The following is a 115,343-nucleotide window of genomic DNA, read 5'->3' as shown; positions in this document are numbered from 1 at the left end:
GGCGCAGCGCCGCTCCCGTCGCCGGGCCGCCGCTCTGTTCGCCGGGTCGGCGCCGAGGCGCCGGTGCCGCGCTCACCCGGCCCGCAGCCGGGCGGTGTCGTCGGCGTGCTGCCCCCGGTCGATCACCTGGCCGACCACGGCCAGGGCCGACTGGGCGGCGCCCTGCATCCAGGCGTGCGCTCCGGACAGGTGCTCTCCGGCGAAGAAGATCCTCGGGTCGTCGGTCGGGTGCGGGGCGCCGAGCCCGGTCAGGTACCGGGTGTGCTCGCCGGGCGCGAGGTGGGCGAAGGCACCGCCGCCCATGCCGACCTGGTCGTCCCAGTTCCAGTGCACGATGTCGTCCGCGTCGCGGAGGATGCCGGGGTGCAGCCGTTCCAGGCACTTCAGGACCAGCAGGTCGCGGTCGGCCGGCGGCAGGGTGGTGAAGCGGCGGGCGTTGGCCCCCCACAGGTAGGCGCCGACGAGCACCGCGGGCTCGTGGGAGCGCTGCGGGTCCCGGGCGGCCCAGCGCCTGCCGACGGTGCTCCCGTTGGTCCGGCCGTCGACGGGCCGGGCGTTGTCCGACGGGTACCAGCACTGCTGGATCGGCATGTCGGTGAAGCTGCCGCCGCCGAAGATCCGGTCGTCCAGTTCCCAGCCGCGCCGCTTGGTGTGCACGAGCGTCTTCGTGCTGCTGGCGTAGCTGATGCCGCGGATCGCGTGGCGCTGGTGGTGGGGCAGGCCGGGCCGGAAGCTGATCTGGTCGAGGGCGGGGACGGGGACGCAGCAGACGACGAAGTCGACGTCCTCGGTGATCGTGCCGCCGAGGCGCCGCCCGTGCACCCGGACGCCCCGGCGGGTCAGCGAGAGTTCGTCGATCTGGGTGGACAACTGGAGGGTCCTCGGCCGCAGCCGGCGTACGAACGCGTGCACCAGGCGGTCGGTGCCGTCGACCAGTTCCACCTGGCCCGCGTGGAACAGGCCGAAGTAGTCGACGAGGACCTCCAGCAGGGAGGACTGCTCGTAGTGGACCAGGCCGCTGGCGTGGCCGAGGAGGTCCCAGGCGTCCTGTGACAGGTGCTCGTGGACGTACTGCCACAGCGACACCGAGACGAGCCGGTCGAGCGCCGGGTCGTCCCAGTGGCCGTCCAGCACCCGCCGGCGCTGGTCGGGGGTGAGCGTCTCCCAGGCGGCCGTCAGCAGCCGGTCCAGGATCCGCACCGGGTCCTGCTTCTCGGCGGCGCGCAGCGCGTACGCCGGGTGCAGCGCGTGCACCTCCTGGACGCGGGCACGACGGCCGCGCAGGTGGTAGTAGGCGTCCGGGTTGAAGTTGACGAACGGCCTGGTCCGCAGGCCGAACTGGGACACGTAGTGGAGGACGCAGTGGTGGTTCCCGGGGATGCGCATGGCGCCCAGGTCGGCGTGCGTGCCGTCCCAGAAGCGGTGCGTGCGCACCCGTCCGCCGGGTTGGTTCGACCGCTCGTACAGGACGATGCCGAAGCCCCGGCGCTGGAGCTCGTAGGCGGCGACGAGGCCCGCCACCCCGGCCCCGATCACCGCGACGCGTCCGGTGGCGCCGGTCACCGGGCGCAGCAGGCCGCTGGGAAAGGCGAAGCTCTCGTCGAACATGGGCACCTCGCGTCGTCGTAGCCCTCAGCCTGGGGCAGCCCGCCGTCGCGAGCCACCAGACCGCGCCCATCCGAAGGTCGGTCCGCGGCTCCCGCGGGCTCCGGTGATCCGCTGCCCGCCGTCGGCCGTTCGGCGTAGCCTTCGTGCATGGCAGAGAGCAAGGTCCGGGCGGCGGCGGCACCGAAGGCGAAGGCCGTGCCGGGGGTGAAGCCGGGGAAGCCGGAGTCGCACCTGGCGATGGTGCGGCGGGCGCGGCGGATCAACCGCGAGTTGACGGAGCTGTACCCGTACGCGCATCCGGAACTGGACTTCGAGAACCCGTTCCAGCTGCTGGTGGCGACCGTGCTGTCGGCGCAGACGACGGACCTGCGGGTGAACCAGACGACGCCGGCGCTGTTCGCGAAGTACCCGACGCCGGAGGACATGGCGGCCGCGAACCCGGAGGAGCTGGAGGAGGTCATCCGCCCGACCGGGTTCTTCCGGAACAAGGCGAAGTCGCTGATCGGCCTCTCGATCGCCCTGCGCGACGACTTCGGCGGCGAGGTCCCGGGCCGCCTGGACGACCTGGTGACGCTGCCGGGCGTGGGCCGCAAGACCGCCAACGTGGTCCTCGGCAACGCCTTCGGGGTGCCCGGGATCACCGTGGACACGCATTTCGGGCGGCTGGCCCGGCGGTTCGGCTGGACGGCGGAGGAGGACCCGGTGAAGGTCGAGGCGGCCGTCGCCGAGATCTTCCCGAAGTCGGAGTGGACGATGCTGTCGCACCGGGTGGTCTTCCACGGCCGCCGGATCTGCCACTCCCGCAAGCCCGCCTGCGGCGCCTGCCCGGTCGCGCCGCTCTGCCCGTCGTACGGGGAGGGCGAGACCGACCCGGAGAAGGCGCGCAAGCTGCTCAAGTACGAGCTGGGCGGGCAGCCCGGGCAGCGGCTGAGGCCGCCGGGGGACTTCCCGGGGGAGGCCGCCGCCCGGGCCGACGCCGCCGAGCACCAGGGGCGGATCGCGGACCTGGCGGTGGGCGAGTGACCCGCGAGGCACGGCGGACTCCGGAGCCGTCGGCGGTGCGGGCGGTCGAGGCGGACGGCCTGCCGGCCTGGTTGGAGCCGGTGCGGGAGGCGGCCGAGCGGGTGCTGCCGGAGCAGCTGAGCCGCTTCCTGCCGCCGGTGGAGGGCGGCCGGGCGGCGGCGGTGCTGATGCTGTTCGGCGAGGGCCCGGACGGGCCGGACCTGCTGCTGATCGAGCGGGCCCGTTCGCTGCGCTCGCACGCCGGGCAGCCGTCCTTCCCGGGCGGCGCGCTGGATCCGGAGGACGGTGACCCGGACGGCCCTGGCCCGGTCGCGGCGGCGCTGCGCGAGGCCTGGGAGGAGACCGGGCTGGACCCGGCCGGGGTGCAGGTGTTCGCGGTGCTGCCGGCGCTGTACATCCCGGTCAGCCGGTTCGTGGTGACGCCGGTGCTGGGCTGGTGGCGCGAGGAGTCGCCGGTGCGGCCGGTGGACCAGGGCGAGACCGGCGCGGTGTTCAGGGTGCCGGTCGCCGATCTGGCCGACCCGGCGAACCGGGTGCGGCTGCGCCACCCGTCCGGGCACGTGGGGCCGGCCTTCGCGGTGGCCGGGCGGCTGGTCTGGGGGTTCACGGCCGGGGTGATCGACCGGGTGCTGCACCACGGCGGGCTGGAGCTGCCCTGGGACCCGTCCCGGATCGTCGACCTCTCGGACGAGGCGCTGGCCCTGGTGCAGGGCGATCTCGACCACTCCCGGGCGCTGCCCGACGGCGACGCCGGTCCCACGTGAGGGGCCGTCTGCACGGCCGGGCCGCGGGCCGTGGGAGGGTGTCCGGGTGAACGTCCTGGATGTGCTGCTGATCGCCGCTGCCGTGGCATTCGCCGTGTCGGGCTACCGGCAGGGCTTCGTCGTGGGTGTCCTGTCCCTGGTCGGCTTCTTGGGCGGCGGCCTGCTGGCCGTCCAACTGCTGCCGCTGCTGCTCGACCACCTCAGCCCGGGCACGACGGCCTCGGTGGTGGCCGTGGTGGTGGTGATCGTGTGCGCCGCGATCGGCCAGGCGGTCACCGCGCACTTCGGCTGGAAGCTCCGGGGCCACATCGGCCGCCGTCCGGCGCGGGTGCTGGACGCGACCGGCGGCGCGGCCGTGAACGTGGTCTCGATGCTGCTGGTGGCCTGGCTGATCGGCTCGGCGCTGGCCGGGGCGTCGCTGCCGACGGTGTCCAAGCAGGTCCGCTCCTCGGCGATCCTCGGCGGCGTGCAGAACGCGCTGCCCGACGACGCGCCGAACTGGTTCTCGGACTTCTCCAAGGTGCTGGCCCGCAACGGCTTCCCGCAGGTCTTCAACCCCTTCGAGCACGAGCCGATCACCCAGGTCGACACCCCCGACCCGGCGCTGGCCGGCAGCCCGGCGGTGGCGCGGGCCAAGCAGAGCCTGGTCAAGGTGGTCGGCACCGCCACCTCCTGCAGCAAGACCCTGGAGGGCAGCGGTTTCGTCTTCGCCCCGCACCGGGTGATGACCAACGCCCACGTGGTCGGCGGGGTCGACGAGCCGACCGTGCAGATCGGCGGGGTCGGCCAGCTGTACGACGCGACGGTGGTCCGCTACGACTGGCAGCGCGACATCGCCGTCCTGGACGTGCCCAAGCTGAACGCGCCCCCGCTGTCGTTCGCGGGCGAGGCGAAGACCAACGACAGCGCGATCGTGGCGGGCTTCCCGGAGAACGGCGCCTTCAACGTCCAGCCGGCCCGTATCCGCGGCCGGATCCAGGCCAACGGCCCGGACATCTACCACCGCGGCCAGGTGGTCCGCGACGTCTACTCGGTCCGCTCGCTGGTCCGCCAGGGCAACAGCGGCGGCCCGCTGCTCACCCCGGACGGCCAGGTCTACGGCGTGGTGTTCGCCAAGTCGCTGGACAGCGCCGACACCGGGTACGTGCTGACCGCGGCCGAGGTGCGGGAGGACGCGGAGAAGGGCGGCACCGCGAGCACCCGGGTGGACACCCAGGGCTGCGCGCTCTGACCGGGCCCCGGGGCGCTCCGACGCGCCGGATCCGACGATCCGATATCCGTCACACCGTCAGTCCGCCCTGGTAGCCTCTGCCGCGCTCACCCGTTCGGCTCAACCGGGCGCCGTCCCGGAGTGAGTCTTACGGGAGGTCGTGGTAGTCCGATGATGGGTCACTCGCACGCGGTCAGTGGGGCGATGCTGTACGCCGCCTCCGCACCGTTCCTGCCCCCGCTGCTGCTGCACACCACGCTGCAGCCGGCGGACATACTGATGGGCACGGTGCTGTGCGCGGGGGCGGCCCTGCTGCCGGACCTCGACCACCACGACGGCTCGATCGCCAACTTCCTGGGGCCGATCTCCAAAGCGCTCTGCCGCTTCGTGGCCTGGGCCTCCGGCGGGCACCGGCACGCCACCCACTCGCTGCTGTTCGTCGCGCTGATGGGCGCCGGCACCTGGGCGGGCGTCACCTACCTGGGCCGCAACTTCACCCTGGTGCTGACGTTCTTCCTGATCGCGCTCGCGATCCGGGCGCTGCGGCTCTGCCCGCCGGGGGACGGCCCGGAGAGCTGGATCACCGTCATCGGGCTGTCCGCGCTCGGCACCTTCGGGATGAACACCTGGATGCCGAACTCGCCGGGCTGGCTGCCGTACGCGGTGGCGCTGGGCACCCTGGCGCACCTGCTGGGCGACTGCCTGACCAAGAAGGGCGCGCCGCTGCTCTGGCCGCACAAGGAGCGCTACGAGGTGGTGCTGATCAAGCGCAGCGGCAACAACGTCGAGACCAAGGTGCTGGTGCCGATCATGTCGGTGGCGACCTTCGTCCTGCTCTGGTTCACCGCGGTGTCGCCGACGATCGTGAACTGACCGTCCGGCCTGACCGGCCGAACCGATCGGCCGGCCGACCCGGCCGACCCGGCCGACGGGACCGACCGGCCGGATGACGCGGCGCGAGGCCTCAGGTCTCGCGCCGCAGTCGTGCGCCGACCCAGCGGGCGCGCCGGCCGAGGATGCGGGGGATGCCGAGCTGCCGCTGCGCCGGGCGCGGACGGCGGTCGGGGCCGTCGTAGCCGAGGTCGTCCGCCCAGTCGGGGCGGTGGGCGGAGCGTTGGGAGCTGTTGTGGCGTCGGGCGCGCGGGGCGCCGCCGCGATCGGGCATCCAGGTCATACCGGAATGGATGCCCCTGGGCCGGTGGGGGTAACCGCCGGGCACGCGTCGAAATTGGCCTATGCGGTTGTCATATGTGCGTCAGATCAAGGGAGTTGGGACCAAGGGCCCTTCCCGCCCGGCCCCTTCGCCGCTCCTGCACCGTCACTCCTTGTGACGGCCGACCCAGTCCAGCAACTCCGCGGTGAACTGCTCCGGGGCCTCCTCGTGCGGGAAGTGCCCGACTCCCGGCATCAGCCGCCAGCGGTACGGCGCCGCCACGTACTCGCCGCCGCCCAGCGCGGTGTGCGACAGCAGCACCGGGTCCGCCGCGCCCTGGACGTGCAGGGTCGGCGCCGTGATCGGCTTCTTCATCCGCCGGGCGAACTGGATGCCGTCCGGGCGCGCCATCGAGCGCAGCAGCCAGCGGTACGGCTCGATCGAGCAGTGCGCCGTGCTGGGGATCTGGATGGCCTGCCGGTACGCGTGCACCGCCTCCTCGTCCAGCCGGTTCGGACCGGCCCAGGCGTCCAGGTAGCGGCCGACCAGCGCGGCGTCGTCGGCCACCAGGCGGCGTTCCGGTATCCACGGCCGCTGGAAGCCCAGCACGTGCTCGAAGGCGGCCGCCTGGCGGCGGTCGGTCAGCAGGGCCCGGCGCAGGTCCCGGGGGTGCGCGGCGGAGACCACGGTGAGGCTCTGGATCACCGACGGGCGCATCACCGCCGCCACCCAGGCCAGCGTGCCGCCGGCGGCGTGCCCGACCAGGTGCGCCCGGCGTTCGCCGAGCGAGCGGATCACCCCGGTGATGTCCAGGGCGAGGTTGCCCGGGTCGTACCCGCGAGGGGTGCGGTCGCTGCCGCCGATGCCCCGCAGGTCGAGCGCCACCGCCCGGTAGCCGGCCTCGGCGAGCGCGGTCAGCTGGTGGCGCCAGGCCCACCAGTACTCGGGCCAGCCGTGCACCAGCAGCACCAGCGGGCCCGAGCCCAGCTCGGCGATGTGGAACCGGGCGCCGTTGGCCGCGAGGTCGCGGTGCGTCCACGGGCCGCTCTGCCGGACGCTCCAGGCCTCGGCGCCGCCGTCGGGGGCGGTGTCGGGGGTCTCCTCGGCGGGCTCCCCCCCGGGTGCCAGGTCGGGTCCGGAGTCGGCGGACGGCTGCGCGGGCACGGGCTTCTGGTCAAGCGGCATACCGAGAGCGTGTCACATCCGTGCGCCGGACGGCGCCCGGTACTCGCTCCCGGCGGGTCCGGGCGGGCGGCTGTGCGCCGCCACCGGAAGGGCCGTTACGGGATGCGGCCCAGGGCCCGGTCGATCTCCTCCTTGGTGGCCGGGCGCGGCCGGGCGTTCTTCAGCACGTCGGCGGTCTTCTGGGCGCCCTCGATGGTGCGGTGCGGCTTCTCGATCCGCTTGAACGAGCGCCAGGCCATCAGCCCGAGCAGCACCGCGAGCAGCAGGTAGGCGCCGGCCACGATGAGGAACGACCAACCGAGCGACAGGCCCAGCGCGTGGATGCCGAAGGCCGCCGCGGCGCTCAGCATCGGGACAGCGGCCAGCGCCACCACGGCGGCGACGCCCAGCGAGACGCCCCCGGAGACGCCGCGCTTGACGTCCGCCCGGATCTCGGCCTTGGCGAGCGCGATCTCGTCGTGGACCAGTGCGGACAGGTCGGCGGTGGCCGCCGCGAACAGCTGCCCCACCGAACGCTCGCCCTCGTAGGGCGCCCGGCCGTTGCTGGACGGGTCTGCGGCTCCTGCGGGCATCAGCGGTTCTCCTCTGCGGCTGTGCGGCGTGACGCCGCCGCGTGGTGCGGTTCGGGGGGCCGGAGGGGCCCGGAGGCGTCAGTGGACTGTCGACAGCTCAGAATCATGCCCCTACCGGTCAGTCGCACACCACTCCGGGGCCCCGCCGGGGGGACGTGTCCGGGCGCTGCCGGGCCGCCGGCGGGCCTCAGCGGGGCTTCTCCGGCCCCTCGCCGTCGGGCCGAGGGGCGAGTTCGGCGGTCCGGGCCCGCCAGGCCGGGTCGTCCTCCTGGTAGACGTCCGGGACGCCGTCGCCGTCCACGTCCCGGTCCTCCTCCTCGCACAGCTCGCGGTAGTGCCGGTTGCGGAGCTTGAGCAGCACGGTGGCCACCGTCGCGCAGAGCAGCGAGCCGACCAGGACGGCCGTCTTGGAGAGGTCGGCGAGGGCCAGGTCGTCGCGGAACGCCAGTTCGCTGATCAGCAGCGAGACGGTGAAGCCGATGCCCGCGAGCACCGAGACCGCGAACATGTCGGCCCACTTGAGCTTCGGGTTCAGCTCGGCCCGGGTGAACCGGGCGGCCAGCCACGTGCCGCCGAATATGCCCACCGTCTTGCCGACCAGCAGGCCGATGACGATGCCGAGCGGCGTGGCCTGGGTGAACACCTCGCGCAGCGTCGGGCCGGAGATCGTCACCCCGGCGGCGAACAGCGCGAACACCGGAACGGCCAGGCCGGCCGAGAGCGGACGGACCAGGTGCTCGATGTGCTCGCCGGGGGAGTGCTGCTCGTCGCCCTCCCGGTGGCAGCGCAGCATCAGACCCATCGCGACGCCCGCGACCGTGGCGTGGATGCCGCTCTCGTGCATCAGCGCCCAGTTCACGACGGCCAGCGGCACGAACAGGTACCAGCCGTGCACCCCGCGCCGGTGCAGGAACCAGAACAGCACCAGGCCGGCGAAGGCCAGGCCGAGCGCCCAGAACTTGATGCCGGAGCTGTAGAAGACCGCGATGATCAGGATCGCGATCAGGTCGTCCACCACGGCGAGGGTGAGCAGGAAGGCGCGCAGGGCGGACGGCAGGTGGCTGCCGACCACGGCCAGCACGCCGAGCGCGAAGGCGATGTCGGTGGCGGTCGGGATGGCCCAACCGCTGGGGTGACCGCCGCTGCCCGAGTTGACGAGGGCGAACAGGATCGCCGGCAGCGCGACCCCGCAGACGGCGGCCACCACCGGGAGCAGCGCGGCGCTCGGGGTGCGCAGCTCGCCCGCGACGAACTCGCGCTTGAGCTCGATCCCGGCCACGAAGAAGAAGATCGTCAGCAGGCCGTCCTTGGCCCAGTTGCCGAGGGTGAGGTCGAGGTGCAGCGGGGCGGACGGCCCGACGGTGTAGTCGAGGACGCTCTCGTACGCGTGCGGCCAGACGTTGGCCCACACCAGTGCGACCACGGCGGCGAGCAGCAGCAGGATGCCGCCGACGGTCTCGGTGCGCAGGGCGTCGGTGATGAACGTCCGCTCGGGCAGGGACAGCCGGCCGAGCAGCTGCCGGCGGCGGGTCGTCGGCTCGTGGACGGGCGGCTGTTCGGTCACGAGGACCTCCTGAGGGGCTGGGAGCGGCAACGGATGCACGTGTGGTGCAGTTGCCGACCAGACTTCCCGGCGCGCCCTGTGACGCTCGGATTCCCGTTCAGGGATCTTGATGCGTCGTTAACAGTCTAGGGGATCGTTCGGGTGACATCCGGATTGTCCTATTAAAGGACTTAAGCCCTGAGGGGTGGTTCTGCACTCCGGAGGAGCAGTGGCACGGCACCCGAATGGCCTAGGCCGCTCGCAGACGGGTGAACGCGGCCCTGTCGTCCCTGTCGTCCTTGTCGCCTCTGCGGGTTCTGTGGTCTCTGTCGTTCTTGCCGTCGGTCGCCGGCGCCGCCCGGCCCCGGCCGCCCCGCTGGCACACCCCGGCGGCCGACCGGAAGCGGGCTTCGGACTCACGGCATGGCTGTGCCCCGGGCGGTGACCACCGCCCGGGGCACGCTTCACCGTGTCGGCCGGCTCAGCCGTTGCCACCCGCCGGCGGCAGCTGGGCCTGGATCTGGCTCATCACCGTGCTGTCGGCGAGGGTGGTGGTGTCACCGACCTCGCGGCCCTCGGCGATGTCGCGCAGCAGACGGCGCATGATCTTGCCGGAGCGGGTCTTCGGCAGCTCGCCGACCACCTTGACCTGCTTCGGCTTGGCGATCGGGCCGAGCGTGCGGCCGACGTGCGCGCGCAGCTCCTCGACCAGCTCCGGGCTCTCGGTGGCGCCGCCGCGCAGGATCACGAAGGCGACGATGGCCTGGCCGGTGGTGGCGTCCGCGGCGCCGACCACGGCGGACTCGGCCACCGACGGGTGGCCGACCAGGGCCGACTCGACCTCGGTGGTGGAGATGTTGTGGCCCGAGACGAGCATGACGTCGTCGACCCGGCCGAGCAGCCAGATGTCGCCGTCCTCGTCCTTCTTGGCGCCGTCACCGGCGAAGTAGCGGCCCGCGAAGCGCGACCAGTAGGTGTCGATGTAGCGCTGGTCGTCGCCCCAGATGGTGCGCAGCATGGACGGCCACGGCTCGGTGAGCACCAGGTAGCCGCCGGAGCCGTTCGGGACCTCGTTGGCCTCGTCGTCGACCACGGTGGCCGCGATGCCCGGCAGGGCGCGCTGGGCCGAACCCGGCTTGGTCTCGGTGACGCCCGGCAGCGGGCTGATCATCATGGCGCCGGTCTCGGTCTGCCACCAGGTGTCCACGATCGGGGTCCTGCCGGCGCCGATGTGCTCGCGGTACCAGATCCAGGCCTCGGGGTTGATCGGCTCGCCGACGCTGCCCAGCACCCGCAGCGAGGACAGGTCGAACTTCGCGGGGATGTCGTCGCCCCACTTCATGAAGGTGCGGATCGCGGTCGGCGCGGTGTAGAGGATCGTCACGCCGTACTTCTGGACGATCTCCCAGAACCGGCCCTGGTGCGGGGTGTCCGGGGTGCCCTCGTAGATGACCTGGGTGGCGCCGTTGGAGAGCGGGCCGTAGACGATGTACGAGTGGCCGGTGACCCAGCCGATGTCGGCGGTGCACCAGTAGACGTCGGTCTCCGGCTTGAGGTCGAAGACCGCGTGGTGGGTGTAGCTGGCCTGGGTGAGGTAGCCGCCCGAGGTGTGCAGGATGCCCTTGGGCTTACCGGTGGTGCCCGAGGTGTAGAGGATGAACAGCGGGTGCTCGGCGTCGTGCGCCTCGGGGGTGTGCTCGGTGGACTGGCGCGCGGTGATCTCGTGCCACCAGACGTCACGGCCCTCGGTCCAGGAGATGTCCTGCCCGGTGCGGCGGATCACCAGGACGTGCTCGACGCCGTCGACCTTGGTGAGCGCCTCGTCGATGGCCGGCTTGAGCGCGGACGGCTTGCCGCGGCGGTAGCCGCCGTCGGCGGTGATGACGAGCTTGGCCTGGGCGTCCTCGATGCGGGAGGCGACGGCGTCGGCGGAGAAGCCGCCGAAGACCACCGAGTGGGTGGCGCCGATCCGGGCACAGGCGAGCATCGCGACGACCGCCTCGGCGATCATCGGCAGGTAGACCGCGACCCGGTCGCCCTTGCGGACGCCGAGCTCCAGCAGCGCGTTGGCGGCCTGCGAGACCTCGTCCTTGAGCTGGGCGTAGGTGATCGAGCGGCTGTCGCCGGGCTCACCCTCGAAGTGGATCGCGACCCGGTCGCCGAGTCCGGCCTCGACGTGGCGGTCGACGCAGTTGTAGGCCACGTTGAGCTTGCCGTCGGCGAACCACTTGGCGAAGGGCGGGTTGGACCAGTCCAGCGTCTCGGTCGGCTCGACGGCCCAGCTGAGGCGGCGGGCCTGCTCGGCCCAGAAGCCCAGGCGGTCCTCGGAGGCCTGCGCGTACGCGGCCGCGGTGACGTTGGCGGCGGCGGCGAGCTCTGCCGGCGGGGCGAATCGCCGCTCCTCCTTGAGCAGGTTGGCCAGGCTCTCGTTGCTCAACGCGCACTCCTCATCGAGTCATGATCGGAGACGATCCCGTGCGTGGGGATTGTCCCGTGTGTCCCAGCGCACAGCTCACCAGGCGAATGGGGCACTTGACAAGAGCCTCCGGGTAATTGGTGTAGACCTTTGACCGGCAGTCGAACGGACCATCGTACGGCGTACCGCCTCTGGGCGGTGCGCCGTACGACGGCCGGAGGGCCCGCGCCCCGGCCCGCCCGGCGGGGACTCGGGCCCGGCTCTCAGGCGGCCAGCCGGGGGCCGTCCTCGGCGCCGTCGGCGGGAACCCGGCCATCTTCATTCACCCGTTCGGGCGTGTCGCCAGCCGGCGACCCGGTCGGCGGTGCCCCTGGCGCTGCCCGGCCGGCCGTGGTTCCGGCCGCTGCCGTCCCGATGCGCGCCTCGATCGGACTGAACGTCCCCTCGGCCCGGTCGAGCACGTAGGCCTGGGCGGTCGCGAAGTCGAAGTACATCCCGACCAGTCGCAGGGTGCCCTCCTCCACCCGGCGCTCCACGGCCGGGTTGGCCAGCAGCTGGTCCAGCTGCTGGACCACGTTGGTGATGCAGAGCTGCTCCACCAGGTCCACCACCGGCCGCGCGTCGAACCCGGCGGGGACCCGGCGGAGCCGGTCCAGCGAGCCGCGGCCGTTGCGCAGCCAGCGGGCCAGCGGGGTGGGCGGCCCGGGGCGCTCGTGCACGCCGTCCAGCAGGGCCTTCATCGCGCCGCAGCCGGAGTGGCCGCAGACCGTGATCGAGCCGACCTCCAGGACCTCGACCGCGTACTGCACCGCGGCCGCCACCGAGTCGTCGGCCGCGCCGGGCTCGTACGGGGCCGGCACCAGATTGCCGACGTTGCGGACGGTGAACAGGTCTCCCGGGCCGCTGTTGGTGATCATGCTGGTGACCATCCGGGAGTCCGCGCAGGTCAGGAAGAGCTGGGAGGGCGTCTGCCCCTCCCGGGCCAGCCGGGCGAGTTCGGGCCGGATCAGCGGGGCGGTGTGCTGCTGGAACACCCGGACGCCGTCCAGCAGTCGGCCGTGCGGATCCTCCTGCTGCTCGATGCAGTGGTGGCCGACCCAGGGCGTCCAGGCCCGGCAGCGGTGCGGACCGGGTGAACTGCCCGCCCGGACGGTGCCGTCGGGGTCGAGCACCTCGTCGTCCCTGCGGCGCGTCACCATCGAGACCCGGCCGCCCGCGGCCTGGTGGCCCGTCCGCCAACTGTGCAGCGTCTCGTACGCGGCGTGGTCCAGGAAGGAGCCGTCGTGGACCACGGTGACCTCGGAGCCGGAGGGGATCCCGGCCAGCGCCCGGCTCAGCCGGGGCACGGCGGTGAAGGTGAGCGGCCCGTGCGTCTGGACGGTGACCGCGCCCGCCGGGCCGGCCAGCACGTCCACGTGGGCGCGGGTCAGCCGGTAGAGCGCGAGTAGCACGGCGGTGCCGGCGCCGAGCGCGACGCCCCACAGCACGCCGAGCGCCACCACGGCGAGCACGGTGGTCAGGTAGACCGGGAACTCGCGGTGCCGGTGCACGTTGCGGATGTGCGCGAAGCTCACCATCTGCAGCCCGACCACCAGCACCAGCGCGGCCAGCGCGGCCAGCGGGATCCGGCGCAGCCCGCCGGTCAGCGCCAGTGCGGCGGCGAGCGCCCAGACGCCGTGCAGCACCGAGGACCACCTGCTCTGGCCGCCGGCCCGCACGTTGGCGGTGCTGCGGACGGCGCCGCCGGCGACGGGCAGCCCGCCGACCAGCCCGCTGACGATGTTGGCCAGGCCCTGGCCGCGCAGTTCGCGGTCGAGGTCGCCGGTGCGGCGGGACATCCGGTCGACCGCGACGGCGGACAGCAGCGACTCCACGCTGGCGACGGCGGTGACGGTCAGGACAGCGGCCAGCACTCCGGCCAGCGGGCCGTGCGGCAGCGCGGGCACGAGGGCGTGCGGCTGCCAGGCGGGCAGCCCGATGTGGGCGAGCCGCAGGTCCAGGGCCAGGGCGAGCGCGGTCGCGGTGGCGACGGCGGCCAGCGGGCCCGGCACCTTGGCCAGCCTGGCGCCGAACTCGCCCGCGCGGCCGGGGAGTCGGCCGAGTCGGGGCCAGCCCAGCAGGACGGCCGCGGTCACCGATCCGGCCAGCAGCGCGGGCGGGTGCGGCCCGGCCAACTGGCCTGGCAGCGCGAGGAGGTTGGCGATCGCGGAGCTCTGCGGGGAGCCGCCGAGGACGACGTGCAGCTGCGCGATGGCGATGGTGAGCCCGACCCCGGCCAGCATGCCGTGCACGATGGCGGGCGAGACGGCGAGCGCGGTCCGGGCCACCCGGCGCACGCCGAGCAGGAGTTGGAGCAGCCCGGCGGCCAGGGTGATGGCGCAGGTGGCCCGCCACCCGTACTGGACGATCAGTCCGGCGGTGATCACGGTCAGCGCGGCGGAGGGGCCGCTGACCTGGAGCGGGGTGCCGCCGAACAGCCCGACGACGATGCCGCCGACGGCCGCGGCGGCGAGGCCGGCGGTGAGCGGGGCGCCGGTGGCGAGTGCGATGCCGAGGGAGAACGGCACGGCGATCAGGAAGACCACCAGGGAGGCTGAGAGGTCCTGGGCCCAGCGGGCCTTGGTGCCGGGGCCCGGTGGCGCGTGGTCGGTGGTGTCGGAGGCGATGGGGGCGCTGGAGATGTCGAGGGTCATTGTCTTCCCGTCTGTCCGGGGGAACGAACGCAGTCAGGTCCGGCGGTGAGTCCGGGGTGGGGCTCCGGGGCGGATCGGCTGTCGTGGGTCGCGACGGTGTGGCGGGATGGCGTGGGCGCGGCGGGGAGTGCGGGTGTCACCGGCCGGACCTCGACCATCAGGGCCCGCCAGGGACCTGGGCGAGGTGCGGGACGTCTCGCCGAGGGCCGTCGGGACGGACCATCAAGACTCGGTAAACCGAGGGTAATGAAAGCTTTGCACAGCGTCATTCCGGGAGGGAAGGGGAAAACCCCCCGATTCACCCCATTGGGTGGTGTTCGAACCGCTGGGAATCTGCTGGCGGAGCCGGGGACGGCCGGGCGTTCGGTGGCGCCGGGCGGTCCGGACGTGCGGAACGGGCCGTGGCCCTCCCCGGGGAAGGGGGGAGGGCCACGGCCCGTTCGGGCGGAGCGGCGTCAGGCGCGCGCACCCGCCGGGGCGGGCCGCTCGCCGCCGACCCCGCCCAGCACGAAGGCCTCGTCCACCTGGGTCGCGAGGTCGACGCCGACCTTGGCGTTGGCCCAACTCTCCGCGTTGCGCACGTGGAAGAGCACGGCCTGCTCGGTGTAGCGGCGCACGTCCCGCTGCCCGTACGCGGACTCGGCCTCGGCCCGCAGCTCCTCCAGGACGGCCCGGTTGGTCGGCTCCAGCGACTTCAGCGGCGGCTCGGCGCCCTGCTCCAGACGGCGCACCCAGTCCGAGTGCCCGAAGGTGGTGAGCAGGTCGTCGCCGACCTCCCGGCGCAGGAACGCCAGGTCGTCCGGGCCCTGCACCTTGTTGCCGATCACCCGCAGCCGGACGCCGAAGTCGCGGGCGTAGTCCTTGTACTGGCGGTAGACGGAGACGCCCTTGCGGGTCGGTTCGGCCACCAGGAAGGTCAGGTCGAAGCGGGTGAACAGGCCGGAGGCGAAGGAGTCCGAGCCCGCCGTCATGTCGGTGACCAGGTACTCGTCGGGGCCGTCCAGCAGGTGGTTGAGCAGCAGTTCCACCGCGCCGACCTTGGAGTGGTAGCAGGCCACCCCGAGGTCCTCCTCGGTGAAGGCGCCGGTCGCCAGCAGTCGGACCGATCCCTCGTCCAGGGCGATCGGGCGGGCGCAGGCGGCGTAGACCGGGTTCTCCTCGACGATCCGCAGCAGGCGCGAACCCCGGCCGGGCGGCGTGGTCTTGATCATCTCGTCGGCCGAGCGGATCAGCGGGTTGCTGCCGCGCAGGTACTCCTTGATCTCCGGCAGGTGCGCGCCGAGCGAGGGCAGCTCCGCGGCCTGGGCATCCGTCAGACCCAGGGCCGGGCCCAGGTGCTGGTTGATGTCGGCGTCGACGGCGATGACCGGCCGGCCCGCGGCGGCCAGATGGCGGATGAACAGTGCGGACAGCGTGGTCTTCCCGCTGCCGCCCTTGCCGACGAAGGCGATCTTCATCTGGGACTCCGGCTCTCGCTCTGGGCCCGCGCTCGGGGGGCCACCTGCTCAGGGGCCGCACATGCCGAGGCGCCCTAAGTGGAAATAGTTATCGTCTCCGATAGTGGCCATGCTAGCCGGGGTTTGGGCCTCCTCGGCGGAGGGAAGTGAGGATTGCCTCTAATGGGTGATCCGGGGTTGCTGTTCCAGGAGGGGGCGGCTGTTCATTACTCTCGGGTAGGTGAGCACTGGAACAGATCCCCTCGCCCCGCTGGCCCAGCTCCCCGGGGTGCCCGACGCCGTGGCCGAGGTCCGCAAGGCCGTCGACCGGCTCTACGGCCACCGGGTGATGCGCCGCCGCGCGGCCGAGGTCACCTCCGAGTCCGCGCTGCGCGGCGCCCGCGCGTCGGCGGCGCTGGCCGGGGCCGACTGGCCGCTGGAGGAGGTCCGGCGCCGCAGCGACTTCAGCGCGGACCCCGGGGCCCGGACGGTCGGCGCGGCCCTGCGGATCGCCGCCGAGGCCGGCCAGCTGCTCAGCATCTGGCGGCACTCGCCGCTCCAGGTGCTGGCCCGGCTGCACCTGCTCGCCGTCGGCGACGGCGAGCCGTCCGCCGGGCGGCCCCGCCGCGCGGGCGAAGGCGTCGAGGACCTGTTCCCGCTGGGGCTCGAGCCGGTGGAGAGCGTCGAGGTCGTCCAGGTGGACGAACCGCTGCCCGCGCTGCCGCCCGCCCCGGGTGCCGAGGAGGTCGCGGCCCGGCTCGACCAGCTCTCCCGACTGCTGGTGGCGCGCGCCGAGGGCCAGGGCGTGGGGACGCCGGCCCTGGTGGTCGCCTCCGTGGTGCACGGCGAACTGCTCGCGCTGCGGCCGTTCGGCGCGTACAACGGCGTGATCGCGCGGGCCGCCCAGCGGATCGTGCTGCTCGCCGAGGGGCTCGACCCGAAGTCGATCTGCCCGGCCGAGGTCGGGCTGGCGGAACTCGGCACCGACGCCTACCGGCGGGCCCTGGCCGGCTATCTGGCGGGCGCGCCCGAGGGGATGGCGGCCTGGATCGCGCACTGCGGGCGGGCGCTGCGGCTCGGGGTGCGGGAGAGTACGGCGGTCTGCGAGGCGATGCAGCGCGGGATGGTCTGAGCGGGCGGGGGCCGCGGGGGCGGCGCGGGCGGGGACCGCGGGCGCTTCTGGCGCTTCCGGCACGAAGATGCGGCGGCACCCGATCCTGCCTGGTGCCGCCGCTGGTGCAGATACCGGGTGACCATGCATGCACCGGAAGTGCTGATCAGACGGGGATCCTGCCCGTTCGTCTGGTCCAGCGGCCCGACAGCGGGTCGGCTGCATGTGGGTGCTCGGATACCTGAACACGCGGTCCGTGGGGCCTTAACTGCGTTGTCGGTTTGACCTCTTCGGGTCCTGACCGGGTCTCGCGGGCCGTGCTTCATTTGTATCGCGTTTCGGGCGAAAGGGGAACCCGAAAAGAGAACTCTGTGCTGATTGTCTGATTTGCCCTGCGCTGCGGGGCCTGCGGTTGCCCGCGTTGCGGGGCCCGAGGCGGGCGGTTCAGGCCTCCGGGCGGCGCCGGTGGGCCAGGTACCAGATGACCCCGGCGGTCACGGCCGCCGTCCCGATCGCAACGGCCGTCAGCACCGAGCCGCTCGGCGCGGAGAACTCCGGGAGCCGCCGCCGCAGTTCCACCGGCCGGTCGAAGACCAGCACCGGCCACTCCCGGGCCTGCGCCTCCTTCCGCAGCGCGCGGTCGGGGTTGACCGCCGACGGGTGGCCGACGGCCTCCAGTAGTGGCAGGTCGGTGGAGGAGTCGCTGTAGGCGTAGGACGCGGCCAGGTCGTAGCCCTCGGACTCGGCCAACTCCCGGATGGCGGCAGCCTTGTTCTCGGCGTAGGCGTAGTACTCGATCTCGCCGGTGTAGCAGCCGTCCTCGACCTTGAGCCGGGTGGCGATCACGTGGTCCGCGCCGAGCAGCGCGCCGATCGGCTCGACCACCTCGGAGCCCGAACTGCTGACGATCACCACGTCCCGACCGGCCGCGTGGTGCTGCTCGATCAGTGAGGCGGCCTCGTCGTAGATGATCGGGTCGATCAGGTTGTGCAGCGTCTCCGCGACGATCTCGCGGACCTGCTGGACGTTCCAGCCCCGGGTGAGCGAGGAGAGGTACTCGCGCATCTTCTCCATCTGGTCGTGGTCCGCGCCGCCGACCAGGAAGACGAACTGGGCGTACGCGCTGCGCAGTACGGCCCGACGGTTGATCAGACCGCCCTGGTAGAACGGGCGGCTGAAGGCCAGCGCGCTCGACTTGGCGATGATGGTCTTGTCCAGGTCGAAGAAGGCCGCCGTGCGCGGCCCGCCCGGCCCGGGGCGAACGGGTGAGCGGGTCTGCGCGGGCCCGGTGGCCTCGCCCGGGGACTCGTCGGCGTGGTCGTCGGCGTTCTCGGTGGTGTCCACGGGAACCGAGGATAGAGGGAGCCGCAAAACAGGCCGCCATTCGGTGTACTCGTGGGCGTGCGGGTTTGTGTTTCTGGCCGCTCGGGTACACCATGGAAGTCACGGATCGTTCGCGACCGTGCTAACCCGGTCCGGCTCCTCCCCCCCGAGTCGGGCCGTGGATAGACGACCCCCGCTCTCCCCCCCGGCGGGGGTCGTCGCACGTCCGGGGCCATTTTTGGGCCCTGAAGGCCCCTCGCGGCGAGCGCCGCGGCCGCCCTGCCGACGGTGTACGGGGGGTGTCGACACCCTGGTCCACTGACCACCTTTCGTCACTCTGCGTCGCTGTTTGCTCATGGCTGCCCGTGGCTCTTCGGCTGGTTCCGATCGGTGGGCAGAGCTGCTGCGGCGGGGTGCCCGAGGGGGCGGCCGGGAGGGTCCGTCGGGTGGCCGGCGAGGGTGCGACGGGCTTCCGGTTCACATCCGTGATCCCCGATCGTCAATTCTTTGACGATAAATCCCTCGCCCGGGTGAACGTTTTCCTCCACAGCCCACGAGTTATCCACAGGTATTCGCATCGTGGATGACGGAATCCCGATCTCCCCCCACCGTGATGGTCGGCGGCGGTCGCCGGGCGGATCTCACCTCCCTCTCTCCCACGAGGTCTGCCGGGCGGCCGTTCGCCGGAACCGTCCGACGTGCGCCCCGGACCGCCCCTGGCGGCCGGGGGCGCAGAGGGGAGCCCACCATGTCGACGCCGATCGCCGACCACGCCACCACCGAAGGGCCCGGGGCCAGCGGCCCGCTCGTCGTCACCGAGGACGAGGGCCTGGCCGAGCACCTGCTGCGGCTCTGCGCGGCCGCCGGCACCGAACCGAGGCTGATCCGGGGCGCACCACCGCCGCGCGAGCTCTGGGAGGGCGCCTCACTGGTGCTCATCGGGGACGACCAGGCCGCCCGGTGCGCCGGGCTCGGCCGGCGCGGCGGGGTGCTGCTGCTCGGGCTGGACCTCGACGACGCCGGGGTGTGGGTCAGAGCCGTCCAACTCGGCGCCGAACACGTGCTGTTCCTCCCCGACGCCGAGGCCTGGCTGCTCGACCGGATCGCCGACGCGGCCGAGGGCGCCGGCTCCCCGGCGCTCACCGTCGCCGTGCTCGGCGGCCGGGGCGGGGCCGGAGCCTCGACCCTGGCCTGCGCCCTCGCGGTCACGGCCGCGCGGGCGGGGCGGCGGACGATGCTCATCGACGGAGATCCGCTGGGCGGCGGCCTCGACATCCTGCTCGGCGGCGAGGCGGCCCGCGGGCTGCGCTGGCCCGATCTGGCCGGCTCGCGCGGGCGGGTCAGCGGGGTCGAACTGGCCAGGGCGCTACCGGTGCTCAAACGGCTCTCCGCGCTCTCCTGCCTGTCCTGGGATCGCGGCGACACCCTGACCGTGCCGCCGGAGGCCATGCGCAGCGTGCTGGCCGCCTCCCGGCGGCGCGGTGGGCTGGTCGTCGTCGACGTGCCGCGCCATCTCGACGCGGCCGCCGGGCAAGCTCTGGAGCAGTCCGACCTGGCGCTGCTGGTGGTGCCGGCCGAACTGCGCGCGGTGGCCGCCGCCGACCGGGTCGCGGCGGCCACCCGGATGCGGCTCGGGGACGTCCGGGCGGTGGTGCGGTCGCCGCGCACCTTCGGACTCCCGGCCCACCGGATCGCCCGCGGGCTGCGACTGGAGCTCGCGGGGGAGTTGGAGCCGGAACCCGGCCTGGCGGAGGACGTCGAGAAGGGCGTCCCGCCCGGAATCCGGGACGGCGGCCCGCTCGCGCGCTTCTGCGAGACCTTCCTGGACGAGGTGCTGCCGCCGGTGCCGGCGGTCGGAGGAGGTGTGTACTGATGGTCCGTCTGCGTAGAACAGGCCCCACCGTGCGGGCGGGGGGCGGTCCGAAGAGCCGGGGCGAGGGTGCGCGGGAGCACCGGTCGCTCATGAGCGTGCCGCCGCCCGGCGGGTCACCCGAAGCGCCGCGCCACCCCTGCCCGTACGGGCGCACCGCCCGGGAGGAGCGGACGGCGGAGCTGGTGGACGCGGTCCGGCTGCGGCTGGCCGAGTCGGGTGCCGCCCCGACGGCGGGGTCGGTCGCGGCGGTGCTGCGGGCCACCCGGCCGCCGCTCGGCGGGGACGAAGTCCTGGACACCGTGCGCTCGCTGCGTGCCGAACTGGTGGGTGCGGGCCCGCTGGAGCGGCTGCTGGCGGCGCCCGACGTCACGGACGTCCTGGTGAACGGTCCGGACGAGGTGTGGGTCGACCGTGGCGGCGGCCTGCACCGGGCCACCGGAATCCGGTTCGCCGACGCCGAGGCGGTACGGCGGCTGGCCCACCGGCTGGCCACCGCGGCCGGGCGGCGGCTGGACGACGCGCGGCCCTGGGTGGACGCCCGGCTGCCGGACGGCACCCGCCTGCACGCCGTGCTGCCGCCGATCGCGGCCGGCTGCACGCACATCTCGCTGCGGGTCTGCCGGCCCCAGCCGTTCACGCTCGACGAACTGGTGGCGGGCGGGGCGCTGCCGCCGGAGGGCGCCGGCCTGCTGGCCGGCATCCTGCGCGCCAGGCTGTCGCTGCTGGTGTCCGGCGGGGCGGGCACGGGCAAGACCACGTTGCTCGCGGCCCTGCTCGGCCTGGTCGGGCCGGAGGAGCGGATCGTCATCGCGGAGGACTCCGCCGAACTGCGGCCGGCCCATCCGCACGTGGTCCGGTTGCAGAGCAGGCCGCCCAACCAGGAGGGGCTGGGTGAGCTCACGCTGCGGGACCTCGTCCGGCAGGCGCTACGGATGCGTCCGGACCGGCTGGTGATCGGAGAGGTCCGCGGGGCCGAGGTGTCGGACCTGCTGGCCGCGCTGAACACCGGGCACGAAGGCGGCTGCGGCACGGTGCACGCCAACACGGCGGCGGACGTGCCGGTCCGGCTGGAGGCGCTGGGCTCGCTCGCCGGGCTCGACCGGCCCGCGCTGCACAGCCAACTCCGGGCCGCGCTCGACCTGGTGGTGCACCTGGTCAGGGAGCCGGGCTCGGGGCGCCGCCGGGTGGCGGAGATCCACACGCTGGCCGCCGGCCGTGACGGGCTGGCCGTCACCACCCCGGCGGTGGAGTTCCCGGTGGTGGGCGGTCTGGTCCCCGGGGCGGGCTGGGAGCGACTGGTCGGGCTGCTGGCGGTGCGCGGGGTGTCGCTCGCGGCGGGGCCGACGTGACGGCGGCGGTGGCCGGGTTGGCGGGTGCGGGGGCGCGGGCGGTGGAACTCGCGTTCGTCCTGCTGCTGGGCGGGTGTGCGGCGGGCGCCCTGACGCTGCTCGGGGCGTGGAACAGGAAAGACCGACGACCGGGAGGTTCCTGACGTGATGGGTGATCAGAGTTCTTTCTGCTGGGTATTGGTGCTGTGCCTGGTGGCCCTCGCTGCGTGGCGTGCGGTGCAGGAGCAGCTGCCGGGTGGGCGGCGGTACAGGCTGGTGCTGGCCGGCAGCGGGCCCCCGCCCGTTCCGGTGCCGGGCCCGCCGGCGGTGACCGCGGGGCGCGCTCGGCCGCGACCGTCCGACTGGCGGGCGACCGAACTGTTGCTCCTGCCCGCGGGGTTGGCCGTCGGGCAAGCGACCTCCTCGCCGCTGCCGGTGCTCGCCGCCGGGCTGGCCGTACTGCCGCTGCGGCGGTGGCGGCTGCGGCGGCGCGTGACGGTGGAGGCCGGGCGGCGGGCGGCCTCCGTGGTGGAGCTCTGCGCAGGGCTGGCAGGGGAGTTGCGCAGCGGGGCGACGCCGGAGCAGGCGTTGCACCTGGTCACGGCCCGCCTCGCGGCCGACCCGGACGGGCTGCGCAGGCTCGGCGAGGAGCCGGTGGCGCGGCTCGCGGCGGGCCGGTACGGCGGGGACGTGCCCGCCGCGCTGCACCTGCTCGCCGAACTGCCGGGCGGGAGCGGCGCGTCGGCGATCGCGGCCTGCTGGCGGGTCGCGTCCGACAGCGGGTCGGGGCTGGCCGTCGCGCTGGACCGGGTGGCGGAGGCGCTGCGCGGCGAGCGGGCGCTGGCGGAGGAGATCGCCGGGGAGCTGGCGGGCCCGCGGACCACGATCGCCGTCCTGGCCGCTCTGCCGGCCGCCGGGCTGCTGCTGGGGGCGGCGCTCGGGGCCCGGCCGGTGGGCGTCCTGCTGCACACGCCGGCCGGGCTGGGGTGCCTCGCTGCGGGGGCGGCACTGGAGGGGCTGGGCGTGCTCTGGACAGCGCGCATCGTCCGGGCGGCGGCCCAGGGCGCCTTGGAGGCGCCCCGGCGGGCTGCCGGGGTGCGGGGCACTGGTGGCGGCGGGAGCTGCGGGCTCTCACGGGTACGGGCGCGGGTGCGGACACGGGCGGAGGTGGTGTCGGGGTGAATCGGGGAGTCGGGTGGGTGGTCGTCGGGGCTCCGGTGGTGGTGGCAGGCGTGGTGCTGGTGTGCGGGTGGGCGCGACAGCGGCGGGCGCTCGGCCGGGTGTTGGCGCGGGTGTCGCCGGGGGCGGGGGTGGGGGCGTCGGCTTCTGGTGGTGGTGGTGGTGGTGGTGGTGGTGGTGGCGGCGGTGGCGGGCGGTGGCGGCCCGTGGCCCTGGCGGTGGGCTCCGGGGCCGGCGCGGCGGTGCTGCTCGGCGGCGCCGTCGGGGTGGTCGTCGGGGCGCTGCTTGCGGCGGGTGTGCACCGGTGGTCGGCCCGGGTGCGGTCCCCGACGGAGCGGCGGGCGGTCCTGGAGGAGGAACTGCTGACCAGGCAACTCCCGCTGAGTGCGGAGCTGTTGGCGGCCTGCCTCGGTTCGGCGGCCTCACCCTCGGCAGCGGTGTCGGCGGTCGGCCGGAGCGTGGGGGCACCGATGGGGCCCCGGCTGGTCGCGATCGGTGCCGAACTGGCCCTGGGCGCACCGCCGGAACTGTGCTGGAGCCGTCTGGGCGAGCAGCACCCGTCGCTGGCCCCGCTGGCGCGCTGCCTGGTCCGGACGAGCCTCGGCGGGGCTCCGGCGGCCGGGCCCTTGATCGGGCTCGCGCAGGGGCGGCGGACGGCGGCAGCCCGGGCGGCCCACGCCCGGGTCCGCCGGGCGGGGGTGCTCGCCACCGCTCCGCTCGGACTCTGCTTCCTCCCGGCCTTCGTCCTGATCGGCGTGGTGCCGGTCGTCATCGGCCTCACCACCCGCTTCGCCCAGGGCGGTTGAACGAGGGCCGCGCCAAGCGGATCGGCGGCGGATCCGTGGGCAGCGGCGTCGGCGGCAGCCGCGTAGACGGCACCGGGGGCATCGGTACGGCGGGGGCATCGGTATTTCGTATTTCGTATTTCGGAGACAGGAGAGATTCATGACCGCAGTGATCGCAACGAGGCCCGGCAGCGGGCTCGCGCTCCGGCACGCGCCCGGGGTATGGCGGCGCAGGAGCCGCTGGGCGGCCCGCCGGATGCGCGGGATGGCCCGGAGCCGGGGCCGGTCGGACGCCGGGATGACCACGGCGGAATATGCCGTCGGCACCTTGGCCGCGTGTGCCCTCGCGGCCGGGCTGTACAAGGTGGTGACCAGCGCGACCATCATGGGGGCGCTGACCGATTCACTGGAACGGGCGCTTCATGCGACCTAGCGACCGTCCACGAACTCCCGCCTGCGCGGCGGCGTTGGGGAGCGGGTCTCGTCGCGTTGCCGTAGGCCGCCCGGCGGCCCCCGGCCTTCGGCCGGGAGGTGCCCCCACCGCGTCCTGCCCCTCCGCCGCCGTTCGGTGCACGCACCCCGACGCCGCCGCGCACCGCCTCCGGGCGGATGGCGTGAGGCCGAGGGCTCACCCCGGCCTGGCGGCGGCACGTGGTGGTGGGCGGGCGTGGTCGCTGCGGCCGGGCCGGCGCGGCGATGCGGGCTTCGTCACGGCGGAGACCGCGGTGGCCCTGCCAGCGCTCGTCCTGCTCGCGGCGATGCTGATCTGGGGCGTGCTGGCGGCGGCCGCGCAGATCCGCTGTGTGGACGCGGCCCGGGTCGGGGCCAGGGCGGCCGCACGCGGGGAGGCGGACGCCGCCGAACTCGCCCGCGCGGCCGCGCCGCCGGGGGCTCAGGTACGGGTGGCGATGGCGGCGGAGGTGGTGCGGGTGGAGGTGGACGCGCCGTGCGGGGCGCCGGGCAGGCTCGGCGGGCTGCTCGCGGTACGGCTGGGCGCGACCGCGGTGGCGGCGCGGGAGGACACCCTCGTAGGGGTCACGGGAAGTGCGGGAATCGCGGGAGGTGGTGGTTCATGGCCGGCCTGACCGGGGTGCGGTCAAGGGCGCGGCGGTGGGCGAGAACGCGTACCGCCCGGGTGGCCGCCGTCGGCGGGCGCGGGCCGGACGCCGGTTCGGCGACGGTCTGGCTGCTCGCCCTGGCGATGCTCGGCACGGCGGTCTTCGCCGGGACGATCGCGGTCGGAGCGGTGGTCGCCGCGCGGCACCGGGCCGAGTCGGCCGCCGACCTGGCGGCGCTCGCGGCCGCGGACCGGCTGCTGCTGGACCCGGACGGCGGGTGCGGGCGGGCCGAGGGGATCGCCGCCGCGCAGGGCGCCGGCCTGGTGTCCTGCACGGTGGACCGGACGGGGGACGCCGTCGAGGTGGTGGCCGAGGTGACGGTCAGTGGGCTGCCGGCGCGTCTGCCGGTCGGTCCGGCGCGGGCGAGGGCGCGGGCCGGGCCGGTGCGGGCCGCGGTCACCGCCGCCGAGGACGGCCTCGGCGGGTCGACCGGCGGGTCGGCGGCGGGCTCATGAGCCGGTCGGCGGCCCAGCGTCCGCGCTCGGCTCGGGCTTCGCCCCGGAGTTCGTCTCCTAGTCCTTCTCGGAGTCCGTCCCGTGGTCCGCTTCGGAGCTCGCTGAGGGGCCTGCTGAGGGGTCCGCCGTCCCGGAGCCTGCCGTCCCGGAGCCTGCCGTCCTGGGGGCGCCGGCCAGCAGGACGTCCAGCAGTTGGACGGCCGCGGCCTTGTCCAGCGGTTCGTTCCCGTTGCCGCACTTGGGTGACTGGACGCAGGACGGGCAGCCGCGCTCGCACTCGCAGGAGGCGATCGCCTCGCGCGTGGCCGTCAGCCACTCGACGGCCCGCTGGAAGCCGCGTTCGGCGAAGCCGGCCCCGCCCGGGTGGCCGTCGTAGACGAACACGGTGGGCAGTTCGGTGTCGGGGTGCAGCGGGACGGAGACGCCGCCGATGTCCCAGCGGTCGCAGGTGGCGAACAGCGGCAGCAGGCCGATCGAGGCGTGTTCGGCGGCGTGGGCGGCGCCGGGCAGCTGGTCGAGCGGAAGGTCCGCGTCCAGCAGCTGGTCCTCGGTGACGGACCACCAGACCGCGCGGGTGCGCAGCGTGCGGGGCGGTAGGTCGAGCTTGCTCTCGCCCATGATCTCCCCGGTGGAGATCCGCTTCCGGAGGTAGCCGACCACCTGGTTGACCACCTCCACCGAACCGAAGCTGAGCCGGCCCTCGCCCCAGGCAACGGTGGTGTCGGTGTCGAGCACGGAGATGGAGGTGATGTCGCGGGCGGCCGTGGTGTACGGCGGGTCGGCCGGCTCGACCAGGGCGACCGAGTTCTCCAGGTCGAGTTCCCGGACCAGGAAGGTGCGGCCCTGGTGCAGGTGGACGGCCCCGGTGTGGACGGTGGTGTGGGCGGCCGCGGCGTCCACCGTGCCGAGCAGTCGGCCGGTGTCGGCCTCGACGATCTGCACCGGGCTGCCGCCGCTGCCGCGCAGGTCGACGGCGTCGGCCGCGCGTTCGCGGCGGGTCCAGTACCAGGAGCCGTCGCTGCGCCGGCGCAGCAGGCCGCGCCGTTCCAGGACGAGCAGCAGCGGTGCGGTGGAGGGGCCGAACAGCTCCAGGTCGGCGTCGGTGAGCGGGAGTTCGGCGGCTGCCGCGCACAGGTGCGGCGCGAGCACGTGGGGGTTGTCCGGGTCGAGCACGGTGGCTTCGACGGGCGCCGCGAACAGCGCCTCCGGGTGGTGCACCAGGTAGGTGTCCAGCGGGTCGTCCCGGGCGATCAGGATGGCCAGCGCGCCCTGGGCCTCGCGGCCCGCCCGCCCGGCCTGCTGCCAGAGCGAGGCCCGGGTGCCGGGGTAGCCGGCCATCAGGACGGCGTCGAGGCCGGAGACGTCGACGCCGAGTTCGAGGGCGGAGGTGGAGGCGAGTCCGAGCAGTCGGCCGGTGTGCAGCGCGCGTTCCAGGGCCCGGCGTTCGTCGGCGAGGTATCCGCCGCGGTAGGCGGCCACCCGGTCGGCGAGCGGTCGGCCGAGCTGGTCCTGGGTCTGGAGGGCGACGAGTTCGGCGGCCCGGCGGGAGCGGACGAAGACGACGGTGCGGGTCTGGCGCTCGACCAGGTCGGTCAGCAGGTGCGCGGCCTCGGCGGTGGCCGTGCGGCGGACGGGCGCGCCGTGTTCGCCGACGTTCTCGGTCAGCGGCGGCTCCCAGAGGCCGAAGACCATCGGCCCGCGCGGCGAGGCGTCCTCGGTGACCGCCCGGGCGGGCAGGCCGGTCAGACGCTCGGCGGTGGCGGCCGGGTCGGCGGTGGTGGCGGAGGCGAGCAGGAAGGTGGGTGACGAACCGTATCGGGCGCAGACGCGGCGCAGCCGCCGGAGGACCTGGGCGACGTGTGAGCCGAACACGCCCCGGTAGCTGTGGCACTCGTCGACGACCACGTAGCGCAGCACCTTGAGGAAGGAGGCCCAGCGGGCGTGGGCGGGCAGGATGCCGCGGTGCAGCATGTCCGGGTTGGTGAGCACGTACGAGGCGTACTGGCGGACCCACTCGCGTTCCTCGGGCGGGGTGTCGCCGTCGTAGAGGGCGGGTCGGACCCGGGGCGGGGCTAGTTCGGCGGCCCGGCGGCGCTGGTCGGCGGCGAGCGCCTTGGTCGGGGCGAGGTAGAGCGCGGTGGCGCCGCGGCCGTTGCGGGCCTCGGTGCCCTCCAGCAGGTCGCTGAGGACCGGGGCCAGGTAGCCGAGCGACTTGCCCGAGGCGGTCCCTGTGGCGATCACCACAGTCTGACCGCTTTTGGCCAGTTTCATCGCTTCTGCCTGGTGCGCCCAGGGCTGCTCCACGCCGACGGCGAGCGCGGCGGCCACGATCTCGGGCCGGATCGACTCGGGCCACGGCGCATAACGCGCAGGTCGGGCGGGAAGGTGCTCCGTATGGGTGAGCCGGTCGGACCGCCCCCGGCTGGTGGACAGGGTCGTGAGCAGTGCCTCGGGCAGGCTGTGTCGGGGCGGCATGAGGACCCAGTGTGTCACCGGCGTGACGGAGAATCGTCGTAAGCCATCGTGCGGGCATGGTCGCAGGTGGTTGAATGTGGCCGTGACGGCCGGATGGCCGTGGGTCGCAGCGCCGAGGCTTGCCACGTGTGGCTGGGCGCGCCCGGGCTCGCGACCATGCGGTGGCGGCCGGCCGGCCGAGGATCGCACATGACGTAGCAAGGCAAGGTGCTGGAGGTTCCGTGGACCTGTCCCTGTCGACCCGTTCAGTCGGCGATCGTACGGTCGTCGAGGTTGGCGGCGAGATCGATGTGTACACCGCCCCGAAGCTGCGGGAGCAGCTGGTCGAGCTCGTCAACGACGGCAAGTACCACCTCGTCGTCGACATGGAAGGCGTTGACTTCCTCGACTCGACCGGCCTCGGTGTGCTGGTGGGCGGTCTGAAGCGGGTGCGTGCCCACGAGGGCTCGCTGCGCCTGGTCTGCAACCAGGAGCGCATCCTGAAGATTTTCCGCATCACCGGCCTGACCAAGGTCTTCCCGATCCACACCTCGGTGGACGACGCGGTCAACGCGACCGACTGACGCGGCCGGGCCGGCCCGTGCCCGTGGAGGCCGGCCCGTTCGTCCCACGCGTCCGGGGTGCCGGGGCCTGCGGGCCCCGGTGCTTCCCCGGCCGCCCCGGGGCCGGTTCCGCCGGCCCGCAGGGGCCGCATCGTCGGCCCCGGTCGGAGCACCCCGAAGGGGAGAGATGGCAACCGTCGAACTTCGATTCAGCGCGCTTCCGGAGCACGTGCGAACGGCCCGGCTGGTCGCCGCGGCCGTCGCGAGACGGGCCGGGGTCGACGAGTCGGTGCTCGACGAGGTACGGCTCGCGGTCGGTGAGGCCTGCTCCCGCGCGGTCGGCCTGCACCAGCGCGGCGGCATCGGCGGCACGGTCCGGGTCGCGTTGACCGACCAGGAGAAGCGTTTCCTCATCGAGGTCGAGGACGAGGCCGGCCCCGCCGCCGTCCCGACCCCCGGCGCCGCCGAGGAGGCGGACCCGGACGAGGACACCCTCGGCCTCGCGGTGATCACCGGCCTGGTCGAGGACCTGGAGGTCACCAACGGCACGGACGGCGGCCTGATCCGGATGAGCTGGCCGGTCTCGGTCGAGTCCGTGGTGGTCTGAGGGCCCCGACCTTCGGGGTGCCTCGTGCGCCCCGGGTGGTCCGGGTGTCGGTCCAGTCCTCCGGGACGCGTTGACACGTTGTTGAACCTGGCGGTTCGTTGCTTCCGGCACGACCGGGTCCGATCGGTGATCGGACCTGTCGTGACAAGGAAGGCGCTCCGGGCCAAGCTGCCGATCAGCTCCTCGGTGAGCACCTGGGGCGAAGAGGTCTGCTTCGGCACGCCGGTCAGCGTGCCGCGCGCCGTCCGGCCCGGCCCGGCCCGGCTATCCGAACCGCCCGATCCGCGTCGAGCGCGCCTGAGCGGGGCCGGGCACCCGGTGGGGACAACCCGAGGTCCGGGAACCGGGCGCCAGTCGGCGGACATCGGCCGTGTAGGTTCGACGACCGAAGACGACCGAAACCGAAAGGCCTCTCCCGGTGAACAAGCGACTGCTGGCCGTACCCGTCCTCGGCGCGCTGCTCGCGTTCGGTGCCGTCGGCTGCGGCGACGACAACGGCAAGCAGCTGGAGTCCTGGGCGTCGAACGTCTGCGGCTCGGCCAAGGACCCGATCGTCCAGGCGCAGGCCGCGCTCGCCGACACCGCCCAGGTGAAGACCGGCGAGACCCCGACCGAGCTGCAGAAGCGGCTCTCGACGGACATCGGGCGGCTGGCCAAGACCAACCAGGACATCGCGGCGGCCATCACCGCGGCCGGGGTGCCCAAGGTGAAGGACGGCGCGAACCTGCAGAAGGACGCCGTCGCCGAGTTGACCAAGGCGGCCGACGGCTATCAGGACATCCAGAAGAAGCTGGACGCCGTGACCAACACCGACCAGTCGAAGTTCGCGGACGGCCTGCGCAGCATCTCGGACCAGATCCAGCAGCTGGCCTCGCTGTCCACGCAGGCGCAGGGCAAGCTGCAGCGCGGCGACCTCGGTGCGGCCATGGCCAAGCAGGACGGTTGCAAGCCCGCCGCCGCGGCCCCGGGCGGCGCGTCCGCCACCCCGAGCGCCGGGGCGCCCGGCGGGACGCCCGCGCCCGGCGCGACGGACGGCGCGAGCCCGTCGACCGCCCCCTCCGCGGGCACCGACACCACCCCGGCGAGCCCGCCCGCCGCCCCGCCGACCACCCCGACCACCCCCGTGCCCAGCACGAGCTGAGCCCGGGGCCCGTCGGGCCGGACCCTCCGACGCCGGTCCGGAGGGTGCCCGACCCCGCCCCCGACCCACCCTCGACCCGCCCCGGACCCGGCGGCCGCCCGGTCCGGGGCGGGGGACAATGGCGGGGTGATCAGTAGCCCCGTTCTCGACCAGACCCGCCTCGCCAAGTTGCGTGAGGCGCTGCTCGCCGCCTCGTTCACCGCCGATGGCTGCCTCGACCTGCTCGGGCCCACCGGCTATGCGGCGTTGGCCCGTAGCGAGGCCGTGCCGGCGCTGCGGGCGACCAGGGGCGGCAGCCCGCTGGAGACGCTGGTCCGGCTGTTCCTGCTCCAGCAGCCGGTGCCGTACCGGGCGGCCGCGGCCGCGCTGCCGGTCGAGGACTGCCTGGCCGACGGCTGGCTGCGCTCCGACGGTGAACTGGTAAGGGCGACGGTGGACGTCCGGCCGTACGCCAACGAAGTGGCCGGGATGGACAGTTCGGACGCCTGGGTGGTATCCGACCTGGGCTGCGCGGTGGGTGGCGCGGGCGGCATCGGATCCGGCGAGACCGCGCACGGGGTGGCCCGCAAGGACCTGGTGCTCGGGGTCGGCGGCGCGTCGACGACGCTGGCCAACATCACCGTGCGCCGTCCGGTCCGGTCCGCGCTGGACCTCGGTTCGGGTTCCGGCGTGCAGGCGCTGCACGCGGCCCGGCACGCCGGGCAGGTGACCGCCACCGACCTGAACCCTCGCGCGCTGCGCTTCTCCGAGCTGACCCTCGCGCTGTCCGGTTTCGAGCGGCGGGAGGCGCTCGCCGGCAGCCTCTTCGAGCCGGTCGGGGAGCGCCGGTTCGACCTGATCGTCTCCAACCCGCCGTTCGTGATCTCGCCGGCTGGCCGGTTCACCTACCGCGACGGCGGCATGGCCGGCGACGACCTGTGCCGCAGCCTGGTCCGCTCGGCCGCCGACCACCTGGAGCCGGGCGGCTACTGCCAGTTGCTCGCCAACTGGCAGCACGTCAAGGGCGAGGACTGGCGCGAGCGGCTGGCCAGCTGGGTGGCGGGCACCGGGCTGGACGCCTGGATCGTCCAGCGGGAGGTCCAGGACGTCGCCCAGTACGCCGAGTTGTGGCTGCGGGACGGCGGCGATCACCGCGGTCCGGGCGGCGACTACCAGGCCCGGTACGGCGAGTGGCTGGACGCCTTCGAGGCGGGCCGGGTCGAGGGCATCGGCATGGGCTGGATCACCCTGCGGGCGAGCGGCGCGGAGCGTCCGACCGTCCGGGTGGAGGAGTGGCCGCACCCGGTGGAGCAGCCGCTGGGCCCGCACATCGAGGAGTGGTTCGACCGGCAGGACTTCCTGCGTTCGCACGACGACGCGGGCCTGCTCGCGACCCGTTACGTGCTGGCCGACGAGGTGGTCCAGGAGCAGGTCGGCGAGCCGGGCGCGGAGGACCCGGAGCACGTGATCCTGCGTCACAACCGGGGCATGCGGCGGGCCACCAAGGTGGACACGGTGGGTGCCGGTTTCGTCGGGGTCTGTGACGGTTCGCTGTCGGCGGGCGAGATCGTGGACGCCATCGCGCAGTTGCTCGGCGAGGACCGGGTGGTCCTGCGGGACCGGGTGCCCGAGTCGCTGCGGCTGCTGACCGAGCAGGGGTTCATCCGCCCGGCAGGCTGACCCGGCGCACCTGACCCGGCGCACCTGACCCGGCGCCCTCGGGGTGGTGCCCCGGCGCGGTGCCCCTGGCGGGGGCGGTCGGCGCCGGTTCACCTTCCCGTGCCCCCCGGTTCGTCCGGCGGTCTCCGGTCGGCCGCCGCGCGTTGGCCCCCTGCTGCGAGGCTCTGTCCACAGGCTGTGGACAGAGCTGGGGAGCCGGGGGCCAGGGGTGGACACGACGACGGCGACGGTGGGCGGGCTGGTGCTCGCCCTCTTCGGTGGCGTGCTGCTGCTCTGGTGCGCCGCCGAGGTGCGCCTGCGCCACCGGGTCCGCCGCTCGGGGGCGTCGGCGGTGGCCACGGTCGTGGCCGAGGACGAGGCGCACGGTCAGCTCGACAGCGCCCCGCTGCTCTCCTTCTCCGTCCTGCCCCCGGTCGAAGGAGCCGGGGCGGGCCGGATCGCCGAACTGGTGCTCACCCGTCCGCGCGGACACACCCCGCTGCGCCGTCCGGACCGCTTCACTCCGGGCGCCCCGGTGCGGATCTGCTACGACCCGCGCCGCCCGAGCCGGGTGGTGCTGGCGGCCGGGGAGGTCCGCCGGGCCGCCGTCGCCGACCTGCTGTGGAGCGTGCTCGGCATGGGCTGTCTGGCGGCGGGCGCCGGGCTGCTCGCGGTGGTCAACGGCTGAATCCGGGGCGTACGCCCGACCCCGGTCGGGCTCGCCGGGAACCGGTGGCCGGCGCTCTGCGGAGGCCCCGCCGCGGCCCTCCGCGGGGCCGTCGATATTCCGTTGACAGATTTTGAAATCCGTCATTCCATCCTCCGGAACCCGCCGAAGCCCCCCTCCACGGGGCGCGAACCTCCGTCATCGGGTTACCGTTCGAGTGGCGTCGGTGAGCCCGGCAAAGTGAAAACGCGGGATCCTTCCGTTTGACAAGGGTGGCCGGGGTACGGTCACACTCCGCTGGTGGGGTCGTCGTACAGCGGCAGCCCCGGGACGGTGGAGGGGTCGGGCGGAGCGCAGCCCGTGCTGCCGGCGCCGACCAGCCCACATAAGGACCGGGAGAGAAGAGCGAAGGTGTCCCCGAGCAGCGAGACCGCGCACGGACAGCGACTCGTCATTGTCGAGTCGCCGGCCAAGGCGAAGACGATCAAGGGCTACCTGGGCCCCGGCTACATCGTCGAGGCGAGCGTCGGGCACATCCGCGACCTCCCCAGCACCGCGGCGGAGGTCCCGGACAAGTACACCGGCGAGGTGCGCCGCCTCGGGGTGGACGTCGACCACGACTTCGCCCCCATCTACGTGGTCAACGCGGACAAGAAGTCCCAGGTCAGCAAGTTGAAGTCGCTGCTCGCGGAGTCCGACGAGCTCTTCCTCGCCACCGATGAGGACCGCGAGGGCGAGGCCATCGCGTGGCACCTCCAGCAGGTGCTCAAGCCCAAGGTGCCGGTGCACCGGATGGTCTTCCACGAGATCACCAAGACGGCGATCCAGGAGGCGGTGGCCAACCCGCGCGAGCTCAACCAGCGCCTGGTCGACGCCCAGGAGACTCGCCGCATCCTCGACCGCCTCTACGGCTTCGAGGTCTCGCCGGTGCTGTGGAAGAAGGTCATGCCGAAGCTCTCGGCGGGCCGGGTGCAGTCCGTCGCGACCCGGCTGGTGGTCGAGCGCGAGCGCGAGCGGATCGCCTTCCGCACCGCCTCGTACTGGGACCTGGTCGGCACCTTCGGCACCGGCCGCACCCCGGCCGACGCGGCCAACCCGGAGACCCTCGGCGCCCGGCTCTCCTCGGTGGACGGCAAGCGGATCGCCACCGGCCGCGACTTCGGCTCGGACGGCCGGCTGAAGGCCGGCAGCGCCAACACGCTGCACCTGGACGAGCAGGCCGCCCGGCAGCTGGCCGCCGCCCTGGAGCAGACCGCGTTCAGCGTCCGCAGCGTCGAGTCCAAGCCCTACCGCCGCTCGCCGTACGCGCCGTTCCGCACCACCACGCTCCAGCAGGAGGCCAGCCGCAAGCTGGGCTTCGGCGCCAAGCGGACCATGCAGGTGGCCCAGAAGCTGTACGAGAACGGCTTCATCACCTATATGCGTACCGACTCCACCACGCTGTCGGAGACCGCGATCTCCGCCGCCCGCGCGCAGGTCACCCAGCTGTACGGCGCCGACTACCTGCCGGACGCCCCGCGCACCTACGCCAGCAAGGTCAAGAACGCGCAGGAGGCGCACGAGGCCGTCCGCCCCTCCGGCGACCGCTTCCGTACCCCCGCCGAGACCGGCCTGACCGGCGACGACTTCCGGCTCTACGAGCTGATCTGGATGCGCACCGTCGCCTCCCAGATGAAGGACGCGGTCGGCCAGTCGGTGACCGTCAAGGTCGGCGGCGCGTCCGCGGACGGCCGTGACGTCGAGTTCTCCGCCTCCGGCAAGATCATCACCTTTCACGGCTTCCTCAAGGCCTACGTCGAGGGCGCGGACGACCCGAACGCCGAGCTGGACGACCGCGAGCGCCGGCTGCCGCAGGTCGTCGAGGGCGACCCGCTGGCCGCCGAGCAGCTCACCCCCGAGGGCCACGCCACCAAGCCGCCGGCCCGCTACACCGAGGCCTCGCTGGTCAAGGAGCTGGAGGACCGGGAGATCGGTCGCCCCTCCACCTACGCGTCGATCATCGACACGATCATCCAGCGCCGGTACGTGTTCAAGAAGGGGACGGCGCTCGTCCCGTCCTTCCTCTCCTTCGCCGTGGTCAACCTCCTGGAGAAGCACTTCGGCCGGCTGGTCGACTACGACTTCACCGCCAAGATGGAGGACGACCTCGACCGGATCGCGGCCGGCGAGGCCAAGTCCGTGCCGTGGCTGAAGCGCTTCTACTTCGGCGAGGGCGACGGCCACGCGACCGGCGGCGCCGCCGAGGCCGGCAACGGCGACGGCGACCACCTGGGCGGCCTGAAGGAACTGGTCACCGACCTCGGCGCGATCGACGCCCGGGAGATCAGCTCGTTCCGGATCGGCGACGGCATCACCCTGCGGGTCGGCCGCTACGGCCCGTACGTCGAGCGCGCCTCCGACGTCGAGGGCGAGCCCGGCCAGCGCGCCGACATCCCCGACGACCTGCCGCCGGACGAGCTCACCGTCGAGCTGGCCGAGGAACTGCTGGCCAAGCCCAGCGGCGACTTCGAGCTCGGCCCGGACCCGGTCAGCGGCAACATGCTGGTCGCCAAGGACGGCCGCTACGGGCCCTACGTGACCGAGATCCTGCCCGAGGGCACGCCCAAGACCGGCAAGAACGCGGTCAAGCCGCGCACCGCCTCGCTGCTGAAGACGATGTCGCTGGACGCCGTCACCCTGGAGGACGCGCTGCGGCTGCTCTCGCTGCCGCGTGTGGTCGGCGCCGACGCCGAGGGCGTGGAGATCACCGCGCAGAACGGCCGCTACGGTCCGTACCTCAAGCGCGGCACCGACTCCCGCTCGCTCACCAGTGAGGAGCAGATGTTCACGGTCACCCTGGAGGAGGCCCTGGCCATCTACGCCCAGCCCAAGCAGCGCGGCCGGGCCGCCGCCGCCCCGCCGCTCAAGGAGCTGGGCACCGACCCGGTCAGCGAGCGCCCCGTCGTGGTCAAGGACGGCCGCTTCGGACCGTACGTGACCGACGGCGAGACCAACGCCACGCTCCGCAAGGACGACGAGGTCGAGACCATCACGCCGGAGCGCGGCTACGAGCTGCTCGCCGAGAAGCGGGCGCGCGGGCCGGTGAAGAAGACGGCGAAGAAGGCCCCGGCCAAGAAGGCGACCGCCAAGAAGGCGACGGCGACCAAGACCGTGGCCACCAAGACCGCGGCCGCGAAGAAGACCGCCGCCAAGAAGACCGCGACGAAGGCGACCACGGCGAAGAAGACGGCGGCCAAGAAGACCGCCGTCGGGAAGGCCGCGGCCACCGACGAGGGCTGATCTCCTCCGGATCCTCCGACAGGGGGCGCCGTCGGTGCCGCTGCCAGCGCCTTCGCCAGCGTCTCCGCCAGTGCCTGCCAGTGCCCGCCAGTGCTCACGGGCCCGCGACCCCACCCCGGGGACGCGGGCCCGAGGCCGGTCGGACGGTGTGCGCGGAACGTCACAACCCGGTGATGAGCGGGATCCGGAACCCCGTTCATCTCATTCCGGTCAACCTCAGCCCGCTACGCTGACCGTATGACGAGCGAGGAGCAGCCCACCCCCAGCGCCGCCCCGGCCGCCCGCGACGCCACGTCCGGGCTGCCCGAGGTCGCGCCAGCCGGGACCCCGGTCGACCGGGCTCGCGCGCTGCTGCGGACGCGCCCCTACCGGCGCCTGTGGACCACCCAGCTGATCGGCGGCACCGCCGACCGGCTCGGCCTGCTGGTGCTGCTCGCGCTCACCGTGATCGCCGTCGCCCTCGGCGGCCGGTTCGGCGACCTGCCGCGCAGCCTCGCCTTCGCCGTCACGGCGGTCCTCGCCGTCCGGCTGGCAGCCACCGGGCTGGTCGGCGTCGCGCTGCTCGGGCCGGTGCACCGGCTGGTCGCCGGCCGGCTGGACCGGCGCTGGACGCTGTTCGGCGCCGACGCGCTGTGCGCCCTGCTGATCGGCCTCGCACCCTGGTGGACCGTCTGGCTGGGCTCCGGCCCGAAGCCCTCCGTCGGCGCCGCCTACGTCCTGCTCGCCACGGTGTTCGTCACCGGTGCCGCCGAGCGGGTCCGGGGGATCGCCAAGGACGCCGCCGTCCCGGGCCTGCTGCCGCCCGCCGATCCGTACGCCCCCGCCGCCGAGCAGCGGCCCGCCGCCGCCCACCTGGACACCGTCCGGAGCATCGACCGCTTCACCGGCTGGGCCACCCTGCCGCTCGCGGCCGCCGGCCTGGTCGCCCTCACGCTGCTGAACAACATCGGCGCGGCGCTCGGCTCGGACTGGCTCCGGGCCCACCAGCTCACCCTCGCCGCGCTCGGCGCGGCCGGCCTGTTCGCCGCCTCGGCCGCCCGCGACTACCTCCAGCAGCTGCCCGTCGGCCCGGTGGCCGTCGCCCCGCACTCGCCGCTGCAGGGCCTGCGCGCCCCCACCGACGCCACCCCCGGCCCCGCGCTGAGCAAGGGCCGAACCGGCAGCGCCCCGTACTTCACCTTCGCCGTCGCCGCCGGGTACGCCTCGATGGCCGGCGTCGCCGCGCTCGCGCTGCTCACCGCCGCCGAGCACCGGGCCGGGCCGATCGGCTACGGCCTGCTGGTCCTCGCCGCCACCGCGGCGCCCGCCCTCGGCTCCCGGCTCACCCGGGCCACGCTGCCCGCGCTCTCGCGCCGCCGCCTGCTCGCGCTGGCGCTGCTCACCGAGGGCGTGGCGCTGATCCTGGCCGGGCTGGTGCTGGACTTCGTCCTCGTCCTGGCCCTCACCGTGCTGGCCGGCCTCACCGCCGGGATCGTCGTCTCCGCCGGGCGCACCCTGCTCGGCCAGGAGGTCGAGGAGGCCCGGCTGCCGAAGGTCACCGAGCACCTGTACGCGGTGCTGCGGGTCGTGGTCGGCGCCGCGCTGGTCGTCGTCCCGCTGATCGCCGCGGCGTACGGGGACGTCGAGTACGGCACGGTCGAGCCCGGCTCGTTCACCTTCATCCACGGCGGCGCGGCTCTCGCCGTCGCCACCTCGGGGCTGCTCACGCTCGTCCTCGCCGCCGTCGTCCTGCTGCGGACCGACGACCGGCGCGGCACCGCGCCCTTCGGCCGGGACCTGGTCGACGCGGTGCGCGGCGCCGTCGGCCCGGCCCCGCGCCAGGGCGCCGGCACCGGCTTCTTCATCGCCCTGGAGGGCGGCGACGGCGCCGGCAAGTCCACCCAGGCCCAGGCGCTCGCCGAGTGGATCCGCGGCAAGGGGCACGAGGTCGTGCTCACCCGCGAGCCCGGCGGCAGCCCGGTCGGCCAGCGGCTGCGCGGCCTCGTCCTGGACGTCGGCAACACCGGCCTGTCGCACCGCGCCGAGGCGCTGATCTACGCCGCCGACCGGGCCGAGCACGTAGAGAACGTCATCCGGCCGGCCCTCGCCCGCGGCGCCGTGGTGATCACCGACCGGTACATGGACTCCTCCATCGCCTACCAGGGCGCCGGGCGCGACCTGGCCGCCACCGAGGTCGCCAGGATCTCCCGCTGGGCGACCGGCGGGCTGCTGCCCGACCTGACCGTCGTCCTGGACGTCGACCCGACCAGGGCCCGGGAGCGCTTCACCGAGGCGCTCGACCGGCTGGAGTCCGAGCCCACCGAGTTCCACCAGCGGGTCCGGGCCGGCTTCCTCGCCCTCGCGGCCGCCGACCCGGCGCGCTACCTGGTCGTCGACGGCAGCCAGGCCCCCGGCTTCGTCACCACCGCGATCCGGCACCGGCTCGACCGCGAGCTGCCGCTCTCCGAGCAGGAGAAGGCCGCCCGCGCGGAGCAGGAGCGGCTCGCCCGCGAAGAGGCCGAGCGCCGCGCCGCCGAGGAGGCCCGCAAGAAGGCCGAGGCCGAGGCCGCCGAGCGCAAGCGGCAGGAAGTGCTGGCGCAGCTGCGGGCCGAACAGGCCGAGCAGGAGCGGCTGGCCAAGGAGGAGGCCGAGCGGGCCGCCGCCGAGGCCCGGCGCAAGGCCGAGGAGGAGGCCCGTCGCCGGGCGGAGGAGGAAGCCCGCCGCCGAGCCGAGGAGGAGGCCGAGCGGAAGGCCGAGGAGGACGCCCGGCTGGCGGCGGAGGCCGCCGAGCGCAAGCGCCTCGCCGACGAGGCGGCCGCCCAGGCGGAGCTCCAGCGGCAGCGCGAACTCCAGCGCGAGGAGCAGCGCCGCCGGGCGGAGGAGGCGCTGCAGCGGGCCGAGGAGGCCCGGCTGGCGCAGGCCGCCGCGCTCGCGGCCGCGGCTGCGGCGGCGCAGACGACGGCGGATCGGGCGGCGGCGGGTTCGGCGGGCCTGGCGGGTTCGGCCGGTCCGGCCTCAGGCTCGGCTGCTGGTCAGGCTGCTGGTTCGGCTCCTGGTGATGCCGTGACCACCGAGCTGCGGGCCGTCCGGGACGTCCCGGGGGCGGGGTCCGTGGGCACTCCCGGGCCCGGTGGGACCGACGAGGCGACGCGGGAGCTGTCGCTGCGGGACAGCCGGGCGGCCGTCCGGGCGGCGGAGGCCGCCGACGAGACCGCCCAGCTGCCGGTCGTCCCGTCGACCGCCGTGGACGAGACGGCCGTGCTGCCGAAGATCACGGAGGAGGCGGACCGGACCGCTGTGCTGCCGCGGATCGAGCCGGGGCGTCCGGCGCCGGAGCGTCCTGTGTCGGAGCGTTCTGCCCCGGAGCGCCTGGCACCGGGCCGGGTGGAGCCGGGCCGTGCGGGGGCGGGTCGTACCCAGGCGGGCCGTACCGAGGACCGGGTGCCGCCGGGGCTGTGGCGCGAGGAGCCGGTGGACAGCACCCGCGAGCTGCCGGTGGTCGGCGACGAGCCGCAGCCCGCCGACGAGTCGCAGGCCACCGCCGAGCGACCCCGGCCGGAGTGGGCCGAGGAGACGCCGATGGACGACCTGCCGAGCCTCACCGACACCCTGCTCGGCTCGCGTGACGAGTGGTCGCGCTGGAATCACGGCGGCCCAGCCCCGCAGGACCCGCGTGGCGGCCAGGACCGGCCCGCCCCCGGGGGCGACCAGGGCGAGGGCGGCGGCAAGGGCAAGGGCCGTCGCTGGGGCCGTCGGGGCTGACCTCGGGCTGCGGCGGTACGGACGCCGGCAGGACAGCGGTACGGACGACGGGCGGCGTCGTCGGGGTGGAGAGCCCCGGCGGCGCCGCCCGTCGCCTTCGGCGTCGGGGCGCCTCCTTCGGTGGTGGGCACCCCGGAGGGCGCCGTGGCTGTCGGAGCGGACACGTATGCTCGACGGCGGGGAAGAGGCGCCGGGAGCGCTGCCGTACGGAGCTTGGGAGCAGCAGTGGCCGTCTGGGACGACCTGGTGGGCCAGGAGCGGGTGGTCGAGCAGCTGACCGCCGCCGCCCGGTCGGCCGGGGCGACGATCGCGGCCGGCCGCGGAGCCGGCCCGCAGCCGGGCGGGAACGCCTCCCTGATGACGCACGCCTGGCTGTTCACCGGCCCGCCCGGGGCCGGGCAGGTCACCGCTGCGCGCGCGTTCGCCGCGGCCCTCCAGTGCACCAGCCCGGACCTCGCGCTCGGCGGTACGCCCGGCTGCGGGTTCTGCGACGGCTGCCACACCGTGCTGGCCGGCAGCCACGCCGACGTCAAGTACGTCCGGACCGACGGCCTGTCCATCGGCGTCGGCGACATGCGCGAGCTCGTGCTGCGCGCCTCCAGCTACCCGACCGGCGGCCGCTGGTCGGTGATCCTGGTCGACGCCGCCCACCGGCTCACCGAGGCCGCCGCGAACGCGCTGCTCAAGGGCGTGGAGGAGCCCTCCCCGCGCACCGTCTGGCTGCTCTGCGCCCCCTCCGTCCAGGACGTGCTGCCGACCATCCGTTCGCGCTGCCGCCTGCTCGTCCTGCGCACGCCCACCGCCGAGGCCGTCGCCGACATGCTGGTCCGCCGCGACGGCGTCGACCCGGAGACGGCCCGGCTGGCCGCGCTCGCCGGGCAGGGCGACGTCGGGCGCGCGCGCCGCCTCGCCGTCGACGACCAGGCCCGCACCCGCCGCGCCGAGGTGCTGCGGATCCCGCTGGAGGTCGCCGACATCGGCGGCTGCCTGGCCGCCGCCCAGCGCCTCGTCGACACCGCCAAGGCCGACGCCGAGGCGCTCGCCGAGACCCAGGACGCCAAGGAGACCGACGACCTGAAGGCCGCCTACGGCGCCACCGAGGGCAGCAAGGCGCCGCGCGGCATGGCCGGGGCGGTCAAGGAACTGGAGAAGCGGCAGAAGAGCCGGGCCACCCGCACCCGCCGGGAGACCCTCGGCGTCGCACTGCTCGACCTGCTCGGCTTCTACCGGGACGTGCTCGCGCTGCAGCTCGGCTCCAGCGGCACCCTCGCCAACGAGGACCAGCGGCAGGCCCTGAACCGGGTCGCGCAGGAGGGCCCGCCGGAGAGCACGCTGCGCCGGATCGAGGCGGTGCTCGCCTGTCGGCAGGCGTTGGACCGCAACGTGGATCCGCTGCTCGCCGTCGAGGCGATGACGGTGGCGCTGCGCGCGGGCTGAGCTGAACCGCGCTGCCGCGCTGCCGCGCCGCCGGGCCGTTCCGGGGTGGGCCCGTCGGGCTGAACGCCCGGCGTAGGCCCGGCGTAGGCCTCCCGGAGCCGTCCCGTTGTCCCACCTTCGAGTGAATGATCGATACGCGCCGGGCACACCCGCGTGTGACCGTCCGCCCGTTGTGCACGCTGGGGGCCGACTGTGCCCCGGTGCCGGGGCCGTCGCCCCCGTACGGCACCGGGTCCCGTCCGGCGCCGGCCCTCCTCCCGAGGCGGTGCGTCCCATGGTTCGTTCGCTCCTCGTCATCCCTCTGCTGATGGCCGCGCTGGGCGGGATCTGGCTGGCCCGCGGCGCGCTCCAGCGCTGGCGCGACCTGCGCGCCGCCGCGACGTACGAACTGGCCGGTGAACGCTGGCCGATGCTGGTGCGGGCGGCCGGAGCGATGATCTGCGGGGTCTGCGTCACCGCGTTGACGCTGCTCACGGCGCTCGGGGCGTTCGGCGGCCTGACCCCCCGCAGCCAGGAATCGGACCGGGCCGAGCCGGTGGTCGACGCGGCGGGTACGGGCCAGGGCGGGGGACCGGCGGTCCGGCAGCAGCCGGCGCCGCCCGTCGTGGCGGAGCCGGCCGCGGCCTCCGCCGCCGTGAGCCACTTCGACGGTGTCGGCCAGCCGGGCGGCGGCGAGCTGCTGCAGTCCGCCGTGCCCGGCCCGGACGGGCAGCCGCGCACCGTCCGGGTCTGGCTCCCGCCGCAGTACGCCAAGGAGCCGAACGCGCGCTTCCCCGTCGTCGTGATGCAGGCGGCCACCCCGCGCAAGACCGCCGACGCCGAGGTCCCGGACGTCTTCGAGGGCCTCACCGCGGCCCTGCAGACCGGCCGCGCCCGCCCCTTCATCCTGGTCGCCCCCGAGGCGCCGAACGGCACCGCGCACCCCTGCGACCTGGTCGCCGCCGCGCCGGCCGCCGTCGCCGACGACGAGACGCTGCGCGCCGCCATCGCCGCCTCGTTCCGCATCCTGGCGCCCGGCCCGGCCTCCTGGGGCACCCTCGGCGTCGAGGGCGGTGCGCCGTGCGCCGCCGCCGCCGTGCTGTCCCGCCCCGACCTGTACGGCGCCGCCGCCGCGGTGTCCGGCCGCTACGACGCCGCCGCGCTCACCCAGGCCGGCGCCGAGGCCCCGGCCGGCAGCGCGGCGAAGCTCCTGCTGGCCGCCGCCAAGGCCGACACGGCCGGGCTGGACGCGGCCCGCAAGCTCCAGGCCGCGCTCACGGCCGGGGCCGGACCGGCGGCCAAGGCCGAGGTGAAGATCTCCGACAACGTGCAGGACTACACCCCCGACCGGGAGCGGATGCGGCTCGTCCGGCAGGCGGCGCAGTACCTGGCCGACGCGCTGGCCAAGGCGTCCTGAGCCGCCGTCCCGGACGGGGCGTCGCCGCCCGGTGCCCGTAGCGGGTGCCGGGCGGCGTGCTGTGGTGCAATGCGAGTCGGGTCGCCGGGCGACGACCCTGGGTGACGATCGAGAGGGCTCGGATGATCGCGAGGGGTCGGATGAGGGCCACCGGGCGGGTACTGGCGGCGGCGCTCGCCGTCGGGCTGCTGGCGGGCGGGTGCGGTGCGGGTTCCTCGGGTTCCTCGGGTTCAGCGGGTTCGTCCGGGGCGGGGGGCGCCGGGCCGTCCAGCCCGGCCGCGCCCGGGGTCACGCCGCTGGAGCCGCTGCCCGCCGCCGTCCCGGCCGGGCTGGCCCCGTACTACGCGCAGCGGCTCGACTGGCAGCCGTGCGACGGCGGATTCGAGTGCACCGCCTTCCGGGTGCCGCTGGACTACGACCGCCCCGGCGACGGCGACCTCACCCTGGTGGCGGCCCGCGCCACCGCCGTCCCGGCGGGCTCGGGCTCGGGCTCCGAGGAGGGGACCGGGGGAGGCCGGCTCGGCTCGCTGCTGCTCAACCCCGGCGGGCCCGGCGGCTCGGCGGTCGAGTACCTGGAGGCCACCGCGCGGACGTACGACAGCGGCGTGCGCGCCCGGTACGACCTGGTCGGCCTCGACCCGCGCGGGGTCGGCCGCAGCAACCCGGTCACCTGCCTGAGCGGCGACCGGATGGACGCCTACACCGCCGTCGACCTCACCCCCGGCGACCAGCACGGAATCGACGCCCTGGTCGCCGCCGACAAGGAGTTCGCCGAGGGCTGCCGCCAGCGCGCCGGGGCGGCGCTCGGCCACCTCGGCACCGTCGAGGCCGCCCGCGACATGGACGTGCTGCGCGCCCTGCTCGGCGACGAGCGACTGAACTACGTCGGCAAGTCCTACGGCACCTTCCTCGGCGCCACCTACGCCGGGCTCTTCCCCGGCCGGGTCGGGCGGCTGGTGCTGGACGGCGCGGTGGACCCGTCGCTCGACTCGGTCACCGGCAACCGCACCCAGGCCGGCGGCTTCGAGACGGCCTGGGCCGCCTTCGCCAAGGACTGCGCCAAGCACGAGGACTGCCCGCTCGGCCGCACCGAACAGCAGATCGGCGAGCAGCTCACCGCCCTGCTCGCCACCGTCCAGGCCAGCCCGCTGCCCAGCACCGACCACGGCCGGCGACTCACCGAGGCCCAGGCGACCACCGGCGTCATCCAGGCCATGTACGCCGACTTCCTCTGGCCCAAACTGCGCACCGCGCTCACCGACGCCAAGGCCGGCGACGGCACCAGCCTGCTGAGGCTCTCCGACTCCTACTACGGGCGCGAGGCGGACGGCTCGTACCCCAACCTGATGTTCGCCAACACGGCGGTGAACTGCCTCGACCTGCCCGCCCCGTTCGCCGGGCCGGAGGACGTCCAGCGCGCCGTGCCGGACTTCGAACAGGCCTCGCCGCACTTCGGCCGCGACATGGCGTGGATGGCGCTGGCCTGCACCTACTGGCCGGTCCGGGCCACCGGCACGGCGCACACCATCCGGGCCGCCGGCGCCGCCCCCATCGTCGTCGTCGGCACCACCCGCGACCCGGCCACCCCGTACGCGTGGGCCCAGGCGCTGGCCGGGCAACTGGAGTCCGGACGCCTGCTCACCTACGACGGGGACGGCCACACCGCGTACGCGCACCACGACGCCTGCGTGGACGGCGCGGTCAACCGCTACCTGCTGGCGGGCGAGGCACCGGAGCCGGGCGCGCGCTGCACCCGGTAGGCGGGATGGTTTCCGCTTCAACCGACCGCCGGTGCGACGTTACGATGAGCGCCCCCCGCCCTCATCCCCTCCCCTCCCCGGAGCGCACCGTGCTCGGAGTCAACGACCTGGCGACGTACGTCCTCGGCGCCCTCGTCATCGTCCTACTGCCCGGCCCCAACTCCCTGTACGTGCTGTCCGTCGCCGCCCGCAAGGGCATCCGGACCGGCTACCAGGCCGCCGCCGGCGTCTTCGTCGGCGACCTCACCCTGATCAGCCTCACCTCGCTGGGCGCCGCCTCCCTCCTCAAGGCCAACCCGGCCGTCTTCGCCGTGGTCAAGCTCGGCGGCGCCGCCTACCTGCTCTGGATCGGCTACGGCATGCTCCGCGCCGCCCGCCAGCTCTGGCGCGAACGCCGGACCGCCGACAACCCCGACAACCCCGCCGCCACCGCCGAACCGGCCGCCGAACCCGTCGAGCGCCCGTTCCGCCGCGCCCTGGTGATCAGCCTGCTGAACCCGAAGGCGATCCTCTTCCTGCTCTCCTTCTTCACCCAGTTCGTCGACCCGGCCTACGGACAGCCGGCCCTCTCCTTCGGCCTGCTCGGCGGCATCCTGCAGACCTTCAGCGTGCTCTACCTCTCCCTGCTGATCTTCGCCGGCACCACCCTCGCCACCGCCTTCCGCCGCCGCCGTCGCCTCTCCGCCACCCTCACCAGCGGCGTCGCCGTCCTCTTCGCCGGCTTCGCCGCCAAACTCGCCGTCTCCTCCGCCTGACCCCCACCCCCGCCAACCGGGTGTGGATCACCCGCGAAACCTGTGTAGACTGGCCCGCGTTGCCACCACGCGTGACAACGGCGCCGCCTTAGCTCAGCTGGCCAGAGCAACGCACTCGTAATGCGTAGGTCGCGGGTTCGAATCCCGCAGGCGGCTCTGTAGAAGCCCCAGGACTCACTCGCCGTGACCTGGGGCTTTTGCGTGCGTGGGGTGGAGTGGGGCGGGGATCAGGGGGCGGGCCAGTCGGCCCAGGTGGCGGAGGTCATGGTGACCAGGACGGTGCGGTCGCCCTTGTAGGGGGCTCGGCCGTGGCTGGCGAGGATGTTGTCGACGACCATGACGTCGCCCTGTGTCCAGTCGGGGGCGAGGGTGGTGCGGTCGAAGGCGGCGTGGATCTCGGCCAGGGTGTCGGCGTCGATGGGGCTGCCGTCGCCGAAGTAGGCGTTGCGCGGCAGGTTCTGCTCGGGGAAGACGGCGAGGAGGGCCTCGGTGGTCTTCGCGGGCAGTGAGCCGATGTGGAAGAGGTGGGCCTGGTTGAACCAGACGGTCTCGCCGGTCACTGGGTGCCGGGTGAGCGCCGGGCGGACCTGGCTGGTGCGCAGTAGGTCGCCCTCCCACTCCCAGGCGATGCCGTTGTCGCGGCAGTAGGCCTCGATGTGCCCGCGGTCCTCGGTCTGGAAGGCCTCCTGCCAGGAGAGGCCGATGCCGTCGTGGTAGGCACGGGTGTAGCGCACGCCGAGGGCGGAGAACTTCTCGACCAGCTCGGCCGGGAGCTCGGTGAGGACGGTGCGGCTGTCCGCGACCGGGGTCTGGCCGCCGGTGCTCGGGGTGCGGGTGGCGAGGAAGAAGAGGTGGTCCGGCCAGCGCGAGGAGTAGGAGCTCTCGTTGTGCTGGGGGATGCGCTGGTCGGCCGGGTACTCGGTGGAGGTGTAGACGCTGCCGGCGACCCGCGAGCGCGGGGTGGAGCGCTCGGTGTACTCCAGGGCGCCGCCGCCGAGGACGGCGGCCACGCCGGCCAGCTCGTCGGTGGAGGCGACTGCGGCGCCGATGAGCCTCAGCGAGCCGTGGCGCAGGGTCAGTCGGCGTAGTTCGGGGCGGTGGGCGAGCAGCCACTCGCCGCGCTCCGTCCGGTCGGGAACGGTGGCGACGGGCTGCACCGTCCCGCTCTCTTCGAGGAAGGACACTTCAAGGTCCGTACGCGATCTCGTCACGGCGGCTCACCTCGTCTGTGCGGTGGTGTCGGGGATCGGGAACGCTGTCATCTTCGCCGCCTGGCCGCTGCCGGGGACAGGCGATTAAGAGAGGCCCGAAAACGTCTGGCGAACGCGGGGCCGGGGCCGCGGTGGGGCCGCGGACCCGGCGGTGGGCCGAGGGCTACCGGCCGGCCAGGACGGACCGGCCGTGGGGCGCGTTCCGGTGCGGCGCCGTGCCCGGGGGGTGGGCCAGGAGACGGGTGCCGCCGTTCAGCAGGGAACGGCCCAGGGGAGTCACGGTGTGCAGGACGAGGTTGCGGGTGCGACGGGTGGCGATCAGGCCGGCCGCCCGCAGGACCGAGGTGTGCTGGCTGACGGCGGCATTGGAGACGCCGACGCGGTCGGCGAGTTCGCCGTTGGTGCTGCCGTTGAGCAGGGCCTCCAGCAGGGCGGCCCGGGTCTTGCCGACGAGGCTGGCGAGGGCCTCGCCCTGGGCGGGGTCGAGCGGCCGCTCGGCCTCACGGGTGCCGAGCACGGCGTCCCCGCGGGAGTCCGGGCGTATCGGGAAGACCAGGGCCGGGGCCGGTTCGGCCTTGACCACGGTGGCGTGCGGCGGGACCACGGCGGGCGCGGTCAGGAACAGCGACGGCGTGATGAGCAGGCCGCGGCCGCTGAGCTCGATGGTCTCGTCCCGGTCGTCCTCGACCTCCAGAACCGGTGCCCGCCAGTGGACGCGCGGGTGCAGGGCCTGGAGCAGCGTCTCGACTCCGGAGGCGCTCATGATCTGCCGGTAGGCGTCGGTGTCGCGGACCAGCCGGGCGTGGATGGCCTGCCAGTACGGGAGGACGGCGATCGTGCCGAACTCCTGGACCAGGCCGTCCGGTCCGGAGGGGAGGTCCTCACCGGTGGTTCGTTCCGGAAGCCGCGGTAACGGGTCGGACGGATCGTCCACCTGCGGTGGCGGAGCGCCGAGCAGATCCCAGATGGTCCGTCCGGAAAGGTCGAAGCGGTGTATCAGACGCTGGAGCTCTTCTCGGCTCCGTACGCTGTTGGTGACTGTCTGATGCCATCTTCGGAAGTAACCACCCGAGTTCTTCGACCAGTTGTCCAAGGCGAACGCCGCCTCGGCCTCGGCTGTCGGTGGTCCGGCGACCCGGACGCGGACGAGGTCCTCCATGGAAAAGACGATGCGGCTCACGAACGTGTTCCCCTTCCCCCGAAGAGAACTCGGCCACGCGGACGTTCGGCCGAAGTTCCCCCTCATTCGACTGGGGGCAATCATCGCCGTTCGCCGGCGCGCCGGGGTATCCCCCGTTCGGGAGATCCGCAGGATCGGGCCAGGGGGTCGCACTCGGTGACAGGAAGGGTGGGGGCGGTGGAGGTGCGGCGAACAGAGGGTGTTCTACCTGGGTGTCGTCCCTATCCCTCACCCCGCTGCATGGTGCCGCCCTCCCAGGCCCAGGCGGCGATCTCGACCCGGTTGCGAACCTTCAACTTCGTCTGGACGCTGGCCAGATGGGACTTGACGGTGGAGAGGGAGATGGCCAGCGTCTCGCCGATCTCCTGGTTGGTGCGGCCGCGGGCGACCAGCCGGGCCACGTCCAGTTCCCGGTCGGTCAGGACGGTCGGGGAGAGCGTCGTCGCGGCGGCCTGGGCCGCCCCGGGCCCGGCGGCGGAGAGCCGCTTGAGCAGCCGCACGGTGACGGCGGGGGAGACCATCGCGTCGCCGGCGGCGACCGCGCGGACCGCCTCGATCAGCAGGGTCGATCCGCTGTCCTTGAGTAGGAAGCCCTGGGCGCCGCCGCGCAGCGCGCCGTAGACGTACTCGTCCAGGTCGAAGGTGGTGACCACGACCACCCGCAGCGGGTCGCTCACCCCGGGGCCGGCCAGCAGCCGGGTGACCTGCAGGCCGTTCAGCCGGGGCATGCTGATGTCGACCAGGCAGACGTCGGGCCTCAGTCGGCGGGCGAGTTCGACGCAGGTGGCGCCGTCGGCGGCCTCGCCGAGCACCTCGATGTCGGGCTGGCTGTCGAGGATCAGCCGGAAGCCGGTGCGGACCATGTCCTGGTCGTCCGCGATGAGCACCTTGATGGTCATGCCGGCATCCTCCGAGTGCTGGGGTCCGTGTTCCTCACGGGGAGCAGGGCCGTCAGCTCCCATCCTCCCGCATCGTCCGGGCGCTCGGTGAGCGTTCCTCCGACCGCCCGGACGCGCTCCTGGAGCCCGAGGAGGCCGAGGTCCTGCTGTCCGAGGTGGGGGACACGCAGACCCTTGCGGGCCGTTCCCCCGCGCGGCGGTCCGCTGCGCACGGTGGCCTCCAGGGTGGACGGGCCGAGGCCTATCCGTACGGTGACCCCGGTGGCGTCCGGGGCGTGCCGGCGCACGTTGCTCAGGCCCTCGGTGATCACCCGGTGCGCGGTGGTGGCGATCTCGGGGGCGAGCCGGGCGGTGAGCGCGGCCTCGTCCAGTTGCAGGTCCACCGAGGCGCCGCCCCGGCGGAAGGACTCCACCATGACGGGTATGTGCGCGATGCCCTGCCCCGAGAGCGGCGAGGCGGCGGCCAGGTCGGTGCCCTCGCGCAGCATGGTGACCAACTGCCGCATCGACTCCAGGGATTCGCTGCCGGCCTGCTCGATGTCGTCGAAGATCGGGACGACTTCCTGTGGCGCGGTCTGCCAGATCGCCCGGCCGGCCTGAGCCAGCACGATGATGCCGGTGACGTGGTGGGCGACGAAGTCGTTGAGGTCGTTGGCGAGGTCGATCAGTTCGTCGCGGCGAACCTGTTCCACGGCCCGGAGCCGGCGGGTGTCGGCCGCGCGCAGGTAGCAGCCGAGGGCGATCGCGACGCCGGCGACGATGGCCAGCAGCACGACGGTCAGCACCGTCCCGGAGGTGCTGCGGGAGACCCGTGCGGCCAGCCCCAGCAGGGCGATCACCAGGGCGGCGCAGGTGCCGAGGACGGCGGCGCGGGCGCGGATGTGCCGGGCGGTGGTGATCAGCAGGAGGCTGAGCGCGAGCAGCTCCATCAGCCCGGGGGAGTCCTGCTCGGTGCCGCGGACGAAGCCCACGGCGGACCAGACCAGCGACCAGAGCGCGGCCGCCCCGGCGCGCAGCTCGGGCCGGCCTCGCGGGCCGAACAGCACCAGGGCGGCCGGGACCAGCCCGGCGAGCGGCAGCAGTGGTCCGGCGGTGTCCAGACTCATGGCCAGGTCCAGCAGCCACAGCACGCCGAACCCGACCGCCAGGGCGGCCCGGGCGGCGCGCGGCAGGGTGGACACCGGCGTCGCCGGGGACGCCTGGTCCGGGGCCGGTTGGGCGAGGAGGTCTCGGAGGCTGGGGAGCCGCACGGGCCGGCCTTTCGGGTCGGTGGAGTCGGACGGTCGATCAGGGAACGGGAGGCCGGAAGGTCGCGGGGGAGCGGGTAGGTCGGGCGGTCGGTGCCGTCGGCTGGCCGGGGACGGTCGGAGCGGCGCCCGGACGGGGGTGCCGGGCGCCGCTCGGGCCTGGGGCCGGGGCCGGCCGGGCCTGTCCCGGAGGGCGGTGGTTCAGCGGTTGGCGCGCCGTACGGAGTCCACGCCGAGAGCCAGGGCGGCCAGTAGCACCGCGGCGGCGGCCACCGCGGCCGTGCCCGGGCCCTTGCCCTCCGCCACGCCGAGGAAGTCGACCTCGGGGATGCGGTTGAACATCGCGTACCAGAGCAGCGGGTAGAGCGCCTGGAACAGCCGGGGACCGCGGCTGACGATCCCGCAGAGCATCGCCAGGGCGGGCACCACCAGGGCGCCGACCAGGGCGGCGACCGCCGCGCCGGTGTCGCCGGAGGCGATCAGCCGGACGATCGGCACCGCGGTGACGGCCAGTGCCACGGCGATCCCGGCGAGCAGTCCTGCCAGCAGCCGGCGGCCTGCGGCCGGGCAGGCGGCGAGCAGGTCGTCGATGCTCCCGGCGCCGGCGTGGTTGCCCATCCGGGACCAGATGAGCACCGGCCAGAGCACGGTGAGCGGCAGCACCGGGTGGAGGACGTTCCCGCTCGGGACGAACGCGGCGAGCACGGCCAGGGCCAGCGTGCCCAGCCACCACCAGCGCATGCCCTGGAGCAGGACGCGTACCTCGCCGACCAGTGTGGGCAGGAAGGACGAGCCCATCCGGGGCGGCGTCAACAGGGACGGGTCGAGGCCGAAGGAGGTGCCCGCGCCGGCGGCCGGCTCCTCGGCGTGGTCGGCGTGCTCGGCACCGGTCCGGTCGGCCGCGCCCTTGGCGCCCGGGACCAGCGCGCCGACCGCGCCGATGGCGGCGGACGGGTCGAAGCGGCGGAACCAGAGCACCGACAGCAGCGCGGCCACCAGCGAACCGGCCACCAGCAACGCGGCGTTGGCCAGCAGGCCGCCGCCCAGATCGCCGAGACCGAGGCCCTGCCAGTCGAAGGTGACCGGGGTCTTGTCGTCGGAGGTGAGGCCGACGCCGAAGCGCACCGCCTCGGCCGGGTGCCCGGCCGCCGAGATCGCCTGGCGCATCGACTCGCTGATCCGTTCCATGCTCAGCAGGTCGTACGCGCCGGAGGCCTGGGAGGCCATGATGCCGACCAGCCAGACCACGAACCAGATCAGCGCGCCGACGCCGCCGCGCAGGCCCGGCAGGGTGTCGAAGAGCACCGCGCAGGCCGCGACGAGGGCCAGCAGCGGGAGCGTGATCAGGACGAAGGGCAGCAGCAGGCGCACGACGTCGACGTGGTACGACTCGCCCTTGACCAGCTGCACGCCGAACGCGGTCACCGCGAGGGCGAGCAGCATCGAGCCGAGCACCAGCAGGTTGCTGCAGAACTTGCCGAACAGGTACGAGGGGCGGGTCATCGGCGTGGCCGCGAGGATCTGGCCGACGCCGTTGCGCTCGTCCTTGGGGACGGTGCCGCGGGTGATGTTGAAGCCGGCCAGCGCCAACCAGACAGCGCCGCCGAGCGCGGTGACGGTGCCGACGTAGCCGCTGGTGTACAGGCCCCGGTAGCCGCTGATCTGGAAGACCTGCCAGGTCGAGGAGCCGACCGGGGCGGCCAGCAGGCCCAGGGCGAGCGTGCCGAGCAGGACCACCAGGTAGGCGGGACGGCGTCGGCGCTCCCGGAAGTCGGCGAGGGCGAGCGCGGTGACGGTGCCCGCCATCAGCGCACCACCGCCTGCGGGACGGCCGGAGCCGGGGCGGAGGTCAGCAGCAGGTAGGCGTCGTCGAGCCCCGGCGGGACCGGTTCGGCGTGCTGGGCGGGCGCGTGCGGGGAGATCACCCGGGCGCGAACGCCCTGCGGGGTGCGGGTGGTGCCGCCGAGGACGAACCGCGAGCGTAGGGCCGGGATCTGGTCGGAGGCCACGGTGAGCTCCCAGACCGAGCCCTCGGCGAGCCGCAGGAGCTCCTCCGGGGTGCCGTGGTGGATCAGCCGGCCCTTGCCCATGATGGCGATCCGGTCGGCGGTGGCCGCCACGTCGGAGACGATGTGGGTGGAGAGGATCACGATCCGCTCGGAGCCGAGGCCGGTGAGCAGGTTGCTGAACCGCATCCGCTCCTCCGGGTCGAGGCCGACGGTCGGCTCGTCGACGATCAGCAGCTGGGGGTCGTTGAGCAGCGCCTGGGCGATGCCGACCCGCTGGCGCATGCCTCCGGACATCGAACCGAGCCGCTGCTTGGCGGCTCCGGAGAGGTTGACCAGGTCGAGCAGCTCGGTGATCCGGGCGTTCGCGGAACGGCCCTGCAGCCCCTTGGCCGAGGCCAGGTAGGAGAGGAACTCGCGGGCGGTCAGCTGCGGGTAGACGCCGAAGTCCTGTGGCAGGTAGCCGATGGTGCGGCGCAGCGGGCCGGGGTTCTCGGCGATGTCGGTGCCGTTCCAGAACACCCGGCCGGAGGTCGGCTTGGTGACGGTGGCCAGGATTCGCATCAGGCTGGACTTGCCGGCGCCGTTGGAGCCGAGCAGGCCGAGCACGCCGGGGCGCAGGGTCAGCGAGAAGGAGTCCACCGCTCGCTTGCCGCCGCGGTACTCCTTGGTCAGATCGGTGATCTGGAGTTCCATCGCTCAGTCCTTCGTGTTGACGCGGACGACACCGACCTTGGAGGCGACGGTGATGGCGTGGGCGGAGTTCGGGTCCTCGCCGACCTCCACGTGGGGGTTGGACGAGCCGGCCTTGGCCTCGACGTGGTAGCGGGTGCCGTCCTCGGGGACCCGCACGGTGATGCTGCCGGTGTCGGACTCGGCCTTGACCTTGTCGGGCGCCTTGACGAAGGTCAGCTTCACGCTGCCGTTCTCGTTGGCGACGTCCACGTCGGCGGAGGAGAGGCCGCTCGCGTCGACCTTGCCCTTGTCGGTGCGGACGGTGAGCGGCGCGGCGAGGCCGTCGAGGTCCACCGAGCCCTGCTCGGTCTTCACGTCGAGCTTGCCGTCGATGCCCTTGGCGGTGATGCCGGCCGATCCGCTGCCCTGGACGGTCACGGCCACGCCCTTGGGGACGTGCACGGTGTACTGGGCCTTGCAGTTGAGGACGATGCCGCTGCACTTGCCGGACAGCTTGAGGGTCTCGCCCTCCAGCGTCCAGGCGGCGTTGCCGTCCTTCGCGGCCTGGCCGGCGAGCCTGCGGTCGGCCCTGAGGGTGGTGCCGTCGGCGGGCACCAGGGTCACATCCTTGTCGGTGTCCACGGTGAGGTGCGTGCCCTGGAAGCCGAAGTCCTTGGAATCGTTGCGGGGTTGGGCGTCCAGGTCGTCGCTCACACCGCAGCCCGTGAGTGCGATGGCCAGTGCGGAGATCGGGGCCACCCAGGCCAGCTTGGCGGTCGACATTTTCATACCCGTCATGCTCCCGGCGGGGCCGGGGCGGCGACATCCGCCTTTCGGGAGAGATCGGCGGGGCGTCTCGTTCCTTTGGCCGAGGACGCGCTCTCGTTCTTTCGGCCGGGGCGGCACGGATGAACGGACGGGGGTGGACCGGGGGTTCACTATACGAATTCCCCGGGGAAAGAGCGCCCGCCCGGCACGGGCCGGTGAAGGCCGTGCCGGGCGGGCGGGGAAGGGGTGTTCGGAAGCGGTTGTCGCGGGCCGTCGGCTCCGACCTCAGATCAGCACGGTCCGCTTTCCGGTGACGGCGCTGATTCGCCGGGCGTCGCGGGTGAGATTGACCCGCTTGAGCCAGCGGTCGGTGCCGTCGAAGCGGCAGCGGAAGGACTCCCGGCCGTGCACCACCCGGAAGTTGTCGACGAAGACCAGGTCGCCGGGGGCGAGCGAGATCCGCTCCACGTGCTCGCCGAGGACGGCCTGGACGGTCTCCACGGCTTCGGCGGCCGCGTCGTCGCCGGGCAGCGGGCGCATGAAGTCGATGTCGAAGCGCAGGTAGGGGGCGTTCGGGGGGCCGAACAGCACGGCGCCGAGCTGCGAGCCGTCGCCGGCGCTGTCGGGCAGCGAGCCGAGGTTGTGGGAGTCGTCCGGGAGGAACAGGAAGCGCTCCTGGAACAGCACCTCGCGGACGTTCTGAGGCAGGTCGAGTGCCTCGGCGCGGACGTAGGTGGTGCCCACCTGGGTGGGGTTGCGCAGGCACAGCAGGGCCACGTAGTCGCTGCGGCAGGGGTGGAAGACGTCCTCGGTGTGGAAGTTGAGTTCCCTGGTGCTGCTGGCGCTGGTCAGCGAGTTGTCGTCCTCGGGGGTGGGGCAGACGTCGTGGACCAGCCGGCCGGCCTGCTGGCTGGTCCAGCCGAACGGCTCGGCGAGCCCGGCGCCGACCAGGGCCAGCACGCCTTCCTCGTGCCAGCCCGCGCCGAGCTTGGCGGCCGGTTCCCAGCCGAGCGGGGTGGGCTCCAGGTCGGCCCGGACCGGAAGGTTGGAGACCACGGTGATGGCCTCCTCGCCGGTGCGGGTCGCGGCGAGGAAGGTCCGCAGCCGCTCCGGCAGCCGCTGGGCGGCGCCGGTGGCAGCCGCGGACATCCGCGAGGGGTCCTGGTCGCCGTTCAGGGACTCCAGGAATTCATCGGCGAGAACCGCGATCTCGTCGCGCTCTTCATCGTGCAACCGCAGCGTGGACACCGCTTTCCTTTCTTTCGCGTCGGTGCGCCCTGGGGGTTTCCGGTCAGGACGCGGTGGAGCGTGGGCGGAGATCGTTCCAGTTGCTCTCGATGTAATGCAGGCAGTCCTCCCTGGAGTCCGGTCCGTACGTCGACGACCAACCGTCTGGAACGTCGAGGAAATCCGGCCAGAGGCTGTGCTGGTTCGCCTGGTTGACCAAAACCCGGAAGGTGCCTTCGGCATTCTCGAACGGGTTTCCCATTCGTCTCTCCCTGAACTGGTGTGGGGCCGGCACTGGCACCGCTCATGCTGGGAAGGGGTTCGGCGTGCTGACAAGCTCGTTAAGTCAGGCCTTAAATCGGAAAACGGACCCTTCGACTTCGCTTCGCCGAATGCCTGCGGCGGACCGGTAAATCGCGCTGACCTGCGGTTATCGTGCCCTGCTTAAGGAGCTGGAGCCTGCTGTTGGTTCCGGTCGAAACTGATGTCACCTGCCGGAAACCGAACAGGAGGCATCCATGTCGATCACTGAAGTGGCGATACCCGGAGCAAAACTGACATCGGCCGACATCTACAACTCGGCGGTGGCATCCTGGGCAATTGCCGCAGCCTGGGAGGTGGGCGCGCTCGACGAGCTGAACGGCGCCGCCTCTCTGGATGCGGAGGAACTGGCGGAAAAGCTCGGGCTGGACCCGGTCGCGTCCCGCGGGATGTTCCAGGCGCTCGCCTCGGTCGGAGTCGTCACCCGTGATGGCGGCACGATCAGCCCCGGCCCGATCTTCGACGAGGTGAACACCTACCGGTCGTACTTCCACTGGCTCAGCCGGGGCTGCTCCGGTCTTTACACCGAAATGCCCTCGGTGCTCCGAAAAGAGAACCGGGTCGGCTCCTTCTACCACCGGGACGGCGCGGCCATCGGCTACGCCTGCCGCGAGCTGTCCTCGTTCTCGTTCGACCCGGCGTTCTGGGCCGCGATGGACCGGCTGCCGTTCGACTTCAAGGTCGCCGCCGACCTCGGCTGCGGCAGCGGCGAGCGGCTCATCCAGATCGCCAACCGCTACCCGGGCACCCGCGGCCTCGGCCTCGACATCGGCCTCCCGGCCGTCGAGATGACCACCCGTGAGGTGGCCAGGGCCGGCCTGTCCGACCGCATCACCGCTCTCCAGGCGGACGCTCGCGACCTGGCCCCGCATCCCGTCTTCGCGGAGGTCGAGCTGCTCACCTGCTTCATGATGGGCCACGACTTCTGGCCCCGCGAGAACGCCGTCAAGTCGATGCGCACCCTGCGCGAGCGGTTCCCCAACGTGCGCCGCTTCCTGCTGGGCGACACCACCCGCACGGTCGGCTACCCGGACCGCGGGATCCCGCTGTTCAACCTCGGCTTCGAGTCCGCCCACGACCTGATGGGGGTGTACGTGCCCACCCTGGACGAGTGGTACGGGGTCTTCGAGGAGACCGGCTGGAAGCTGGCCGGCGAGCAGCGGATCGAGTCGCCCGCCGCCTCCGTCGTCTTCGAGTTGGAGTGACCCCGACACCATGACGACCACCTCGGCACCCCCCACCAGGAGCGTCGACCCGGCCAGCGCCGGCGGGCTCGGCCGGCTGCTGCACCGACTGATCCGCCGGCACACCGTCCCCGGAGCCCAACTCGCCCTCCTGCACCAGGGCGTGACCTCGGTCGTGACGGCCGGGGAGGAGTGCTACGACAGCGGTCGGCCGGTCACCGCGGAGTCCCGGTTCCCGGTCGGCTCGCTCACCAAGCCGTTCACCGCCGCGCTGCTGACGACCCTGGCGGACGAGGGCGAGGTGGACCCGGACGCCCCGCTCGGCGGGCAGTTCCGCGAGTTCGCGGCGCTGCCCGGGGTGCTCGGGAGCGAACTGGCGCTGCGGCACCTGCTCACCCACACCGGCGGACTGCCCGGGAGCCACCCCGCCGAGCAGCCGCCGGCCGACCGCGACCAGTACCTCAGGGAGGCCGCGGCGGCCGTGGTCTGCCCGCCGGGCACGGCCTTCTCCTACTCCAACGTCGGGCTGGTGGCGGCCGGCCGGGTCGCCGAACTGGCCCTCGGCATGCCGTGGGAGGAGGCCGTCACCTCGGTCCTGCTGCGTCCGCTCGGCATCCGCGCGGCCTTCGTCACCGGCTCGGGCGCCGCCGCCGGGCACGTCCCCGGGCACGCCGCGCAGCCGGCGTACGGTACCGCCCGCCCGGTGGCCCAGCTGCTGCCGCCGGTGGAGGCGCCGGCCGGCGCGCTCGCGCTCGCCGCCGCGGACCTGCTGCGGTTCGGCACCCTGCTCGCGGACGAACCGGTGCGCCCGCGAGGGCCGCTGCTGCCGCCGCCCCGGGTCACCGAGACGATGCGCCGGATCGAGCCGAACACCGACGCGTTCGGCCTGGCCGACGCTTGGGGCCTCGGCCTCGCGCACTACCTGGCCCCGGACGGCCGGACCTGGGTCGGTCACGACGGCACCGGCGACGGCACCTCCTGCCACCTGCGGGTCGACCCGCAGGAGGGCACGGTCGTCGCGCTGACCACCAACGCGGGCACCGGACTCGCGCTCTGGGACGACCTGCTGGCCGAACTGGGCGGGGCCGGGATCGAGGTCGGCAGTCACCCGTTCACCCGGCTGCGCGGCGACGCGCCGCCGGCCCCCGACCACCTCCTCGCCGACTGCGCGGGGACCTACCGCAACGGCGCCACCGAGTACCGCCTGGTCCATGACCCGGACGGCCTGCGGCTCGACCAGGGAGGCCGACCGTTCGCCCGGCTCGCCGTCCGGTCGGACCTGGCGTTCTCGGTCGTCGAGCTGACCACCGAGCGGACCGGCTACACCGGCCGCTTCCACCGGGACCCGGACACCGGGCGGATCGACCGCATGCAGGTCGGCGGGCGCCTGGCGGCCCGGTGGTGAGCGGCGGCGCACGGCAGTAACCAGCGTGTTCCGGACTCCCGCGACCCGCGGGAGTCCGAAGCCGTCGTCGGACCGGACGGCCGGGCGGCTGAACGGGCAGAGCAGACCGAAGGGCAGGAGACACAACCATGTCGCACGAGGCGGCTTCCCCGGACGCACGGCTCATCACTGGTACCGACCCGGCGTCGGCGGAGGCGGCAGGGTGGCACGCGGGACCGCCGGCGCCCGCCGCCGGCACCCTGCCCGAGCTGCTGCGCCGGCAGGTCGAGCGGGCCCCGAGGGCGCCCGCCCTGGTGTCCGGGGTCGGCACCCTCTCGTACGCCGAGCTGGACAGCCGGACCAACCGGCTGGCGCACCTGCTGATCGACCGGGGCGTCGGCCCCGGCAGCATCGTGGCGCTCGGCATGGCCCGCGGCGCGGATCTCGTGCTGGCGGCCATCGCCACCACCAAGGCCGGCGCCGCCTACCTGCCGGTCGATCCGGCCTACCCGGCCGAGCGGGTCGCCTACGTCCTCGCCGACGCCTCGCCGCGGCTGCTGCTCACCAACGGCGCCGGTTCGGTCCGGGCCGTCGACGGCCCGTCGGCCGTGCTGGACCTCGCCGACCCGGCCGTCGCCGAGGCGCTGGCGGGCTGCCCGGACACCGACCCGGCCGCGGCCGGGAAGGTCGGGCCGGGACACCCGCTGGACGCCGCGTACGTCATCTACACCTCCGGATCCACCGGGCGCCCCAAGGGCGTGGCCGTGCCCCACCACGGCCTCGCCGCCCTCACCGCCCAGCACGTCGCCCAGCTGGCGGCCGGCCCCGGTTCCCGGGTGCTGCAGTTCGCCAGCCCCAGTTTCGACGCCTCGGTGTTCGAACTCTCCATGGCGCTGCTCACCGGCGGCACGCTGGTCCTGGCCGATGCCGCGCGGCTGGTACCCGGTCCGGCCTTCGCCGACCTGCTGGCCGAACTGCGGATCACCCACGTCACCCTGCCGCCTGCGGTGCTCGCCACCCTGCCGGACGGGGCGGTCCCGGCCGGCGTCACCGTCGTCACGGCCGGCGAGGCCTGCTCCGCCGCGGTCGCGGCCCGTTGGGCGCCCGGCCGGCTGATGGTCAACGGGTACGGGCCGACCGAGTCCACCGTCTGCGCCACCATGAGCGACCCGATCCCCGGGGACGGCACCGCCCCCGACATCGGACGCCCGGTGACCGGCACCCGGGTGCACGTCCTCGACGAGTGGCTGCGGCCGGTCGCCCCCGGCGCCGTCGGCGAGCTGTACGTGGCCGGGGACGGGCTGGCGCTCGGCTACCTGGGCCGCCCCGGTCTGACCGCCGAGCGCTTCGTCGCCGACCCGTACGGACCGGCCGGCGGCCGCCTCTACCGCACCGGCGACCTCGCCGAGTGGACCGCGGACGGCGTGCTGCGCTACCGCGGCCGGACCGACGACCAGGTCAAGATCCGGGGCTTCCGGGTCGAGCTGGGCGAGGTCGAGGCCGCCGTGCTGACCCACCCGGCCGTCGCCGAGGCCGCCGCCGGAGCACCCGAGGACGAGCGCGGCCACCGCCGACTGGTCGTCCACGTTCGCGCGGAGGCGGGCCTGGCCGCGCCCACCCGGGCCGAGCTCGCCGCCCACCTGCGCCGCACCCTGCCCGAGCACCTGCTGCCCTCCGCGGTGGTCCCGGTCGGGCACTTCCCGCTCAACCCCTCCGGAAAGGTGGACCGCGCCGAACTGCCCGCGCCGGACTGGACCGGCCGCGGGGTCGCCCACGTGCCGGCGAACGGCCCGGTCGAGAAGGCCGTGGTCCGGATCTGGGAGGAGGCCCTCGGCACCACCGGTGTCGGGACCACCGACGACTTCTTCGACCTCGGCGGCGACTCGCTGCTGGGCGCCCGCGTCCTGGCCCGGCTGAAGGCGGAGTTCGGCACCGCACCGAGCCTGCGCGAGCTGTTCGCCGCGCCGACCGCGGGCGCGGTCGCCGCCCTGGTCGGACCGGCCGGGTACATCCCCGCCCCGGTCGGGGCCGTCGCGCGCGACGGCGCGCCGCGTGGCCGCGGCGGCACCGTGCCGATGTCCTTCGCCCAGGAGAGCCTCTGGTTCCTTCACGACGCCGCCCCGGCCCTGGCCGGGTACGGCGCCGCGGTCGGCATCGAGCTGGCCGGCGAACTGGACGACGCGGCGCTGCGCGCCGCCTTGGGCGCGGTGCTCGCCCGGCACGAGGTGCTCCGCACCACCTTCCGGGCCGGCGAGCACGGCGGCGTGCAGGTGGTGCACGAGCCCGGCGAGCCCGCGCTCGACGTGGTCGACCTCACCGCGCTGTCGGCCGGGAAGGCGGCGGACGAGCACGAGCGACTGCTCGCCGAGGCGACGGCCCGTCCGTTCGACCTGGTGGCCGGGCCGCTGCTGCGCGCCCTGCTGATCCATCTGCCCGGGCGGCGGCACGTGCTGGTGCTGGACCAGCACCACATCGTCACCGACGGCTGGTCCACCCGCGCCCTGCTCCGGGAGCTCTTCGAGCTCTACGGCCGGGCCGTGCACGGGCCGCTCGGCCCGGTGGCGCCGGCGCCCGACCAGTTCGCCCGCCACGCCGCCGACCAGCGCGAACGGGCCCGGGCCGGCGCCTGGGACGCCGACATCGCGTACTGGCGCGAGCGGCTCGCCGACCTGCCGCCGCTCGACCTGCCCGCCGACCGGCCGCGCTCGGCGGCCCGCACCGGCGCCGGCGCCCTGCACCGGTTCCGTGTCCCGGCCGAGCTGGCCGCCGGGCTGCGCGCCCTGTCCCGGGCCCGTCGGGCCACCGTCTTCATGACGCTGACCGCCGCCGTGCACGTCCTGCTGGCCCGGCACAGCGGCCAGCGCGACTTCGCGCTCGGCATCGCCACCGCCGGCCGCCGCGACGGCGTGGACGACGACACCCAGGGCTTCTTCGCCAACCTGGTGCCGCTGCGCACCGCGCTCGACCCCGCCCGGCCGTTCGGTGAACTCGTCGACGCCGTAAGGGAGTCCACCCTGGTCGCGGTCGAGCACGGCGAGGTGCCGTTCGACCGGCTGGTCGAGGCGCTGCGTCCGGTCCGCGAACCGGGCCGGATGCCGCTGGTGCAGGCCGCCGTCACCTACCAGGAACCGCTGCTGCGCCCCGGGGCGGCGGCCGCCGGGCTCGACCTGGCCGAGGCCGAACTCCCGCGATCCTCCTCGCGGTTCGACCTGCTCTTCGAGTTCTGGAACCACGGCGACACGCTCGGCGCCGGCATCGAGTACAGCACCGACCTGTTCACCGCTGCCACGGTCGCCCGGCTGGCGGACCACCTGCTCGGCCTGCTCCGGTCGGCCGTCGCCGACGCCGGCGCGCCCGCCGGGGAGCTCGCCCTGGTCGGCGCGGAGGACGCCGGGGCCCGGCGGGCCCGGGCCGACTGGCACGACACCGAGACCACCTACCCGCGCGAGGCCCGGGTCCACGAGCTGTTCGAGTACGTCGCCCGGCTCCGCCCGGATGCCGTCGCCCTGGTGCACGAGGAGACCGCCGTCCGCTACGGCGAGCTCAACACCCGGGCCAACCGGCTGGCCCGCCGACTGGCAGCCGCCGGGGTCGGGCGCGGCACGCTCGTCCCGGTCTGCGCCCGGCGCTCGCCAGGGATGGTCGTCGGGCTGCTGGCGGTGCTCAAGGCCGGCGGCGCCTACGCGCTGCTCGACACCGGCCTGCCGGTCGAGCGGCTGCGGCTGATGATCGAGGACCTGGCCGCGCCGGTCGCACTCGTCGGGGCCGACGCCGAGGCGACCGTCCGGGCGGCCTGGCCCGCCGCGGGCGACCCGGTCCTGCTGTCGCTCACCGACCCGGCCACCGACGCCGAGGACGACTCCGACCCGGCCGTCCCGGGCAGCGCCGAGGACCCGGCGACGGTGATGTTCACCTCCGGCTCCACCGGTCGGCCCAAGGGTGTGCTGGCGGCCCACCGCGCCACCGTGCGCACCTTCGTCGGCACCGACTACGCCCGGTTCGGGCCGGACGAGGTGGTTCTGCAGTCGGCGCCGATCTCCTGGGACGCGTTCTCCCTGGAGCTGTTCGGCGCGCTGCTGCACGGCGCCCGCTGCGTTCTCCAGCCGGCCCCCACGCCCGAGCCGGAGGCGATCGCCGAGCTCGTCGAGCGGCACGGCGTCACCACCCTGTGGCTGTCCTCCAGCCTGTTCAACGTGATGGCCGAGGAGTACCCGGGCGTCTTCGGGACGCTCCGCCAGGTGCTGACCGGCGGCGAGGCGGTCTCGGTCGAGCACGTCGGCCGGGTGCTGCGCCGCCACCCCGGGCTGCGCCTGGTCAACGGCTACGGACCGGTGGAGTCCATGGTGTTCGCCACCACCCACCGGATCACCGAGCGGGACCTGGAGCGGGCCTCGGTGCCGATCGGCCGCCCGCTGGCCAACACCCGGGTCCACCTGCTGGACCAGGACGGACGGCCGGTGGCGGACGGCGTGCCCGGCGAGCTGTACCTGGCCGGCGACGGCCTGGCGATCGGCTACCTCGGCCGGCCCGAGCTGACCGCCGAGCGGTTCGGCCCCGCGGTCTTCGACCCGGCCGAGCGGCTCTACCGCACCGGCGACCTGGCCCGGATGCTGCCCGAGGGCGTGCTGGAGTTCCTCGGCCGGGCCGACGACCAGGTCAAGGTGCGCGGCTTCCGGATCGAGCCCGGCGAGATCGTCGCCGCCCTGCTGCGGCTGCCGGAGCTGGCCGACGCCGCCGTCCTGGCACTGCCGGACGGCGCGGGCTCCAAGCGCCTGGTCGGCTACCTGGTGCCCCGGGCCGCCGAGCAGCGCCCGGACACCGCCGCGGTGCGCGCCGCGCTGGCGCAGCACCTGCCCTCGTACATGGTGCCGTCCGCCTTCGTCACGCTGCCGGCGCTGCCGCTGAACGCCGCCGGGAAGCTCGACCGGGCCGCCCTGCCGGTGCCCGAGGCCGACGCCGGGCGGGCCTACCTGGCGCCGCGCGACGAGAAGGAGCGGCTGCTCGCGGAGACCTGGGCCCGACTGCTCGGCGTGGAACAGGTCGGTGTCGAGGACAACTTCTTCGAGCTGGGCGGGGACTCCATTCTCACCATGCGGGTCGCCGCCCGGGCCCGCGCCGAGGGGCTCTCCCTGCGCTCCGGCGACGTGATGCGGCATCAGACCGTCGCCGCACTCGCCGCCGTGGCGGTCTGGGCCCGGGACGAGGCGCCCGCCGCCGAACAGGGCCCGGTCGAGGGCGAGCTGCCGCTCACCCCGATCCAGCGCTGGTTCCACGGCACCGACCCGGCCCGGCCCGGGCACTTCGACCAGACCGTCCGGGTCGAACTGGCCCCCGGAGTCGACGAGTCGGCCCTGGAGCGGGCGCTGCGCGCCCTGTTCGCGCAGCACGACGCCCTGCGGCTGCGCTTCACCGGGGCCGTCGGCCACCACGCGCCCGGCCCGGGCGGCCCCCTGCTGCACGTCGTCGATCTGGCCGGCCTGCCGGTCGACGAGCAGGACCGCCGGATCGACGACACGGCCGAGCGGGTCGAGGAGTTCGACCTCGCGGAGGGCCCGCTGTTCGGTGCCACCCTGCTGCGCGGCGACACCGGGCGCCCGGACGTGCTGGTGCTGGCGGCCCACCACCTGGTGGTCGACGGCGTCTCCTGGCGCATCCTGCTGGAGGACCTCGCCGACGCCTACCGGCAGGCCGCGGTCGGCCGGGAGGTGCGGCTCGGCGCCAAGACCACCTCGTTCCGGGCCTGGGCGCTCGACCTCGAAACCCGCACCGCCGCCGGCGAGTTCGAGCCCGAGCGGGCCTACTGGGACGGCGTGCCGGACCTGGCGACGCCCCGGCTGCCGCGCGACCGGGCAGGCGCCAACACCGCGGCTTCGACCCGCACGCTGACCGTCCGGCTGACCGCCGCCGAGACGGACGCGGTGCTCCGGGAGCTCCCGGCCCGCTACCGGGGCGGCCCGGACGACGTCCTGCTGAGCGCGCTCGGCACCGCGCTGGCCGCCTGGACCGGCCTGCCGAAGGTGCTGGTGGACCTGGAGGGCCACGGCCGGGCCGAGCGGGACGGCACCGACCTGTCCCGCACCGTCGGCTGGTTCACCGCCGTGTACCCCGTCGCCCTCGACCTGCCCGACCCGGCCGCCGGCTGGCCGGCCGTGCTCAAGTCCGTCAAGCAGCGACTGCGGGACGTCCCCGGCGGCGGCCTCGGCCACGGCGCGCTGCGCGACGCGGCCGCCCACCGCACCGAGCGCGACCGCGCGCCCGAGGTGAGCTTCAACTACCTCGGGCGCTTCGAGGAACTGCCCGAGGGCGGCCCGTTCGAGGCGGGCACCCGGCCACGGATGTGGCTGCGGCAGTCCCCGGAGTCGGTCCGTCCCCACCTGCTCGACGTCATCGCCGTCCTCGGCGACGACGGCGCCCTGGAGCTGCTCTGGCAGTACTCCGACCAGGTGCACGAGGAGGCCACCGTACGGCGCCTCGCCGAGGCCACCGCCGACGCGCTGCGCGCGCTGGCCGCGCACGCGGGCGAACCCGGAGCCGGCGGCCGGACCCCCTCGGACTTCCCGCTGCTGCGGCTGGACCAGACCGCGGTGGACCGGCTGGCCGGTGACGGCCGAGCGGTGGCGGACCTCTACCCGCTCACCGCGATGCAGGCCGGCATGCTCTTCCACTCGTTGGAGGCCGCCGCCGAGACCGGCGGTCAGGACGCCTACTTCGCCCAGTTCGCCTTCGTGCTGGACGGCGTGGACCGCGTCGACCTGCTGGAACGCGCCTGGCGCAACACCGTCGACCGAACCCCGGTGCTGCGCACCACGGTCGCCGACACCGGGGCCGGCGGGTTCGTCCAGCGGGTGCTGCGGACCGTCCCCACCCCGCTGACCGTGCTGGACTGGAGCGGACTGGACGAGGCCGGACGGGCCGAGGCGTTGGAACGGCTCTTCGCCGCCGACCGCGCGCTCGGCGTGGACCTGGCCGACGGCCCGCTCACCCGGCTCACCGCGGCCCGGCTGGACAGCGGCTCGCTCCACCTGCTGTGGACCTTCCACCACGCGCTGCTGGACGGCTGGAGCCTCTACCAGGTGCTCTCCGACCTGTTCGCCGAGTACGCGGCGCTGCGCGCCGGCCGGCCGTCCGCCGCCGTCGAGCGGCCGCCGTTCCGCGACTACGTGGCCTGGCAGCTCGCTCGGGACACCGACGAGGCGCAGCGGTACTTCACCGAGCGGCTGGCGAGCCTGACCACCGCCACCCCGCTGCCCTTCGACCGCAGGCCGACCGGCGAGCACCGGGTCAGGTCCTCCGCGCGGCTGCGGGTGGAACTGCCGGCCGAGCTGTCCGCCCGGGTCTACCGGGCCGCGCGGGACCGGCAGGTCACCGTGAACACGGTGGTCCAGGGCGCCTGGGCGCTGCTGCTGTCCCGGCTGTCCGGGCAGGGCGACGTCTGCTTCGGCGCGACCGTCTCCGGCCGCCCCAACGACCTCGACGGCGCGCCGGACATGGTCGGGCTGTTCATCGGCACCCTGCCGGTCCGTGCCCTCGCGGACCCGCGGGCCGAGCTCGGGCCCTGGCTGCGCGAGCTCCAGCAGGAGCAGGTGCGGGCCCGCGTCCACGAGCACCTGCCGCTCACCGCGATCCAGGCCCGCAGCGGGATCGCCGCCCCGGCCAGGCTCTTCGACAGCGTGCTGGTCTTCGAGAACTACCCGGTGGACGACGCCGCGCTCACCGTCGGCGGCCTCGCCCTGCGCGACGTGAGCGCCGACGCCGAGACCACCAACTATCCCGTGGCGGTGGGCGTCTACCCGACCGAGCGGCTGACCTTCTCGTTCGCCTACGACCCCGCCCTGTTCGACGAGCGGACGGTGCGGACCTTCGCCGACCGGCTCGGTCTGCTGCTGGGCGGCATGGCCGAGCCGGAGCGGGACGCACCGACCCGGCTGGTGGACCTGCCCTGGCTGACCGAGGACGAGCTGCGGCGGCACCTGACCGGCCACGACGACACCGCGATCGCCGTGGACCGCACCACCGTGCCGGAGCGGATCGCCGCCCAGGCCCGGCGCACTCCCGCGGCGCTCGCGCTGACCGGCCCCGACGGCCGCCTCGACTACGTCGACCTGGCCGCGCGCTCCGACGCGCTGGCCGCCCGGCTGCGCGCCGCCGGGGTCGGCACCGAGGACGTGGTGGCCGTCGCCATGCGGCCCTCCGTGCTGCTGGTGGTGACCCTGCTCGCGGTGTGGAAGGCCGGCGCCGGATACGTGCCGCTGGACCTCCAGCACCCGGCCCGGCGGCTCGGCGCCCTGCTCGCCGAGTGCGGTCCGGTGCGGCTGCTGGCGGACGCCGAGGGCGCGGCGGCTCTGGACGGCGAGGCGCCGGCCGGCTGCCCGGTCGACCTGGTGGACCTGGCGGGCCTGGCCGGCCCGTACGACCACACAGGGGTCGTCCGACCCGCCCCGGCGGACACCGCGTACGTGCTCTACACCTCCGGTTCGACCGGCACCCCCAAGGGCGTGGTCGTCGAGCACGCCTCGCTGGCGCACTACCTGGCCCACGCCGCCGACGCGTATCCGGGCCTGCGCACCTCGGCCCTGCTGCACTCCTCGATCGCCTTCGACCTCACCGTCACCGCGCTGTGGACCCCGCTGACCCAGGGCGGCACGGTCGTGGTGTCCCCACTGGAGCCGGACGCGCTCGCCGAACTGGCCGCCGCCGGCACCGCGGTGGGTTTCGTCAAGGCGACGCCCAGTCACCTCCCGCTGCTGGAGCGCCTGCCCGACGTGGCGGCCGGCTCGGCCGACCTGGTGGTCGGCGGCGAGCAGTTGCCCGGCGAGAGCCTCGCCGGCTGGCGGGCCCGGCACCCCGGCAGCGCGGTGATCAACGAGTACGGGCCGACCGAGGCGACCGTGGGCTGCATCGTGTACCGGGCCGAGCCCGGGCAGCCGCTCGCCCCGGGCGCCGTCCCGATCGGCCGGCCGATCCGCAACACCCGGGTCCACCTGCTCGACGGCACGCTGCGCCCGGTGCCCGACGGCGTCACCGGCGAGCTGTACCTCGGCGGCGACGGCCTGGCCCGCGGCTACCGGGGCCGTCCGGCGCTGACCGCCGAGCGGTTCGTCGCCGCCCCGTTCGGTGCGCCCGGCGGACGGCTCTACCGCACCGGCGACCTGGCCCGGCGCCGCGCCGACGGCGTGATCGAGTACCTGGGCAGGGTCGACGACCAGGTGAAGGTGCGGGGCTTCCGGATCGAACTCGGCGAGGTGGAGAGCGCGTTGACCCGCCACCCGGGCGTCGCCGCGGCCGCTGCCACGGTCGCCGACGGGGTGCTCGGCGGGCACGTGGTGACCACCGGCGGCCCGGACGCGCCGGACGCGGCCGAGCTGCGCCGCTTCCTGGCCGGGCTGCTGCCCGAGCACATGGTCCCGGCGGGCTTCGCCTTCGTCCCGGCGCTGCCCCTCACCCCCAACGGCAAGGTCGACCGGGCGGCGCTCGGCCGACCCGCGGAACGGCCCGCCGAGCCCGCGGCACCGGAACCGCGGGAGCTGCTGACGCCCACCGAGCAGGCCCTGGCGGACATCTGGTCGGACGTCCTGGAGGTGGCGCAGGTCGGCCCGGACGACGACTTCATCGGCCTGGGCGGGGACTCCATCCGGAGCCTGGGCGTGATGGCGAGCGTCCGCAGGGCGTTCGGGATCTCCCTGTCGCCGCGGGAGGTCATGACGGCCCGGACCGTCTCCGAGCTGGCGGCGCTCATCGAGGACAAGGTCCTGGCGGACATCCTGGCCGCCGAGGGACTGGCGGACACCGGCACGAGCAGCGAGGCATGAGGAGCATGAGCATGAACGGTCCCACGTCCCGGCCCGACCGACTGTCGGCGCTGCCGCCCGAGGTGCGCGAGAAGCTGCTGCGGCGGCTGGCCGGCCGGGGAGCGGCCCCGGACGCGCCCGGAGCGCCCGCCGCCGCGGCGGACGCCGCGATCGGCGCCGGTCCGCGCCCGGAGGAGGTCCCGCTCTCCTCCGGCCAGCAGCGGCTCTGGTTCCTCAGCAGCCTCGCCCCCGAGGGCAGCGAGTACACCAGCGCCTTCGGCCTGCGGCTGACCGGTCCGCTCGACCGGGACGCGCTGGCCCGGGCGGTGGACCTGGTGGTGGAGCGGCACGAGGTGCTGCGCACCAGCTACCGGGTCGAGGGAGACCGGGTGCGCCAGGTCGTCCACCCGGCGGCGTCCGGGGTGCTGCGCCTCGCCGAGCCCGCCGCCGATGCCGGGGAGCCCGATGCCCGGGAGCCCGGTGCCGAGGAGCCCGGTGTTGCGGCCGTCGTACGGGCCGAGCTCGCGACGCCCTTCGACCTCGCGCGGGGTCCGCTGCTGCGTGCCCTGCTGCTGAGGTCCGCGCCGGAGCGGCACGTGCTGCTGATCACCGCCCACCACAGCGTCATCGACGGCTGGTCCTCGGGCGTGCTCTTCGACGAACTCGGCTCGGCGTACGCGGAGTTCGCCGCCGGCCGGACGCCGCGCCCGGAGCCGGTCGCGGTCCAGTACGCCGACTACGCGCTCCGGCAGCGCGAGTGGCTGACCGGGCCCGGGGTGAAGGCCGGGCTCGACTACTGGGAGAGCAGGCTGCGCGGCGCCGAGCCGCTCGGCCTGCCCACCGACCGCCCCCGCCCGCCGGTCCGCGACACGGCCGGCGCCGTGCTGCGGCTGGCCGTGCCCGCCGCGACGACCGCGCGGCTCAAGGACCTCGCCCGGCGCGAGGGCACCACGCTGTTCCCGGTGTTGCTGGCCGGCTACCAGCTGCTGCTCGCCCGGCTCTCCGGGCAGCCGGACGTCACCGTCGGCACCGTCACCACCGGCCGCGGCCGGCCCGAACTGGAGCGTGCCGTCGGCTTCTACGCCAACACCGTCGCGCTGCGCACCGCGGTGGACGAGGAGGAGCCGTTCGCGGCGCTGCTCGCCCGGGTGCGGGACGGCGTGCTGGACGGCTTCGAGCACGACCAGGTGCCGTTCGACCGGCTGGTCGAGCTGCTGGAGCCGGTCCGGGACCCGAGCCGCACCCCGGTGTTCCAGACCATGATGGTGCTGCAGAACGCGTTCGGAGCCCCGCTCGCTCTGCCCAAGGTGGCCGTCGAGCAGCTGGAGCTGCCGCGCTGGGAGGCCACCGTCGACCTCGGGCTGGAGTTCGAGGAGCGCGACGGCGAGCTGGACTTCGGCCTGTCGTACAGCACCGCGCTGTTCGACGAGCGGACCGTCCGGGCGCTCGGCGAGCGGCTGGTCGCCCTGTTCGAGGCGGTCGGCGAGCGGCCGGACACTCCGTTGCGCGCGCTGCCGCTGGTCTCCGCCGAGGAGGCGGCCGAGCTGCGCCGCGACTGGGACGCGGCGGCCGCCACCGCCGACGACGGCCCCGCCACCCTGGTCCGGGCCTTCGAACGGCAGGCCGCCGCCACCCCCGGCGCGCCCGCCCTGGTGTTCCGGGACGAGCGGCTCGGCTTCGCCGAACTCAACGGCCGGGCCAACCGGTTGGCGCGCCACCTGCGGGCCCTGGGGATCGGCGCGGAGAGCCTGGTGGCACTGGTGCTGCCGCGCTCGACCGACTTCGTGGTCGCGCTCTGGGCGGTGCTCAAGGCCGGCGCGGTGTACGTGCCGATGAACTCCGAGGAGCCCGCCGAGCGGATCGCCGACCTGCTGCGCGGCATCCGGCCCGCGCTGGTGCTCGGCACCGGGGAGCTCGCCGGCGCGGTGCCCGCCGAACTGCCCCGGCTGCTGCTGGACGAGCCCGCGGTGGTCGCCGCCGTCGCCGCCCGGGACGGGCACGACGAGCCCGCGGCCGCGCCGGCCCCCGGGGACGCCGCGTACGTCATCCACACCTCGGGCTCCACCGGGCGGCCCAAGGGCGTGGTGGTCGAACACCGCTCGCTGGCCAACCTGTTCGCCCGCCAGCGGGACGAGCTGTTCCGGCCCGCGGCGGCCCTGCTCGGCCGCCCGCTGAGGGTCGCGCTGACCACGGTGCCGACCTTCGACGCGTCCTGGAACCCACTGATGGCGGTGGCCGACGGCCACACCCTGCACCTGGTGGACAGCGAGACCCGGCTGAACGCCGACGACCTGGTGGCCTACGCGCGGCGCGAGCAGGTGGACCTGTTCCAGCTCACGCCGTCCTTCGCCCGCCCGGTGCTCGACGCCGGCCTGCTCGCCCCCGCCGCGCCGCACCGGCCCGCCGTGCTGGTGCTCGGCGGGGAGGCGGTCGGCGAGGAGCTGTGGCGCGAGTTGGCCGCGACCCCGGGGCTGACCGCCCACAACTTCTACGGGCCGGCCGAGTGCACCGTCGACACCCTCGCCGCCCGGGTGGACACCGCCCGCGCGCCGGAGCTCGGCCTGCCGGTGCGCGGCACCCGGGCCTACGTGCTGGACGCGCACCTGCGCCCCGTCCCGGTCGGCGCGCGCGGCGAGCTCTACCTGGCCGGTCTGCCGGTCGGGCGCGGCTACCTGCACCGGGCCGCGCTGACCGCCGAGCGCTTCGTCGCCGACCCGTTCGGCCCTGCGGGCACCCGGATGTACCGCACCGGCGACCTGGTCCGCCGCACGCCGGACGGGCGGCTGGAGTTCGCCGGCCGCGGCGACGACCAGGTCAAGATCAACGGCGTCCGGGTGGAGCCGGGCGAGATCGAGGCGGCGCTGCGCTCCCACCCCGCGGTGGACGACTGCGCGGTGGTGCCCCGGGTCGGCCGGGCCGGAGTCCAGCGGCTGGTGGCCTTCGTGGTGCCGAGCGCCGCGGTGCCGGGCGCGGCCGCGCTCCGCGCCCACCTGCACGGCCTGCTGCCGGACTACCTCGTCCCCGCCGCCTTCGCCTTCCTGACGGCGCTGCCGCGCACCGCCGGCGGCAAGACCGACCGCCGGGCCCTGCCGGAGAGCGCCGTGGAGCCGGAGCCGGCCACCGGCTACGTGCCGCCGCGAACCGAGGTCGAACGGGCTCTGGCCGGGATCTGGGCCGAGCTGCTCGGTGTTGACCTGGTCGGCACCGAGGACAACTTCTTCTCCCTCGGCGGCGACTCCATCCTCAGCATCCAGGCCGTCTCCCGGGCCCGGGCCGCCGGGTTCCTGCTCCAGTCCAGGGACATCCTGGTCAAGCAGACCATCGCCCGGATCGCCCCCGGCGTCACCACCGCGGCCGACACCGCCCAGCAGTACGAGCACCGGGGACCGGCGCCGCTGGCCCCGATGCAGCACCGGCTGCTGGCCGGCGCGGCCGACATCCCCCGGTTCACCATGTCGCTGCTGCTGGAGCTGGTTCCCGGCACCGACCCGGCCGCACTGGTGCGGGCGCTGGAGGCCCTGGTCGCCCACCACCCGGCGCTGCGCACCCGGTTGCGCCGCGCGGACGGCGGCTGGCTGCAGGAGGCCGCGGCGCACCAGGACGGCCCGCTGCTGAGCCGCCGGGACACCGCCGGCCTGGGCGGGCCGGAGCGCGCGGCGGTGCTGCGCGAGGAGGCGGAGTCGGCCCGCCGCGCCCTCGACCCGGAGCACGGCCCGGTGCTGCGCGCCGTGCTGTTCGACGAGGGTGCCGGGGCCGGCCCCCGGCTGCTGCTGACGGCGCACCACCTGGTGGTCGACGGCGTCTCCTGGCGCATCCTGCTGGACGACCTCGCGACCGGCTACGAGCAGGCCCGGGCCGGCCGACCGGTCGACCTCGGCACCCCGACCACCCCGTTCGCGGCCTGGTCCGCCAGGCTCGCCGAGTACGTCCGCGACGGTGGCCTGGACGTCGAACTCCCGTACTGGCGAAGGATCGCCGAGGAGTCCTTCGAGCTGCCCACCGACGGCACGGGGCCCAATACGGCGGCCTCATCGGAGCGCGCGGACTTCGCCCTCACCGCCGAGGAGACCGAGGCGCTGCTGCGCGACGTCCCGCCGGTCTACCGGACCAGGGTGGACGACGTGCTGCTCACCGCCCTGGCCGGCGCGCTCGCCGAGTGGACCGGCCGCGAGCGGGTGCTGGTCGGCCTGGAGGGGCACGGGCGTGAGGACGTCCTGCCCGGCGCCGACCTCTCCCGCACGGTCGGCTGGTTCACCGCCGTCCACCCGGTCGCGCTGACGGTGGCGGCCGGCGACGGGGTCGCCGCGCGACTGAAGTCGGTGAAGGAGCAACTGCGTGCCGTCCCCGCCAAGGGCTTCGGCCACGGCGCGCTGGCCGCCCACCGGGCGGGCTTCACCCCGGCCGCCGCGCCGGCCGTGACCTTCAACTACCACGGGCAGCTGGACGGCGCCTTCGCCGCCCGCTCCCTCTACCGCGCCCACCTGGGCGACGGCGGGCCGCAGTGGGACGGCGACCACGAGCGGAGCGCGCAGATCGAGGTGGTCGGCGCCGTCTCCGACGGGGTGCTCACGCTGTCCTGGTTCACTTCCCGGGCGCTGCACCGGCCGCAGACCGTCCGGCGGCTCGGCGAGTCGCTGCTGGCGCACCTGCGGGCCGTCATCGCGCACTGCGCCGAGCCCGGTGCCGGCGGTCGCACGCCGTCCGACCACCCGTTGGCCCGGCTCGACCAGGCGGCCCTCGACCGGCTGGTCGGCGACGGCCGGGGCGTGGACGACGTCCTGCCGCTCACCCCGTTGCAGGGCGGCATGCTCTTCCACACCCTGACCGACCCGGACGGCGGCGCCTACGTCGACCAGCTGGCCCTGCGGTTGGAGGGACTGGCCACCGCCGAGGCGCTGGCCGCGGCCTGGCGCGAGGTGTTCCGGCGCACCGACGTGCTGCGCACCACCGTCCGCTGGGAGGGCGTGCCCGAGCCGGTCCAGCTGATCCGCTCGGACCTGGAGCTGCCGGTCGAGCTGCTCGACTGGCGCGGGGACCCCGACCCCGGCCGACGGCTGGATGAGCTGGTCCGGGCCGAGCGCGAGCGCGGCATCGACCTGGCCGCCGGGCCGCTGATGCGGATCGTCCTGGCCCGGGTCGACGACCGGACCGTGCACCAGCTGTGGACGTTCAGCCACCTGCTGCTGGACGGCTGGAGTACCGCCCAGCTGTTCGAGGAGGTGCTGGAGCACTACGTCGCCGCCGTCGAGGGGCGGGCCGCCCTCCCGGTCAGCCGGCCGTCGTTCCGCGAGTACCTGGAGTGGCTGGCCGGGCAGGACCGCGAGGCCGCCGTGGCGCACTGGCGGCAGGTGCTGGCGGGCTTCGCCGAGCCCACCGCGCTGCCGGTGGACCGCCAGCCCGCCGCCGACCACCGCACCCGGGCCGTCGGCTCGCACAAGCTCGCCCTGGACCCGGCGGTCACCGGGGTGCTGGCCGACTGGTGCCGGGAGAACCGGATCACCCTCAACACCCTGATGCAGGGCGCCTGGGCGATCCTGCTGTCGCGGCACGCCGGCGAGCCGGACGTGGTTTTCGGTGCCGTCGTCTCCGGGCGTACCCCCGAGGTGCCGGGGATCGAGAGCGGCATCGGCATGTTCGTCAACACCGTCCCGGTCCGGGCCCGGGTGGCCGGACCGGAGGCGGACGGTGACCTCGGGGCCTGGCTGCGCGCCCTGCAGGCGGCGCAGGCGGAGAGCACCGCGCACGACTACCTGGCCCTCTCCGACATCCGGCGCTGCGCCGAACTGGCCTCCGGGGAGCGGCTGTTCGACAGCGTGGTGGTCTTCGAGAACTACCCGGTCGCCGAGGGCGCCACCGGCCGCGACGGGGTGGGCGTCCAGGTGCTGCGCTCCTCGGACAGCAGCACCGTGCCGCTCACCGTCAGCAGCCACGCCGACACCGCGCTGCGGATCGAACTCACCTACGATCCCGAGCTGTTCGACGCCGCCACCGTGGAGCGGATCGGCGGCCGGCTGCGCACCCTGCTGGAGGGCGTGGCCGCGGACCCGCACCGCGGGCCGGCCGCGCTGCCCTGGCTCACGGAGCGGGAGCGGCACACCCTGCTCGTCGAGTGGAACGACACCGCGCGCCCGCGCCGCACCGAGACGCTGGTCCAGGAGCTGTTCGACGCCCAGGTCGCCGCCCGCCCGGACGAGGTGGCCGTCCTGGAGGCGGACGGCGGGGCTCCGCTGACCTTCCGGGAGCTGGACCGCCGGGCCAACCGGCTCGCCCGTCGACTGGTCGCCGCCGGCGCCCGGCCGGGCGAGCGGGTGGCGCTGCACCTGGAACGCTCCACCGACATGGTGCTCGCCGTGCTCGCCGTGCTGAAGTCCGGCGCCGCCTACGTGCCGCTGGACCCGGCGTACCCGCGCGAGCGGCTGGAGTTCATGCTCGAGGACGCCGAGCCGGCGGTGGTGCTGAGCCACGCCGCGGTCGCCGACCGGCTGCCCGGCCACGGCGGTGCCCTGGTCACCGTCGAGTCCGTCGAGTCCGTCGCCGACACCGGCCCGGAGACCCCGCCGGAGGTCGCCGCCGGGCCGGACGACCCGGTGTACGTGGTGTACACCTCCGGCTCCACCGGCCGGCCCAAGGGCGTGGTGGTGACCCACCGGAACCTGCTCCACATCGCCGGCGCCTGGGACGAGCTGTACGACCTGACGGAACGCGGGTTGCGCTTCGTCTCCATCACCAGCCTCTCGGTGGACCTCTTCCTGGCCGACCTGCTCCGCTCGGTCTTCTTCGGCGGTTCGCTGCTCGTCGTGCCGACCGACCTGGTCACCGACCCCGCCCGGCTGCTCGCGCTGGTCGAGCGGGTCGGCGGTACCGCGATCGAACTGGTCCCCTCACTTGCCAAGGCACTGGTCGAGGAGGTCGGGGGGCGCGGCGAGCGGCTGCCGGCCTTCCAGGTGATGTCGGTCGGCTCGGAGGGCTGGCGCGTCGACGACTGCCGCGAGCTGCTGGAACACGCCCACCCGGACACCATGGTGGTCAACGCCTACGGGGCGACCGAGGCCACCGTCGACTCCACGGTGTTCGTCCCCACCCCCGAGCGGCTGGCCCGCCTCGCCGCCTACGTGCCGGTCGGCAGCCCGATCGGCAACACCCGGGTGTACGTCCTCGACGAGCGGGGCGAGCCGGTGCCGGTCGGCGTGCCCGGCCACATCCACATCGGCGGTGACGGCGTGAGTGCCGGCTACTGGCGGCGTCCCGAGCTGACCACCGAGCACTTCCTGCCCGACCCGTTCACCCCGGGCGGCCGGCTGTACCGGCCGGGCGACCTGGGCCGCTGGACGGCCGACGGCGTCCTGGAGTTCCTCGGCCGGGCCGACCACCAGGTCAAGATCCGCGGCTTCCGGATCGAGCTCGCCGAGGTCGAGGCGGCGCTCACCGCGCTGGACGACGTGGCCGAGGCGGTCGTGGTAGCCCGCCGCGACCGCGGCCGGGACCGGCTGGTGGCGTACGTGGTGCCCGCCGTGCCCGGCGCCGGGATCGACCCGGCCGGGCTGCGGTCCCGACTGGCCGTCGGCCTCACCGAGGCGATGGTGCCCTCGGCCTTCGTCGGACTGGAGCGCGTCCCCCTGCTGCCCAACGGCAAGACCGACCGCCGGGCGCTGCCCGAGCCGCCCGAGGACCTCGCCCTCGGCGGCGAGTACCTGGCCCCCGAGGGCGCGTCGGAGACCCTGCTGGCCGGGATCTGGGCGGAGGTGCTGGGCGTCGAGCGGATCGGGGCCGAGGACAACTTCTTCGAGCTGGGCGGTGATTCGCTGCTGAGCATCCGGGTGGTGTCCCGGCTGCGGCAGCACGTGGACTCCGGGATCTCCCCGCGCGCCCTGTTCAGCGCGCCGACCGTCCGGTCGCTGGCCGTGCTGCTCGCCGCCGAGCGGGAGGCGCCCGCCGACGCGCTGGTGCCGGTCGGCCGGGAAAGTGCCCCGCCGCTCTCCTTCGGCCAGCAACGGCTCTGGTTCCTCGGGCAGTTCGGCGGGACCGGCGCCGAGTACAACTCACCGCTGGGCCTGCGGGTGCACGGCCCGTTGGACGCCGACGCGCTGGAACTGGCGCTGGCCGACCTGGTGGACCGGCACGAGTCGCTGCGCACGCTCTTCGGCCAGGTCGACGGCGAGGGGCGGCAGTTGATCGCCCCGGCCGGGAGGCCCTTCGCGCTGGCCCGCACCGACCTGTCCGGCCACCCCGCGCACGAGCGCGAGGGCCGGCTGCGGGAGGCCGTCGGCGCCGACGGCGCCACCCCCTTCGACCTGCGCACCGGGCCGCTGTTCCGGGCCCACCTCGTCCGGCTGGCCGAGGACGAGCACGTGCTGACCCTGGTCCTGCACCACATCGTCACCGATGGCCGCTCGGCCGGCGTGCTGGTCCGCGACCTCGCCGAGCTGTACCGCGTCCGGCGGCACGGCGGTACTGCCGACCTGCCGGAACTCCCCGTCCAGTACGCCGACTTCGCGGCCTGGCAGCGTGCCCGTTGGGAGAGCGCGGGGAGCGGCCTGCTCGACTGGTGGCGGGAGCGGCTGGCAGGCCTGGAGCCGCTGGAGCTGCCCACCGACCGGCCCCGGCCGCCGGTGCGCGGCCGCGAGGGGGCGCAGTTGGAGTTCGCCGTGGACGCGGAGACCGCCAAGCGGCTCAAGCGGATCGCCCAGGACCGCGGCGCGACGCTGTTCACCGTGCTGGTCGCGGCGACCCAGCTGCTGCTCGCGCACTGGTCGGGCCAGGACGACATCGCGGTGGGCACCGTCTCGGCCGGTCGCGACCGGCCCGAACTGGAGCAGGTGGTCGGCTTCTTCGTGGACACCCTGGTGCTGCGCTCCGAGGTGGACTGGGAGGAGGGCTTCGACGGCTTCCTCGGCCGGGTGCGGGAGTCCGTCAACGGCGCCTTCGCCCACGCTGACGTGCCCTTCGACCGGCTGGTCGAGGCGCTGCGGCCGGAGCGCGACCCGAGCCGCACCCCGCTGTTCCAGGCCATGGTGGTCCTGCAGGACGCCCCGGGCGGCCCGGTGCGCCTCGACGGCGCCCACACCGAGGAGTTCGGCCTGCCCACCGGCGGCGCCGCGTTCGACCTCACCTTCCAGTTCCAGGAGACCGACCGCGGCCTGGACGCCGCCCTCCAGTACAGCGTCGGCCTGTTCGACCGGAGCACCGCCCGCCGGATGGCCGACGCCCTGGTCCTGCTGCTCGGCGGCATCTCCGAGCGCCCGTGCGACCCGCTGCGCGAACTCCCCTACGTCCCGGCCGAGGAGCTCGTGCTGGAGCCCCGGCGCTGGCACCGGGAGCCGGACGAGGAAGCCGGCGTGCTCGCCCACGAGCTGGTGGGCCGGCGGGCCGAGGAGCGCCCGCACGCGGTGGCCGTGGTCGCCGACGACGGCACCGAGGTCTCGTACGGTGAACTCGACGCCCGGGCCGGGGACCTGGCCCGCCGCCTGGTCGCCCGGGGCGTCACCCCGGACACCCTGGTCGGCGTGTTCGCCGACCGCGGGGTGGAGATGGTGGTGGCGGCGCTCGCGGTGCTCAAGGCCGGCGGCGGCTACGTGCCGTTGGACCCGCAGTACCCGGCCGACCGGATCGGCGCGATGATCTGCGGCACCGCGGTCCCGCTGCTGCTCACCCAGGCGCACCTGGCCGAGCGGCTCCCCGAGGGGCCGTTCACCGTCCTGCGGATGGACGGGTCGGACGGGTCGGACGGCGATGCGGCCCCGGCCGGCACCGCGCTGCCCGGCGAGCCGGGCTCCCCGTACCGGGTGGAGGCCGACCACGTCGCGTACGTGGTGCACACCTCCGGTTCCACCGGCCGCCCCAAGGCCGTGGTGATCAGCCACGGCGCGATCGCCCGGACCGCCCGGGTGCTGCGCGAGGCCTGGGGCATCACCGCCGACAGCCGGGTGCTGCAGTACGCGCCGGCCAGCTTCGACGGCGGGGTGTGCGACCTGTTCTGCACCCTCACCGCAGGCGGCGCGCTCTGCCTCACCAGTCCGCGCCCCGCACCCGACCCGGCCGGGGAGATCATCCGGACCGGCGCCACCGTCGCGGTGCTGCCCCCGGCGCTGCTGGCGGTGATGGACGCCGAGCGGCTGCGCGGCCGGCTGCCCACCGTCGCCGCCGCCGGCGACGTCTGCCCGCCCGATCTGGTGCGCACCTGGTCACAGGGCCGGGAGTTCTTCAACGTGTACGGGCCGAGCGAGGCCACGCTGGTCTCGACCCTGTGGAGCCCGGGCGAGCTGCACGAGGGCGCCCCCGTGCCGGTCGGCACCGAGCTCAACGGCGTCGGCCTGCACATCCTCGACCGCCACCTGCGGCCGGTGCCGGACGGCGTGCCCGGCGAGCTCTACATCGACGGCCCCGGGCTCGGCCGCGGCTACGCCGGACAGCCCGGCCTGACCGCCGGGCGGTTCGTCGCCAACCCGTTCGGCGGGCCCGGAAGCCGGATGTACCGCACCGGCGACCTGGTCCGCCGAGTGGCCGGCGGCGAGCTGGAGTTCGTCAGCCGCACCGACACGCAGTTCAAGGTTCGTGGCCACCGGGTCGAGCCCTCCGAGATCGAGGCCGTGCTGCTGCGCGAGCCCGGCGTCGGGGACGCCGCCGTGGTGGTCTTCAAGCCGGAGGGCGGCCGCGAGCTGCTGGCCGCGTACGTGGCCCCGGGCGCCCGGTCGGGCGCCTCCGAGCTCTCGCCCGCGGTGCTCAGGGACGCGGTGGCCCGCGCCCTGCCCGGCTACATGGTGCCGGCCGCCGTCCAGGTGCTCGACCAGCTCCCGGTCGGCACCAACGGCAAGGTGGACCGGCGCCGGCTCCCGGCGCCGACCGGACCGGACACCGCCGTGGCGGCCCGGGTGGCGCCGCGCGGCCGGAAGGAGGAACTGCTCGCCCGGATCTGGGCGCAGACGCTCGGCGTCGAGCGGGTCGGCGTCGAAGACAGCTTCTTCGACCTCGGCGGCGACTCCATCCTCAGCATCCAGGTGGTCGCCCGGGCCCGCCGGGCCGGGCTGCGGCTGGACGCCCAGGACGTCTTCCTGCACCAGACCGTGGCCGAACTCGCCGCCGTCGCCACCGAGGTCGGCGACGGCGCGGCCGAGGGCCGGCCGCCGGCCGTCGGGCCCGTCCCGCTGACCCCGGTGCAGCGCTGGTTCTTCGACACCCACGACCACCCGCACCACTTCAACCAGTCGGTGCTGCTGGAGCTCGGCGCGCCGGCCGACCGCGCGGCGCTCACGGCCGCGCTGGAGACCCTGGTCGAGCACCACGACGCGCTGCGGATGCGTTACACCCGCACCGGCGACGGCTGGGCCCAGGAGAACCCGCCCTACCGGGCCGGCGAGCCGCTGCTGCGGGTGGTGGACACCTCCGCCACCCCCGACGGCGAACTGGGCGCGCTGCTGGACCGGGAGGCCCGCGCCACCCAGGCCGGATTCGACCTGGGCCGCGGCCCACTGCTCGCCGCCGTCCTCTTCGAGTCCGGTGGACGCCGCCGCGACCGGCTGTTCCTGACGGTCCACCACCTGGTGGTCGACACCGTGTCCTGGAACATCCTGCTGGACGACCTGGACGCGGCCCACGCCCAGGCGGCGGCCGGTCGGCCGGTCGACCTCGGCCCGCGGAGCACCACCTTCCAGGAGTGGTCCGCCCGCCTGGTCGAGCACGTGCGCTCCGGGGGGCTGGACCACGAGCTCGACCACTGGAACGGGGTCGGCGCCGCCCGGCCGGTGCCCCGCGACCTCGACGGCGTCGCCACCGTGGGCGGCGGCCGGGAGGTGCGGGTGCGGCTCGGCGCCGAAGACTCGGCCCAGCTGGCCGAGCACGCGCCGACCGTCTACCGCACCAAGGTCGAGGAGATCGCGCTCGCCGCGCTCGCCCGGGTGCTGGCCCGCTGGACCGGCGAGGACGAGGTCACCGTCGACCTGGAGGGCCACGGCCGCGAGCGGCTGCTCGACGACGTCGACCTGTCCCGGACGGTCGGCTGGTTCACCGCGGTGCACCCCGTCCGCCTCACCGTGCCCGAGGGCGACGACTGGCGGGCCCTCACCCGCGTCGTGCGGCGGCAGCTGCGTGCCGTCCCCGGCAAGGGCCTGGGCCACGGCCCGCTGCGCCACCTGCACCCGGACACCCCGCTCACCGGGCCGGACCCGGACGTGGTGTTCAACTTCCTCGGCCGGCACCGCAGCGACGGCGGGCCCGGCAGCGGGCTCGTGCACACCGTGCACGGCGCGATCGGCCAGGACCTCGGCCCGGACGACCGGATGGAGCACGTGTTGGAGATCGTCGGCGGGATCCACGACGGACGGTTGGAGTTCACCTGGTACTACTCCCCGGCCGTCCACCACCACGGGACGGTGGAGCGGCTGGCCGCGGAGTTCGCCGGCGTGCTGCGCGCGATCGCCGACGAGTGCCGGGAGGTGCGGGGATGAGCGAGCTCGCACCCGCCGCCGACCGCCCGGCGGCCGTCACGGAACCGGAGCTCCCGCTCCGCCGCAACCGGGTCTACCACCTGCTGTGGATCGGCACCACGGCCTCCGAGACCGGTCTCAACGTCTCCACCATCGCCTTCCCGCTGCTCGCCCTCGCCACGACCGGCTCCCCCGGGGTCGCCGGCGCGGTGAGCGCGGTCAACGCGGTGGCCCAAGTGGCCGTCGGGCTGCCGGCCGGTGCGCTGGTGGACCGCTGGAACCGCAAGAAGATCATGGTGGTCTGCGTGCTGGTCCGGGCGGTGATGCTCGGTCTGCTCGCGCTCGCCGCCGCCACCGGGCACGTCACCACCTGGCTGCTGCTGCTCACCGCGGCCGTCGCCGGGGCGGCCACCAGCCTGTTCGACCCGGCCGAGCGGGCCTCGCTGCCACTGGTGGTGACCCGCGGGCAACTGCCCACGGCGCTCTCGGTGAACACCGCGCGGATGCACCTCGGGCAGCTGGTCGGCACCTCGGGCGGCGGGTTCCTGTTCGGCCTGGGGCGGGCCGTTCCATTCCTCGCCGACGCCGTCGCCCACCTGGTGGCCTTCGTGACACTGCTGTTCGTCCGGCTGCCGAAGCAGGAGCGCAAGCCCTCCCCGATCTCGACCATCCCGCGTGACATCGTGGCCGGCTTCGCCTTCCTGGTGCGCCAGCCGTTCATGCGCTCGACCACCCTGCTGCTGCTCGGCCTCAACCTGCTGTTCCAGGCGCTCTACCTGGTCGTCATCGTGGCCGCCGAGCAGAACGGGGCCTCGCCGGGGAAGGTCGGCACGATGGCCGCGATGTTCGGCGTCGGCGGCCTGATCGGCGCGCTCGCGGCGCCGCGGATCTCCCGCTCGATCACGCCCTACCAGGCCGTGGTCGGGATCATCTGGCTGCTCGCGGTGCTCGTCCCGCTGATGTCCGTCACGAGTGGCGCGCTGGTCTGGGGCGGCTTCCTGGCCGCCATGGCCTTCCTCGCGCCGACCGCGTACACCGTCGTCGGTACGCAGCAGATCCTGCTCACCCCGGACGGCATGCGCGGCCGGCTGAGTTCGGCGACCAACCTGTTCAACGGCGGCGCGCAGGCCGGCGGCGCGGCCCTGGGCGGGCTGCTCTCGCAGTGGCTGAGCGGCACCGAGGCGATGCTCGGCTGCGCCGTCGGCCTGGCGATGCTCGGGCTGGCCGGCGCGGCGGCGGGCTCGCTGCGGCTGCCGTCCGCCGATCAGGTGAGGGACGTCGGTCAACCCGGAGAGGACTAATCGCCCGAACGGGTGAGAGTGCCCCGAGCGTGCCCGGCCGGGCCGCCCGCCCCGTCGCCGACGTCGCGGGCGGCCGGGACGCCGTCCAGCGGCAGGAGGACGGCGACCTGCCAGCCGCCGTTCGCGCAGGCCCCGGCGGTGAGCTCGCCGCCCAGCCCCGCGACCCGCCGACGCAGCTCCCGGATGCCGGTGCCGCCGCCCTCGCGGTCGACCGCCGCCGCGGCGTCCGCCCGGGCGCCGGCCGGAACCGGCTCGTTGTAGATCAGGACCCGCAGGGCGCCGCCATCGGCCACCCGCTCGGCGGTGACCGTCACCCTGGGCGAGGCGGGGGCGTGCCGGCGGACGTTGGTGAGCGCCTCCATCACCACCCGGTAGCCGACCGCGCCGACCTGCTCCGGCAGGCCGTCCACGGCGCCGGGGGAGAGTTCGAGCCGGGCCGGGATCATCCCGGTGCGCTCGAACCGGTTCATCAGGTCCGGCAGCTCGTCCAGCGAGTGTGGCCGGGCCGCCGCGTTCTCCTCGGGATCGTCCGCCGCCGGCTCCTCCCCGCCCCGGCCCGGCCGGCGGTCCTCCTCCAGCTCGCTGAGGATCCGGATCGTCCGGTCCATCGACTTCAGCGCCTGGATGCCGGCGCTCTCGATCTGCGGGAGCAGCGCCAGCGCCTTCTCCGGCGACTCCTTGGCCAGCATCTGGGCCGCCTGCGCCAGCACCATCACCCCGGTCACGTCGTGCGCGGCGAAGTCGTGCAGATCCCGGGCGACGTGCAGCCGTTGGGCGCGCCGCTCCTCCGTGACCGCCAGCTTGCGCCGGCTGTCCAGTGAGCGCAGGTAGCAGGACGCCCCCACCGCGGCCACCGCGGCCAGGCCCCAGACCACGCAGAGCCCGATGGTCTCGCGCGGCCCGGCCGGCGGGTCGAGGGTCAGCGCGATCCGCAGCGGCAGCAGGGTCACGGTCACCAGCAGGAGCAGCCCCAGCAGGGCGGCGACCGCCGGAGCGGACCCGCGCACCGCGGGCATGACGGTGACCAGCAGGGCGACCGACTCGACCAGGATCCAGAGCCCCGAGGTGTTGTCGGCGGGGCCCTCGTAGCGGAACGTCGCGTACAGCGAGATCGCGCAGGCCACCGGGACGGTCACCAGGTTTCGGGTCCGCGGTTGCCCCGGCAGCCACACGATCAGGACCGCGGCGGCCAGCACTGCCGCCGTCGTCGAGCCCCGGATCAGTGTCGAAACCGGTGAACCCGCCCACACCGCAACCGAGATGGCGACCGCCGCGAGGAACGCCGCGCCAACTGGGCGTCCGATCCTGGCCAGTTGATTTGTCATGTGCTCGGATGCTACCCCGTGCGAGGATCAGCCCATGACGACACGCATCGTGATCGCTGACGACCAGGCAACCGTGCGGGAAGGCTTTCGACACATCCTCGACCTGCAACCGGACATGGAGGTGCTCGCGGTCGCGGGCGACGGTGACGAGGCGCTCGAGATCGCGCGGACGCTGCGGCCGGACGTCCTGCTCGCCGACATCCGGATGCCGCGGATGGACGGGCTGGAGCTGACCCGCCGGCTGGCCGAGGAGAGCCCGGGCGTACGGGTCGTCATCGTCACCACCTTCGACCTCGACGAGTACGTCCACTCGGCGCTGAAGGCGGGCGCGTACGGCTTCCTGCTGAAGCGTTCCGGTGCGCCGCTGCTGATCGAGGCGGTGCGCGCCGCCGTCGAGGGCGACTCGCTGATCAGCCCGCAGATCACCACCCGGCTGCTGCGAAGCCTGGCCGGCCCGAAGCAGAAGAAGGCGCCCAAGATCGAGCAGTTGACGCCGCGTGAGCTCGAGGTCGCGCGGCTGGTCGCGGACGGTCTGACCAACTCCGACATCGCGGAGGCGCTGTTCATCTCGGCCGGCACGGTGAAGACCCACATGACCCACGTGCAGCGGAAGCTGAAGGTGAACAACCGGGTCGGTATCGCGGCCTGGGTCTGGGACTCGGGCGCCCGCCACGGCTGAACCGGCCGCTCGCGGGCCGGCGGAGGCGGGCGGGGTGGGGCGGGTTACTGGTCGAGGTAGGCGAGGACGGCGAGGACGCGGCGGTTGTCGCCGTCGGTGGGGAGGAGGCCGAGCTTGGTGAAGATGTTGCTGATGTGCTTGGCGACGGCCTTCTCGGTGATGAAGAGGCCCTGGGCGATGCCGGCGTTGGAGCGGCCCTGGGCGAGCCATTCGAGGACTTCGCGTTCGCGGTCGGTGAGGCTGCCGACGTTCTCGTCGCGTTCCTTGCGGACGAGGAGCTGGGAGATGACGTCGGGGTCCATCGCGGTGCCGCCGTCGGCGACGCGGCGGATCGAGTCGAGGAACTGGGAGCCGTTGGTGACGCGGTCCTTGAGCATGTAGCCGACGCCGCGGCCGCCGCTGGCGAGGAGTTCGCGGGCGTAGAGCGGTTCGACGTACTGGGAGAGGAGCAGGACCGGGAGGTCGGGCATGGTGCGGCGGGCGGTGAGGACGGCCCGCAGGCCCTCGTCGGTGAAGTTCGGCGGAAGCCGGACGTCGACGACCGCGACGTCCGGCTGCTGCTCGGTGAGGGCCGCGAGGAGGTCGGCGCCGTTGTCGACGGCGGCCACCACCTCGTGTCCGTAGGCCTGGAGGAGGCGGATCAGGCCGTCCCTCAGGAGGAAGTGGTCTTCGGCGAGGACAATACGCACGGAAGCTCCATCGTCACCATGGTCGGGCCGTTGACGGGGCTGTTCACGGCCAGGACTCCGTCGAACGTGCTGAGTCGTCGCTCGATGCCGCGCAGGCCGGTGCCCCGGGTGGCGTCGGCGCCGCCGCGGCCGCTGTCGGTCACGGTGATGCGCAGCATGCCGTGATCGTAACGGATGTCGATCCAGGCCCGGTCGGCGCCGGAGTGCTTGGCGACGTTGGTGAGGATCTCCGAGATCGCGAAGTAGGCGGCGGACTCGACGGGCATCTCGGGGCGTCCGGGCAGGTCCACGACGACCTCGGTGGGGACCGGGCAGACCATGGCCAGCGCCCGCACCGCGTCGGCGAGTCCGCGGTCGGCGAGGACCGGCGGGTGGATGCCGCGGACCAGGTTGCGGATCTCCTCCAGGGCCTTGGAGGAGGACTGGCGGGCCTCGATGAGCAGGGCCCGGACGGCCTCCGGGTTGGTCTCCAGCAGGTGTTCGGCGGCGTCCAGGGTCATGCCCATCGCGACCAGGCGGGCCTGGGCGCCGTCGTGCAGGTCGCGTTCGATCCGCCGGATCTCGGCCATCTGCGTGTCGACGGCGGTGCTGCGGGTGGTGGTGAGGTGCTCGATCCGGCTGGCCATCAGTTCCTGCTCGCTGGGGGCGAGCATGGAGTGGGTGTACCGGGCGTGCTTGCGGATGGCGCGGGGGGCCATCCACAGGGCCAGCGGCAGTTGCAGGACGCCGAGGACGCCGGCCAGCACCGCGGTGGCCTGGCCGTCGATCGGGATGAACTGGTACCAGAGGCCGTCCCACTGGGTCGACAGCGGGACGCCGAAGAAGGCCAGGAAGATGCCCCAGAAGCCGCTGAGCAGGACGGCGATCGGCATGAAGGCGAGGAAGCCGCCGACGATCGGGTCGGTGAGCACCCAGGTGAACTCCCGCTTGGTCTGCGGGTCGCTCATGATCCAGCGGTAGCGGGCGACGGCTCCCGAGGCGCCCTCGGGGGCGGCCGGCAGGCCGCTGGGCGGGCCGGGGATCTGCACGCCGGACCAGCGCTCGGACAGGCCGCGCTGGCGGGCGGCCAGTGCCCGGACGCGCTCCATGGCCCGCGGCACCAGGCCGAGGCCGGGGCCGACCAGGGAGATCGCGCCGGTGACCCCGAGCGAGCGCCCGAAGGCCGCGACGGACATCCAGCAGAGGGCCAGTGCCCGCCGCAGTCCGGTGAATCCGGCGGGGACGGAGAATCCCCTGATCTCGACCGCCGAGGGGCTTCCCCCGAGCTTCATCGTGCGGTCCATGGCCCGCTCCTCTCTGGTGCCGTTCGCTGTGCCCCGGCCGTGGTGGCCGTGTGACCATTCTGGCGGGGGCGGCGCGGCGAAATCGGTAGTAATAACCCCCCTCTTGCGCGACCGGAGGGGGAGGTTCTTCTACCTGGCGGCGGCGGTGACGTCGGCGGGCGGGCTCAGAAGCCGTCCGATGCGCCCTCGGCGGTGTCGGGGGCGGCGACGAAGAGGGACAGGGTGTCCGCCACGCAGGCCGCGTGCTGCTGGCCCTCGACCTCCACCGTCATCCGGACCGCGGCCAGGTGGCCCATCGGGGTCTCGCGGACGCTGGTGACCTTGGCGCCGCCGCGGACCCGGGCGCCGACCGGGATCGGGCGGGGGAAGCGGACCTTGTCCAGACCGAAGTTGACGCCCAGTTCGACGTTGTGGATCTCGAAGATCGCGCGCATCATCGCGGGCAGCAGGCCGAGCGTCATGTAGCCGTGGACGATGGTCCCGCCGAACGGGCCGGTGGCGGCGCGCTCCGGGTCCACGTGGATCCACTGGAGGTCGCCGGTGGCGTCGGCGAACTGGTCGACGCTGTGCTGGGTGACGTCGAGCCATTCGCTGTAGCCGAGGTGCTCCCCGGTCGCCCCGGTGAACTCGGCCAGGTTGGCAAAGGATCTCATGCGGGTGATTCTGGGCGGCCGTCCATGGCGCGGACAAGGCGTCGGGGGGCCGGGGGGCCGTTCGGTCAGCGCGGCGTCAGTTGGCCGTCAGTGGAGGGGGCGGGGCGGCGGGAAAGGCCGGAGGCCCGCCGGCGCCGGGAGCGCGGGCGGGCCTCCGGGACGGGGCGGGGAGGGCTCAGCCGTAGCGCTTGAGCTCGTGGAAGAAGTCCGGGACGGTGTGCAGCTGTCCGGCCGCGAGGACGCGGTCGTAGACGTGCTTGGCGACGGCCATGTCGAGCACGCCGAGGCCGAACGGGGAGAAGACCACCGGCCGGTCGGACGGCGGGGTGATCGTGCCGGTGAGCACGTCGTAGAGCGTGCCGGCGACGAACTCGCGGTGGCCGACGAGCTGTTCGGCCAGGTGCGGCGAGGTGCCGGCCTTCATGCAGTGCTCGATGTCGTCGACGACGTTCCACGAGTCGAGGACGATCTCGGGGGAGAGGTCGCGCAGCGAGACGTGCAGCACCAGTGGGTTGTGCGAGAACCACTGCGGGTCCGTCACGTGCGGCTCGCCGGCGACGGTGGCGAAGACCACCAGGTCGCTGGAGCGGATCAGGTCCTCGGCCTTGTCGTGGACGGTGATCTCCACGCCCTCGCCCTCGGCCCGGCGCAGGTAGTCGGAGAAGCCCTCGGCGTGTTCGGCGGACAGGTCGTGGACGCCGGCCGCGGTGAAGTCGAAGCCGTTGGCGGCGAGGTAGGTGTGCACGTAGCGGGCGATCAGGCCGACGCCGAAGAAGCCGACCCGGGTCGGGCGCTCGCCGCGGGCGTCGGCGAGCCGGGCCGCCGCGAGGGCCGCGGAGGCGGCGGTGCGCGCCGCGCTGATGATCGAGCTCTCCAGGCAGGCGAACGGGTAGCCGGTCTCGGCGTCGTTGAGGATCAGGACGGCCGAGGCGCGCGGTAGGCCGGCCGCCACGTTGTCCGGGAAGCTGGAGATCCACTTGATGCCGTGCACGCCGACCTCGCCCTTGACCGAGGCCGGCAGCGCGATGATCCGGGAGGACGGTCGGTCGGGGAAGCGCAGGAAGTACGAGTCCGGGTTGGCCGTCTGCCCCTCGCCGTGCAGCCGGTACGCGGCCTCGACCGTGGCGACGACCTCGTCCTCGTGCCCGTTGAGGGCCTCGTGCACCTGGGCGCCGGAGACCACGGCGAAGGGAGGTACCTGATTCATGGGAACAGTGCTCCTGGTCGGAGGGGTGAGGATCGGAGGGGTGAGGATCGGAGGGTGAGGAAACGGAGGGGGAGGGGTCAGCCGATGCGGGCCAGGCCCTTGGCACGCTGCCGCGCCCGCCCGCGCGAGACCACCAGCGGGTCCCAGTCCGGGCCGCGTTCGGGCAGCCGGGAGGGGTCGCCGAGCACCGCGCCGCCGAACACCTCACGCAGCAGCGCGCGGCCGATGATGTCGGAGGCGGCGGCCATGCCGCTGTTCGCGACCGCGGCGATGCCGCTGCCGTAGCGCACGCTCTGGCCGACCACGTACAGGCCCTCGACCTCGGTGCGCACGTCCGGCCGCTGGCTGGAGCCGCCCCAGCTGGCCATGCCGTACGGGGTGCCGCCGGTGGCCCGGATGTAGCGCTCGTGGGTGAGCGGGGTGGCCGTCTCCAGGTGGGTGACGCGCTCCCGGAACGGGCCGATGACCTTCTCGGCGGTGGCCAGCATGACCTCGGTGAGCTGCTGCTTGCGGGCGAGGTAGGCGGCGTTGCGGCGGTAGGGCTCGCCGTCGGCCGGGCCGCTCTCCAGGCCCCAGAACCCGTAGCCGGGCGGCAGGCCCGTCATGAGCTGGAAGTTGCTGTGGCCGGGCGGGCAGACGGCGGCGGCGCCCGGGTCCTTGAGGGAGGCGAAGGAGAAGGTGAGCGCCGGCACCGAGTCCATCGAGCCGTCCCGCGCGTACCGCTCCAGCATGGCGGCGTGCGCGCCCTCCATGTCGTCGCTGTCGTGCCACCAGAGGTTGGCGTTGGGCAGGCCCGGCAGTTCGGTGTCGAGCCCGATGTACACCGAGACGAAGGAGCCGCGCATGGTCGCCGCGCGGGTGCGGGCCACCACCTCGGAGGGGAAGGCGTCCTCGCCGCCGCACAGGTCGAGGACGGTGCGCCGGTAGTCCGCGTTGGAGATGACCAGCGGGGCCGAGACCCGCTGCCCGTCGGTGAGTTCGACGCCGGTGGCGCGCCCGTTCTCGATCAGGATGCGGCGGACGTCGCAGCGGGTGCGCAGTTCGCCGCCGTGCGCCTCCAGCGCCTCGACGAACGCGGCGACCATCGCCTGGCCGCCGCCCTCGGGGTAGTACGCGCCGCGCAGGTAGTGGTCCATCATCGAGGCGTGGTGGGCCAGGCTGATGCCGTCGGGCATGGTGCCGTAGTTGCCGGCCTGTGCCGCGAGCAGCGTGCGCGCCTTGGCGGAGAGGCCGAAGTGGCCCAGGGCGTCGGCGAAGGTGCGGCGGGACCAGCGCATGGTCTGCGGGGACTTGCGGAACAGGTCGACCAGGGAGACGCCGTTCAGGCCGGCGCGGGTCGAGCCGGCCACGTTCTCGGCGAGTTCGAGGAAGCCGGCGATCCGGTCGGCCTCTTCGGGCAGGGCCTGCCGCAGCCGGTCGCGGTAGGCGTCCCAGCCGGCCGGCACGTCGACGGTCGCGGTGGGCGTGATGATCCGGTCGAAGCCCTGCTCGTTGTCCATCGGCCGGAACCGCACCCGGTCCAGGACGCCGAGGCCGGCCAGGATCGCCGGGAAGTGCCCGTCGGGGCCGCAGTCGCCGAGGTAGTGCGTGCCGACGTCGAACTCGTACTTGCGCCGGCGGCGGAACACGTGCGCGTTGCCGCCGGCGATGTCGTGCTGTTCGAGGACGAGGACGCTGCGCCCGTCGGCCGCCAGGTAGCCGGCGGTGGTCAGGCCGCCGATGCCGCTGCCGACGACGATCGCGTCGTAGTGGTCGCGCAGTCCCTGGGCCCCCTGCATGCGTGCTCCCATCAGAACGTGCCGCCGCCGTGGATCTCGAAGACCGACCCGCTGATGTAGGCGGCGCGGTCGGAGAGCAGGAAGGAGACCAGGTCGGCCACCTCCTCGGGCTTGCCGGCCCGGCCGAGGGCGACGTTCTTCAGCATCCGCTCGACCGCGGCGTCGGACATGTCGCCGACCATGTCGGTGGCGATCAGGCCCGGCGCGACCACGTTGGCGCGCACGCCGCGCGGGCCGCACTCCTTGGCGAGGGACTTGGTGAAGCCGATGATGCCGGCCTTGGACGCGGCGTAGTTGGCCTGGCCGAGGTTGCCGTAGATGCCGGACACCGAGGACAGGTTGACGATCGATCCGCTGCGGCGCTTGCTCATCGCGAAGGCGGCGGCGCGGCACACGTGGTACACGCCGTCCAGGTTGGTGCGCAGGACCTGGTTCCAGTCGTCCTCCGGCATCAGGATGACCGGGCGGTCCCGGGTGATGCCGGCCGAGGTGACGGCGGCGTCCACCGGGCCGACCTCGCGCTCGGTGCGGTTGTACCAGTCGCGGACCTGCTCCGGGTCGGCCACGTCGCACTGGGTGGTCGTGATCCGGGTGCCGAACTCGCCTGCCTGCTTGGCGAGTTGCTCGGCTGCCTCGGCGTTGGAGCGGTAGCAGAAGGCGACGTCGTAGCCGTCCTGGGCCAGGCGCAGCACGATGGCCTTGCCGATGCCCCGGGACCCGCCGCTGACCAGGGCGATCACGCGTGCTCCCCGAAGAGTCTCAGGACGGCGCAGCCCACCGCGCCGTCACGGTCGACGGCGGACACCAGGGCGATCCGGCCCCGGGCCGCCGGGTCGGTCCCGGCCACGCCGAGCACCGCCTGGATCTGGAAGGACGCGGAGGCCGCGCCGGTGTCGCCGAGCAGTTCCATGGACGGGACCCGGCCCAGTGCCTCGGCCGGCAGCAGCGCGGCGAGCGCGTCGTACTCGGCCCGGCCGGCCGCGGTGGGCGCGGCGCACGGGACGGCGGCCCAGACCTCGTCGGCGGTGACGCCGGCGCGGGCCAGGGCGCGCTGCACGCACGCGGTGACGGCGGCCTTCGGGTCGTCGTCGATGTCGACGCGGGTCTCCACCGCGAGCACCGCGGCGAGCGCCGGGCGCTGGGCGGTGCCGGCGTGCTCGACCACGAACAGGCCGCAGCCCTCGCCGAGCAGCGGCGTGGAGTCGCCGGCCGCGACGGCGGTGTGCTCGATCCAGGCGTGCGCGGCGGAGAACTCCTCGGCGGAGCCGACCAGGTACTTGGTCGCCCGGCCCTGGCCCATCAGGCGCCGCGCGTAGTTGAGGGCGAGCAGGCCGCTGACCCGGCCGCCGGCGACGGTGGTGTTGGGGCCCTTGAGGTCGTGCCGGATGGCGGTGGCGCCGGCGGCGTGGTTGAGGCTGCCGAAGGGGATGCGGCCGGCGTCGACGTGGAAGGGCAGCGCGTTGGTGTAGGACTGCTTGAGGAAGTTGGTGACGTTCTCCAGGCTGCCCATCGAGATGCCGAGGACCACACCGGTGCGGTCGTCGGTCTCCACCACCCGGTTGCCGTCGGCGTCCTTGAGCAGGCCGTCGGAGGCGACCAGGGCCAGCGCGGTGAGCCGGTCCATCTTGGCGGTGCCGGTGGGGCCGAGCAGGCCCTTGATGTCGAAGCCGGGCACCAGGCAGACGTCGGGCGACGGCAGCGTGCCGAGCGCGGCGTCCGCCTTGACGGCGGTCTTGGCGCCGGCGCGCACGCCGGACGCGAAGTCCTGGCGGGTCAGGCCGTACGGCGACACGGCCGACCAGCCGGTGATGACGAGTGTCTCCGGCGGCAGGGCCGCCGGGGTGGCTGCGGTGGTCATCGTCAGACTCGCTCTCCGTACGTGCCCAGAATCAGGATGGCGTTGTTGCCGGCGAAGGCGCTGGAGTTGTTCTCCACGATCCGGACCTCCGCGTCGACGGCCTGGTTGGGCACGACGTCCAGCGGGCAGTCGGGGTCGGTCTCCACGTGGTTGATGGTCGGCGGGATGAACTGGTGCTCGATGGCGAGGCTGCAGGCGATCGCGCCGAGCGCGCTGGCCGCGCCCATCGAGTGGCCGAGCATCGACTTCACCGCGACGGTGCGCGGCGGTGCGTCGCCGTACACGTCGACGATGGCGGCCGACTCGGTCTTGTCGTTGGCCTTGGTGCCGGTGCCGTGCGCGGAGATGAAGTCGATCTCGTCCCGCTCGACCCCGGCGTCGTCCAGGGCGAGCCGGATGCCGCGCGCGATGCCGTCGCGGTTCGGCGCGGTCGGGTGGGCGGCGTCGCAGCTGAGGCCGTACCCGAGCACCTCGGCGTAGATGTGCGCGCCGCGGGCGAGGGCGGACTCCAGGCTCTCCAGGACGAGGATGCCCGCGCCCTCGCCGGTCAGGATGCCCTGGCGGTTCCTGTCGAACGGGCGGACCACGTCCGGGGTGAGCGCGCCGAAGCGCTTGAACAGCGCGAAGGCCTTGCGGCAGACGGCGTCGGCGCCGCCGCACAGCGCGATGTCGACCTCGCCGGAGCGGATCGCGTCCAGTCCGTAGCCGATCGAGTAGTTGCCCGCCGCGCAGGCGGTGGTGATGGTGGTCGGCTCCACGTTCGGCATCCGCAGCTCGCGGGCGATGACGGTGGTGAGCCGGCCGGCGTTGATCCGGCGGGACAGCACCGGGTCCATGGCCCCAGGGTCCCCGGCCGCGAGCTCCTGCTCGACCAGCACGCCGATGTCGTGCCCCTCGCCGTCGGTGGTGCCGACGCTGATGACGGCCTGGCGCTCGCCGAGGTCGGCCTCGGTGAGCCCGGCGTCCTCCACGGCCATCCGGGCGGCGGCGACGGCGAACTGCCCGGCGCGGCCCATGTCGTCGAGGGGGACGTTGCGGATCCAGCGCTCCGGCTCGAAGTCGGGGACCTCGCAGGCGATGTTCTGGCCGAACCCCTCGGTGTCGAACCGGGTGATCGGCCGCGCACCGGAGCGGCCGGCCCGCAGCCCCGCGGTGTACTCCTCGACACCCGTGCCGATGCTGGAGATCGCCCCGAGGCCGGTGAGGACGACCCGGCGGCGGTCGGCCGGCGCGCCGGCGCGGGGTGCCGCTGGTGACTGTGCGGTGGACATGGGACTCCTTAAGCAGTGGGATGCCTGCGGGCGGGGGTTCCGGTCCCGGAACCCGCCCCGATCACCAGCCGGCGGCCGTCGCGGTCACCTGGTACGTGGCCTCCACGTTCACCATCTTCGGCAGCTCGTTCATGTCGATGACGATGGAGTACTCCATCTCCAGGGCGCTGAGCACGTCGATGAGCTTCAGCGAGTCGGCGCCCAGCTCGTCGACGAACAGCGCGGTGTCGGCGAACTCGGTGTGCACGTCGATGTTCTCGGCGATGATCTCGCGGATCCGGGTGAGACGCTCCGGCGCTACCGTCGTCATGCTCGTTTTCCTCCGTTTTCGCGGGCGCCCTGTGGGGGTGCCCTGGGGTGCCCGGAAACCGGGCCTCTGGGCAGCAAATTAGTCAGGCCCGATGACGGGTCGATGACGTCCAACTGACCGCTCACTGACGGGTCCTGGCGGGGTGTCGCGTGCCTGGTGGGGAGGGGTGCCGGGGACAAAACGGCCGCCCGCCGCACCGTCGGGCGAAGGCCCTGGGGGTGCGGCGGGCGGCGGGGTCGGAGCCGTCCGGCGGCGTTCTTCCGGATTCCGGGCGCGGGCCCGGCCGGTCAGCCCTGCTGCTGGAGGCTGAGCGGGCGCATGTCCGTCCAGCTGCCCTCGATGTGGGCGACGGCGGTGGCCCGGTCGGTGGCCTCCAGGGTCACCGACCAGCCCTCCGGGACGGCGGCGAAGGACGGCCACAGGGAGTGCTGCCCCTCCGCGTTGACGAGGACGAGGAAGGTGCCGTCTTCGCGGTCAAAGGGGTTCGCCATGACTGTTCTCCAGGTCTCGGGATCTCGGGACGTGCCGGGTTGATCGGGCGTCAGGTGGTCGGGGTGGCGGCCGGTGCGGCCGGGGTTCCGGTCGGGTCCGCGGCCAGGGCGGCGAGGGCGTGCTCGACGACCGCGCCGATCGCCGCCGCCGGTGCGGGTTGCAGCAGCTGCTGGTGCCCGCTGTCCACGTCGTGCGCGAGGACGGCGGAACCGACGTGCGGCTCCCAGCTCTTGACCTTGAGGGCGCGCTCCTCCGGGGTGGGGCGGGTGTCGCCGCCGGCCGCCACGAAGAGCGTCATCGGGCAGCCGTCGAAGCGGCCCGGGGTGAACCGCTGGAACAGCTCCAGGTTGTTCCGCATGACCCCCAGCAGCCGTTCCAGCGTACCCGGTTCGAGCGCGGCGAGGGGGCCTTCGGTGCGGGCCAGGTGCGCGGCGACGCCTTGCGGGGTGAGCCGTTCCGGCTCCGCCGCGTCGACCCCGGCCTCGGCCAGGAAGTCGGCGAGGAACTCGGCGTCGCTGGGCCGGGCCCCGAGGGCGTCGTCGGGGTAGGCGTCCAGGTTGGCCAGGAACGCCACCCGCTCGCCGGCGGCGTGCAGCCGGACGGCCATCTCGTGCGCCACGACGCCGCCGTAGGACCAGCCGAGCAGGTGGTACGGGCCGTGCGGCTGCACGGCGCGCACCCGGGACAGGTACTCCTCGGCGACGTCGCCCAGGTCGGTCGGCAGCGGGCCGTCGTCGGACAGGCCGCGGGCCTGGAGGCCGTAGACCGGCTGCTCCGGGTCGAGGTGCTCGGCGAGCGCCGCGAACGGGATCGCGAAGCCGAGGCCGCCGTGCACGCAGAACAGCGGGGGCCGCCCGCCGGTGGGCCGGATCGGCAGGACGGGCCCGAGCAGGTCGACCGCGCCGCCCCCGGTGGTGGCGGCCGCGGCCAGCGCCTCCAGGGTGCGGTGCTCGAAGACCGCCCCGAGGCTGATCGGCAGCCCGGCCCGGCCGGCCGCGTTGACCAGCCGGATCGCCTTCAGGCTGTCCCCGCCGAGGGCGAAGAAGGAGTCCTCGGGGCCGACCGGGCCCGTGCCCAGGACCTCCTCGACGGCGGCGCAGAGCAGCCGTTCCGGCTCGGTGCGGGGCGCCCTCGGGGCGCGGGCCGAGGGGGTGGCCGCGGGGGCGGGCAGGGCCTTGACATCCAGCTTGCCGTTGGCGTTCAGCGGCAGTTCCGGCAGCGCGGTGTAGCTCTCCGGCACCATGTGGCCGGGCAGCGAGCGGGCCAGGTGGCCCCGCAACTCGGCCGGTCCGGGGGCCGGCCGGCCGTCGGCGGGCACCAGGTAGGCGACCAGGCGGCGCTGGCCGGCGGCGTCGGCGGGGGCCAGGACGGCGGCCCGGGCGACGGCCGGGTGCTCGGCCAGCAGCCGTTCGACCTCGCCGAGTTCGACCCGGTAGCCGCGGATCTTGACCTGCTGGTCGGCGCGGGCGACGTACTCGATCCGGCCGTGCCGGTCCCAGCGGACCAGGTCGCCGGTGCGGTACATGCGCTCCCCGGGTGCGCCGAACGGGCAGGCGGTGAAGCGGGCGGCGGTCAGCGCGGGCCGGCCGAGGTAGCCGCGGGCCAGGCCCTCGCCGGCCAGGTACAGCTCGCCGACCACGCCGCGCGGCACCGGCCGCAGCGCCTCGTCCAGGACGTACGCGCGGGTGTCGCCGATCGGCAGGCCGATCGGGACGGTGCCCTGGGCGCGGCCGAGGTCCTGGCCGGTGGCGAAGGTGGTGGTCTCGGTGGGGCCGTACACGTTGAACACCGTGGTGTCCGGCAGGGCGGCCCGCAGCCGGTCCAGGTGGTCGCGGGAGTGCGCCTCGCCGCCGGTGAGCAGCGCCCGCAGCGGGGCCAGGGCGCGCGGCCGGGTGTCGGCGATGGTGTTGGACAACTGGGTGGTGAGGAAGGCGACGCTCACCCGGGCGCGGGCCAGGAAGGACTCCAGGGCGCGCGGGTCGGCCGGGCCCGGCGGGTGGACCGCCACCCGGGCGCCGTGGGCGAGCGCGCCCCAGATCTCGAAGGTGGAGGCGTCGAAGGCGACCGGCGCGAAGTAGAGGAAGGTGTCCGCGGCGGTCGGCGCCAGCTCGGGCAGGCCCAGGACCAGGCGGACGGCGGCGCGGTGCGGGACCGCGACGCCCTTGGGCTTGCCGGTGGAGCCGGAGGTGTAGATGACGTACAGCAGGTCGTCGGGGTCGATCGGGACGGCGGGCACCGGGGCGGTGACGGGCCGGCCGGCCAGGTCGGCCAGGGTTTCGGGGGCGTCCAGGAGCAGCTCGACGACCCCGGCGGGGAGCTCCCGTCCGGCCGGTGACCGTTCGGTGACGAGCAGCCGGGCGCCGCTGTCGGCCAGCATGTCGCGAACCCGCTCGTCGGGGTAGGACGGGTCGATCGGCAGGTAGGCCGCGCCGGTGCGGGCGATCGCCAGCAGGGTGCTCACCACGGCGGGGCCGCGCTCCAGGCGCAGCGCCACCAGGTCGCCCCGGCGGGCGCCGCGCGCGGTCAGCAGGTGGGCCAGGCGGTTGGCCTCGGCGTCCAGTTCGGCGTAGCTGGTGTGCCGCAGCCGCTCGGGGTGGCCGGGCTCGCTGTGGACCAGCGCGACCGCGTCCGGGGTGGCCGCGATCCGGCGGTCCACCAGGGCGGTGAGGGTGCTGCGCGGGGTGCCGGCCCGGTGGGTGCCGAGGGCGAGCAGTTCGGCCTCCTCCTCGGGCCCGAGCAGGTCCAGCCGGGACAGCGGCCGGGCGGGCTCGGCGAGGGCGGCGGCGAGCAGCCGCAGGTAGGCGTCGGTGATCCGGCGGGCGGTGGCGGGCTCGAACAGGTCGGTGCGGTACTCGACGGCGAGCGCGAGCGCGCCGCCGGCCTGCTCGGTGAGCTGGAAGAACAGGTCCCACTTGGCGGTCCGGACGGGCACCGGCTGCTCGGCCACGGCGAGTTCCGGGTCCTGCTCGGGCGCCGGGGCCGGGCCGGCCTGCTGGAAGCCGAGCATCACCTGGAACAGCGGGTGCCGGGCCATCGAGCGCTCGGGGTTGAGCACCTCGACCAGCTTCTCGAAGGGCACGTCCTGGTGCTGGTGGGCGGCCAGGTCGTAGGCCCGGACCCGTTCGGCGAGTTCGCGCAGGCCCGGGTCGCCGGAGGTGTCGGTGCGCAGCACCAGGGTGTTGACGAACATGCCGACCAGCTCGTCGAGCCGCTCGTCGGTGCGGCCCGCGATCGGGCTGCCGAGCGGGATGTCGGTGCCCGCGCCGAGCCGGGTGAGCAGGGCGGCGAGCCCGGCCCGCAGCAGCATGAAGACGCTGACGCCCCAGGCGGCGGCGAGCCGGTGCAGCTCGGCGGTGAGCGGCTGCGGCACGGTGGTGCGCACGACGTCGCCGCGGTGCTCGGCCCGGGTGCCGCGCGGGTGGTCGAAGGGCAGCGCCAGTTCCTCCGGCAGGCCCTTCAGGGTGGCGGTCCAGTAGCCGAGTTGGCGGGCGAGTTCGCTCCGCGGGTCGTCCTCCGCGCCGAGCAGTCCGCGCTGCCACAGGGCGTAGTCGGCGTACTGGACGGGCAGCGGCGGCAGTTGGGCCGGGCGGCCGGCCACCCGGGCCCGGTAGTACGCGGTGAGGTCGCGGGTGAGCGGGGCGAGCGACCAGCCGTCGCCGGCGATGTGGTGCAGGACGATCGTCAGCACGTGCTCGTCCGGGCCGAGCCGGAACAGGCGGGCGCGGAGCGGGAGGTGGCGCTCCAGGTCGAAGCCGCGCGCGGCCTCGGCGGCGAGGGCGGCGGGCAGGCCCGCCTCGGTGGTCTCGCTCACCGGGAGCGGGACGGCGGCCTCGGCCGGGGTGAGCACCCGCTGCTCGGCCGGTCCGCTGCCGGTGGTCCCGGAGGTGGCCCCGGGGGCGGCCCCGGACCCGGTGCTCTCGGGGGCGCGCTGCGGGAAGACAGTGCGCAGCGCCTCGTGCCGGGTGACCACGTCGTGCAGGGCGCCCGCCAGGGCGTTGGTGTCGAGCCGCCCGGAGAGGCGGATCGCCAGCGGGATGGCGTACAGCCCGCCAGGTGCGCCCAGGTGCTCGACGAACCAGAGCCGCTGCTGCGCGTACGACAGCGGCAGCACGGCCGGGCGCGGCCCGGCGGCGAGCGGGGCGCGGCCGGGTGCGGCGGCGGCCAGCCGTTCGGCGAGGCGGGCGGGGGAGGGGGCCTCGAAGAGGTCCCGCACCTGGAGTTCGGCGCCGAGTTCGGCGCGGACCCGGTTGACGATCCGGGTGGCGAGCAGCGAGTGGCCGCCGAGGGTGAAGAAGTCGTCGTCGACACCGACCCGGTCGAGTCCGAGCACCTCGGCGAAGACGCCGCAGAGCTGCTCCTCCTCGGCGGTGCGCGGGTCGCGGGCCGAGGTGGTGTACGCGGGGGCGGGCAGGGCGCGGCGGTCGAGCTTGCCGTTGGCGGTCAGCGGCAGCGCGGCGAGCGGGACCACGGCCGCCGGGACCATGTACTCGGGCAGCCGCTCGGCGGCGAACTCCCGCAGCCCGTCCGGGTTCGCGCCGTCGCGGGGCACCACGTAGGCGACCAGGCGCTGGTCGCCGGGCCGGTCCTCGCGGGCGATCACGGCGGCCTCGGCGACCGCGGGGTGTTGGCCGAGGACGGTCGCGATCTCGCCCAACTCGATCCGGAAGCCGCGCAGTTGGACCTGCTCGTCGGCGCGGCCCAGGTACTCCAGGGTGCCGTCGGCCCGCCAGCGGCCGAGGTCGCCGGTGCGGTACATCCGGGTGCCGCCGGGCTCGAACGGGCAGGCGACGAAGCGGGCCGCGGTGAGGTCGGGGCGGCGCAGGTAGCCGCGGGCCAGGCCGGGGCCGGTGATGTACAGCTCGCCGGGCACGCCGGCCGGGACGGGCCGCAGGGCGCCGTCGAGCAGGTAGACCCGCAGGTCCGGGATGCCGCGCCCGATCACGCTGCCGCCGCCGGCGGCGGCCGTCGGGGCGTCCAGCTCCTGGTAGGAGACGTGCACCGTGGTCTCGGTGATGCCGTACATGTTGACCAGGCGCGGCGCGTCGTCGGCGTGCCGGGTGTACCAGTCGGCGAGCCTGCCGATGTCCAGTGCCTCGCCGCCGAACACCACGGTCCGCAGGGCGAGCGGGCGCGGACGGTCGGCGTCGGCGCGCATCAGCTGGTAGAAGGCGGACGGGGTCTGGTTGAGGACGGTCACCCGCTCTTCGGCGAGCAGGTCCAGGAAGGCGTCGGGGGAGCGCGACACGTCGTACGGCACCACGACCAGTCGGCCGCCGCGCAGCAGCGCGCCCCACAGCTCCCAGACGGTGAAGTCGAAGGCGATGGAGTGGAACAGCGTCCACACGTCGCCGGGGCCGAAGTCGAACCAGTCGTCGGTGGCCTCCAGCAGCCGCGCCACGTTCTGGTGCGGCACCACGACGCCCTTGGGGCGACCGGTGGAGCCGGAGGTGTAGATGACGTAGGCCGGGTGCTCGGGGGAGGCCGCGGTGTCCGGGGCGGTGGCCGGGTGGGCGGCCAGCGCGGCGGCCGTCTCCGGGGCGTCCAGGTCCAGGCGCGGCAGGTCCGGGGCCTCGGGCGGTTCGGGCAGCGCGCCGCCGGCGGTCAGCAGCAGCGCCGGACGGGCGTCGCGCAGGGTGTAGCCGATCCGGTCGGCCGGGTGGCCGGGCTCCAGCGGCAGGTAGGCCGCGCCCGCCTTGAGGACGGCCAGGACGGCGACGATCAGCCGGGCGCCGCGCGGCAGCGCGACGGCCACCAGGCTCTCCGGGCCGGCGCCGCGGGCGGCGAGCAGGTGGGCGAGCCGGTTGGCCCGCTCGTCCAGCTCGCGGTAGCTGAGGGCGGCCTCGCCGGGAGCGGTGACCGCGACGGCGTCCGGGGTGCGGGCGGCCTGCTCGGCGAACAGCTCCGCGATGGTGGCGCGCCGCGCGGGCTCCCGGGGGGCGGCCGAGGCGCCGCTCCACTCGCCGAGGATGCGGGCCAGTTCGGCGGGCTCGGGCGCGCCGAGCCGGGCGAGCGGGGCCTGCGGGTCGTCGGCGACCTGCTCCAGGACGCGGACCAGCCGGTCCAGGACGCGCTGCGCGGACGGCCGCGGGTCCTCGGTGAGGCCCTCGGGGTTCCCGGCGAAGGCCGAGGGCCGGTAGGCGAGGTGCAGGTCCAGCCGCTCGCCGGGGAAGACGGTGAGGCTCAGCGGGTAGTGGGTGGCCGAGAGCACCTGCGCGGAACTGACGGTGCCGCCCGACTCGCGGAACAGCGCGGCCTCGTCCAGCGGGTAGCTCTGGAAGGCGAGGACGGTGTCGAACAGCTCGCCCTGGACGCCGGAGGCGGCCTGCGCCTCGGCGAGCGGCAGGTGTTCGTGCGGCATCATCGCGAGCTGCTGGCGGGCCAGCGCCTCGAACAGCTCACTCGCCCGCTGGTCCGGGCGCAGGTCGGCGCGGACCGGCAGGGTGTTGGCGAACAGGCCGATCATCGACTCGACGTCCGGGACCTCGGCCGGGCGGCCGGAGGTGACCGACCCGAACACCACGTCCTCGCGGCCGGTGAGCCGGCCGAGCAGCAGCGCCCAGCAGCCCTGCACCACGGTGTTGAGGGTCAGGCCCCGGCCGCGCGCCCAGCCGGCGAGCGCCGCGGTGCGCTCCGGCGACAGGAACCCCCGGACGAGCGACGGCAGTTCGTGGGAATCGCCGTCACCGGCGCCGGGCAGCGCCCGGACCGGCCCGTCCAGGCCGTCCAGCAGCTGCGCCCAGGCCGCCCGCGCGGCGGCCCGGTCACGGCCGTTCAGCCAGGTCAGGAACGAGCGGTACGGCGCGGGCGCGGGCAGCGCCGCCGCGCCCGCCGCGCCCGCCTCGTCGCCGAGCAGCACCAGCTCGCGGACGGCCAGCGGGAACGACCAGCCGTCCATGACGATGTGGTGCACCGACCAGACGAACCGGTGGTGCCCCGCGCCGAGCCGGATCAGGGTGAACCGCATCAGTGGCGGCCGCGCCAGGTCGAACCGGCGCAGCCGGTCCTCGCGCGTCAGCCGCTGCGCCGCCGCCTCCCGGTCGGCCTCGGGCAGGTGGGTGAGGTCGTGCAGCTGCCACTCCGGCTCGACCTCGGTCTCCTTGAGGACGACCTGGACGGGCTCGCCGGTCTTGCGGTTGCGGAAGCAGGCCCGCAGGTTGGGGTGCCGGCGCAGCAGCGCGGCCGAGGCCGCGCGCAGCCGGGCGGCGAGCTGCTCGCCGTCACCCGCGCCCGGCCCGTCGATCTCCGCGACGAACTGGAGGGTGTACAGGTCGGGCGAGGCCTGGTCGTACGAGGACAGGAACAGCAGTCCCTGCTGGAGGGGGGAGAGCGGAAGTACTTCGCTGATCTTCGACCCGGTTCTGGGGGCGGTCGTCACGAAAGTTCCTCATTCAACTCGAATTCCAGATCGGCCAGTTCCTCGTCGGACAGGGCGATCAGACTGCCTTCGGGTTCCGTCGGGGCGGACTCGGCGGGGCTCTGCTCCTGCTCCTCGGCGACCTGGGCCAGGGCGGCGGCGGTCTTGTGGGTGAAGATGTCGCGGGTGGTGAGGGTGAGTCCGGCCCTGCGGGCGCGGCTGACGACCTGGATGGAGCGGATGCTGTCGCCGCCGAGGGCGAAGAAGTCCTCGTCGATGCCGACCCGGCCGGTGCCGAGGACCTCGGCGAGGATCTCGGTCAGCACCTGCTCGCGCTCGGTGCGCGGCGCGCGGGCCTCCTCCTGGTCCCCCAGGTCGGGCCTGGGCAGGGCCTTGCGATCGAGCTTGCCGTTGGCCGTGAGCGGCATGGCGGGCAGCACCAGCCAGGACGCCGGGATCATGTACCCGGGTAGCAGCTCGGCCAGTTGACGGCGGATCCGGTCTGGGTCGACGCCGGGGCCGGTGAGGTAGCCGATGAGGCGGGGGTTGCCGGAGGCGTCGGGGAGGACGGCGACGGCGGCGTCGGCGACGGTGTCGAGGGAGCGGATGACGGCTTCGATCTCGCCGGTTTCGACGCGGCGGCCGCGGATCTTGACCTGGTGGTCGCGGCGTTCGATGAACTCGAGTTGGCCGTCGGGTCGTTGGATGACGCGGTCGCCGGTGCGGTACATCCGGGTGCCGGGTCCGGCGTAGGGGTCGGCCATGAAGGTGCCGGCGGTGCGGGCGGGGTCGTGGAGGTAGCCGCGGCCGACTCCGGCGCCGCCGATGTAGAGCTCTCCGGGGACGCCGACGGGAACGGGCTGGAGTTCGTCGCTGAGCACGTACAGGCGGGTGTTGCGCACCGCCGTGCCGATGGGGACGCGGGCGGTGAGGGTGTCGTCGGCGCGGATGACGGCGTGGGTGACGTCGTCGGAGCACTCGGTCGGGCCGTAGGCGTTCATCATCGGGATGTGCGGGTGGCGGGCGTGCCAGCGGTGGCAGAGGTCGGCGGGGAGGGCTTCGCCGGTGACCATCAGCCAGCGCAGGTGGGGGAGTTCGGGGGCGGTGCCGTCGAGGTCCCAGGCGTCCAGGGCGGCGCGCAGCAGGGAGGGGACGACCTCCAGGACGGCGATCTTCTCGTCCCGGGCCATGGCGAACAGGGCGGCCGGGTCGGCGGCCATGTCGGTGCCGGAGACCCGGACGGTGCCGCCGACGATGAGCGGGGCGAGCATCTGCCAGACGGAGACGTCGAAGGTGAGCGGCGCGTTCTGGACGACGCCTTCCCCGGCGGCCAGGTCGAGGTCCCCGACCTTGGCCCAGAGGTGGTTCATCATGCCGGAGCGCTGGACCATCGCGCCCTTGGGCTTGCCGGTGGAGCCGGAGGTGAACATCACGTACGCCAGGTCCAGCCCGGTGCCCACGCAGTCGGGCAGGGCCCGCGTGCCGGCGGCCTGCTCCAGGCCGATGACGGTGACCGGCTCGCCCTGGACGGCGGCGGCGAACTCGGCGGCCTGTGCCTCGTACCCGGCGCCGACCAGCAGGTGGCGGGCGTCGCCGTCCTCCAGCAGCCCGGTGTTGCGGGCGGCGGGGGCGGCCGGGTCGAGCGGCAGGTAGGCGCCGCCTGCGCCGATCACGCCCAGCACGCCGGTGATGAACGGGACGCCGGGCTCGGCGAGCATCGCGACCACCGAACCGGTGGTGACCCCGGCCTCCGCGAGGCCCGCGGACAGTCCGCCGGCCGCCTCGACCAGTTCCTGGTAGGTCAGCGAGCCGGCGCCGTCGGTGACGGCGGTCGCCTCGGGGGTGCGGGCGGCGACGGCGCGCACCCGCTCGACGACGCCGAGGCTCTCCTCGGGGATCGTCGGGTCCCAGGCGCCGAGCAGTCCGCCCAGCTCGCCGGGGATGCCGGTGCCGGTGAGGTCCGCCGGGCCGGTCACGTCGATCTGGGCGAGCGGCAGTCCGGGCCGCTCGGCGACGGTCCGCAGCAGGTGCTGGAAGATCGCCGAGACCCGCTCGACCTCGGCCCGGCCGAACAGGCCGGGGTTGTAGTCCAGCCGCAGGTGCAGGCTGTCGCCGGGGTGGACCACCAGGCTCAGCGGGTGGTGCCGGGCGTCGAGGGCCTCGGTGCGGACGATGCGCGGGCCGTCGGCGACGCCGGTGTCGAGGCCGTTCTCGTCCAGCGGGAAGTTCTCGAACAGCACCACGGTGTCGAAGACCTCGCCGGACAGGCCGGCGGCCTGGTGGATCGCGGCGAGCCCGAGGTGCTCGTGCGGGAGCAGCGCGGTCTGCTGGTCCTGGAGGGCGTGCAGCAGTTCGGCGAGGGTGGCATCGGGGTGCAGTCGGGCCCGGACCGGCACGGTGGTGAGGAACATGCCGATCATCGACTCGACGTCCGGGACCTCGGCCGGGCGGCCGGAGGTGACGGCGCCGAACACCACGTCCTGGCGGCCGGTGAGCCGCCCGAGCAGCAGCGCCCAGCAGCCCTGCACCACGGTGTTGACGGTCAGGCCCTGGGTGCGGGCCCAGCCGGCGAGCGCGGCGGTCAGCTCGCGCGGCACCTCGGCGAGCACCGCGTCGGGCAGCACCGGGAGGCGGCTCGGGTCGGCGGGGACGAGCAGGGTGGGCTCGTCGACGTCGGCCAGCACCTCGTGCCAGGCGGCCCGGGCCGCCGTGCGGTCCTGCGCGGTCAGCCAGGCCAGGTACGAGCGGTACGGGGCCGGGTCGGGCAGCAGCGCGACGTCCGCGCCGGGCGCGCAGAGCGCGAACAGCTCGCGGACGAGCAGCGGCATCGACCAGCCGTCGACCAGGATGTGGTGGCTGGTCCAGATGAACCGGTGCCGGCCCTCGCCGTGGGTGACGAGCGCGAAGCGCAGCAGCGGCGGCGCGGCGAGGTCGAAGCGGCGGGTGCGCTCGGCCTCGGTGATGCGGCTCAGCTCGGCGGCCCGGGCGGGCTCCGGCAGGTCGGTCAGGTCGGCTTCCAGCCAGGGCAGTTCGGCGTGCTGGGCGATGACCTGGACGGGCTCTCCGGTGGCCCGGGCGCGGAAGGCGGCGCGCAGGTTCGGGTGCCGGTCGAGCAGGGCCTGCCCGGCGGCGCGCAGGGCGTCGGCGTCGAGGTCGCCCTCGATGTCGGCGACGATCTGCAGGGTGTAGACGTCGACCGCGTCCGCGCCGCCCCCGGCGGCGGTGTCGTAGTCGGCGTGGAAGAGCATGCCCTGCTGGAGCGGGGTGAGCGGCAGGACGTCGGCGAGGGCGGTGCCGGCCTCGGCGAGTTCGGCCTCGTACTCCTCGATCTCGTCCTGGGCCAGGGCGACCAGCGGCAGGTCGGAGGGGGTGCGGCCGCCCGCACCGGGGGCGGTGGCGTGCCGGGCGAGCAGTTCGAGGGCGCGGAACCAGGTGGCCGCGACGTCCTGGGCGTCCTCCTCGGCGACGGTCCGGCCGGCCCAGGACCAGTTGGCGATCAGGTGCGGGCCGTCGTGCCGGTCCTCGGTGGCCGGGGTGACGTCGAGCAGATGCGGCAGCGGCATGCCGGGGTGGGCGCCGGTGCCGACCACACCGTCGCCGCCAGCCGGCTCCCAGAGGCGGGCCTCGCGGGCGTCGAAGCGGCCCATGTAGTTGAAGCCGATCTGCGGCTTGTGGTGGCCGGCCAGGGCGCGGGCGGCGTGCGGGTTGAGGTAGCGCAGCAGGCCGTAGCCGACGCCGCGGTCGGGCAGCGCGCGCAGCTGCTCCTTGATCCGCTTGAGGGCGGCGGCGAGGGCGGGGCCGCCGGCCCAGAGCTCGTCCCAGTCGAGCGTGCCGGGGTCGAGGCGCATCGGGAAGGCGCTGGTGAACCAGCCGACGGTGCGGGACAGGTCGAGGCCGTCGCCGAGCTGCTCGCGGCCGTGGCCCTCCAGCTCGATCAGGGTCTGGGCGTAGTCGGCGCGGCCGTGCCGGCGGCGCCAGTCGGCGACGGCGAGGGCGAGGCCGGTCAGCAGGACGTCGTTGACCTCGGCGTGGAAGGCCGCCGGGACGTCGGTGAGCAGCGGGCCGGTGACCTCGGGGCCGAGCTCCAGTCGCAGGGTGCGCTGGGTGCCGTAGACGTCCGTCTCGGGGTCGAGCCGGTGGGTGCCGACCAGCGGGTCGGGGCCGGTCAGGATCGACTGCCAGAGGGCGAGTTCGGGGCCGCGGACCTGGGTTCGGGCCTGCGCGGCGAGCAGCTGGGACCAGGCGCGGTAGGAGGTGCCGACCGGGTCGAGTGCGGGGGTGCGGCCGGCCGCCAGCGCCTCGCAGGCGGCGGCGAGGTCGGGCAGCAGGATCCGCCAGGACACGCCGTCGATGACCAGGTGGTGGGCGGAGAGCACCAGCAGGGCGGTGTCGGCGCCGGGGGCCGCGCCGATCAGCACGGCCTGGATCATCACGGCGGCGGCGGGGTCGAGCCGGGCGCGGGCGGCGGCGGCCTGCCGCTCGGCGAAGCCGAGGGCGTCCTGGTCGTCGGCGCCGCTGCCGGCGCCGTTCTCGGCGGTGGCGACCAGGCGGACGCCGGCGAGCGCGCCGGGGGCCAGTGCCTCCAGGTGCCACAGGCCGGGGGCGGGTTCGGTGGCCCGGGTGCGCAGCGCGTCGTGGTGGTCGACCAGGGTGTGCAGGGCCGCGTCGAGCAGTTCGGCGTCCAGGGCGGCGGGGACCCGGACGACCACGTGCTGGCTGTACTTGACGACCGGGCCGGTGAGGCTGGTGGTGTCGTCGTGCAACTGGCCCATGATCGGGGTGAGTTCGTACGGGCCGGTGCCGCCGGCGTCCTCGGCGGGCGCGGTCGCCGCCGTGGGGTCGGCGCCGCCCGCGACCCGGGCGAGGGCGGCGGCGGTCTTGTGGGTGAAGATGTCGCGGGTGGTGAGGGTGAGTCCGGCCTTGTGGGCGCGGCTGACGACCTGGATGGAGCGGATGCTGTCGCCGCCGAGGGCGAAGAAGTCCTCGTCGATGCCGACCCGGCCGGTGCCGAGGACCTCGGCGAGGATGTCGCAGAGGACCCGCTCGCGCTCGGTGCGGGGGCCGCGGAGGGTGTCCTGCTCGGCGAGGGCGGGCTTGGGCAGGGCCTTGCGGTCGAGCTTGCCGTTGGGGGTGAGCGGCATGGCGTCGAGGACGAGCCAGGACGCCGGGATCATGTATCCGGGCAGCAGTTGGGAGAGTTCGGCCCGGACCTGCGCGGGGTCGACGCCGGGGCCGGTGAGGTAGCCGATGAGGCGGGGGTTGCCGGAGGCGTCGGGGAGGACGGCGACGGCGGTGTCGGCGACGGTGTCGAGGGAGCGGATGACGGCTTCGATCTCGCCGGTTTCGACGCGGCGGCCGCGGATCTTGACCTGGTGGTCGCGGCGTTCGATGAACTCGAGTTGGCCGTCGGGTCGTTGGATGACGCGGTCGCCGGTGCGGTACATCCGGGTGCCGGGTCCGGCGTAGGGGTCGGCCATGAAGGTGCCGGCGGTGCGGGCGGGGTCGTGGAGGTAGCCGCGGCCGACTCCGGCGCCGCCGATGTAGAGCTCTCCGGGGACGCCGACGGGGACGGGCTGGAGTTCGTCGCTGAGGACGTAGAGGCGGGTGTTGCGGACGGCGGTGCCGATGGGGACGCGGGCGGTGAGGGTGTCGTCGGCGCGGATGACGGCGTGGGTGACGTCGTCGCTGCATTCGGTGGGGCCGTAGGCGTTCATCATCGGGATGTGCGGGTGGCGGGCGTGCCAGCGGTGGCAGAGGTCGGCGGGGAGGGCTTCGCCGGTGACCATCAGCCAGCGCAGGTGGGGGAGTTCGGGGGCGGTGCCGTCGAGGTCCCAGGCGTCCAGGGCGGCGCGCAGCAGGGAGGGGACGACCTCCAGGACGGCGATCTTCTCGTCCCGGGCCATGGCGAACAGGGCGGCCGGGTCGGCGGCCATGTCGGTGCCGGAGACCCGGACGGTGCCGCCGACGATGAGCGGGGCGAGCATCTGCCAGACGGAGACGTCGAAGGTGAGCGGCGCGTTCTGGACGACGCCTTCCCCGGCGGCCAGGTCGAGGTCGCCGACCTTGGCCCAGAGGTGGTTCATCATGCCGGAGCGCTGGACCATCGCGCCCTTGGGCTTGCCGGTGGAGCCGGAGGTGAACATCACGTACGCCAGGTCCAATTCACCTCCGACAGAGGTGAGTTCGGCGCCGCTGCTGGAGTCGGACGGGTCGGTCAGCGGCAGGGCGGTGGCCGCCCCGGCGGTGAGCTCGGCGGCCTGCGCCTCGTACCCGGCGCCGACCAGCAGGTGGCGGGCGCCGCCGTCCTCCAGCAGCCCGGTGTTGCGGGCGGCCGGGGCGGCCGGGTCGAGCGGCAGGTAGGCACCGCCGGCGGCCTGGACGGCCAGCACGCCGGTGACGAAGGGGACGCCGGGCTCGGCGAACATCGCGACCACCGAACCGGTGCCGACCCCGGAGGCGGTCAGCCGGGCGGCCAGGCCCGCCGCGCGGGCGACCAGTTCGCGGTAGTCGATCCGCTCGGCGCCGTCGGCCACGGCCACCGCGTCGGGCGTACCGGCCGCGACGGTGCGGACCCGCTCGACCAGGCCCTGGTCGGCGGCGGTGGCCGGATCCCAGGCGCCGAGCAGCCCGAGCGGTTCGCCGGTCGCGCCCAGGCCCACCTGGCCGAGCGGACGGTCCGCGGGCATGGTGGCGAGGGCGCCGAGGAAGGTCTCGAACCGGGCGAGGTGGGTGGCGAGTTCGGCCGGCTCGTACAGCTCGGGGTTGCCGTCGAGGTGGATCTCGACGGTGCCGTCGTCCGCGTTCAGGACCGTCATGATCAGGTCCTTGACGATGCCGGTGGACAGGTTGACCACGACCCCGCGGCAGTCGCCGAAGGCCAGCTCGGGGTCCTGGTTGAGCACGTTGATGAACGGGCCGAAGGCGCGCTGGTCGTCGATCCGCAGGCCGATGTCGCGGCGGACCCTGTCCCCGCGGTAGCGCTGGTGCTTCAGCGTGCCGGCGACCTCGACCCAGGCCGCGCGCAGCAGTTCGGTGCGGGTCATCTCCGGGCGCACCCGGACGGCCAGCGGCAGGTAGTTGGCGAGCATGCCGGGGATCTCGCGGCTGACCGCGCCGACCCGGCCGGTGACCGGCAGGGTGAGCAGCGGCGCCGGGACCCCGGTGACGCGTTGGGTGTAGGCGGCCATCGCGGCGACCATCAGGACCGGCATGGTGACCTTGCCGTCCTGGGCGAGGGCGTGCAGCGCGGCCGTGGTCGTGGGGGAGAGCCGGGCGGTCTCGCGCAGCGCGACCCGGCCGGGGGCCGGCTCCTGCTCGGAGAGCGAGACCAGCTCGGGCACCGCGCCGTGCCGGTCGGAGGTGAGGCGGTCCGTCCAGTAGGCGCGGTCCTTCTCGACCATCGACGAGTCGAGGTACTTGCGCTCGGCGTCCAGCAGCCGGTGGAAGGCCGGCATGGCGTCGGCGTCCAGCTCGGCCGGGCCCTCGCCGGCGGCCAGCCGGGTGTAGGCGCTGGACAGCTTGGGGTAGAGCAGCGAGCGGCTGAAGCCGTCCGCGAGGATGTGGTGCATGCACAGGTAGAGCAGGTGGTGCTCCGGGGCCAGCCTGATCAGCGCGCCGCGGAACAGCGGGAAGTCGGTGACCTTCATCGGGTCGGCGTGGTCGGCCCGCATCCACCGCTCGGCGGCCTCCGACGGCTCCGCCTCGCCGCTGAAGTCCAGCGTCTTGAGCGGGAGCTGGGCGAGCGGGCGGATGATCTGGCCGGGGGCGCCGTCCTCCTCGACGAACTGCACCCGCAGTCCCTCGGCCTCGTGGCCGAGGCGTTGCAGCGCCCGTCCGAGCAACTCGGCGTCGAGCGGTCCGCGCAGATCGATGTAGTCCGCCATGTTGTAGGCCAGCGGCCCGGCGGCGAACTGCTCGTCGAACCAGATCTCGGCCTGTGCCGCGGTGAGCGGAAGGACAGCGTTCCGGTTTGTCGTCACTGCTTTGCTCTCCGTCATTCTCAGCCTCAGCCCCGCCTTGAAAACTCTCGACCCTCTGACCCCGCAGGCCCCGGCTCCGCAGGCCCCGACCCCGCCGGTCCGGTCAGCCGGACACCGTCTGGAGCCCGGCGGCGACGCCCGCCCCGAGGCCCCGGTGCTCGACCCCGGGCAGCAGGCCCTCCGGGCCGACCGAACCGCGCACCCACTCGTCGTGGTAGACGGTGTCCATGTAGCGCTCGCCCAGGTCCGGCGAGATGGTCACGGCGGTCACCCGCTCGCGCACGCCGCCCGCGCCGTCGCCGTAGTGCTCGTTCAGCCAGCGCAGCGCGCCGCTGACGGCCGTCCCGGTGGAGCCGCCGAACAGGAAGCCGCCGCGCATCAGTTCGCGGCAGGTCCGGACGGTGTCGGTCTCCTCGACGTGGACCGCCCGCTCCACCAGCGACTCGTCCAGCAGTGCGGGCCGCACGCTGGTGCCCAGGCCCGGGATGTGCCGGGTGGCCGGCGGGGCGCCGAAGGTGACCGAGCCGACGCTGTCGACCGGGACGACCCGCACCGAGGGGCGCCGCTCGCGGAAGTACCGGGCGCAGCCCATCAGCGTCCCGGTCGTGCCCGCGCCGATGAACAGCACGTTCAGGTCCGGGAACTGGCGGGCGATGGCCGGCGCGGTGGTCCGGTAGTGCGCCATCCAGTTGCCCGGGCTCAGGTACTGGTTGAGCCAGACCCGCTTCTCGTCGGCGGCGAGCAGCGCCTTGACGTGGCGGATCCGCGCACCGAGGAAGCCCTCGGTCTCGTGCGGCTCGGTGATCAGGTGCACCTCGGCGCCGTACGACTCCATGGTGCGGCGGGTGACCTCGTTGCAACGAGAGTCGGTGACGCAGATGAACTTGTAGCCGCGGCTGGCGGCGAGCACGCTCAGGGCGACGCCCATGTTCCCGGACGAGGATTCCACCAGGGTCGAGCCGGGGCCGAGGACGCCCGCCGCCTCGGCCTGCGCGACCATTTCCCGGGCCGCTTTCAGCTTGATGGACCCGGCGAAGTTGAACCCTTCGACTTTCAGGAAGAGACGGTGCCCGAAGAACGGCTGCAGATTCACGAAGAGGTCGCTGACCTCGAATTCGTGCGACGCGGAAATGACCGGCACTGGAGACTCCTGGCCTTCGGTAACGAATTAGCCTCGGCGGCAAGCCTCCCGCCGGGCGCTGACGAGGGGCTGACGGACTGCTGACGGGGTCGGCGACCAGGGTTTCGGACCCGCCCGGAGGCGCGCGTCAGCCGTCCGTCAGTTGCCGGTCAGTTGCTCGTCAGCGCCATCGGAAAGCGTTTGTTATTCCGCACTTGCAGGCCTTCCACGAGGAGCCCGGTTTGAATCGGCCGTCCGCCATCAGTGAAGTCCTTCCGCTCTCGCCGCTGCAACAGGGACTGCTCTTTCTCTCGGAGTACGACCGTGAGGGGACGGACGTCTACACCATTCAGCTGGTCCTCGACCTGGACGAGCTGACCGACGCCGATGCCGCCGCGCTGCGCACCGCGGCGGGCCTGCTCCTGGAACGGCACCCCAACCTGAAGGCCTGCTTCCGGCACCGCAGGAACGGCGAGGCGATCCAGGTGATCCCCACGTCGGTCGAACTGCCGTGGCGCGAGGTCGCGGTGGCGGTCGGCGCGGCCGGGCCGGAGGCGGAGTTCGACCGGCTCGCCGAGGAGGACCGGCTGCGCCGCTTCGACCTCGCCCGCCCGCCGCTCCAGCGGCTCACCCTGGCCCGCGCCGAGGGCGGGCGCTGCCGGCTGGTCTGGACCGTCCACCACATCCTGGTGGACGGCTGGTCGATGGTCTCGCTGATCGGCGAACTCGCCGCGCTCGCCGAGGAGCTGAAGGCCGGCGGCGCCCCCGCCAGGCAGCCGCAGGCCGGCGCGGCCCGCTACCAGGCGCACCTGGCCTGGCTGGGCGCGCAGGACAAGGAGGCCGCCCGGAAGGCCTGGACCGCCGCCCTGGCCGGGGTCGTCGACCCGACCCGGCTGGTGCGGGCCGGCCGCGACCGGGCCGCCGGTGCGGCCGCGCTGCCGCAGGCCGTCCCGCTGGAGCTGACCCCCGAGGTCTCCGCCGCGCTGACCGGCTTCGCCCGCTCGCGCGGCCTGACCGTCAACGCGGTGGTGCAGGGCTGCTGGGCGCTGCTGCTGTCCCGGCTGACCGGCCAGGACACCGTGCTGTTCGGCGCGGTCACCTCCGGCCGGCCGGCCGAGGTCCCGGACGTCGAGCGGATGGTGGGCCTGTTCGCCAACACGCTCCCGGTCCGGGTGGACGTCGACCCGGCCCGCACCCCGGCCGAGCTCTTCGCCGACGTGCAGCGGTCGCAGACCGCGCTGCTGGCGCACGAGCACCTGACCCTGGCGGAGGTCCAGCAGCTCACCGCCGTGCGCGGTGAACTCTTCGACACCGCCCTGATGTTCCAGAACTACCCGATGGGCGGCCTGCCGCTGGCTACCGGCACCGGCCCCCGGGTGACCGGCGCCGACGTCCGCTCCGCCACCCACTTCCCGGTCACCCTCACGGTCTTCCCCGGCACCCCGTTCGGCCTGGCCGTCAACCACGTGCCCGCGCTGGTCACCCGGGCCGAGGCCGAACTGGTCGGGCGGCGCTTCGCCCGGCTGCTGGCCGCCGCCGTCGCCCGGCCCGACGAGCCGTGCGGCCGGCTGGACGTCCTGGACGAGGCCGAGCGCGCCGAGATCACCGAGGCCCGCAACGCCACCGGGGCGCCGCTGCCCGGCGACTGGCTGGCCCCGCTGCTGGCCGCCCGGGCCGCCCGCACCCCGGACGCGCCCGCCGTGCGCTGCGGCGAGGAGCGCCTGACCTACCGCGAACTGCACGCCCGCGCCGACGCGCTGGCGCACGCCCTGCACGCCGCCGGGGCCGGCCCGGAGCAGGTGGTGGCGATCGCGCTGGACCGCTCCTGCGACCTGGTGGTGGCCGCCCTGGCCGTCCTCAAGTCCGGCGCGGCCTACCTGCCGCTGGACCCGGACTACCCGGCCGACCGGCTGCGCTACATGCTCGCCGACGCCGCCCCGGTGGTCACCCTCACCCACCGCCGGGTGCGCGAACTCCTCGCCGCCGAAGCCGCCGTAGCCGCCGAAGGCGAGATGAGCACCGGCGAGCTGTGGGTGCTGGACGGCCCGGACGCCGCGACCGGTGCGCCCGGGCAGCGCGTACCGGGCACGGCCCCGCGCGCCGACCACCCCGCGTACGTGATCTACACCTCGGGCTCCACCGGCCGCCCCAAGGGAGTCGTGGTGCCGCACCGGGCGCTGGTCAACCTGGTCGAGGACATGGTCGCCCGCTTCGAAGTGACCACCGAGGACCGCTTCCTCGCCGTCACCACCTTCGGCTTCGACATCGCCAACCTGGAGCTGTTCGTCCCGCTCGCCGCCAGCGCCGAACTGCTGGTCGCCGACCGCGAGACGGTCCGCGACCCGGCCGCCCTGGCGGACGCCGTCACCGGCCTGGACGCCACCCTGCTACAGGCCACCCCCAGCCTCTGGCAGTCGCTCGCCGCCGACCACGCCCCCCGGCTGGCCGGCCTGCGCGCCCTGGTCGGCGGCGAGGCGCTGCCCGAGCCGCTGGCCCGCACCCTCACCGCGCACTGCGCGTCCGTGACCAACGTGTACGGCCCGACCGAGACCACCATCTGGTCCACCGCCGCGCCGCTGACCGCCGCCGAGGCCGGGCCGCCGCCGATCGGCGGCCCGATCGCCAACACCCGGGTGTACGTCCTGGACGGCGCGCTGCGCCCCGTCCCCGACGGCACCTTCGGCGACCTCTACCTCGCCGGCACCGGCCTGGCCCGCGGCTACCTGGGCCGCCCCGGCCTGAGCGCCGAGCGCTTCGTCGCCGACCCGTACGGCCCGAGCGGCGCGCGGATGTACCGCACCGGCGACATCGTCCGCTGGGACGCCGCCGGCACCGCCCTGGAGTACGCGGGGCGCAGCGACCACCAGGTGAAGATCCGTGGCTACCGCATCGAGCTCGGCGAGATCGAGTCCGTGCTCGCGGCGCAGCCCGGAGTGACGCGGGCCGTCGTCACGGCCCGCACCGACCGGGCGGGGGACGCCCGCCTGGTCGCCTATGTCGTACCGGCAGGGATCGACCGCGACCGCTTGCGGGAGCGGGCGTCATCGGTGCTGCCCACGCACATGATCCCTGCCGTGTACGTTCCCCTGGACGACCTGCCGCTGACCCCCAACGGCAAGGTCGACCGCAAGGCCCTGCCCGCTCCGCCGGACGAGCGGGCGGGCACCGGACGCGAGCCCGCGGGGGAGCGCGAGGAACTGCTCTGCGCGGTCTTCGCGGAGGCCCTCGGGCTCGACCGGGTCGGCGCCGACGACGACTTCTTCGAACTCGGCGGCCACTCGCTGTCCGCGACCAGGGTCGCCAACCGGCTGCGTGCCGCGCTCGGCGTGGACGTCCCGGTGCGGACCCTGTTCGACGCCCGGACGGCCGAGGCGCTGGCCCGCGCCCTCGACCCGGACGCGGCGGCGGTCGCCGAGGCGGCGGAGCCGGCCCCCCGGCGCCCCGCGCTGCGCGCCGTCCCGAACCGGCCGTCCTCGGTGCCGCTCTCGCACGCCCAGGAGCGGCTCTGGTTCCTGGACAAGATGGACGGGCCCACCGGCAGCTACAACATCCCGCTGGCGGTCCGCCTCACCGGCCCGCTGGACGCCGCCGCGCTGGCCGCCGCCGTCCGGGACGTGGTGGCCCGGCACGAGAGCCTGCGCACCGTCTTCGCCGAGGCCGACGGGCTGCCGTCGCAACTGGTGCTCTCCGCCGAGGAGGCGGAGCGGGCCGGCGCCCCGCTGGTCGTCGTGGACCTCTCCGGGGCGGCGCCGGGCGCGCTGGAGGCGGCGCTGGCCGCCGAGGCCGTCCACCCCTTCGAGCTGTCCGCCCAGGTGCCGCTGCGGGCCCGGCTGTTCACCCTCGGCCGGGACAGCCACGCGCTGGCCCTGACGGTGCACCACATCGCCGCCGACGGCTGGTCGCTCGGCCCGCTCGCCCGCGACCTCTCCGACGCCTACCGGGCCCGGCTGGACGGCGCCGGGCCGCGCTGGGCGCCGCTGCCGGTGCAGTACGCCGACCACGCGCTCTGGCAGCGCGAACTGCTCGGCTCCAAGGACGACCCGGACAGCCTGGCCAGCGCCGAACTCGCGCACTGGCGCGAGGCGCTGGCGGGCATCCCGGAGGAGCTGGACCTGCCCACCGACTTCCCCCGCCCGGCCCGCGCCGGGCACCGCGGCGCCGAGGTCGAGTGCACGGTGCCCGCCGAGACCCACGCCCGGCTCGCCGAACTCGCCCGGCGCGGCGGCGCCAGCCTGTTCATGGCCGTCCAGGCGGGCCTGGCCGCACTGCTCACCCGGCTGGGCGCGGGCACCGACATCCCGCTCGGCAGCCCGGTGGCCGGGCGCACCGACGACGCGGTCCGCGACCTGGTCGGCTTCTTCGTCAACACCGTGGTGCTGCGCACCGACACCTCGGGCGACCCGGCGTTCACCGCCCTGCTCGGGCGGGTCCGGGAGACCGACCTGACCGCCTACGGGCACGCCGAACTGCCCTTCGAGCACCTGGTGGAGGAACTCAACCCGGTCCGCTCGATGGGCCGGCAGCCGCTCTTCCAGGTGATCCTGGCCTTCGAGAACAGTTCCGACCCGCTGCCCGCGATGCCCGGCCTGAGCGCCGAGGTGCTGCCGATCGGCAGCACGACGGCCAAGTTCGACCTGTCCTTCCAGGTGCTGGAGCGGACCGGTCCGGACGGCGCCCCGGCCGGTCTGGACATCCGCCTGGAGTACCGCGAGGACCTGTTCACCGGGGCGACGGCGGCCCGCCTCGCCCGGGCCCTGGCCACCCTGCTCGACTCCGCCACCCGCACCCCCGACGCGCCGCTCAGCGCCCTCGACCTGCTCACCGCCGAGGAGCGCCGCGTCCTGCTGGAGGAGTGGGCCGGCCCGACCGCCCCGTTCACCCCGGTCACCCTGACCGCCCTGTTCGAGGGCCTGGCGGCCGCCGACCCGGACCACCCCGCGCTGATCGGCCCGGACGGCGTGCCGGCCGGCCCGGCGACGATGCGGCTGTCCTACGCGGCGCTCAACGAGCGGGCCAACCGGCTCGCCCACCTGCTGCTGGAGCGCGGGGTCGGGCCGGGCGACGTGGTCGCGCTGGCGATGCCGCGCTCCGCGCCGCTGGTGATCGCGCTGCTGGCGGTGCTCAAGACCGGCGCCGCCTACCTGCCGGTCGACCCGCAGTACCCGGCCGAGCGGATCGCCTACATGCTCGACGACGCGGCGCCCGCCCAGGTGCTGACCGTCGAGGCGGTCGCCGACCGGATCCCGGGGCTGCCCGAGGGTGTCGTCCCGCTGGTCCTGGACTCCCTGCGCACCCGGTCCGACCTGACCGGCCGGCCCGACCGCAACCCCGTCGACGCCGACCGCACCCGGCCGCTCCTCCCGCAGGACGTCGCCTACGTGATCTACACCTCGGGCTCCACCGGCCGCCCCAAGGGCGTCGCGGTGCCGCACCTGGGGGCGGCCAACCTGGCCGCCAACCACCAGGCGCGGATGGGCGCGGGGCCGGACACCCGGGTGCTCCAGTTCGCCTCGTTCAGCTTCGACGCCACCGTCTGGGAGCTCGGCGTCTCGCTGTACTCGGGCGGCACCCTGGTGGTCGCCACCGACGAGAGCCGGGTCTCCGGCGAGGTGCTGGGCGCGCTGCTCGCCGAGCACCAGGTCAACCACGTGGTGCTGCCGCCCACCGTGGTGGCCGGCCTGCCCGAGGACGTGGTGCTGCCCGAGGGCCTGCACCTGCTGGTCGGCGGCGAGGCCTGCTCGGCCGCGCTGGTCGACCGGTTCGCCCCGCTGACCGAGTTCCGCAACGCCTACGGCCCGACCGAGGCCTCGGTCTGCGCCACCTGGAGCGACCCGCTGCGCGCCGGCGGCGGCCGCCCGCCGATCGGCCGCCCGCTGGACAACCACCGGCTGTACGTCCTGGACGACGCCCTCGCGCCCGCGCCGGTCGGCGTCACCGGCGAGCTGTACATCGCCGGCACCGGCCTGGCGCACGGCTACCTGCGCCGCCCGGTCACCACCGCCGAGCGCTTCGTCGCCGACCCGTACGGTCCGGCCGGCACCCGGATGTACCGCACCGGCGACCTGGCCCGCTGGCGGGCCGACGGCACGCTCGACTACGTCGGCCGGGTGGACCACCAGGTGAAGCTGCGCGGCTTCCGGATCGAGCTCGGCGAGATCGAGGCCGCGCTGGTGCGCCACCCGGTGGTCGTGCAGGCCGCGGTGCAGGTCGCGCCCTCGCCCACCGGCGTGCCCCAGCTGACCGGGTACGTGGTGCCGCTGCCCGGCGTCGCCGCCGTCGACGTGCCGGTGCTGCGCGCGTTCGTCGCCGAGTCGCTGCCCGCGCACATGGTGCCCGCGGCGCTGGTGACGCTGTCCGCGCTGCCGCTGACCGCGAACGGCAAGCTCGACACCCGCGCCCTGCCGGCGCCCGGTGCCGCGCCCGCCGCCGCGCAGACCCCGGTGCGGCGCCCGGGCACGCCGGCCGAGGAGGTCATCGCCGGGGTCTTCGGCGAGATCCTCGGCCTCGACCAGGTCGGCGCCGACGGGGACTTCTTCGACCTCGGCGGCGACAGCCTGCGCTCGGTGCAGATCGTCAGCCGGGCCGCGAAGGCCGGGCTCACGCTCTCGCTGGCCGACGTCTTCACCCACAAGACGGTGGCGGCCCTCGCCGCCGCCGCCCGGCCCGCCACCTCGCAGCGGCTCCCCGCGACGGTGCTGGAGCCGGTGCTGCCGATCCGGCCGGGCGGCACCGCCGAGCCGCTGTTCTGCGTGCACGGCGGGGTCGGCTTCGGCCTGCCGTACGCGGAGCTGGCCCCGCACCTCGACCCGGCCCGGCCGGTGTACGCGCTGCAGTCCGACGGCGTCGCCGCGCCCGAGGGGGAGTGGGAACGGCCGCAGGGCGTACGGGAGCTGGCGGCCACGTACCTGGCGAGGATCCGCCGGGTGCAGCCGCACGGCCCGTACCACCTGCTGGGCTGGTCCTTCGGCGGGTTGGTCGCGCACGAGATGGCGGTGCAGCTCCAGGCGGCGGGCGAGCGGGTGGCCTTCCTGGCGGCGTTGGACGTCTTCCCGGTGCTGCCGGGCGACCACAACCCGACCGACGAGGAGATCCGCGGGGCCTTCCTCGCCCACCACGCCACCGGGGCGGGCATCGACGACGGGGAGCTGCGCCGGCTGATGGCGGTGATGCGCCACCACACGGACATCGCCCGGGAGTTCACCCCCGGCCGGTTCGACGGCTCGCTGCTGCTGTTCGCCGCTGCCGACGAGGTGCAGGGCGCCCCCGCCGCCGAGCTCGCCGACCGCTGGCGCGCGCACCTGACCGGCGCGCTGACGGTGTACGACGTCGCCTGCGGCCACGAGGAGATGCTCGGCCGGGAGGCGGCCGGCCGGATCGGCGCGGTGGCCGACGCCGCGCTGCGCCGGTCCTGAACGACCGGACGGCCGGGCCCGGAATCCGGGCCCGGCCGTCACGGGGCCGGGGGGGGGGGAGAACAAAGGGAGGAAGACGAGTGGTTGGGGGGAAAAGCGCCGTCCCCAAC

Annotated in this window: 64 protein-coding genes and 1 tRNA gene (1 of these 65 running past the window's edge); 31 read left to right on the top strand and 34 right to left on the bottom strand. The window is 74.6% G+C overall.

Annotated elements, in window-relative coordinates; translation table 11 throughout:
• On the bottom strand, positions 1–76 hold the beginning of the coding sequence (locus AC07BF_RS13725) for a glutamate-cysteine ligase family protein (RefSeq protein WP_400986162.1). The gene continues 1,328 nt to the left of window position 1, outside the view; only the first 76 of its 1,404 coding nucleotides appear in the window; its start codon is at positions 74–76; its stop codon lies beyond the left edge, outside the window.
• A complete protein-coding gene (locus AC07BF_RS13720) occupies positions 73–1,608 on the bottom strand; it encodes a flavin monoamine oxidase family protein (protein WP_363579686.1) in 1,536 nt (511 codons plus the stop codon). Before AC07BF_RS13720 ends, AC07BF_RS13725 begins: the two co-directional genes overlap by 4 nt.
• 147 nt (positions 1,609–1,755) lie before the next feature.
• Between AC07BF_RS13720 and nth the strand changes: the two genes are divergently transcribed.
• The 4 genes from nth (at position 1,756) to AC07BF_RS13700 (ending at position 5,478) form a co-directional block, all read left to right on the top strand.
• Complete coding sequence (gene nth, locus AC07BF_RS13715; protein WP_363579685.1) at positions 1,756–2,631, top strand: endonuclease III; 876 nt, start codon at positions 1,756–1,758, stop codon at positions 2,629–2,631.
• Complete coding sequence (locus AC07BF_RS13710; protein WP_478333395.1) at positions 2,628–3,395, top strand: NUDIX hydrolase; 768 nt, start codon at positions 2,628–2,630, stop codon at positions 3,393–3,395. Before nth ends, AC07BF_RS13710 begins: the two co-directional genes overlap by 4 nt.
• A 46-nt stretch (positions 3,396–3,441) precedes the next feature.
• A complete protein-coding gene (locus AC07BF_RS13705) occupies positions 3,442–4,626 on the top strand; it encodes a MarP family serine protease (RefSeq protein ID WP_363579683.1) in 1,185 nt (394 codons plus the stop codon).
• Positions 4,627–4,776: 150 nt separating this feature from the next.
• On the top strand, positions 4,777–5,478 hold the full coding sequence (locus AC07BF_RS13700; protein WP_363579682.1) for a metal-dependent hydrolase: 702 nt from the start codon (positions 4,777–4,779) through the stop codon (positions 5,476–5,478).
• A 91-nt stretch (positions 5,479–5,569) separates the two neighbouring features.
• Here the strand turns inward: AC07BF_RS13700 and AC07BF_RS13695 are convergent, their stop codons facing one another.
• The 7 genes from AC07BF_RS13695 to AC07BF_RS13665 all read right to left on the bottom strand — a co-directional run bounded on the left by AC07BF_RS13695 (position 5,570) and on the right by AC07BF_RS13665 (position 15,624).
• On the bottom strand, positions 5,570–5,779 hold the full coding sequence (locus tag AC07BF_RS13695; protein ID WP_063348672.1) for a hypothetical protein: 210 nt from the start codon (positions 5,777–5,779) through the stop codon (positions 5,570–5,572).
• Between the two features lie 144 nt (positions 5,780–5,923).
• Complete coding sequence (locus tag AC07BF_RS13690; RefSeq protein ID WP_363579681.1) at positions 5,924–6,943, bottom strand: alpha/beta fold hydrolase; 1,020 nt, start codon at positions 6,941–6,943, stop codon at positions 5,924–5,926.
• A 95-nt stretch (positions 6,944–7,038) separates the two neighbouring features.
• Positions 7,039–7,515 (bottom strand): phage holin family protein, encoded by a 477-nt coding sequence (locus AC07BF_RS13685; RefSeq protein ID WP_063348673.1) that lies wholly within the window; start codon positions 7,513–7,515, stop codon positions 7,039–7,041.
• Between the two features lie 187 nt (positions 7,516–7,702).
• A complete protein-coding gene (gene nhaA, locus AC07BF_RS13680; RefSeq protein WP_363579680.1) occupies positions 7,703–9,079 on the bottom strand; it encodes a Na+/H+ antiporter NhaA in 1,377 nt (458 codons plus the stop codon).
• Between the two features lie 460 nt (positions 9,080–9,539).
• Complete coding sequence (gene acs, locus AC07BF_RS13675) at positions 9,540–11,495, bottom strand: acetate--CoA ligase (RefSeq protein WP_363627812.1); 1,956 nt, start codon at positions 11,493–11,495, stop codon at positions 9,540–9,542.
• 242 nt (positions 11,496–11,737) lie between these two features.
• Positions 11,738–14,167, bottom strand: a complete 2,430-nt coding sequence (locus AC07BF_RS13670; protein ID WP_478333394.1) for a SulP family inorganic anion transporter — start codon at positions 14,165–14,167, stop codon at positions 11,738–11,740.
• A gap of 455 nt (positions 14,168–14,622) precedes the next feature.
• A complete protein-coding gene (locus tag AC07BF_RS13665) occupies positions 14,623–15,624 on the bottom strand; it encodes an ATP-binding protein (RefSeq protein ID WP_363587429.1) in 1,002 nt (333 codons plus the stop codon).
• A gap of 220 nt (positions 15,625–15,844) precedes the next feature.
• Here AC07BF_RS13665 and AC07BF_RS13660 point away from each other — a divergent pair, with 220 nt between their 5' ends.
• A complete protein-coding gene (locus tag AC07BF_RS13660; RefSeq protein WP_478317310.1) occupies positions 15,845–16,735 on the top strand; it encodes a Fic family protein in 891 nt (296 codons plus the stop codon).
• Between the two features lie 423 nt (positions 16,736–17,158).
• Here the strand turns inward: AC07BF_RS13660 and AC07BF_RS13655 are convergent, their stop codons facing one another.
• Positions 17,159–18,058 (bottom strand): HAD family hydrolase, encoded by a 900-nt coding sequence (locus AC07BF_RS13655; RefSeq protein WP_363587425.1) that lies wholly within the window; start codon positions 18,056–18,058, stop codon positions 17,159–17,161.
• 727 nt (positions 18,059–18,785) lie between these two features.
• Here AC07BF_RS13655 and ssd point away from each other — a divergent pair.
• The 7 genes from ssd (at position 18,786) to AC07BF_RS13620 (ending at position 24,775) form a co-directional block, all read left to right on the top strand.
• Positions 18,786–19,910 carry a septum site-determining protein Ssd gene (ssd, locus tag AC07BF_RS13650; RefSeq protein ID WP_363587423.1) on the top strand — a complete coding sequence of 375 codons (1,125 nt, stop codon included), beginning with the start codon at positions 18,786–18,788 and terminating at the stop codon, positions 19,908–19,910.
• Between the two features lie 89 nt (positions 19,911–19,999).
• Entirely contained in the window at positions 20,000–21,259 is a 1,260-nt protein-coding gene (locus AC07BF_RS13645) for a TadA family conjugal transfer-associated ATPase (RefSeq protein ID WP_478333393.1), read from the top strand.
• Positions 21,260–21,637: 378 nt separating this feature from the next.
• The gene (locus AC07BF_RS13640) at positions 21,638–22,420 is read left to right on the top strand and encodes a type II secretion system F family protein (protein WP_363587419.1); all 783 of its coding nucleotides are present in this window, start codon (positions 21,638–21,640) and stop codon (positions 22,418–22,420) included.
• A 17-nt stretch (positions 22,421–22,437) separates the two neighbouring features.
• On the top strand, positions 22,438–23,223 hold the full coding sequence (locus AC07BF_RS13635) for a type II secretion system F family protein (protein ID WP_478333392.1): 786 nt from the start codon (positions 22,438–22,440) through the stop codon (positions 23,221–23,223).
• Between the two features lie 139 nt (positions 23,224–23,362).
• A complete protein-coding gene (locus tag AC07BF_RS13630; RefSeq protein WP_350882009.1) occupies positions 23,363–23,635 on the top strand; it encodes a DUF4244 domain-containing protein in 273 nt (90 codons plus the stop codon).
• A 292-nt stretch (positions 23,636–23,927) separates the two neighbouring features.
• Positions 23,928–24,287 carry a TadE family type IV pilus minor pilin gene (locus tag AC07BF_RS13625; RefSeq protein ID WP_400327017.1) on the top strand — a complete coding sequence of 120 codons (360 nt, stop codon included), beginning with the start codon at positions 23,928–23,930 and terminating at the stop codon, positions 24,285–24,287.
• Positions 24,275–24,775, top strand: a complete 501-nt coding sequence (locus tag AC07BF_RS13620) for an Rv3654c family TadE-like protein (protein ID WP_400986174.1) — start codon at positions 24,275–24,277, stop codon at positions 24,773–24,775. The genes AC07BF_RS13625 and AC07BF_RS13620 overlap by 13 nt, the downstream gene beginning before the upstream one ends.
• A gap of 57 nt (positions 24,776–24,832) precedes the next feature.
• Here AC07BF_RS13620 and AC07BF_RS13615 read toward each other — a convergent pair whose 3' ends face one another.
• Positions 24,833–27,250, bottom strand: a complete 2,418-nt coding sequence (locus AC07BF_RS13615) for a DEAD/DEAH box helicase (RefSeq protein WP_478333391.1) — start codon at positions 27,248–27,250, stop codon at positions 24,833–24,835.
• Between the two features lie 221 nt (positions 27,251–27,471).
• Between AC07BF_RS13615 and bldG the strand changes: the two genes are divergently transcribed.
• From bldG to AC07BF_RS13555, 12 genes are all read left to right on the top strand, one after another.
• Entirely contained in the window at positions 27,472–27,813 is a 342-nt protein-coding gene (bldG, locus tag AC07BF_RS13610; RefSeq protein WP_049659132.1) for an anti-sigma factor antagonist BldG, read from the top strand.
• Positions 27,814–27,979: 166 nt separating this feature from the next.
• Entirely contained in the window at positions 27,980–28,399 is a 420-nt protein-coding gene (locus tag AC07BF_RS13605) for an ATP-binding protein (protein ID WP_363587411.1), read from the top strand.
• Between the two features lie 418 nt (positions 28,400–28,817).
• Positions 28,818–29,540 (top strand): hypothetical protein, encoded by a 723-nt coding sequence (locus tag AC07BF_RS13600; RefSeq protein WP_400803932.1) that lies wholly within the window; start codon positions 28,818–28,820, stop codon positions 29,538–29,540.
• 126 nt (positions 29,541–29,666) lie between these two features.
• Positions 29,667–31,199 (top strand): DUF7059 domain-containing protein, encoded by a 1,533-nt coding sequence (locus tag AC07BF_RS13595; protein ID WP_478333390.1) that lies wholly within the window; start codon positions 29,667–29,669, stop codon positions 31,197–31,199.
• A gap of 208 nt (positions 31,200–31,407) precedes the next feature.
• Complete coding sequence (locus AC07BF_RS13590) at positions 31,408–31,866, top strand: DUF3592 domain-containing protein (protein WP_400803925.1); 459 nt, start codon at positions 31,408–31,410, stop codon at positions 31,864–31,866.
• Positions 31,867–32,256: 390 nt separating this feature from the next.
• Entirely contained in the window at positions 32,257–35,124 is a 2,868-nt protein-coding gene (gene topA, locus AC07BF_RS13585) for a type I DNA topoisomerase (RefSeq protein WP_478333389.1), read from the top strand.
• Positions 35,125–35,361: 237 nt separating this feature from the next.
• A complete protein-coding gene (tmk, locus tag AC07BF_RS13580; protein ID WP_478333388.1) occupies positions 35,362–38,865 on the top strand; it encodes a dTMP kinase in 3,504 nt (1,167 codons plus the stop codon).
• A 225-nt stretch (positions 38,866–39,090) separates the two neighbouring features.
• The gene (locus AC07BF_RS13575; protein ID WP_363627900.1) at positions 39,091–40,302 is read left to right on the top strand and encodes a DNA polymerase III subunit delta'; all 1,212 of its coding nucleotides are present in this window, start codon (positions 39,091–39,093) and stop codon (positions 40,300–40,302) included.
• A 274-nt stretch (positions 40,303–40,576) separates the two neighbouring features.
• Positions 40,577–41,698, top strand: a complete 1,122-nt coding sequence (locus AC07BF_RS13570; protein WP_400986181.1) for an alpha/beta hydrolase — start codon at positions 40,577–40,579, stop codon at positions 41,696–41,698.
• Between the two features lie 140 nt (positions 41,699–41,838).
• Positions 41,839–43,458: an alpha/beta hydrolase gene (locus AC07BF_RS13565; protein WP_478333387.1), complete on the top strand. Its 1,620-nt coding sequence runs from the start codon at positions 41,839–41,841 to the stop codon at positions 43,456–43,458.
• Positions 43,459–43,547: 89 nt separating this feature from the next.
• Positions 43,548–44,213 (top strand): leucine efflux protein LeuE, encoded by a 666-nt coding sequence (gene leuE, locus AC07BF_RS13560; RefSeq protein WP_400326991.1) that lies wholly within the window; start codon positions 43,548–43,550, stop codon positions 44,211–44,213.
• An 82-nt stretch (positions 44,214–44,295) separates the two neighbouring features.
• A tRNA-Thr gene (locus AC07BF_RS13555) sits at positions 44,296–44,369 on the top strand.
• A gap of 71 nt (positions 44,370–44,440) precedes the next feature.
• On the opposite strand, the gene AC07BF_RS13550 is transcribed toward AC07BF_RS13555, so the two are convergent.
• The 9 genes from AC07BF_RS13550 to AC07BF_RS13510 form a co-directional block, all read right to left on the bottom strand.
• The gene (locus AC07BF_RS13550) at positions 44,441–45,397 is read right to left on the bottom strand and encodes a TauD/TfdA family dioxygenase (protein ID WP_400326951.1); all 957 of its coding nucleotides are present in this window, start codon (positions 45,395–45,397) and stop codon (positions 44,441–44,443) included.
• Between the two features lie 190 nt (positions 45,398–45,587).
• Positions 45,588–46,583 carry an ArsR/SmtB family transcription factor gene (locus tag AC07BF_RS13545; RefSeq protein ID WP_400803907.1) on the bottom strand — a complete coding sequence of 332 codons (996 nt, stop codon included), beginning with the start codon at positions 46,581–46,583 and terminating at the stop codon, positions 45,588–45,590.
• Between the two features lie 242 nt (positions 46,584–46,825).
• On the bottom strand, positions 46,826–47,503 hold the full coding sequence (locus AC07BF_RS13540) for a response regulator transcription factor (protein ID WP_363623107.1): 678 nt from the start codon (positions 47,501–47,503) through the stop codon (positions 46,826–46,828).
• Complete coding sequence (locus tag AC07BF_RS13535) at positions 47,500–48,753, bottom strand: sensor histidine kinase (RefSeq protein WP_400803903.1); 1,254 nt, start codon at positions 48,751–48,753, stop codon at positions 47,500–47,502. The genes AC07BF_RS13540 and AC07BF_RS13535 overlap by 4 nt, the downstream gene beginning before the upstream one ends.
• A 198-nt stretch (positions 48,754–48,951) precedes the next feature.
• The gene (locus tag AC07BF_RS13530; protein ID WP_400803900.1) at positions 48,952–50,556 is read right to left on the bottom strand and encodes an ABC transporter permease; all 1,605 of its coding nucleotides are present in this window, start codon (positions 50,554–50,556) and stop codon (positions 48,952–48,954) included.
• Positions 50,556–51,452, bottom strand: a complete 897-nt coding sequence (locus tag AC07BF_RS13525; RefSeq protein ID WP_363623113.1) for an ABC transporter ATP-binding protein — start codon at positions 51,450–51,452, stop codon at positions 50,556–50,558. Before AC07BF_RS13525 ends, AC07BF_RS13530 begins: the two co-directional genes overlap by 1 nt.
• A gap of 3 nt (positions 51,453–51,455) precedes the next feature.
• On the bottom strand, positions 51,456–52,220 hold the full coding sequence (locus AC07BF_RS13520; protein ID WP_400326935.1) for a DUF4097 family beta strand repeat-containing protein: 765 nt from the start codon (positions 52,218–52,220) through the stop codon (positions 51,456–51,458).
• Between the two features lie 264 nt (positions 52,221–52,484).
• Complete coding sequence (locus AC07BF_RS13515) at positions 52,485–53,447, bottom strand: TauD/TfdA family dioxygenase (protein ID WP_400803896.1); 963 nt, start codon at positions 53,445–53,447, stop codon at positions 52,485–52,487.
• A 43-nt stretch (positions 53,448–53,490) separates the two neighbouring features.
• A complete protein-coding gene (locus AC07BF_RS13510) occupies positions 53,491–53,688 on the bottom strand; it encodes an MbtH family protein (protein ID WP_400803893.1) in 198 nt (65 codons plus the stop codon).
• A 256-nt stretch (positions 53,689–53,944) separates the two neighbouring features.
• Between AC07BF_RS13510 and AC07BF_RS13505 the strand changes: the two genes are divergently transcribed.
• The 5 genes from AC07BF_RS13505 to AC07BF_RS13485 all read left to right on the top strand — a co-directional run bounded on the left by AC07BF_RS13505 (position 53,945) and on the right by AC07BF_RS13485 (position 79,823).
• Positions 53,945–54,952, top strand: coding sequence for an SAM-dependent methyltransferase (locus AC07BF_RS13505; RefSeq protein WP_363623121.1), 1,008 nt, complete (start codon positions 53,945–53,947; stop codon positions 54,950–54,952).
• Between the two features lie 10 nt (positions 54,953–54,962).
• A complete protein-coding gene (locus tag AC07BF_RS13500; protein WP_478333386.1) occupies positions 54,963–56,336 on the top strand; it encodes a serine hydrolase domain-containing protein in 1,374 nt (457 codons plus the stop codon).
• Between the two features lie 128 nt (positions 56,337–56,464).
• On the top strand, positions 56,465–66,124 hold the full coding sequence (locus AC07BF_RS13495; RefSeq protein ID WP_478333385.1) for an amino acid adenylation domain-containing protein: 9,660 nt from the start codon (positions 56,465–56,467) through the stop codon (positions 66,122–66,124).
• 11 nt (positions 66,125–66,135) lie between these two features.
• Positions 66,136–78,543, top strand: a complete 12,408-nt coding sequence (locus tag AC07BF_RS13490) for an amino acid adenylation domain-containing protein (protein WP_478333384.1) — start codon at positions 66,136–66,138, stop codon at positions 78,541–78,543.
• A complete protein-coding gene (locus tag AC07BF_RS13485; RefSeq protein WP_400803881.1) occupies positions 78,540–79,823 on the top strand; it encodes an MFS transporter in 1,284 nt (427 codons plus the stop codon). The genes AC07BF_RS13490 and AC07BF_RS13485 overlap by 4 nt, the downstream gene beginning before the upstream one ends.
• On the opposite strand, the gene AC07BF_RS13480 is transcribed toward AC07BF_RS13485, so the two are convergent.
• Entirely contained in the window at positions 79,820–81,148 is a 1,329-nt protein-coding gene (locus tag AC07BF_RS13480; protein ID WP_478333383.1) for a sensor histidine kinase, read from the bottom strand. The two genes, AC07BF_RS13485 and AC07BF_RS13480, sit on opposite strands and share 4 nt — an antisense overlap.
• A 34-nt stretch (positions 81,149–81,182) precedes the next feature.
• Between AC07BF_RS13480 and AC07BF_RS13475 the strand changes: the two genes are divergently transcribed.
• Positions 81,183–81,827: a response regulator gene (locus AC07BF_RS13475; RefSeq protein WP_478333382.1), complete on the top strand. Its 645-nt coding sequence runs from the start codon at positions 81,183–81,185 to the stop codon at positions 81,825–81,827.
• A 44-nt stretch (positions 81,828–81,871) separates the two neighbouring features.
• Here AC07BF_RS13475 and AC07BF_RS13470 read toward each other — a convergent pair whose 3' ends face one another.
• The 13 genes from AC07BF_RS13470 to sbnA form a co-directional block, all read right to left on the bottom strand.
• Complete coding sequence (locus AC07BF_RS13470; protein ID WP_063348719.1) at positions 81,872–82,516, bottom strand: LuxR C-terminal-related transcriptional regulator; 645 nt, start codon at positions 82,514–82,516, stop codon at positions 81,872–81,874.
• On the bottom strand, positions 82,480–83,799 hold the full coding sequence (locus tag AC07BF_RS13465) for a sensor histidine kinase (RefSeq protein WP_363623135.1): 1,320 nt from the start codon (positions 83,797–83,799) through the stop codon (positions 82,480–82,482). Before AC07BF_RS13465 ends, AC07BF_RS13470 begins: the two co-directional genes overlap by 37 nt.
• Positions 83,800–83,963: 164 nt before the next feature.
• A complete protein-coding gene (locus AC07BF_RS13460) occupies positions 83,964–84,452 on the bottom strand; it encodes a MaoC family dehydratase (protein WP_387808023.1) in 489 nt (162 codons plus the stop codon).
• A 175-nt stretch (positions 84,453–84,627) separates the two neighbouring features.
• Entirely contained in the window at positions 84,628–85,659 is a 1,032-nt protein-coding gene (sbnB, locus tag AC07BF_RS13455; protein ID WP_478333381.1) for a 2,3-diaminopropionate biosynthesis protein SbnB, read from the bottom strand.
• 77 nt (positions 85,660–85,736) lie between these two features.
• Complete coding sequence (locus AC07BF_RS13450) at positions 85,737–87,437, bottom strand: phytoene desaturase family protein (RefSeq protein ID WP_363587388.1); 1,701 nt, start codon at positions 87,435–87,437, stop codon at positions 85,737–85,739.
• An 11-nt stretch (positions 87,438–87,448) separates the two neighbouring features.
• Entirely contained in the window at positions 87,449–88,177 is a 729-nt protein-coding gene (fabG, locus tag AC07BF_RS13445; protein WP_363587386.1) for a 3-oxoacyl-ACP reductase FabG, read from the bottom strand.
• Complete coding sequence (locus AC07BF_RS13440; RefSeq protein ID WP_363587384.1) at positions 88,174–89,295, bottom strand: beta-ketoacyl synthase N-terminal-like domain-containing protein; 1,122 nt, start codon at positions 89,293–89,295, stop codon at positions 88,174–88,176. The genes fabG and AC07BF_RS13440 overlap by 4 nt, the downstream gene beginning before the upstream one ends.
• 2 nt (positions 89,296–89,297) lie before the next feature.
• Positions 89,298–90,566 (bottom strand): beta-ketoacyl-[acyl-carrier-protein] synthase family protein, encoded by a 1,269-nt coding sequence (locus AC07BF_RS13435; RefSeq protein WP_363587382.1) that lies wholly within the window; start codon positions 90,564–90,566, stop codon positions 89,298–89,300.
• 61 nt (positions 90,567–90,627) lie between these two features.
• Complete coding sequence (locus tag AC07BF_RS13430) at positions 90,628–90,876, bottom strand: acyl carrier protein (protein ID WP_063348726.1); 249 nt, start codon at positions 90,874–90,876, stop codon at positions 90,628–90,630.
• A gap of 287 nt (positions 90,877–91,163) precedes the next feature.
• Positions 91,164–91,367, bottom strand: a complete 204-nt coding sequence (locus tag AC07BF_RS13425; RefSeq protein WP_350882087.1) for an MbtH family protein — start codon at positions 91,365–91,367, stop codon at positions 91,164–91,166.
• Positions 91,368–91,417: 50 nt separating this feature from the next.
• Entirely contained in the window at positions 91,418–98,743 is a 7,326-nt protein-coding gene (locus tag AC07BF_RS13420) for an amino acid adenylation domain-containing protein (protein ID WP_478333380.1), read from the bottom strand.
• A complete protein-coding gene (locus AC07BF_RS13415; RefSeq protein WP_478333379.1) occupies positions 98,740–106,701 on the bottom strand; it encodes an amino acid adenylation domain-containing protein in 7,962 nt (2,653 codons plus the stop codon). Before AC07BF_RS13415 ends, AC07BF_RS13420 begins: the two co-directional genes overlap by 4 nt.
• A 103-nt stretch (positions 106,702–106,804) precedes the next feature.
• Positions 106,805–107,842, bottom strand: coding sequence for a 2,3-diaminopropionate biosynthesis protein SbnA (gene sbnA, locus AC07BF_RS13410; RefSeq protein WP_063348730.1), 1,038 nt, complete (start codon positions 107,840–107,842; stop codon positions 106,805–106,807).
• Positions 107,843–108,063: 221 nt separating this feature from the next.
• Between sbnA and AC07BF_RS13405 the strand changes: the two genes are divergently transcribed.
• Positions 108,064–115,233, top strand: coding sequence for an amino acid adenylation domain-containing protein (locus AC07BF_RS13405; protein WP_478333378.1), 7,170 nt, complete (start codon positions 108,064–108,066; stop codon positions 115,231–115,233).
• The last annotated feature ends 110 nt before the right edge of the window (positions 115,234–115,343 follow it).

The sequence above is a fragment of the Kitasatospora sp. NPDC043950 genome (assembly GCF_056435345.1).
The sequence above is the reverse complement of the archived record's forward strand: the minus strand, read 5'-3'. Positions and strand labels throughout refer to the sequence as shown.

Excerpts from the sequence above, each read along its gene's own strand:
- AC07BF_RS13720 (WP_363579686.1), bottom strand. The coding sequence starts at position 1,608 with ATGTTCGACGAGAGCTTCGCCTTTCCCAGCGGCCTGCTGCGCCCGGTG.
- nth (WP_363579685.1), top strand. The coding sequence starts at position 1,756 with ATGGCAGAGAGCAAGGTCCGGGCGGCGGCGGCACCGAAGGCGAAGGCC.
- AC07BF_RS13700 (WP_363579682.1), top strand. The coding sequence starts at position 4,777 with ATGATGGGTCACTCGCACGCGGTCAGTGGGGCGATGCTGTACGCCGCC.
- AC07BF_RS13695 (WP_063348672.1), bottom strand. The coding sequence starts at position 5,779 with ATGACCTGGATGCCCGATCGCGGCGGCGCCCCGCGCGCCCGACGCCAC.
- AC07BF_RS13690 (WP_363579681.1), bottom strand. The coding sequence starts at position 6,943 with ATGCCGCTTGACCAGAAGCCCGTGCCCGCGCAGCCGTCCGCCGACTCC.
- AC07BF_RS13685 (WP_063348673.1), bottom strand. The coding sequence starts at position 7,515 with ATGCCCGCAGGAGCCGCAGACCCGTCCAGCAACGGCCGGGCGCCCTAC.
- AC07BF_RS13670 (WP_478333394.1), bottom strand. The coding sequence starts at position 14,167 with ATGACCCTCGACATCTCCAGCGCCCCCATCGCCTCCGACACCACCGAC.
- AC07BF_RS13665 (WP_363587429.1), bottom strand. The coding sequence starts at position 15,624 with ATGAAGATCGCCTTCGTCGGCAAGGGCGGCAGCGGGAAGACCACGCTG.
- ssd (WP_363587423.1), top strand. The coding sequence starts at position 18,786 with ATGTCGACGCCGATCGCCGACCACGCCACCACCGAAGGGCCCGGGGCC.
- AC07BF_RS13645 (WP_478333393.1), top strand. The coding sequence starts at position 20,000 with ATGAGCGTGCCGCCGCCCGGCGGGTCACCCGAAGCGCCGCGCCACCCC.
- AC07BF_RS13630 (WP_350882009.1), top strand. The coding sequence starts at position 23,363 with ATGACCGCAGTGATCGCAACGAGGCCCGGCAGCGGGCTCGCGCTCCGG.
- AC07BF_RS13620 (WP_400986174.1), top strand. The coding sequence starts at position 24,275 with ATGGCCGGCCTGACCGGGGTGCGGTCAAGGGCGCGGCGGTGGGCGAGA.
- AC07BF_RS13615 (WP_478333391.1), bottom strand. The coding sequence starts at position 27,250 with ATGCCGCCCCGACACAGCCTGCCCGAGGCACTGCTCACGACCCTGTCC.
- AC07BF_RS13605 (WP_363587411.1), top strand. The coding sequence starts at position 27,980 with ATGGCAACCGTCGAACTTCGATTCAGCGCGCTTCCGGAGCACGTGCGA.
- tmk (WP_478333388.1), top strand. The coding sequence starts at position 35,362 with ATGACGAGCGAGGAGCAGCCCACCCCCAGCGCCGCCCCGGCCGCCCGC.
- AC07BF_RS13570 (WP_400986181.1), top strand. The coding sequence starts at position 40,577 with ATGGTTCGTTCGCTCCTCGTCATCCCTCTGCTGATGGCCGCGCTGGGC.
- AC07BF_RS13565 (WP_478333387.1), top strand. The coding sequence starts at position 41,839 with ATGAGGGCCACCGGGCGGGTACTGGCGGCGGCGCTCGCCGTCGGGCTG.
- AC07BF_RS13545 (WP_400803907.1), bottom strand. The coding sequence starts at position 46,583 with ATGGAGGACCTCGTCCGCGTCCGGGTCGCCGGACCACCGACAGCCGAG.
- AC07BF_RS13540 (WP_363623107.1), bottom strand. The coding sequence starts at position 47,503 with ATGACCATCAAGGTGCTCATCGCGGACGACCAGGACATGGTCCGCACC.
- AC07BF_RS13530 (WP_400803900.1), bottom strand. The coding sequence starts at position 50,556 with ATGGCGGGCACCGTCACCGCGCTCGCCCTCGCCGACTTCCGGGAGCGC.
- AC07BF_RS13525 (WP_363623113.1), bottom strand. The coding sequence starts at position 51,452 with ATGGAACTCCAGATCACCGATCTGACCAAGGAGTACCGCGGCGGCAAG.
- AC07BF_RS13520 (WP_400326935.1), bottom strand. The coding sequence starts at position 52,220 with ATGAAAATGTCGACCGCCAAGCTGGCCTGGGTGGCCCCGATCTCCGCA.
- AC07BF_RS13510 (WP_400803893.1), bottom strand. The coding sequence starts at position 53,688 with ATGGGAAACCCGTTCGAGAATGCCGAAGGCACCTTCCGGGTTTTGGTC.
- AC07BF_RS13505 (WP_363623121.1), top strand. The coding sequence starts at position 53,945 with ATGTCGATCACTGAAGTGGCGATACCCGGAGCAAAACTGACATCGGCC.
- AC07BF_RS13500 (WP_478333386.1), top strand. The coding sequence starts at position 54,963 with ATGACGACCACCTCGGCACCCCCCACCAGGAGCGTCGACCCGGCCAGC.
- AC07BF_RS13495 (WP_478333385.1), top strand. The coding sequence starts at position 56,465 with ATGTCGCACGAGGCGGCTTCCCCGGACGCACGGCTCATCACTGGTACC.
- AC07BF_RS13490 (WP_478333384.1), top strand. The coding sequence starts at position 66,136 with ATGAACGGTCCCACGTCCCGGCCCGACCGACTGTCGGCGCTGCCGCCC.
- AC07BF_RS13485 (WP_400803881.1), top strand. The coding sequence starts at position 78,540 with ATGAGCGAGCTCGCACCCGCCGCCGACCGCCCGGCGGCCGTCACGGAA.
- AC07BF_RS13480 (WP_478333383.1), bottom strand. The coding sequence starts at position 81,148 with ATGACAAATCAACTGGCCAGGATCGGACGCCCAGTTGGCGCGGCGTTC.
- AC07BF_RS13475 (WP_478333382.1), top strand. The coding sequence starts at position 81,183 with ATGACGACACGCATCGTGATCGCTGACGACCAGGCAACCGTGCGGGAA.
- AC07BF_RS13465 (WP_363623135.1), bottom strand. The coding sequence starts at position 83,799 with ATGGACCGCACGATGAAGCTCGGGGGAAGCCCCTCGGCGGTCGAGATC.
- AC07BF_RS13460 (WP_387808023.1), bottom strand. The coding sequence starts at position 84,452 with ATGAGATCCTTTGCCAACCTGGCCGAGTTCACCGGGGCGACCGGGGAG.
- sbnB (WP_478333381.1), bottom strand. The coding sequence starts at position 85,659 with ATGAATCAGGTACCTCCCTTCGCCGTGGTCTCCGGCGCCCAGGTGCAC.
- AC07BF_RS13450 (WP_363587388.1), bottom strand. The coding sequence starts at position 87,437 with ATGCAGGGGGCCCAGGGACTGCGCGACCACTACGACGCGATCGTCGTC.
- AC07BF_RS13440 (WP_363587384.1), bottom strand. The coding sequence starts at position 89,295 with ATGACCACCGCAGCCACCCCGGCGGCCCTGCCGCCGGAGACACTCGTC.
- AC07BF_RS13435 (WP_363587382.1), bottom strand. The coding sequence starts at position 90,566 with ATGTCCACCGCACAGTCACCAGCGGCACCCCGCGCCGGCGCGCCGGCC.
- AC07BF_RS13430 (WP_063348726.1), bottom strand. The coding sequence starts at position 90,876 with ATGACGACGGTAGCGCCGGAGCGTCTCACCCGGATCCGCGAGATCATC.
- AC07BF_RS13425 (WP_350882087.1), bottom strand. The coding sequence starts at position 91,367 with ATGGCGAACCCCTTTGACCGCGAAGACGGCACCTTCCTCGTCCTCGTC.